The following is a 115,343-nucleotide window of genomic DNA, read 5'->3' on the forward strand; positions in this document are numbered from 1 at the left end:
AAGAGTTAGTAAAACCAATCTTAGTTGGTAATAGAGAAGAAATTAGCGCAAAAGCTGCTAGCATGAATTTAACATTAGCAGGCGTTGATATTTACGACCCAGCTACATACGAAGAAATGGATGCAATGGTAGCATCTTTCGTTGAACGCCGTAAAGGTAAAGCAACTGAAGAAGACGCTCGCAAAATCCTTAAAGACGAAAACTACTTCGGTACAATGCTTGTATACATGGGCAAAGCACACGGTCTAGTAAGTGGTGCAGCTCACTCTACAGCTGATACAGTTCGTCCAGCACTTCAAATTATTAAAACAAAACCAGGCGTTACAAAAACTTCTGGCGTATTCATCATGGTACGTGAAGAAGAGAAATATGTATTCGCTGATTGCGCAATTAACATTGCACCAAACAGCCAAGATTTAGCTGAAATCGGTATCGAAAGTGCGAAAACTGCTGAGTTATTCGGCATTGATCCACGCGTTGCTATGTTAAGCTTCTCTACAAAAGGTTCTGCGAAATCTCCAGAAACAGAAAAAGTTGTAGAAGCAACTCGCATTGCAAAAGAAATGGCTCCTGAGTTAACTTTAGATGGAGAATTCCAATTCGATGCTGCATTCGTACCATCTGTAGCTGAGAAAAAAGCTCCAGGTTCTACAATTAAAGGTGATGCTAACGTATTCGTATTCCCAAGCTTAGAAGCTGGTAATATCGGCTACAAAATCGCTCAACGTTTAGGTAACTTCGAAGCAGTAGGACCAATCTTACAAGGCTTAAACATGCCTGTAAATGACCTATCTCGTGGATGTAACGAGGAAGAAGTGTACAAGTTAGCTTTAATTACAGCAGCTCAAGCACTTTAATTCTATAATGAATTGAAATAAAGACCGTCGCTATTATAGCGACGGTCTTTATTTTTGTAAACCAAGTGCTTTATTATTACGATCAATAATACGTTGTAAATTCGTCTCATATAAAGGAATCTCATCTATTGTTAATTGAGATGGTGTTAACTTTGGAGCGAATTGCTGCAATGTTTTTAAAAGACGCATCATTAAATCTTGTACTGTAATGGTTTCACCAAGTAATTCTGAGAGTGAGGCCATCGTACTTGGTACAATTTCAGGGTACGTAAAGCGTGTTTCTTCCCCTTGAATTGCTAGGTTGTAGAAATCACGAACGAGTGCGGCACGCTCAGAGCCACTTCCGGTAGCGCAGAGATAGATTTGGACAGCGACACCTCCGCGAATACGACGTTGTGAAATACCAGCGAATTTTTGATCGCGAATACTTAAGTCATAACTACCAGGACAGTAAGAGCCGACAATTTCTTTTGCCTCGATAGTAACGTCGTAATCCTTTAACATCTCCTTAATCAAATGCCACATTGTATCGTATCCAAGGTCAATATCGATACCTTTTTCTGTTTCTTGGAATAAAAGTGATACGTTTAAAACACCTTCATCAAGCACGACCGCAAGCCCGCCAGAATTACGGACAATAACATTGAAGTTGTTTTGTTTTAAAAAAGAAATACCTTCTTCTAAATGCGGAAGGCGTGAATCTTGAATGCCAAGGACAATTGTATTGTGATGAACCCATGAACGCATTGTTGCCGCTGACTTGCCATTTCCAATGCTTGTGCATAATGTGTCATCCATTGCGAATGACTGAAGTGCATGGAATGTTGGTCCTAAACTAGATTGATCTACAATGCGCCACTCTGGCTGAGATAAAATGGAACGGGAATTGCTCATATAACTAACCCCTTATCTTTAAAATGACAATCTCTATTATAGCAAAAAATGAAGAATGGAGTTTTCTCACATATAAAGGGGGAGCTTATAGGTGAAATAATAAAAAGGATGCATTACATGCATCCTTTTTATTCTGCAATTTTTTCTAAATTACCGTTTCGGTCCATTCGGAAAGATGTTTGAGAACGTTCTTCGTCATCCATGACTGCCAATTTACGAGCTCGGTTCATAATGTTCATAAGTGTTTCGTAATCTTCTTGTACAGTATGAGATTGCTTTTCTAATTTTTCTAGTTTCTTTTCTAGTTCCTCATTCCGAAGGATTTGTGCTTTAATTTCTTGTTTCAATCTCGTATTCTCGTTTTCAAGAGCTGTCACTTTTATATTTGAAGATCCGACTGTTTGTAAAAAATAAATAACATCTTGCATTGTTATAGAGCTTCTTGCAGCAGGAGCAGTAGATTCTTGATATGGAATAGCTTCTTTATATTGTACGATTGATTCTTCTTGTACTAATTCTTCATAATCAGTTATCGAATCTGAAGCTGGTGGTGTATAAAGTAAACGTTTTTTCGCTTGTTCACCGCTTGCAGCACGCATTTTATCTTTACGATGTTTTTTTGCTAGTTGAAGAGCTTGTTCATAGCTATAGCGAACAACAGCATTCCAGCGGAAACCACAAGCAGCAGATGTACGATTTAACTGATCCCCTACTTCCTCAAATGCATTTAATTGCGTACTTCCTTCTCTAACATGACGAAGTACCGTTTCAGCAAGTAATAAATCATCCTCATCTGTCCAAGCATCTTGTCTTACTTTCATAGATTCAACTCCCTTTCTTTTTATGAACTTCCTATTTTTATAATGGGCAAAAAAATAAACTTTTATACAAAGCTTTTAAAAATATGGTAGATTTCGATGAAAGGTAAAAATTTTCCCATGAATGGTGAGCGCTTCTGTAGGAGAGCATATAAAATATGTAGCATTATGTAGAGAATAGGCTTTGTAGGGAAACTTGCAACGAGCTTCAAAGAGCGGTAAAATACCATTTAGTGTTTATTTTTAAACGTACTTGAGAAAAGTTTAAAATAGAGGAAGTGTTATATAATGGGAAACGAGTTTCGCGTGTGCGATGACTGTCAGGCAACGAACGTTAAAACGTTAGTTCCGAAGTTAAAAAAAGTAGATTCATGTGCAACGATTGAAGTTGGATGTCAGTCTTACTGTGGTCCTGGTCGTAAAAAATCATTCGCATTTGTAAATAACCGTCCAGTTGCGGCTCCAACAGAAGATGAGTTAATCGCAAAAATTGAAGCAAAGTTAAATAAGTAAGAAAAAGAAGAGTGAAAAGATTACTCTTCTTTTTTATGCCCATAAGAGGAATAATTTATTCTGCGAAAGTACTCTCGTATGGACGAACGTTTTCTAAAGGATAGACACAACTTTTGTATTAAAATTCCAATTTGTATAAATTTATATTTCAAAATAATGGTTGACAGTCTTTTAAAGCGATAGGTAGAATAGAAGTGTCTGATTCTGAGAATCATTATCAGGAAAATAACAATTCACCTAATTTTTTTATTACTATTTGAGAATAAATTTCATTTCAATAAATATATGTTGTTAGTTAGGATGGTTGAGGGATGGAAGCGAGCGCAAGCAGTATAGAACAGCAAGAAGAGAATGTTAAAGAGATTAAGAGCAGACCGCTTATCGCTTCTATTATTTTAGTAGCGGGTACAGTTTTGTTAGCTTTAAGCATGGCAGTTTCTATTTCTTTTGGGGCTGCAGATATTAGTTTAAAGACTGTATGGCAAGCTGTATTTCAGTTTGATGGATCTATTACACATCATAATGTAATTCAAGAGCTTCGCATGCCTAGAGCAATAGGGGGCGTAGTTGCAGGTGCCTTTTTAGCGGTATCAGGAGCAATTATGCAAGGTATGACGCGAAATCCACTTGCTTCGCCATCGTTAATGGGGATTACAGATGGGGCTGTATTTGGAATTGCAATTATGTATGCATTTTTTCCTAATTCACCTTATTTAATGTTTGTTATCGCATCTTTTATTGGAGCTGCGTTTGGTGCAAGCATTGTATATGGAATTGGGTCTTCTTCACCAGGTGGATTAACACCTGTAAAATTAGCTTTAGCAGGTGCAGCTATTAGTGCTTTATTAGGGGCGATTTCATCTGGAATCGCATTGTATTTCAATCTTGCCCAAGAGGTAAGCATGTGGAATGCAGGCGGAGTTGCTGGAGTGAAATGGCAAAGTATTAATATGTTAGTGCCAATTGGCCTTGTTTGTCTTTTTATCGCAATTATGATGTCGAGATATATTACAATTTTGAGCTTCGGTGAAGAAATTGCAATTGGACTTGGTCAAAATACGACATTAATTAAATTTATCGGAACAGTACTTGTTCTTGTTTTAACGGGTTCCGCAGTTTCCATGGCAGGATCAGTTGGATTTGTTGGTCTTGTAATTCCGCATATGACTCGTTTTCTTGTAGGCTCGGACTATAGATGGGTTATTCCATGTTCTGCGGTCTTAGGCGGGCTGTTAATTGAATGTGCAGATATGTTATCTCGCGTTATTAACCCGCCATTTGAAACGCCAATTGGAGCAATTACAGCGCTAATTGGGGTTCCATTCTTCCTCTACTTAGCACGTAATGAAGGGAGAGGAAAGATGTGAGGACGAGTGTCTTAACAAAAAAGAACATTTCTATATTAACGATTTTAGTAGGACTAATCGTTTCTATATTTCTTATTAGTTTAAATACAGGAACTTTTAAAATCCCGCCAATGGACGTATTAAAGTCATTGGTTGGACTAGGGGCTGAAGATCAGTCTGTTATTTTATTTGAATTCCGTATGCCACGTATGGTAATTGCTATACTAGTCGGATCTGCTTTAGCTATGTCAGGTGCGATTTTGCAAGGTTTATCACGAAATCCGCTTGCTGATCCAGGTATTATAGGTATTAATGCTGGAGCGGGATTAACAGTTGTTATATTCGTCTACTTCTTCTTCGGGAAAGTAGGGACTGGTACATTTTTATCTGTATTCATTCTTCCATTCTTTGCACTAGTTGGAGCGATATTAGCAGCGGTAATTATTTATTTACTAGCATGGAAAGACGGCGTTTCATCGACTCGATTAATACTTGTCGGTATTGCCGTTGCAGCTGGATTTGGAGCTGTTAGTTTAATTTTCTCTATGAAGATGACATCTAACGATTTTCGTTTTGCTACGATTTGGCTGGCGGGAAGTCTATGGGGTACAGATTGGAAATTCGTATTAAGTGTACTTCCATGGATGGTTATTTTCTTACCGCTTGCTATAAGTAAAGCACACATATTAAATGTAATGAACCTAGGCGATTCTACAGCAGTTGGCCTTGGTGTAAACGTAGAAAAAGAAAGACGTAAATTATTATTTATTGCAGTTTGTTTAGCAGGTGCATCTGTTGCTGTTGCGGGCGGAATTGGCTTTATCGGTTTAATGGCCCCGCATTTAGCAAGGCGCCTTGTTGGTGGTAAACATCAAATTATGTTGCCCACCGCTGCGCTAATAGGAACGTTTTTACTTTTATTCGCAGACGTAATTTCAAGAAGTGTATTAACAACTTCAGAAATACCAGTCGGTCTTGTTATTTCTGTAATTGGTGCACCATATTTCATTTATTTACTTATGAGGACAAAATAAAGGGAGGCTTTTCGTATGGCAACTTTAGCGGTGGATGCGGTATCTGTTGGCTATAATGAAGGTTTAATTATTGACGGGTTAACAGTTGAAATTCCGGAAGGGAAAATTACAACAATTATTGGACCAAATGGTTGTGGGAAGTCCACATTATTAAAAACGGCGTCTCGTATTTTGAAGGCAAAGCAAGGTACTGTTTATCTCGACGGAAAAGCAATTGAGAAACAGCCAACGAAAGAAATTGCAAAGAAAATGGCGATTTTACCACAAACTGCAGAAGTACCAACGGGTCTTACTGTATTTGAGCTTGTGTCATATGGAAGATTCCCTCATCAAAAAGGGTTTGGCACGTTGAAAGAAGAGGATTATCGCTACATTAACTGGGCACTTGAAGTGACAGGAATGAAAGAATTTGCGAATCGTCCAGCAGAAGCGCTATCAGGTGGCCAACGTCAACGTGTTTGGATCGCAATGGCTCTTGCACAAGGAACAGAATTACTTGTATTGGATGAACCAACAACGTACTTAGATATGGCTCATCAATTAGAAGTATTAAACTTATTGAAAAAGTTAAATGAAGAAGAAGGTAGAACGATTGTTATGGTTATCCATGACTTAAACCACGCTTCTCGTTTCTCTGATCATATGATTGCATTAAAAGCGGGTAAGTTAATGAAACAAGGAACGCCAGATGAAGTTATGACAAGTGAAACACTTCGTAACGTATTTGAGATTGAAGCTCAAATCGTTCCATGTCCAGTAAACTGTAAGCCAATTTGTTTAACATATGATTTAGCGATGATTAGTAATCAATTGCGTAAAAAAGCATAAGTAGAACCCCCTCTTGAAGAGGGGGAATTCTAATGGACGTTGAGCTTCTTATATAAGAATGGGAAGTTGAACGCCCGTTAGAATGGGTTGTTAACAATAATTAATAAATATATATTAATTAATTGTTATATTTGTTTCTTATAGTTCATTGTAACTTATAAGATAAATACAGCTAGAAGGAGTGGGAACATGAAGAATTTTAAAATGGCACTATTAGCAATGGTACTAGTTGTGACTTCTGTACTATTTGCAGCTTGTTCTAACAAAGAAGAAGAAAAGAAAGCAGATGCAAAGACTGAAGAGCGCACTGTAAAACATGCAAAAGGGGAAATTAAAATTCCTGCAAACCCAAAGAAAATTGCTGACCTTAGTGGTTCAACAGAAGAATTATTAATTTTCGGTATGAAACCGGTTATTACTGCTAATACATCTCAAGAAAAAATTGATGCACATATTGAAAAGAAACTAAAAGACGTTAAACCAGTTGGTTCTGCTTGGGGCGATAAAATTAACATTGAAGCAGTAGCTGCTGCAAAACCAGATTTAATTCTTGTAAATAATCGTCAAGAAAAGATTTATGATCAATTATCTAAAATTGCACCAACAGTTATGTTAAACACTCCATTAGATCAATGGCGTCCAAAATTCGAAGAAGTAGGTCAAATCTTCGGTAAAGAAAAAGAAACAAAAGAATGGTTCAAAAAGTATGATGAAAAAGCAAGCAAATTACATGACAAAATCGTCGCTAAAACTGGTGAAGCAACATTTATGAAAATGGCTGCATATCCAAATGCTTTCCGCGTATATGGTGATTACGGTTACGGTAGCGTAATCTTTAATGATTTAAAACTACCAGCAGTTAAAGGTACACCAACTGATAAACCGTTAGTACAAGTACAAAAAGAAGCTTTAATCGATTACAACCCAGATTACTTATTCGTATTTACAACTGGTGACGGTTCTCAGCGCTTAAAAGAATTCCAAGAAGAATCAATTTGGAAAAACATGAACGCTGTTAAAAATAACCACGTATTTACAATTAAAAATGAAGACTTAAACAAAGGTTACTTCCCACTAGGGAAAGATATGATCTTAGACGAAGTTGCTGAATTCGTTTTAGGTAAATAATGTATAAAGGAAATCACTTTTACTTCGGTAAAGGTGATTTTTTCTTTTTATAAAGGGAATTAATACAGTCTTTCATTTCTTTCTGTTTCTCATTTCGTTTATAATATAAAGTAAGAATGTAGTAAAGAAAGGGGGATGTCGGAAAGTGGTATATTTAAACGACAAACTCAGCGAAACAAAAGTGTTTAAAGACCCAGTACATAAATATGTGCACGTGCGTGATCGTGTTATTTGGGATTTAATCGGAACGAAAGAATTTCAACGCTTGCGCCGTATTAAGCAGCTTGGAACGACATTTTTTACATTTCACGGTGCAGAGCATAGTCGCTTTACTCATTCGTTAGGTGTATACGAAATTATTCGTCGTATGATTGATGATGTGTTTGATGGCAGACCAAATTGGAATGCTGAAGATAGATTGTTATGTTTATGTGCGGCATTACTTCATGATGTCGGTCACGGCCCATTTTCTCACTCGTTTGAAAAAGTATTTTCATTAGATCATGAGAAATTTACGCAAAAGATTATCGTAGGCGATACGGAGATTAATGATGTATTAAGTCGTGTTGATAAGGAGTTTCCACAAAAGGTAGCAGATGTAATTGCAAAAACATCTACTAATAAATTAGCGATTAGTATGATTTCGAGCCAAATTGATGCGGATCGTATGGATTATTTATTAAGAGATGCTTATTTTACAGGCGTAAAGTACGGAAACTTCGATATGGAACGTATACTGCGTGTAATGCGTCCGTATGGGAATCAAGTAGTCATTAAAAATAGTGGTATGCATGCTGTTGAGCATTACATTATGAGTCGTTATCAAATGTATTGGCAAGTATATTTCCACCCGGTAACGCGAAGTGCAGAAGTTATTTTAACGAAGATTTTACACCGTGCGAAATCACTGCACGAGAAGTATTATACATTTAAAAATCATCCTGTTCATTTCTATTCTTTATTTGAAGAAGAAGTAACAGTAGAGGATTATTTAAAGTTAGACGAGAACGTTATGTATTACTACTTCCAAGTATGGCAGGAAGAAGAAGATTCAATTTTAAGCGATTTATGCCGCCGTTTTATGAATCGAAATCTATTTAAATATGTAGAGTTTACAGATAAACACGGTTTAGATAATTGGATGGAATTAAGTAGTTTATTTAAAAAGATTGGACTTGATCCGGAGTATTATTTAGTAGTTGATTCAACATCAGACTTACCGTATGACTTTTATCGTGCAGGAGAAGAAGAAGAGCGTCTACCAATCCTACTTCTTATGCCAAACGGAGAGCTTAGAGAGCTTTCACGTGAGTCGGATATTGTTGAGGCGATTACAGGTAAGAAAAGAACGGATCAAAAGCTATTCTATCCACATGATTTAATCTATGAAGATGGAAGAAAAGGAAAATATAAAGAGAGAATTATTGAGTTGTTAGAAGGAAAGAAATAAGAAGCAGCTAATGGCTGCTTCTTATGAAAAAACTTGAAATTATTTGTCACTTAAGCGTTTTCCGCCAACTGCATAATGGTTTTTAGACATTTCTTCGATGAAAACAACGATGTTTTCTTCAGGAGCACCAGTTGTTTCGCTTACTGCTGCTGTTACTTTCTCAGCAAGAGCTTTCTTTTGTTCTTCTGTGCGTCCTTCTAGCATTTTCACTGTTACGTATGGCATGTACAATCGCTCCTTTTATGTAAGTTACACTCTTATTATAGCGGATTATGGGGAAGAACAATCGAAAAAACAAATAATTTCTTTTTTTGACATATGGAAGAGGAGATGAAGCATGGATCAGTTATTTAGATACCCGTTGCACCAAATTCCTTTGGTAGCAATGGCCATTATTATCGCATTATCAGTTCATGAATTTGCACATGCATATGTAGCATATAAATTTGGAGACGATACAGCAAAGAGACAAGGCCGTTTAACGTTATCACCGATGGCACACTTAGATCCTATAGGTTTGATTGCAGTATTAATTCTTGGATTCGGTTGGGCAAGACCGGTTCCTGTTAACCCATATAACTTTAAAAGACCGCGTCTTGCAGGTATATTAGTTTCAATTGCAGGGCCGATTAGTAACTTAATTTTAAGCGCAATTGGTTTAATTATTTGGTATAGCTTATTAAAATTTGGTGTATTATACTCAATTCCATCTGCAGTAGCAGATACGTTAGCTCAATTTTTCCAGATTTTTATTATGCTGAATATCGTTTTACTTGTCTTTAATTTATTACCGATACCGCCACTTGATGGGTATCGCGTAGTGGAAGATTTAGCACCAGCAAATATTCGCGCGAAAATGACACAGTATGAAAAATACGGGGCAATTGCGTTATTAATTCTTGTTATTACACCGCTTAGTAATTACACAATTCAGCCTATTTTTAATGTTGTTATTCCGTATGTATTAATATTTTTACAGAATATCATTGCGCCTATTTTCGGCCTTTAAACGAGGAGGAACTTACATATGACAGAGAAAAAGAAAAAAATCGGTTTTAATATCGTGAAAAATGATTCAACAGATGGACATGGTGGATTTGGTGTTGGGGCATTAAGCTTAGAAAACATTTCACCTGTATTTGTTGATGTACTAGAGAAAACTGCATTCGTTGATATTGGTGCGATGCACGCGCGTAGTACAGTAGAAAAAGGTATTAAGTTTTTAACAAATAAAGATGAAGTTCCAAACGGAAAACCATTTTGGCTTGTTTGGGTAACGATTGAAAGAACTGCGACAGGTGCGTATTATGCAGGTGTAACAGCTTGTGAAATGACAGTAGACCGTGAAATTCGCCGCGGATATAAATCACTTCCAGAGCACGTAAATAAAATGGATAAATCATTGAAGCGTCACATTATGGTTGACCATATGGATGAATCATCTAAAAAGGTACTTGGTACGTTCTTGAAAGAACATAATGAAGCGATTTGGAACGAATCTAGTGAAGAATTGCGCCGTGCATTATTAAGTGAATAAAAAATAGCTGACGGATGCCCGTCAGCTATTTTTTTACCAAGGAAGATATTTTTTCCACCAACTTGTTTTTTTCTTTTCTTCAGTCGTTTTTTCAAATTCTTCTTTATCATCCACGTGATCCATACAATATTCAGTCGGTTCGGTACCTTTAGCGAAATACATTTTCACAGAAATAGGACAATTTTTTGTAGCAATTTTACCGTTCTCTGGATTGATATTAACCGCTACGACGTCACTTGGTTGTTTAAATCCTTTTTTAGGCTGTCCATCTAAGCCCTTCTCCATCGTATCAGTCCATATTTTCTTGGCATACCCTTGTTCTGCTACGTTTGAAATAGATTTAGGTTGATCATATCCGACCCATACACCTGTTACGATTTGCGGAGTAAATCCGATCATCCAACTATCCGTTTCAGTAGAACCGGATTTTCCTGCATATGTTCTTGATAATTTTGATAACATCGATTGGCCAGTTACAGCAGCATAACTGCTTAGTTTCTTATTAAACATACCAGTCATCATTTCTTCCATTACAAACGCTTTGCTCTTGTCGAGAACTTGTTTACTCTCTAAATGAGCATCGTATAATATATTTCCTTCATGATCCATAATGCGGCGAATGAAAGTAGGTTTTACTTCTTTTCCACCATTTGCGAACATGCTATAAGCGTTAACCATTTCAATTGGTTTTACTGGTGATGTACCAAGAGCTAGAGAAGGCACATCTTTTAATGCACTTTTAATTCCAAATTGTTTCGCTGTTTTTGCAAGCGCGTCATCTCCTAAAAACAAATTCGTTTTCACAGCATATATGTTATCAGAGACTGCGAGAGCTTGTGCCATCGTTACGAAATCATCTGCATAATAATCTTTATAGTTCTTCGGTTTATACTTTGAAACTCCGTCACCTAAGGTGAATACAGTATATTCGCTTTTTAAGCGCGTAGCAGGCGTGAATCCTCGTTCTAATGCCGCATAATATAGAAATGGCTTAAATGTAGAACCAGGCTGACGAACGGCTTGTGTAGCCCTGTTAAATTGACTCATATTATAATCAGTCCCACCAACAAGAGCAGCCACTTCACCTGTCGTTGGATTCATAGAGACGAGAGCAGTTTGTATGTTTGTTGTATCAGGTATATGATCTTTTACAGCTTGTTCTGCTACAGCTTGTAGTTTAGGGTCTAGCGTTGTATAAATTCGCAAGCCACCCCGTTGTAAAGCTTGTTCGTCTAATCCAACATCACGAAGAAGCGAAGCTTGTACAGCATCTTGGAAATATGGTGCGACCTCTGCTACTTTTTTCGTATCCAATGAGGCAAAAGTTAGTGGCTCTTTCTTCGCTAAGGCTGCTTGTTGCTTCGTAATATATCCTTGTTCTACCATTTCATCTAATATGAGAGCTTGTCGTCCTTTCGCACGATCCTCTTTCAAAAAGGGAGAATAGACACTTGGCCCTTTCGGGATACCTGCGAGCATACTAGCTTCTGCTAATGTTAACTCTTTTGCCGTTTTATCGAAATATAGACGGGACGCAGCTTCGATGCCATAAGCGCCATGTCCGTAATAAATTGTGTTTAAATATCCTTCTAAAATATGATTTTTATTATAGTTTACTTCAAGGCGGACAGTGTACATTGCCTCTAATAATTTACGTTTCCACGTTTTATCATGATCTAAATACAGATTACGCGCGTATTGTTGTGTAATTGTACTAGCTCCTTGTACTTTTGCCATCGCTTTTAAATCAGCAACAATTGCACCCGCAATCCGTTTCATATCGAAGCCGTGATGTTTATAAAATCTTTGATCTTCAATAGAAAGGGTCGCTTCTTTTACATAAGGTGAAATTTCATTAAGAGATACATTGTAACGTTTTTGCATTTCATTACTTTGTCCTATAACAGTGTCATCATTTGCGTAAAAGACGCTTGTTTGCGGGACCGCAACAGGAGGAGGTCCCATAATTTTTGCAACTATAATAATAATAAAAAAAGAAAAAACGAAGAAAAGGACGCAAGAAAACATTGCGGTGAAGAAAAGACGTTTATATTTTTTAAGTTTTGGATTCATAGTTTGATCCATCTTTTTTCAGCCCCTCATTAATACAAGCGTTATTGTATTAGTATTGAGGGTTTTCGTTTATTTTAAACAATGAAATTTCGAAAATAAAAAAGCCCCTTCCATTAAGAAAGGAGCTCAAAGGCACGTGCTGGCCAATCGGTAATGATGACATCTACACCATAATCAATCATAGTTTGTAAATCTTTGTATTCATTAATTGTATATGGACGGAAAACATACCCTTGCTCTTGTGCTAACTGCACAAATTCTTTCGTTAATAACTGGAAGTTTGGATGTAATCCATTTGCTTCTCTATGTTTTGCTTCGGCAATTGGATCAGCAAGTGGTGTATCATATAAAATTGCTCTTGGGATTTCAGGAGCAATTTCTGCTAATAATGAAACAGAGTCATGGTTAAATGATGAAAATACAATTTGATTAGAAAGATGATATTCACGCACAAGTGCAACAGCTTTTTCCTCAATATTTGGGTAATGAATAACATCTGTCTTTAATTCAATATTTAGTTGTAAGTTCGTTGTGGAAAGCCAAATGAAAACCTCACGCAACGTTGGGATTTTTGCTTCATGGAAAGAAGGGTCTTTATAGCTACCAGCGTCCAATGATTGTAGTTCCTCTACCGTTTTTTCCGAAACAAGTCCAACGCCATTTGTTGTACGATCGACGGTTTCATCGTGAATTACGACAAGTTCACCATCTTTTGATAAGTGGACATCGAGTTCAATTCCGTGAGCGCCAATGCGTTCTGCTTCTTGGAAGGCAATCATCGTATTTTCGGGATGTGTTCCTTTTACTCCGCGGTGAGCGAAAATAAGTGGTTTACTCATGTGAAATTCTCCTTATTATCTCTTTTCTTTCATTATGAAACTGCTTTAGGGAAAATACAATTGAATATGACAAACATTTACAAAAGTCTAACAGTTGCACAAAAGTTAACGTTAACGTAAAATGTAATAATTAAGTGAAGGGAGGAATAAACATGTATAAAATTGATGAAGTAACAAAGCAAGTTGGTTTGACAAAACGTACACTTCGTTATTATGAGGAAATTGGTTTAATTCATCCCCCTGAACGTAGTGAGGGGAACATTCGCCTGTATACAGACGGGGATATCGCCAGAATTAAAAAAATTGTGGAAGCGAAAGAAGTGTTAGGAATTACGCTTCAAGAGATGCAGCATTTTTTATCGTTAAAAGAAAGAATGGAGCAAAGAAGAAATAGCGAAAACCCTCGTGATCGTGAAGTGATTCAAGAAATTAAAGATATGCTTGAAAAACAAGTGGAAACGCTAGACGAAAAAATGGAGCAAATGCAACGTGTAAAGGCAGAACTAGAAGATAGTTTACATCGTGCAGTAACATTTTTAGAGAACACAAAAGGAGAGTAATCAAAATGGAGAGCAAACAAAAACTAGGGAGATTGATTACAGTGGTGGCTACCTTCCTTGCCTTTTCGGGTATAGGGGTAGTTGACCCAATTTTGCCAATTATTGCTGAGAAAATCGGTGCAACGCATTGGCAAGTTGAAATGTTATTTACCGCTTATATTTTAACGATGGCAATCATGATGTTACCAGCTGGTATATTTGCATCGAGATTTGGTGATAAACGGATGATGACAATCGGTCTTGCGATTGTGACTGTATTTGCGTTTATATGCGGTATATCGCAAACGATTGCTCAATTATCTCTTTTCCGCGCTGGATGGGGATTAGGAAATGCGATGTTTTTTGCTACAGCAATGACGCTATTAATAGCATTAAGTAAAGAAGTTCATGAAGCAGTAGGATTATACGAAGCAGCTATCGGTTTAGGCATGGCTGGCGGACCATTATTAGGCGGGATATTAGGTGGTCATTCTTGGCGTTATCCGTTTTTCGCGACAAGTATTTTAATTTTCTTAGCATTTATTTTAGTATTCTTTTTTGTAAAAGAACCGGAGCGAAAAGTGAAGCGTAAGGCTGCTGGGGTAGGAGAATTACTTAACCTGGTGAAGTATAAACCGTTTATGCAAGGTGCGATTTCAGGAATGTTATACTACTACGGATTTTTCGTTGTGTTAGCATATTCACCACTTATTATGCATTTATCAGCTATTCAATTAGGCTTTGTATTTTGCGGATGGGGGCTCGCGTTAGCTTACGGTTCTGCAATTTTAGCACATAAGCTAGAAGGGAAATATGAACCAAAAACATTATTAAAGGGTAGTTTACTCGTATTTGCGATTTTCTTAATTGCACTATTCTTTGTGAAAATTATGTGGTTACAAATTACTCTTATCGTTTTATCAGGATTGGCATCTGGCTTAAACAATGCATTATATACAAGTTATGTAATGGATATTTCACCTTATGAAAGATCTGTTACGTCAGGTGTTTATAACTTTGTTCGTTGGTTAGGTGGTGCGATTGCTCCAATTTTATCAGGAATTATCGGTCATACTGTTTCACCACAAAGTCCGTTTTTAGTAGGTGGAATTGTTGTGTTAGTTGGTTGTATTATGATCCTAATTCCAATTCGTAAACCAGTAGAAATAGAGACAAAAGCCCTTTCTTAAGAAAGGGTTTTCTTTCCTTTTGCGGTGCAAACCCTTTTCGCACATATGTTAGAACCCTCTGACTAAAATATATTTTCGGTATTTTTGTACTTTTAACTATACATTTTGGATGTTTTGTTTTATTTTTGTTAGGGGACATTAATGATGTCCCTATTATAAATTTGCATTGAAAGGCGTGATTGTACGATGGAACTATGGTTCACTGAAAAACAAACAAAACATTTTGGGATTACGGCGCGTATTAACCGCACATTACATACGGAGCAAACAGAATTCCAAAAACTTGATATGGTCGAAACGGAAGAGTTCGGAAACATGCTTATTTTAGATGGCATGGTTATGACAACAGAAAAAGATGAGTTCGTTTATCACGAAATGGTAGCACACGTACCTTTATTTACACATCCAAACCCTGAAAACGTATTAGTTGTTGGTGGCGGTGATGGTGGTGTTATTCGTGAAGTGTTAAAACACCCAAGTGTAAAGAAAGCAACTCTTGTTGAAATCGATGGAAAAGTAATTGAGTACTCTAAACAATACTTACCATCAATTGCAGGCGCATTAGATAATGAGCGTGTAGAAGTAAAAGTAGGAGACGGTTTCCTACATATCGCAGAAAGCGAAAATGAATACGATGTAATTATGGTAGATTCTACTGAGCCAGTAGGACCAGCAGTAAACCTATTTACAAAAGGCTTCTACGCTGGAATTTCAAAAGCGTTAAAAGAAGATGGTATTTTCGTTGCACAAACGGACAACCCTTGGTTTACACCAGAACTAATTACAACTGTGTTTAAAGACGTAAAAGAGATCTTCCCAATTACTCGTTTATACACAGCAAACATTCCAACTTACCCAAGTGGTCTTTGGACGTTCACAATTGGATCTAAAAAACATGATCCATTAGAAGTAAGTGAAGAGCGTTTCCACGAAATCGAAACGAAATACTACACAAAAGAATTACACAATGCAGCATTCGCATTACCGAAATTTGTTGGGGATTTAATTAAGTAAGAGAATTGTATCAAACAAATAAAGTGTAAGTAGCTCATTTAAGGTGTTTGTCCAGAAGACTTGAACATGCTAGCTACTTACACTTCTGTAGAGAAAATCGTCTTCTTGTTGTTAAAAAGAAGACCCGGTAAATCGAGAAAGAGGAGCAATTCGCTCCAAATTTGAGAAATAGTGAAAGGTTGGGATACCTTAAGTTCCACATAAGGAGGAAAAGAATATGCGTTTTGATGAAGCTTATTCAGGTAAAGTATTTATTAAAAGTCATCCAAGTTTTGAAGAGTCAAAGGTAGTTATTTATGGGATGCCTATGGATTGGACAGTAAGTTACCGTCCGGGATCTCGTTTTGGCCCTGCACGTATTCGTGAAGTATCAATCGGTCTTGAAGAATATAGCCCGTATTTAGATCGTGAACTAGAAGAGGTAAAATATTTTGATGCGGGTGATATCCCATTACCATTCGGAAACGCACAACGCAGCTTAGACATGATTGAAGAGTATGTATCAAAACTTTTAGATGCCGATAAGTTTCCACTAGGTCTCGGCGGTGAGCACCTAGTGTCTTGGCCAATTTTTAAGGCAATGGCAAAAAAATATCCGGATTTAGCAATCATCCATATGGATGCTCATACTGATTTACGTGAATCGTATGAAGGGGAGCCTTTATCCCACTCTACACCAATTCGTAAAGTGTGTGATTTAATTGGTCCGGAAAACGTATATTCTTTCGGAATTCGTTCTGGAATGAAGGAAGAATTTGAATGGGCGAAAGAAGTAGGTATGAACTTATACAAATTTGACGTATTAGAACCGTTAAAAGAAGTATTACCGAAACTTGCTGGCCGCCCAGTCTATGTCACAATCGACATTGATGTATTAGACCCAGCTCACGCTCCAGGAACAGGAACATTAGAAGCTGGCGGTATCACATCTAAAGAATTATTAGATTCCATCGTAGCAATTGCAAATTCAAATATAAATGTAGTTGGAGCAGACTTAGTAGAAGTAGCTCCAGTCTACGACCATAGTGATCAAACACCAGTCGCAGCAAGCAAATTCGTGCGGGAAATGCTGCTCGGTTGGGTGAAATAAAAGTGAAGCCGACTGTTTAGACCCGGTGACTAAGGTTCTTTCCTGCAAAAGGTACTTTTTACCTTTTGGCAGGGAAGGTTCTTAGACGCAAGGGTCTAGGAGGCGTAACTGGATAGTAATAAAAGCGGAGGCAGCTCGCTCAGAATCGCAGGTCATTGGAACGCTCGACCGAGAAGCACTTTTGGCGTAGGCCGAGAGTGTGAAATGGCTGGAGATTCTAGCCGCTGCAGCTAGATAAAATAAGAGCCCTCTATATGATTAGAGGGCTCTTATTTTGTCGTTATGTGTCGGTAAGTCGATATATTAAAAAAATCGCTGATATAATTCGAGTTGCGCTGATATATTTAAAAAACCGCCGATATAATTTCATTTACCGTTACGCAACACAAAAAAAAGCTATTCTCAAACGATGGGAATAGCTCTTTTTCTTATGCAACCTTCTCTTCCGAAGTAACTCCGCGAATTTCATCAGCAGAGCGGATTGGATATTTACGGAACACAATAGATCCAATGTATCCGACAATAGTGGTAACGATTCCACATAGTACGGCAGCAATTGTTACTTTTATAACGTCATTAAATCCGAATAGGACAAGAAGTCCTGGGATTGGTGATGCTGTTCCTGGTGCATTATTAACAAGCTGGAATAGCGATGTAATAATACCGGCAAGTGCACCGCCAACGAAATTTGTCATATAGATTGGAATTGGATTTGCTGAGACAACATCGGCTTGTGTTAAAGGTTCGATTGCTACAGCAATTGTATCTTTCTTTGAACAAATTTTTAATCGTTTAAAGAAAATAAAGTTCATCGGGGCTGAGGCCGCAACGGCAAGGCTACCAATTGCCATAGGTAAACCTGTTAATCCAAGCATTGCAGTTAGTGCCATAGAACTTAGTGGAGAGGTAGAAATAACTGTTATTAATCCACCAAGCATAATACCCATAATGATAGGGCTTTCTGTAGTTGCAACTGAAATCATAGAACCGATTTTACCGAGTGTTGCGTTAACAAGCGGATCCATAAGCATTGCCATTCCGCGTGAGATTGGTGCAGCGATAAATAGGATTGCTAAAAATTCCACGCCAGCTGGTAATTTCTTTTCGAGAAATTTCACGACGAAAGCACAAACGTATCCAGCGAAAAATCCTGGTAAAATACCGAATCCACTAGTAGCGATACCAATTAAAACAGCGTATACGGGGGAAACACCGATTGCTAATGCGACTAAAATCGCTGCTGCGACACCGCTCATACTACCGGAAGCTTCTCCTACTGATTGTAAAAAGTCATTATGAAACATTTCTCCACCTATATAACGGTGAAATGCTTCAATAAGAAAACTTGCGATTGCTGCATTAGCTAAAGCACCCATCGCCTTCATTCCATAAGGCGCACGGTAACTAAAAAGTGTAAATAGACAAAGTACAACAAGTAATAGTGCTAAACCTTGCAAGATAGCCATTTGAAAACTGTCTCCTTTGATTTTTGTAATAAAAATTCGTATCATTCAATAATAATATAAAAGTGTATGAAACGGAAAAATTTTTTCTTGGGAACTTGCTGTAAGAAAAAATCCCTTACAATAATGTAAGGAAAGTGTAAGACTTTTAGATAGAGTATAGTATGCTCTTTTCCGTATAATACAAGTATAGATATAATACTAGTGAGAAAGAAGTGCAAACAGGAGGTTCATGTATGAAATTGGTAATTAAAGTTTTAGCTATATTCGCCATTATTCTAGGTGGAACAGCGTATTATTTGAACACAAAAACAGAAGGTGTACATGCTTTTGTAGACAACTTCTTTTCAAATAAAGAAATACAAGATTATTATGCGGTTATAGATAAAGGTGAGAAAAAAGACGGAGAATACTTGTATACTTTTAAAGGGTATACAGAAGACGGAAAGTTACAGATCATTAAAAGAATGATGAACCGTGAATTGCATACGGGGGCGTTTATAAAAATTTATGCAAAAGGTATGCAAGGAAAAGGATGGGCTGAAATCCCGAAAGAATCTATTCCACAAAAAGCGTTGGAAAAAATAGAAAAACCATAAAAGGAGCGACTCATTCGCTCCTTTTTAGTGGGTTAAAATAGTGATAGATGTTTTTTCCTTGTTAGAAATAATTTTTGCACGTCCACCAATTGGGAAAGTGAAAATCGGGGTTGTATGCCCGAAACTTGCGTTTGCAATGATAGGAATATGTGCAAGTTCAGGTTTTGAAGCAATCATTTCTTGAATGTCTTCTATCGTACATTCTGCACCTTTTTGCATCTTTCCTATAATGATTCCCTTTATGTATTCAAAATCTTGCTGCTGCATAAGGGAATGTAAATAACGATCAAAAGTTTTAAGAGTAGATGTTCCAGTTAAACTATCTTCTTCAATAAATAAAATTTTGTGCTTTAAATTTGGCATATATGGTGTGCCTTGCAGTAAGTTAAATGTGCTCATATTGCCACCGATAATATCTCCCGTAGCTTCTCCTTCCTGAATTGAAACGTATCCTTCATTTTTAATAAATTCTCGATTTTCCTGATCTATATACCAAGAATCATCGCTCCATGTTTCAGATGGCAGGACTTCAATAGGCCCATTAGAAGTTAAGCACTTTAAAAAGTAATCGGTTGTATACCCGAGCCCTTTCTCCATTCCAAACGAAGAGAAATGGGGTCCTGAATATGTAACAAGCCCTGTTTTTGCGTAAATTGCATTATTTAAGGCAGTAATATCAGAATAACCACAGAAAAATTTCGGGTTTTCACGAATTAAATCATAATCGAGATGTTTCAATAAACCATTTGAGTTGTATCCGCCAAGTGTAGTCAAAATAGCTTTTACATTAGGGTCTCCAAATGCTTCATGGAGGTCTTGAATGCGGGAAGAAATAGAGGAGGAAGCAAATCGATCTATCTCATCAGCATATTTTGAGAATGTAACTTGAAAGCCCATGTCAGTTAATCTTTTTATAGCAAGTTTTCTATTTTCATTTGAAACAATACTTAAACTACACGATGGTGAAATCACTCGTATTTCATCACCCTTTTTTAACTTTGTTGGTATCACTATATTCACCTCTTTAATTGAAAGAATATTTAGATTTAAAAAATATTTTATCATATGAAATAAAGTAGAAGTGAATTATTTTTTGAAATGGAGTTTTCCTGATTTTTCAGCAGACAGACAGAGTCTTTTTTTGATATGATAGGAAAAGTGATTTATTATAAGTAGTATTTAATATCTATAACATTTGAAAGGTGTGCAAGACGTGGAGAAACAACTTGCAGGCTTGCCGGTACACGTTCATTTCGTAACAGAAATCCGTGAAGGGGCGAGGAAGGAAACCGTTGCTTTTGAAGCAAATGGTCAATACTATGTAAAAGGTCAAGGTACATATGTAACATTCCAGGAGCCGAACGAACAAGGCGAAGTGAAAACAATTATTAAAATTCAAGATGAACAAGTTCTCATTATGCGTTCAGGTGCTGTTTCTATGCGTCAGACGCATGTGAAAGGTGAATGGACAACTGGTACGTATACGAGTGAACTTGGTACGTTTGCATTGCAAACAAAGACTGATAACGTTCTTTTTAAATGGTCGGATGAAAAGAAAAAAGGACAACTCTTCTTAACTTACGCATTGCTTCTAAGTGAACAAGAAGCTGGCAGATATACTATTACAATTAATTTGAAGGAGGCAAAATAATGAATTCCTTAGAACAAGTAAAAGGATTGATTAAAGAAGAAATTCAGGCTGCTGTATTAAAGGCAGAATTAGCGACAGAAGAACAGATTCCAAACGTTGTATTAGAATCTCCAAAAGATAAAACAAATGGTGACTTCTCTACAAATATGGCAATGCAACTTGCACGCGTTGCGAAAAAAGCACCTCGTATGATTGCAGAAGAACTAGTTGCAAACTTCGATAAAGCAAAAGCTTCTATTGAAAAAATCGAAATCGCTGGTCCTGGTTTTATTAACTTCTATATGGATAATAGCTACTTAACAGATTTAATTCCAACAATCGTAAACGCTGGTGAAGCTTACGGTGAAACGAATACTGGTAAAGGTGAAAAAGTACAAGTTGAGTTCGTATCTGCTAATCCAACAGGTGACCTTCACTTAGGACATGCACGTGGTGCGGCAGTAGGTGACACTTTATGTAACCTATTAGCAAAAGCAGGCTACGATGTATCTCGTGAGTACTACATTAATGATGCTGGTAACCAAATTCATAACTTAGCTCTTTCTGTTGAAGCTCGTTACATGCAAGCTTTAGGCTTAGATAAAGAAATGCCAGAAGACGGTTACCATGGTGCGGATATCATTGGAATTGGTAAACGTTTAGCAGAAGAATTCGGCGATCGTTATGCGAAAGCTGATGAAAAAGAAAGCTATGAATTCTACCGTGAGTACGGTTTAAAATATGAATTAGCAAAACTTCAAAAAGACTTAGAAAGCTTCCGCGTTAAATTTGATGTATGGTTCTCAGAAACATCACTATACAAAAACGGAAAAATCGATCAAGCTCTTGCTGTATTAAAAGAGCGTGAAGAGATCTTTGAAGAAGACGGCGCAACTTGGTTCCGTTCAATGACTTACGGCGATGACAAAAATCGTGTATTAATTAAAAACGACGGTTCTTACACATACTTAACGCCAGATATCGCGTATCACCGTGATAAATTAGAGCGTGGTTTTGATAAGTTAATCAACATTTGGGGTGCTGACCACCACGGTTACATTCCTCGTATGAAGGCTGCTATTCAAGCACTTGGTTACGATAAAGACACGCTTGAAGTAGAAATCATCCAAATGGTACAACTATACCAAAATGGTGAAAAAATGAAGATGAGTAAGCGTACGGGTAAAGCAGTTACACTTCGTGAGCTTATGGAAGAAGTAGGCGTGGACGCAATGCGTTACTTCTTCGCAATGCGTAGCGGTGATTCTCATTTAGACTTCGATATGGACTTAGCTGTATCAAAATCTAATGAAAACCCAGTATACTATGCACAATATGCTCATGCTCGCGTATGCAGTATCCTTCGTCAAGGCGAAGAATTAGGATTAGCTGTAGATGGAGATGTGAACTATAAACTTGTTACTTCTGAGAAAGAAGTAGAGTTACTGAAAAAACTTGGTGAATTCCCAGCTGTAGTTGCGGATGCAGCACAAAAACGTCTGCCACACCGTATTACAAACTATGCATTTGAATTAGCAGCAACATTACACAGCTTCTACAATGCAGAAAAAGTATTAAACCAAGATAACTTAGAATTAAGTAAAGCTCGTTACGAGTTAATGAAAGCAGTACGCACTACACTTCAAAATGCATTAGCAATCGTAGGAGTATCTGCACCAGAAAAAATGTAATGAAGAAAAGCGGAGCCGACTGTTTAGTCCCGAAGGCTAAGGTTCTTTCCCACAGAAGATGCATTTTATCTTCTCGTGGGGAAGGTTCTTAGACAGAAGGGGCTAGGAGGCAGAGCTGGACATAAAGAAAAGCGGAGCCGATTTTTCGCTTTCAGTAAAAGGCAATCACACAATGTTGTGATTGCCTTTTTGTATGGAGATAATAAAAAAAATTATCAAACAAAAGGGGAATTTGCGTCGTCTTATATAAATGACAGGAGGCTTATGATGGAAGAAAAGATAGAAGAATTAATTGATATATATAAGCAGCAAATATATTCCTTATGCTATAAGTTAGCGAAAACGAAAGAAGATGCGGAAGATATTTTTCAAGAGACGTGGATAAAGGTTTTTTCATCAAGGCACCAACTTTTTTATGTGGATAATTATAAAAAGTGGATTACTACAATTTGCGTTCGTACATTTTATGACTTTTACCGCAAGAAGAAAAGATGGAAAGATCGTGTCTTAGATTTATTTCATAAAGAAGATGGTGGAGAAATAGATTTCGCAGATGATGTGAATATATCAGAAGAATTTATTCAAAAAGTGGAAGCGGAAATGATACGAGAAGTTATACAGCTATTGAATGAAAAATATAAAACCGTGCTCGTACTCTACTATTATGAACAATACTCTTATAAAGAAATGAGCGAAATATTAAATATACCGATTGGTACAGTGAAATATCGCCTTAATTATGCGAAGAAGCAAATGCGAGAACATTTGGAGGGGTTCGTTTATGACAGAAGATAAATTTGAACAGAAGGTAAAGAGTAGCTTAGCAGAAAAGATAACTCCAAGCGAAGAGCTAATAAATAACACGAAGCAGGGCGTGCGAAAGGCTCAGAAGTTAGAGAGGAACTGGATGATTTGTATTCACACCATTTGGATTGTTTTGTTAACAATTGTTATAGAACAATTTGTCACACATTTGGATTATAAAATTCCTATGTTGATAGCCATTGTGATTATGATGCATGTATACATTCCGATATATGTTGTAATACAGTCATTTTTAAAGAAGGAGTATAGATTACATGAAAGAGTTCGCTAATCCGTTTGTACTATTTGAAGTAGCTGGAGTGACGATGTTTTTAGCTTTTATAGCACTTTTAATATGTGTTGCATCATGGGTATATACAGATGCTAAAGCACATCAAATGAGCAAAGGATGGAGTATTTTAGCAGTTATATTGCCATTCTTTATTGGGTTTTTATTATATATGGTAAGAAGAAGTAAAAAGAAGGTTGAAGGAGAATATAAGATGAACTTTGTTAAAAAACAGAAAGTAACATTAGTTGCGATATTGGCAAGTACAATGTTTGTATTACTTAGTGGTTTTACTTTTGCACAAACGTTAGATGATGCGTGGAGAGCAGGAGATATATATTTAGAAAATGAGAAGCAAGGGAAAACAAGTTACGAGGCAAAATTCTCATCATGGGATATTGCCGGTAAGGATATTGAATTTCAGTATGAAAAGGATACACAAGTGACATTTTCTTATGAGACAGATGCAAAACGAGGAAACTTATGTTTTAGTGTGTATGAAAGACAAGGAGAAGGTATAAAAGAGTTAAAGGAAATTTGTGAATCGAAAAAAGGTACTTTTACAGTTACTTTAAAAGCAAATGAAGAATATGTATTGAATATAAGCGGATTAACAGTAAAAGATGGATTTGTAAAAGTGAATTGGGAAGAGAAATAAAAGGGGTCCTATAAAGGACCTCTTTTCTATTGAATAGTATAAGTAACAGAAAAACTAACAGGACTATAGTAAACGTAAGGTGCATGAAATTGAACATACATATTTCCATCTGTTTTTGCAGTGAAAATTCGGCCGTAACCATCAGAATAACGTCCAATAAGGTTATGATTTGAGTCATAAACACTGTAACTAGGAGTTTTGCTGTTAGGATGAATTGTTAGTTCTTGTCCTTTTTGAAGGAAAATAGGTTCTTGTTCAGAACTACCTCCAGTTTGCAAAGAATAAAATTTTGTAAAGCTTTGTTCTTGAGCGGCAGCAGCGACTTTTGTTTCAGGAATAAACGCAGTAGCTCCAGTAATTCCTGCTAAAGTTAATGCACCTGCTAAAATCATTTTTTTCATAATAGAAAAAGCCTCCTTATTAGTTGTAATCAGTTTTGTTACAGATAATATTGTATACGATAATGGGTAGGATAAAATATGCTTTTATGCATATATATTTTTTCTCAATAAAAGACCACTGATAAAAAATCAGTGGTCTTTTAAATGATTAAGCAGCTTTCTGTTCAGTTTGAGGAACAGGTTTTTGAAGCGAGTTGTAAACTCCTGTTCCGATAACGTCTAATGCCATTCTCATTCGTTCAGGTGAAATGTTTTCTAATACGTTATCTTGAGGTGTATGGTATACCTTCTCAATATGATAGATTAATGGGTTCCAACTATCGACACCCATCCAAATGAATAGAGCAGCAGGAATACCAGCTTCAGCAAATGGAACATGATCACTAGAACCGAATTTACCTTGTAGGATGAGGTCATTATTTAGTTGTTTACCTGCTTGCAAGGCAGCGTCTGTTACAAAGTTTGTAGAGCCATCAGGTGTCATAGCATATAAATTCTTTGCTTTATCATAATTTGTTGCAACCATGTCGGCGTTAAAGACACCTAAAATACGGTCGCGTTCTTTTTGGGATAGACTATTCACGTAATAATCCGAACCAAGTAATCCAGTTTCTTCAGAACCAAAGGTAATAAAGCGAATTTCTTTATCAGTTTCTACATTTTGAAAAGTACGAGCTAGTTCTAATACTAATCCAGTTCCAGAAGCATTATCATTTGCGCCAGGTGCTCCGACAACACTATCATAGTGCGAGCTTACAACGACTGCTTTTTCATTACCTGTACTCTTTTTTGGTTTCTTTTTGGCGATAACATTTAGAGATGTTAATTTAGATTCATGTCTCGCTTTTAGGGAAAGAATTGTTGTCCCCTTTTTAGCGATTTCTTCTTTAAATGCATTTCCTTGCGCATAAGCAAGACCAAAGACAGGGATAGATTGCTTTTTCATTAGGCGGGGATTGAAGGTTTGTCCATAATTTCCGCGTCCGCCAATTAAACTGTATAAAAGAACACCTTTTGCACCTTTGCTAACAGCATTTTCAACTTGTTTATTATAGTCGGTAACTGTCGTTCCTCTTTCAAATAAAACAATTTTACCGTTTACTTCATTTGGAATATCTTCTAATTTTGTCCCACCTTGAACAAAGATAAGGGGAGCTGTAACAGCTTCTGTAGAAATTAGTGCATTAGGAGCAGCACCAGCTTGCCAATTACGTTTTGTTGATAGGGGTGATTCAATGAATCCAACGTATTGATCGGGCACCTGAAATGGTTGATATTCTACTTCATAGCCCATTGATTTAAGCTGCATACCAATGTAACGAGAAGCCCATTCTTCGGATTTTGTTCCACCGGGGCGAGGACCAATTGTTTCAGATAAGAAACGAACATGTTCAATCGCGCGGTTTGGATCAATCTGTTTTGTAATAGATGGAGTTTGTGTAACCTCTGACGTGGAATCCGCTTTTGCTTGCCCAATTGGAGCTAAGCTAACAGCAAGTGATACAGCAAGCAAAGAGCTTACTATTTTTTGTTTCAATGATTTTCTCATTTTTTCCTCTCCTATTCTTCTATTCTCTCTGACTGACAAAAGAAGACGGATAATGACTTTATTTTACCTTCACACCTTTTATTTTTCAATATTCTGACATTGATAAATAAAAAAACGATATATGCATATTTGCATATTTTTGAGGGAGATATATATGCTATCATTTTAAACGAAGGTTCGCTTTCTACTCTGAAAGCTCCTACATTGCATGAATCTAGTGTACCCAAACTTTAGATTATGTAGAGGAATGGAACCACTGTAGGGTTTCATTTCTCATGTTTGAATCAGTTGATGGTAATTATGTTTCCGCATTTCATAATTATTATCAGTGATATATGTAAGGCATCCATATGAAAATAAGAGGCTGTTCAAAGGTTTTCCGTACTTTTGGGCAGCCTCACCCCGTTAAAAGGACGATACTTTATGTATCGTCCTTTTTGTATAAAAAAACATCCAATCAATTGAGAGATTGATTGGATGTGAAAAAATTATTAATAATTTTTTTTGCGTTTTGTAGCTAAAATACTTAATAATCCAGCTAGTAGAAGAACAATACCTACTGTTTGTGTAGGGTCTTCTTTATGACCTGTATTTGGAAGGTGCTTATCCGTATTTCGATCATCTTGCTGTTTGTTATCTGTTTTATTCGATGTTTCTTCGGAAGTTCCGTTTTCGTGTTTCTCAGATGTTTCATTGCCTTTGTTATCTTCTTTATTTGGAGGAGTAATTGGCTTGTCATCTCCACCTGAAGAAGATTCAATTTTTTTATTTGAAACTGTAATTTGTAGTGGCTTAGCTTGGGCTTTATCAATTGTAAAGTTTATTGGTGATGCATCTAATTGATAGCCTTTAGGAGCCTTTGTTTCTACTAATTGATAATTACCAGGTTTCAAATCATTTACGATTACTTTTCCGTGTTGATCTGTTTTTAAACCTTCTCGGATGACTTTTCCATCTTGGTCTAAAATATTGAAAATGGCACCTTCAAGTGTTCCATGGTGATCAATATCAACTTTAGTTAACTCAATTGAACCTGTTGTTAAACTATTTAAGGCTGTAACAGAGGTAACCTGAGATTGTCCTTTCGTAATTGTGAAAGGAATTGGTTTAACGTTTAAATCATAGCCAGTTGGAGCTTTCGTTTCAATGAACTGATAATCTCCCGGACGTAAATCAGAAACTGAAATCTTCCCATCTTTATCAGTAGTTAAATCAGTGCGAACAATTTTACCTTTCGCATCGATGATGTTAAACACTGCATCAGAAAGTTTTGTATCTGGATTTATATCATCCACTTTTATTAATTCTACAGCACCCTCAGTTAAGCTATTTGTAGCAGTAACTTGGAGCTTTTCTTTTTGGCTTTTCTTAATTGTAAACTTAATAGGTGTACTATCTAATTTATAGTGTTCAGGAGCTTTCATTTCAATAAACTGATAGTCCCCAGGACGTAAATCAGAAACAGAAATTTTTCCATGTACATCTGTTGTAAGCTCAGTGCGAATGTCGTTACCATTCATATCAGTAATTTTAAATATCGCACCTTTAAGAGCAGTACCATCTACATCATCTACTTTAGAAAGTTCCACAGTGCCTTTCGTTAAGCTATTTGTAGCTGTAACGGAGATAGGATCAGCTTGGCTCTTTGTGATTGTGAATGGAATTGGCTCTTTGTTTAAATCATAGTGTTTCGGAGCCGTTGTCTCGATGAATTGATAATCACCAGGACGTAGGTCAGAAACGCTAATTTTACCTTGTTGATTCGTAACAAGATCTTTGCGAATTACAGTGCCATTCATATCCACAATTTTAAATACTGCGCCTTCAAGAGTAGTGCCATCGACGTCATCCACTTTAGAAAGTTCCACGCCGCCTTTTGTTAAACTATTTTTCATAGTAACGGTAGCAATATCTTTTTGGCTTTTTTCAATTGTAAATATAATTGGTTTTTTGTCTAAATCATAGTGTTCAGGAGCCGTTATTTCAACGAATTGATACGTACCAGGACGTAAGTTTTCGATAACGATTTTACCTTCACTGTTTGTTTTTAAATCTGTTTTAAGTACTTTGCCATCTTGATCTAGTAAATTAAATACCGCATCGGCAAGTTTTGTTTGAGTGTTTAAATCATCAACTTTAAGTAATTCGATACTACCTTGTTTTAAGCTATTTGTAGCAGTTAAAGAAATAACTTTCTTCTGTCCTTTTTCAATAGTGAATTTGATTGGTGTTTCATCTAAAACGTAATGCTTAGGAGCTTTCGTTTCGATGAATTGGTAATCACCAGGACGTAGGTCGTTAATTTCGATTATTCCTTGTTCATTTGTAACAAGGTCTTTATGAACTACATCACCGTTCATATTAACAATTTTAAATACTGCATCTTTAAGAACAGTGCCATCAATATCGTCTACTTTAGAAAGTTTAACTGCACCCTTTGTTAAAGCATTTGTAGCAGTGATATGAAGAGTTTCAGTTTGGCTCTTTTTAATTGTAAATACGATAGGTTTTTTATCTAAATCGTAATGTTCAGGAGCAATTGTTTCAACGAATTGATACGTACCAGGACGTAGATTTTCAATAACAATTTTACCTTCAGCATTTGTTTTTAAGCCTTCTTCAACTAGCTCACCGTCTGCATCTAATAAATTAAATACGGCGTTAGAAAGTTTTGTATTTATATCAATATCGTCAATCTTTGTTAGTTCAACGCTACCTTTTTTCAAAGCATTTTTGCCTGTAACATTGATCTCTTTCGTTTGACTTCTTTCAATTGTAAATTGAATCGTTGTTTCATCTAATACATAGTGCTCAGGAGCTTTTGTTTCAATGAACTGATAGTCTCCAGGGCGTAAATCAGAAACAGAAATTTTTCCGTTTTTATCTGTAACAAGATTCGTATGAACTTCCTTACCATTCATATCCACAATCTTAAAGATTGCACCTTCGAGCATCGTACGATCGATGTCATCAATTTTTGTTAATGTTACTGCACCTTTCTTTAAACTGTTAGTAGCGGTAACATTAATATTCTCTTTTTGACTTTTTTCGATAGTGAACGGAATAGGGTCTTTGCTTAAGGTATAGTCTTTTGGAGCTTTTACTTCAATAAATTGATAGTCTCCAGGACGTAAATCAGAAGCAGTAATTTTACCGTTTTTATCAGTCGTTAAACCTTTTCGAATTACCTTTTTAGTATCATGAGCGTCAACGATTATAAATTCTGCACCTTCAAGAGTAGTGCCATCAACATCATCAACTTTTGTTAAAGTGACGCCACCTGTAAGTAAACTATTTTTTACAGTAACAGGGATAGGAAGATCTTCCTTACTACCTTTTTTAATTGTGAACTTAATAGGTGTTTTGTCTAATTTATAATGTTCAGGGGCTTTTGTTTCGATAAATTGATAATCCCCTGGTGCTAAATCAGGAATAACTAATACTCCGTGATCATCTGTTGTTAAATCTTTCATAATTTCTTTGCCAGTTGCGTCTTGCAATGTGAATACAGCGCCGGCAAGAGCTTTACTACTTTCCACATCATCTTCTTTAATAAGTTTAACTTTTCCTTTCGTTAAACTATTTTTAAATGTAAGTGGAAGGAGTTTTTGTTGTCCTTTTTCGATTGTAAATTCAATTGGTTCTACATTTACATCGTAATAAGTTGGAGCCTTTGTTTCGATAAGTTTATAGTTACCAGGACGTAAGTCATCTACAACTAGCATTCCTTTACTATTCGTAACAAGGTCCGTACGAACATCTTCATTAGTATCTCTATTAACGATTTTAAATACTGCACCTTCAAGTGTTTCCTTTTCATCTGCAGCATTCACTTTTGTTAACTCAATACCGCCTTTTGTTAAGCTGTTTTTAGCGGTAACAGTAGCCTGAGTTGTTTGACTTTCTGTAATCGTAAATTTAATTGGTTTTGTATTTTTGTCGTAATACTTCGGTGCTGTTACTTCGATAAATTTATAATCGCCAGGGCGTAAGCCAGTAGCGATAGCTTTACCATCCGCACCAGTTTTTACATTTTCGCGAATGACTTTCTTTTCATCATTTGCATCAACAATTTTAAATACAGCACCTTCAAGAGCTGTACCATCGATATCATCAACTTTTGTTAATTCAACATCTCCTGGTTTTAAAGCATTTTCAGCTTTCACAAGTAGAGTTTCTTTCTGACTTCTATCGATTGTAAATTCAATAGGTTCTGCTCGTAAAACGTAATGTTCAGGAGCAGCTATTTCAATGAATTTATACGTACCAGGACGTAGGTTACTAACTTTAACTTTACCGTGTTTATCAGTAGTTAAGTTAGTGTAAGGGGAAACGTCATTATTATTTGTATCGACAAGCTTGAATACTGCACCTTCAAGTGGTTTTTTCTCACCAAACTCATCAACTTTTAATAATTCAACTTCGCCCGTTTTTAAGCTGTTATTTGCCGTAACAGTAGCAAGAGCTTGTTGGCTTTTATCAATTGTAAACTCGATAGGGTTTGTACTTAACGTATAATCCTTAGGAGCTTCTGTTTCGATAAATTTATAAACACCAGGCTCTAGATCTTTAACGCTAACTTTTCCATCTGAACCTGTTTTTATATTTTCACGAATTACTTGTTTCTCGTCATTCGCATCGACAATTTTAAATACAGCACCTTCAAGGGCAGTGCCATCGACATCATCGACTTTCGTTAAAGTGACACCACCTTTAATGAGGTGATTTGTCGCGGTAACAGTAAGTGCTTTCTGTTGGCTTTTTTCAATTGTAAATTTAAGCGGTTTTTTATCTATTTCATAATGTTCAGGTGCTTTCTCTTCAACAAATTGGTACTCTCCAGGAAGTAAATTTTTCGCTTCGATTTGTCCGTTACCATTTGTCGTTAATTTGGTATAACCAGGAATTCTTTTGTTATTTTGGTCCCGTACACTAAATACAGCACCTTCTAAAGTATTACCCTCTTTATCAACTTTTGTTAGGATAGCTGAGCCTCTAATTAAGCTGTTTTGGGCCGTTTTATTAATTACTGTTGTTTGATCTTCCTCGATTGTAAATTCAATAAGTCGATCATCTAATTGATAATGCTCAGGAGCCTTTATTTCTTTTAAGTAGTAAGTTCCTGGTTTTAAATTATCTACAGTAATTTGTCCTTTATCATTTGTTGTTAATTTTTCGTGTTCTGAAATTATTTTTTTGTCTTTATCAAGTAGTGTGAAAACGGCACCTTGCAGTGTGATGTTTTTATTCAGGTCATCAGACTTTGTTAAAACTACTTTACCGACAAACTTCTTATTTGCAAGTTTATATGTTGTAGTCTCTTGTGTACCAAGTTCAACAATTTTCCCTTGTTTTAAATCCCAGCTAATTACATAGCCTTCAGGAGCCTTTGTTTCTTTTAATAAATATTTATCGCGTTTTAAATTATTAAATTTAGCGATACCGTCTTTGTCTGTTGTAATTTTACGGATAACAGTTTTACCTGTACGATCGTATAAAGTAAATTCTGCCCCAGCTAATAGTGCGTTTTTATTGTCGTTATCTACCTTTATAATTTCAAGGTTTCCACGGCCTTTAGTAGCAGATCCTCCGCCTGAACCAGAAGACATTCTCACTTCAATCGTTTCAGTAGTTTCTGTGTTTTTAACTGTCAACTTATTGCCTGTGATTTTCGCTTTATTACTTACTTTTTCTTTATCGTCTGCATTAATAAGTGAGCGATATTCTAAAATATAAGCTCGATCAATTTTTTTCAAGAAGGCAATTTCGAAATGTTGCTTTCCAGTATTATTGTCTGTTGTTATTTTGAGTTTATAGTCTGTTCCTTCTTTTAATTCGTTTACTGTATCTTTTGTTAAATTTCCATATGGATCAACAGTTGTAGGATATAAGTGGAATGAATCTTCCACAATTACCTGATTTTCGGTTGGGTCATCTGTTACAACGGCATCTGCAATGGTTGATTGGCTTTCGTTAATTGCGATACTCCAATTAATATAGTTGTCGTCTTGCACAGCTTTTTTAGTAACGAAGCTGCCACCTTTATTTACTTGAGTGTCACCTGTAAGGGTGTTTACGATTTTAGAGCCATCTTTTAAATCTGCCTCGTTTTTGTAGGTGCCTTGGATAAGTTCACTATCAAGGCTTGTTTTAAAGATAATATAGTAAGGTGAATTAATTGATTGTTTGAAATGAACCTTTAGGGTGTTTTTATTTTTCTCTGTAGGTTCTTCAAGTTCATATTTCTCAGTTGGTACAGCATTACCAGGTTGTGCATTATCAGGATTTCCATTTAAAATCATATCGCGCACTTCAATGGATCCAGGCACTAACTTTTGTTTATCTTGTATGACGTCTATAACATAAGGATCTTTAATCTCAACATTATTATAGTTAAAGCCTATTATCCAAGTAATTTCCTTCGTTTGGGCGTTATAAGAACCGTATTTATAACCATTTGCTTTTGTGAAAGTATCAGGATCAAAATTAGCTTCAACCTTATTTGATTGTGGATTAGAATCCGTATCTATCCAAGATAGGTTACCTGTATTTTTAAATGAAGTTTTACCACTTTCTAGCTTTGTATAATCAAAGTCTGTCGTATATTTTACGACTAATGTCTTTGTCATATTAGACTGATACGTACCTATAAGAGTAATTTTAAAGCCTTTATCTGTTGTATCTAAAATATAGTCAGTCCCAGCCTGAAGGGTATAATTTCCGTCTTTAATTTCTAGTTTCTTATCTTTTAATTGTAATCCACCATGATCAAAGGTGTCCGTAATGATCGCGTTGTTTAATGGATAGTTGTTATTATTTACTATAATTGTCCAAGTTGTTGTTTTGTCTTTATAATTTGTTTCAGCTTTATTATTAGATTTAATAATATTTTGCTGCTTGAAGCTAGCTTCATTTTCTTTACTTGAATCATTATCAGCTGTAACTTTATTTTTTACTTTTCCATCTTCTATAACTTTATTAGTTGGCTTGGTTTTATAGGTAATCACATAAGCACTATTAATATCATCATTAAACTGTAAATCGAAGCCATTCTTCTTGTTACTTACAGTGTAATTATTAACAGCGTCTCCTGTTACAAGCGTTCCTTTTTCATTATATGAAGCGTTTTTTACAACAATAGAATTTGCATCTAGTTCGTGTGTATCGTCAAAAATATCTTTTAAAATCGCATCTGCTTTTTTGATCTCTCTTTGATCACCATTGTAAGTAATTGTCCACTCAATTGTTTGCGTCTTTGGATCATATTTACTTGTTTTATTTAAGTGTGTACCACGAGAAACCGTTACAGTAGAGCTTGCGTTTTGTTGCTTTTGATTATCACTCGTTATCGTAACGTTATTTCGGAAACTTTTAATATTTTCATCAGTAATTTTTGTGGCATATTCGATTTGATATGCTTTATTGATAGAATCCTTGAAAGCAATCTCCAATTTTGAGCCATCTGATGAAATAATATTGTAATCTGTTGGCTCAGCTTCTGCACCACGCGTTACATTCCCATTAACATCAACTTCTAAATAATAAACTTTAATAGAATCTTTATTTAAGTTTGTACCTTGTGGAATGTTATCTTTAAAAATAGCGTTTTTAAGGGTGTCTTGCGTTTTGTTCATCTCTACTTTCCAATTAATTTCATTTGTATTAATTGGTCTATCAGGTAATCCTTTTTTATTCGTAGCTGTTTGTACATTAGGCTTAAAGTCAACTGTAATAGAAACATCCTTATCTTTAATAGGGAAAGGAATTTCTTGTGTTGTTGTACCTTTAATTTCAGCTTTATTAAATTCTGTCTTTAATTGTAGGTTACCAGCAACATCTGGATGCTCTTCAACATAATCGTTGAATGTCATCGTGACTTTTCCATCTTTTGTAACAGTAAAATTACCAATTTGATGGTTTTCACTATCATATAAAGGACTGTTAATTGTATTGTAAATCTTAAAATGTTTAGGAAGATCAAAAATATAGTAATCTCCATTTTTCACATTCATTGACTTTAAAAGTTCCCATGTAAACTCAATATTGGCAGGGGAATCTGTACTTGGACGGTTATCCTCTGTAAATGGTTTTCCGTCTTTATCCGTCAACTTTACACCGGTTAAAATGTTTGTTGTTATTTGCTTTGGACCTGAATTTGTATTCTCAGCAGGGTCGCTTGATAGCTTTTGTTCTGGATTGTCAGTAGCAATTTTAGCTGCTAGGTTTTGTTCCGGATTATCGGTAACAGTTTTAGTTGCTGGGTTTTGTTCCGGATTATCAGTAACAGTTTTAGTTGCTGGATCTTGCTCCGGATTGTCAGTAACAGGTTTAGCTACTGGATCTTGCGCTTGTTTATTAGTATCCTGTTTGGTGCCATCTTCTTTAGAGTTTTCTACTTGAACAGGAACTGATATAGGCTGAACCATTGTTCCTAAAGGAAAAGCGATTTGAACTGATTTTTCCCCAGGTTTTAAAGTTGAGTTAAACACGGTATCAACTTTAATTTTTCCTTTAGCGTCTTTCAAATTTTCTACTTGATCATTAAATATTAATTTTAGTTTATTATCTTTAGCTGTTATAAAATATTGACCAATATTTTTTTGATCTGTTACTAAATCCCCTTGAAAATCTTTAGATACTTTTAATGCAAGTGGTATTTGAACTACTGCTGTATCATTTGCGTGTGCAACTTGTTGATCCTTTATTGACCAAGCGTATTCTACTTGAATGGTTGATCCTATCTTTATTAAATTGTTAGGATTTTTTGCTTCGTCAATAATATGATTCGTCGCATCTTTCATTTCAACAGTGTCAAATAAGGAATCTCCTGTTAAGGTTTCCGCTTTCACTTGATTGTATGGAAAACTAGCAAGTTGCGAAAATAGTACGAATACAATTAAACATACATTAAAAAATTTTTTCATTTTTCCTCCTCTGAACATTCATTTGTCCATTGGGGACTTATTCCACATGAACAAATGGAATATTAAAAGTATTTGTTATAAGCTATTTATTTTTGTTATCCCTCCGTTTCTATACGCGTTCTCAGACAAACAGAATTATGTTCAAAGCAATATTATTTAACGTAAAACAAAATGTATATTTACACAGTTCTATGGAAATATACACAATTCGACAAAAAATGTCGAAAAAAATACTGATATAAATAATGATATCAGACCTTTATATGTGAGATAGTTTTCATGTATATCTAGTAAAAAAGAATGGTTATAAAGGTAAGTTTTACGATACATACTAACCAATGTAGTGTATCCCTTTGTGAAGGCTTATTTTTGCCTTAAAGTTATGTGGAAATAAAAATCTAGATAGGGTTGGTTTTGGTCAGAATGAAGACAATATGTACTTTGAAAATAGTCATTTATTTTGTCTAAAGAGAGTTGTGCGATTAGTGGACCGAAGTTGAAAGGTGATAGTTTCTTACATTGTTAGAGAAATATAAGGATTACAGAATATTCGACTAACACGTTACTACGGTCATTTTTGAGCCTGTTTAAACAATAGGAAAGAAGGTGTTTTACTCCTTAGTTACAATATCTTTTTAGTAAAGATAAGCTTAAGTAACCTCCGCTAAAGATTATATACTTAAATGATAAAGAGTTCAACACTAGTTCACATATTTTCCCAAAAATAAAAAACGGCTGTTTTATGTGGGATAAATCTACAAAACAGCCGTTTTTGGTATTAGATTTCTGTTAAGATTATTGGTTCACCGCGTGTTACGACAACGGTATGTTCACATTGTGCAACAAGACTTTTATCTGGTGTAACGAATGTCCAACCATCGTCACCACGTTCAATAATATGATCAGCTTTCATAGAGATGAACGGTTCTACAGCGATAACAAGACCGTCTTTTAGAAGCGCATTATCCATTGGGTCATAGTAACTTAAAATGTGATTTGGTGCTTCATGTAAGCTAAGACCAATGCCGTGACCAGTTAAGTTTTGGATAACATTGTATCCACTTTTATGTGCGAAGTTTGAAACAGCACGACCAATTTGATTTTGTTTTGAGCCAGCTCTAACCTTTTTCATTGCTGCCCAAAATGCATCAACCGCTGCTTGGCAAAGTTTTTCTTTTGCCTCGTCTTCTCCAAGAACAAATGAAATGCCTGTATCTGCATAATAGCCATCAAGTGCAGCGGATACATCGACGTTTACTAAGTCGCCTTCTTTTAATACACGATCTCCTGGAATACCATGAGCAACTTCTTCATTTACACTAATGCAAGTTACACCTGGAAAATCATATTCTTTTTCAGGTGCAGAAATAGCACCATGCTCATCTAATACTTTTTTACCGATCAAATCAAGCTCTTTCGTTGTCATACCTGGCTTCGCTTGTTTTTTCATTTCTTCACGTGCAAGCGCAACGATGCGGCCGATTTTTCGTAAGCCTTCTAAATCTTGTTCATTACGAATAATCATGAAAACCACTGTCCTTCCTCGAATATATATCTTATCCGATTGTATCATGTTTATTTTCGTCCTGCTACTCGCTTGCAGTATGGGGGCTGATTCCTCTCATAAAGAATACATGACAATTGTCATATCGATGTCATGACGCATCATACTGTTTCCTAAGTTTTCCAAGGAATACAATGTAAATATAAGAAACAGCGGGGGTGGAGAGATGGAAAAGATTATTGAAGTAAATGATGTTTCTAAAACATTTAAACATAAAAACGCAGTAAATAATGTTTCATTTCATGTAAATAAAGGGGAAATAGTAGCGTTGCTTGGTCCAAATGGTGCGGGGAAAACAACGACGATGTCGATGATGCTTGGATTAAAGGAACCAACGGAAGGTAAGGTCTCTATATTTGGAAAGAGTCCAAAGCATAGAGATGTTCGTAATAGCCTCGGTGCGATGCTGCAAGAAGTAAGTGTCATTGATAGTATTACGGTGGAAGAGGCAATTGAGTTATTCCGTAGTTATTATACGAATCCTATAGAGAAAGAAACGTTACTGCAGTTAGCAAATTTAGAATCAGAGCGAAAGCAAAGATGTGAGAAATTATCAGGTGGGCAAAAAAGAAGGTTAAACTTTGCGCTTGCACTTGCGGGAAATCCGGATTTGTTATTTTTAGATGAGCCGACAGTCGGAATGGATATTACGTCTCGAAGAACGTTTTGGGAAACGATTCGAAAGTTAGCAAGTGAAGGGAAAACGATTATTTTAACGACGCATTATTTAGAAGAAGCAGATGCTTTAGCAAATCGTATCTTATTATTTGCGAACGGAAAGATTATCTCAGATGGTACACCAGACGAAATGAAAGCAACGATTTCGAGAAAAACAATCACATTTTACTCAAAGGAAAGCATTCCTACAAAATTACTAAAGGAATTACCAAATGTAATAGAAGTAAAGTCAAACGAAGGCCGCTTTATTTTAACAACGGAGGATACGGATGCAACTTTAAAAGCCATTTATCAAAGGAGTTTACCTGTAACAGATGTTTCAGTTGAACGTGGAAGCCTTGATGAGGCATTTGAACAGTTTGTCGCAAATCAGAAGGAGGAAATCGCATGAGAGCGTTATGGATGCAGTGCAAAATAGAAATTTTACGTACATTCCGCAATAAATTATTTATCTTTTTCTCATTATTAATGCCTGTTATGTTTTACTACATTTTTACAAATGTTGTTCAAGTACCACAAAACGGAGATGCGTGGAAAGCACATTATTTAATTTCGATGGCAACTTTCAGTATTGTAGGGACTGCACTCTTTAGTTTCGGTGTGAGACTTTCTCAGGAAAAAGGGCAAGGATGGACACATCTTTTAAAAATTACACCGCTTCCAGAGGGAGCATATTTAACAGCGAAAATTATCGCTCAAACAGTAGTAAATGCTTTTTCAATATTAGTTATCTTTATTGCAGGGATACTAATTAATCATGTTGAGTTAACGGTAGGGCAATGGATTGGTGCGGGGTTATGGTTATTGTTAGGGGTAACACCATTTTTAGCGTTAGGAACAGTAATAGGTTCCATTAAGAAGGCGGACGCAGCTGCTGGCTTAGCAAATATTTTAAATATGAGTTTAGCTATAGTTGGCGGGTTATGGATGCCGATTGAAGTATTCCCCAAAATATTAAGAACGATTGGTGAATGGACACCAACATACCATTTCGGAAGTGGTGCGTGGGATATTGTAGCTGGAAAATCAATTGGATGGGAAAATATCGCGGTATTAGGAGGTTATTTCCTTATATTTGTTGTAGTATCAATATATATAAGAAAAAGACAGGAAGCGGTATAAATGATAGAGAAGAAGAGGATTGAGATTTTTCCGAAACATATGGGATTTTTTCCGTACATGTGGCTTGTGTATTTATTATTTCCAATTTACCATTTAGCACAAGCATCAGGATGGAAGCTTGTGCTAGGAAGCGGTATGTTGATACTTTTTATTATCACATACCGTCAGCTATATTTTGTTCAGAAGACGTTTATTTTATGGGCATGCATTCAAATGATACTCATCTTTTTATTTGCTTTATTTTATAATCCCTTCATGATATTCTTTGGCTTTTTCACGGCAAGTGCGATGGGATTTGCGCCGAATAAGAAAGTATTTCAAGTGCTGTTATGCTCGTTAGTTATAATGCTTGGAGCATTTGTATTTGTAAATATGAATCAACTAACACCAACAAGTTTAGTAAATATCGTCCCGATGTTTATTTTAATGCTTCTTACGCCATTTGGTATGCGTAATTTTAATCAGAAAAAGATGTTAAGAAATCAATTAGATGAGGCGAACGAGCAAATTAAAGACTTAGTAAAACGGGAAGAACGGCAGCGGATTGCAAGAGATCTTCATGACACATTAGGACATACGCTATCTCTTATTACTTTGAAAAGCCAGCTTGTAGAGAAGTTAATTGTGAAAAATCCGGAGCGTGCAAGTGCGGAAGCGAAGGAAATTACACAAACGTCTCGTACAGCCTTAAAACAGCTGAGAGAATTAATTTCTGATATGCGTATGATTACAGTAGAAGAAGAGCTAGAGCAAATAAAAGCAATCTTACAAGCAGCTAATATTGAATTAGAAGTGAGGCAAGAAGCAAGATCGAGCTCGTTATCACCAATTGAACAAAATATTGTCGGGATGTGTTTACGTGAGGCCGTTACAAATGTTGTAAAACATAGTAAGGCGACGCGGTGCGCAGTTTCTGTATTAGAATCACAAGGTGAACTAATTTTGAAAGTAGAAGATAACGGAATTGGTTTAACAGATCAAAATCATGATGGAAATGGTATTCGCGGCATGAAAGAACGAATTGCTCTTATTGATGGATTTGTTGAACTAGGTACAATCAATCCAGGGACGTTGTTAACAGTAAAAGTTCCAGTTGTTATTAGAACAGGAAAAGATGAGGTGAGGGCATGATCCGAATTATTATTGCAGAAGATCAGCGGATGCTTCGTGGTGCGTTAGGGGCTCTGCTTGATCTAGAAGATGATATCGAAGTAATTGGACAAGCGGCAAACGGGGAAGAGGCGCTAAAATTAATTGAATCGTTAAAACCGGATATAAGTATTATGGATATTGAAATGCCGATTCAAAGTGGATTAGATGTTGCTGAAGCGTTAAAGAAAGAAAAATCATCATGCAAAGTAATGATTTTAACAACATTTGCACGGCCGGGATATTTTGAAAGAGCAATGAAAGCTGGTGTGCACGGCTATTTATTAAAGGATAGCCCAAGTGAAGATTTAGCGGCAGCAATTCGTAATGTAATGAAGGGGAAACGAGAGGTCTCCCAAGATTTAATGTTTGGCTTATGGCAGGAGCAAAATCCGTTGTCAGATCGCGAAAAGGAAGTAATGTTGCTTGCGAAAGAAGGAAAGACGGCAAACGAAATTGCGAAGGCACTTTATCTTTCGCCGGGTACAGTGCGTAATTATATTTCTGAAGTATTAACGAAGCTCGATGCGAAAAATAGAATTGAGGCAATTACAATTGCGGAAGAAAAGGGTTGGATATGAAAAGAAGTTTACCTATGATTGGTAAACTTCTTTTTTATTATTGTACCGCTATTACTTTATTTATTTTTTGTAACGGTTTGTAACCGTGTGCTTCAAATGCCTTTGCAAATTCATTTGATACGGCAGTGCCATATAAATCTTTTGCAGCTTGTACAATATGAGATTGAAGTGATTCAAAGTCTTCAGCGGAAGTTGCATAATTTTGCAATGCACGCATAACAACTTTACTTACTTTTTCATTGCCTTGTTTTTGAACAGCAACACCGTTATATGTTTTACCTTCAGCTAATTGATATAATACGTGACTGATAATACCAGAATTCACGTGTGATTCTTGATTATTACCATCGTTATAGAAATCTTGTAAATTTGTATATAATTTATGACCGCCGTCACCAATTTCCCTTGGGATATCACGAATTGTTAGGCCACCTAATGTATCGCCCATAATCCAGTTTCCTTTATCTTTCTTTACGTAATATTCGATTTGTGTACCCCAGAAATCCGCTAATCCCTCGTTTAGTGCAGATGTTTCAGCGCTTGGATATCTCACGACTTTATTTTTCGTCGTGCCACTGAATACAGCATGTCCAAATTCATGAGCTGTTACATCAAGAGCGGATGTTAGTTTTCCGCCTAAACCATCACCAAATACCATTTGGTTCCAAGCGGGATGCCAAAATGCATTTACATAGTCTTCTTTTACACCATCACTAACTTCAGTAGAATCAAAACCGTGTACACTAGCAACAACTTTTGAATCTTTATTGTCGTAACTTTTTAGGTTATGTTCTTTCTTAAAGTAATCGTAAATATCACTCATATTCTTCATAGCGCCCGCGGCTTCTTTATCTGCAAAATTAGGAGTACTACTTGAAATTAGTGTCCCTGGATAACCAGCTTGACTATATCCTCCGAGGGAATCGGCGTAGTTTGCATTATAAATATAAATACCATTTCCGCGTGATAAATCCGCTAAATAAAATTTCCCATCAGTTCCTTTGGCAATATTGAAAGAGATGTTTTCTTGAAGTGCATTTTTCCCAGTTCCTTGCTCACTTGCAGGGGATAATCTAGATGATGTTACTTGATTTATAGTCTTATTCTCTTTGTTTTTAATGAACTTTTCTTGGAAAAGTACTTCGCCAGTTTTTAGATCAACGATAGCATTGCCGTTTATAATTTGTTCATTGTTTTCATAAGTAAATGTAATAACAGTTGCGAATGTATAATAGCCATCTTTTTTCTTATAAACAACGGTTTCGCTAGAGAATTCTGTCTCAACTGCATCACTTGGAATTTGAACTATATCGCGTAATTTAGATTTTACTTCATTTTTCGACAAAAAATTTGTTATAGTAAGATTAGGTTGTTGATTTAAATTCTGAACAACTTTACCACTAACAGTTGTGATCACTCCATTTTTATCTACTTTTACAATGAGATCTTGGCCATATACTTTATAGTTTTTATATGTTTGTGCAAGGCGAACTTCGGTTTGATTTTCTTTAGTTTCTTTATTTGTAGGTTGGAAATCTACATTTTTTTCAGTAGTGACTTGTTCTTGTTGAGCTTTCGCCCCATTTACCTCACCTTTTAAATACTTTTTAGCAATATTTTCTTTCGTATCATTTTGAGGTTGTGTTAATTTCCCGATTGTTAAACCAGGCTGAGCAATTTCAACTTTGACTGCACTTTTGTCTAACTCTTGAGCATGAATAGCTTCTGTTGATAAAGGGCAAAGAAGACCGAATGTAACGAAAGCACTAGCAAGTTTTCTATAATTCATCTATAACACTCCTAATCTATTATTGTATGTGAGATGAATTGTATGAAAAATTTGCCGAATTATATATATATTATGCATTATTTCATATCAAAAATTGTCGAATTCACATTATTGTAGTGGTATGACAACTTAAAAAACTAGATTGTTATAATGGGATGGTGAGTAAGTATGCACGCAGAAAAATTAGGAAGTGAAATTAAGAAAATTAGGGTGATGAGAGGATTAACACAAAAACAGTTATCCGAGAACATATGTCATCAATCGGAAGTAAGTCGAATTGAATCGGGCGCGGTATACCCAAGTATGGATATATTGCAAGGTATTGCAGCAAAATTACAAGTTCCCATCATTCATTTTTATGAGGTACTTATTTATTCTGATATTGAGAGGAATAAGCAGTTAAAAGATCAAATTATTCTGCTTTGTAAGCAAAAAAAATATAAAGAAATTTATAATAGAGTATGCAATGAATTGAAAAAGGAAGAATATCATCCCGAGCTTCAGCAATTTCTTCAATGGCAATATTATGTAGCTGCTTACGTATTGAAAAAAATCGATTACGAATATTGCATTTTAGAATTAAAGAAATTGCTCAATCAACAACTGGTAGGAATAGATGTATATCAGAACCTTTATATTGAAAACGCAATTGCAAACATTTATGCTGAAAACGGCTATTTGAAGCAGGGTATTGATTTGTTTGAAAATATATTAAAACAATTAGAGGCATTGCATGATAATAAAGAGTTTGATGTGAAGGTGAGACATAATCATGCAAAAGCATTATACATAGACAATCAATACGAAGAAGCGCTTTGTCACGCAAATAAAGCCATTGACCTATCGTGTCGAATTAACAGTATGACATTGATTGGACAGTTATACTTTCGAAAAGGTGAATGCCTAGCAAAACTTGGGTGTGATAGAGCAGAAATTGAAGATGCTTACGAAAAAGCATGCTTCTTTTTTGATATATTAGGAAACCATGAATTAAAAGAATCACTTATAAAAAAAATGAAGAAATAAAAAAGACATAAAGAACAAATATGCATAATTGCATAAAGTCTGGATAATTTTTCATGATATATTTAAAGAAAAAATGCGGGTGATGGAATATGAAAAAACTACTTATTGGTAGTTTACTAACGTTAGCGATGGCATGGGGTATTTCATTAGGAGATACAGCATTAGAGAAAAACCAAATAATTTCTCATAATAATCAAGAGATACAATTAGCTAATGAAGTACCTTTTGAGTTCTAAAAAACAACCGTCTTACTTAGACGGTTGTTTTTTTATGGAGTAACATCCAAACGTCTTTACTAGAAACAGGTTTGCTAATAAAGAATCCTTGAATGTGATCACAATTTTGTTTATGTAAAAATTCCCATTCTTCTGCTGTTTCTACACCTTCTGCAATCACTTTTAAATTTAGTTCTTTTGATAGTGTAATAATGGAAGAGACAATTGCTTCTTCTAAAGGGCTAGTTGTAATTCCACAAATAAACTCTCGAGCGATTTTTAATGTGTTGATTGGATATTTTGTTAAATAAGCTAAAGAACTATAACCAGTACCAAAGTCGTCGATTGAAATTTGAATACCGAGATTTTGAAGTTGTTCTAGTTTTGCAACTACAGATTGATTTTGATTAATTGCGATGCTTTCCGTAATTTCAATATCTAGTGCTTCTGGTTTCAGTTCTGTCTCTTCCAACACCTTTGAAATAGTTGGGATTAAATCTGCATGGTTAAATTGAACAACAGATAAATTCACACCAACTTTTAAGTGAGAAAAACCTTGATTATGCCATCTTTTTGCTTCTAAACAGGCAGTACGTAAAATCCAATTGCCAAGTTCAATAATAAAACCAGTTTCCTCTGCTAGAGGGATAAATTGGGCAGGAGATACGATACCGAGTTTTGGATGCTTCCAACGTATTAATGCTTCAAAACCGATAATTTGTTTTGTTTTTGTGCTTACTTGTGGCTGGTATTCAAGGAAAAATTCATTTTGTTGTAATGCTTTTGAAAGTTCACCTTCTAAGAATTGAATTTCATTTTGAGCGATACTCATTTCTTTTGAGAAGAAAACAAATCGGTTTTTTCCATTTGCTTTCGCACGATACATAGCCATATCAGCATTTTTCATTAATTCATTTACATTAGTTCCATAATCAGGGTACATCGCAATTCCGATACTTGGTGTAATAGAGAGTTCTTCGCCTTGAATGAAGAATGGTTTGTTTAAAATAGTTAAAATCTGTTCAGCTATAAAAATTGCACTTTTTTCTGAGTACATTTCTGGTAACAGAATTGTAAACTCATCTCCACCTTGGCGAGCGACGATATCTTTTGAACGCAAGCAACCGCGTAATCTTTTTGCTACTTCAATTAATAATAAATCTCCAACGTCATGGCCAAGTCTATCGTTAATTTTTTTAAATCGATCTAAATCAAGGAATATGACGGCGACATCATTTGCGTTAGTTTGGGCTGTATTTAAAATGGCTTTTAAATCTTTTTCGAACTTTCGACGATTTGGTAATCCAGTAAGTGCATCGTGAAAGGCTAAATGCTCTACTTGTTTTTGTTTTTCATATAGAGTGGTAATATCACGCGCTATCCCAAACATTCCGACCACTTCTTTGTTTATAAAAGTAGGGATAAGTGTAATATGAAGATAATAATAATAGCCTTCTTGTTCTTTTGTACGAACTTCTAACGTTTGTGGCCTACCTTCCTTTGTAATTTGTAAAGCCTTCTTTAGTAGTTCGTGGTCTTTTGAATCAATGAAGTGTACCAGAGAATAGCTTGCTACTTCACAATAATAGGCAGTAAATAAGCTTTCGCATGCCTTATTAGATTGTTGAAAAATGCCATTCATATTTAAAGAGAAAACGGCATCGGGATGATCTTCGAATAAAGACTTATAGCGTTGTTCACTTTTTGATAATGCAAATGCACCTTCTTCAACTTCGTCCTCTAGTTGTGTAGTCAACTGTTCATATGTAAGGATTAGTGTTTGATTATCTTTCCACATGTAAAGTTGCCGCAAGAATAACAAAATAAGTGATAATACGAGACCAATTAACATAAATTTATCATCCCAAGGTTGAATGATAATAAAGGAAAAAGTAATAATTATACTAAAATAAGGTAGTATAAAACGTACATAATCGAATCGATAATATTTTGCTTTCGTTTCATGTTGCATTGGTTTATCCAAGATATATAGTATGGAAGAAAGTCCAATTAATAAAATAGAAGCAGTGTGTATTAAATAATTAAATTCAGGAGAAGTTTTCATCCCAAAATTTAATTGAAACAGATGGATGTAACCGTATACGAGTATAATAGTGAAACCGATAATTAATGCGATTCTACTAGAAGAATATTGTTCTCTTCTATAAAGACTAATAACGGCGTAAATTACTAATGATTGTGCAATAAAATAGCCAATTAAAATCCAAGTTTCCTTTGTTAACATACGGAAGCTTGAAAGGTCCAAGATAAAAGTTAAAGTGAAATAAATGTTCATAATAACAATAAAGATGCTATCGAATGAAAATTGAGCAAGACCCTTAATAGAGTAAATTTTTATAAACTTTATAGCAAATCCAACAAAGAGTAAAACATATTGTATGATAAAAAAAGGTAATGCTTTATATGAGAATATAACTTGCTTATGAATAGAAAGTGAAGGAAGAAATAAAGTTATTTCCATAGCTAACCCGCATAGACAAGTACATAATAATAAAATCCAAAATAATTTATCACCATGCGTCATTTTTCTAATCGCTTTACATAAGCAATAGCAAGAAAAAAGTGCAGCGAAACAGAATAAGAAAAGAATCCCGATTTCTTTTATATTCGACTCATTTGGTATAAGGAATATCCAAAGAGCAAATATAAATATGTATATTATGACAGATTGTATATACTTTTTTTGATTAATCATATTATGACTCCGTTTCAATAAAGTTGAATCTCGGGGAGAAAATGCTAATTTAAATAATAGCATATAAAACAGAATGTTTTTTACTATAAAAATTACTTTTTTGAAAAAATGGTGCAAAGTTACAATTTACCACTGTAACGTTGCACCACTTATTCTTTTAATTCCTCTTATAGCAGAAAGTTCATCTATTAATTGGAATAGTGCTAAGTCTTTTTGTTTACTTTCAATCATAATATCGAAATTATGATTGTTTTTTTTCGCAATGTGTAAGAAGGGCTTAATAAACTCTAAATCGATATATTCAGCATGGGCCCTAAATTCTTTTTCCGATCTCGGGGAGGAAATGTGAACTTTAGGAGAGATATTTGTATGTGACCAAGTTTCAAAAATTGCAGGAAGCAACTCTTCTAGTGGTTCTTCGCAAAGATTGGCCATATGATGATGATAATCAAATACAAATGGGATATTTTCTTTTTGGCAAATTGATAAAGTTTCAGCGGTTGTATAGGTTTTATCATCATTTTCAAGAGTCATTTGTTTTTTTATATGTGTAGGAAGTTTTTTTATGTTTTCATGGAAGCGCTCAATTGCCTTTTCTTTATTTCCATAGGCTCCACCTACATGAATATTAATGTAAGAAGAATCTGCAATGCCTATAGCATCCAATATTTTATAATGATAAGTCATATCCGTAATAGCGTTAGTAGTAATATGTGGCTTGTCGCTTGTAAATAGCGTAAATTGATTTGGATGAAAACTTATTCGTAAATTGTGTTCTTTAATTAAAGCCCCTATTTTACGCCAAAGTGGTGTGAATACCCCAATATAGTCAAACTCGACTTCGGGATGTGTTGCAAGTGGGACGATGGAAGACGATAGGCGATATAGTGGGATTTCATGCGCTATATTGTAATGAAGGATACGTATTGTGTGCTCTAAATTTTGCTTTATAACATGGTACAGTTTGTCTTCTCGTTCTTGCTTGCTAAGTTTCTTAAAACTTGTAAACGTCATTGTTTTGGCAGGAGAACAGTCCCAGAGTGCCATTGCATGTGAGACATATCCAAACCGTATAATCATATGAGATACACCTCTTTTATTCATTGTCTTTCCTATAAAAAGAAAGCAAGTATTGTTCCAATCCATTCCTTTCCTCTATTGATAAGAGAAGGCGGGTTTACATCGCTATATGAAAGTACGGATGCATTCTCTAGATCTTCATGAAATTTATTTTTTACTGTTTGAATGAAATGTTTATTATATAACAGGCAGTTTATTTCATGGTTAATATATAAACTTCTCATATCAAAGTTTGCCGTTCCGATATCACAAATATCATCGTCCACTATAATAATTTTGGCGTGAAAAAACCCTTGTTGAAATGCATAAATATTGCAACCAGCCTGTATTAATTTTCGGCAGTACGGGAATTTTGCTTCCCGAACGAGAGGGTGATCAGCTTTTTCTGGAACAAGAATTGTGATTTGAACCCCTCTTTCTCTTGCTTTTAATAAGGCATTCATAATTTTTTTTCCAGGAATGAAATATGGCGTACCGATACAGATTTCTTTTTTTGCTCCGTTAATTAAATGTAAAAAAGTATGCTGTAAATAAGCACCATCAGTCGGAATAAATTGATGCAAGATGGTACCTGGTTGTTGTTTTGGAAAATAAAGAGAAGCATCCAATAAATTCTGTTTCGTATCATCAAACCAATCATGCAAAAATTGCTTTTGTAAATCTTGAACCCCTTCTCCTGTAAGACGTAAATGATAGTCTCGCCATAATCCTAAGTGTTCATTATGCCCTAGATACTCTTCGCCAATATTAAATCCCCCGATATAGCCGGTTTTCCCATCAATCACTGTAATTTTTCTATGATTTCTTTGATTGGCAGAAAAGAAAGGAAGAGGAAATTTTACCTTATGACAAAATGAAAAAGATACACCATGTTTTTGCAGGGAGCGAATAGCTTCGTTTGATAAAGAATGGCTGCCAAATCGATCAAGTAAAAGTCGTACTTCAATTCCTTCCTGAGCCTTATCAATCAGCAACTTTAAAAATTCACGACTGATTTTATCGTTTTTTACAATGAAGAATAAAATATGAATGTGGTGCTGTGCTTGTTTTATATCAGTAAATAAAGCATCATATAAATCTTTCCCATATGTATAAAGGTGAAAATCACTTTGACGTAAAGGGAAAGTGCGAGAGCTTACCCGTTTTAAATGAAGAAGTCTCCCATATGAAAGGTCAATTGTAATCCAAAGAGCAACGGATATTAACAAAAGAGATAAGTAGAGCATCAGTGAATTCCCTCCTTCGCATTCTTTTCACCTTCAGTATGTTACAAATGATACGGGTAGCACGGCTGTTATTATAAATTTCTTTAGAGGATAGATGTTGTACTAATTAAAGTTTCACTTTATCCTGCTTTAACGGGCAGTAAGCCTTTCACCTCAAAAACTGTTGGATAAGTAGAAGTTAGTTAGGAAATCAACTGCCCGTAAAAGCCCGATTGGTTCAACTAATAATCAGTGGGGGATGAACCACCCCTACTGATTAAAGTTTCACTTTATAGTTTCACCGAAATAAACAGCTTTATGAAAAAATGTGTTGTTCTATAACAAAAAACTGTTGACTGAATGCTCACTCATTATATAATGGGGATAGGGGATATAATTCAGAAAATTATATATTTTTGAAGATTCAAAAAGAAAGAGGGCTTACAAAGAGAGGGGTAGCATAAAAATGAATAGCTTACTGATTATTAATTGGCTGGCTGCCATTGCTGTTATTGCTTATGCAGGATATTTGTTTGTATATCTTATACGGACGAGAATGGCCTACATACAATTAGGAAAAAAAATTGAGTTTGACCGTCGTTTTAAAGAGCGTTGGGATCTCCTTAAGGTCAATGTTTTCGGTCAGAAAAAGCTGCTGAAAGATAAGAAAAGCGGCATCATTCACGTTATGTTCTTTTACGGATTTATTCTTGTCCAATTTGGAGCAATTGACTTCGTTTGGAAAGGACTCGCACCAGGATCACATCTTCCACTTGGACCACTATACCCTGCATTTACATTCTTCCAGGAAATTGTCACACTTGTTATTTTAATTGCAGTATTTTGGGCTTTTCATAGACGTTATGTAGAAAAGCTTGTTCGTTTAAAACGTAACTTCAAATCAGGTCTTGTTCTTATTTTTATCGGTGGTTTAATGATTTCTGTGCTACTTGGTAACGGTATGGGACTTATATGGCATGGCGAGGAGCTTTCATGGAGTGAACCAATTGCTTCTGCAATCGCTTACGTTTTTAGCGGGATAAATGAAACCGTAGCCATTTCAGTGTTCTATTTTTCTTGGTGGGTGCATTTACTAATTTTGTTAACGTTTTTAGTGTATGTTCCACAATCAAAACATGCGCATTTAATTGCAGGACCAGCTAATGTATTCTTCGGTCGTCTTTCAAACCCAGGGAAGCTTGAAAAGATTGATTTTGAAGATGAAACGCAAGAAACATTTGGTGTTGGTAAAATTGAAGACTTTAGACAAAATCAACTTATTGACTTATACGCTTGTGTAGAGTGTGGCCGTTGTACAAATATGTGTCCGGCAACAGGAACAGGAAAAATGTTATCACCGATGGACTTAATTTTAAAACTTCGCGATCATTTAACTGATAAAGGAGCTGCGGTAACATCAAAAGCACCGTGGGTTCCAGTAGTTGCCTTCAATAATACACAAGGAAATCAGTTAGCGATGATGGCAGCTGGAAAAGGGCAACAAGAATCAGCGTCTACAACGCTCGCTTACGATCCGAGTTTAATCGGAGATGTTATTACAGAAGAAGAGATCTGGGCATGTACAACGTGCCGTAACTGTGAAGATCAATGCCCAGTTATGAATGAGCATGTTGACAAAATTATTGACTTACGTCGATATCTCGTTTTGACTGAAGGAAAAATGGACGCGGAAGCACAACGCGCGATGACAAATATCGAGCGTCAAGGAAATCCGTGGGGGCTGAACCGTAAAGAGCGTGAAACATGGCGCCAAGGTGATGACGAAGTAACAGTTCCAACTGTAAAAGAAAAATCAAAAGCTGGGGAGGAATTCGAGTATTTATTCTGGGTTGGTTCAATGGGATCATACGACAATCGTAGTCAGAAGATTGCGATATCGTTTGCGAAGTTAATGAACGAAGCAGGCATTTCATTCGCAATTCTCGGTAATAAAGAAAAGAATTCTGGAGATACACCACGCCGCCTTGGAAATGAATTTGTATTCCAAGAGATGGCGACAAAGAATATCGAAGAATTTGAAAAGGCAGGAGTGAAGAAAATCGTTACGATTGATCCTCATGCTTATAACACATTTAAAAATGAGTATCCGGACTTTGGCTTGCAAGCAGAAGTCTATCATCATACAGAATTGTTAGCTCAGTGGGTGAAAGAAGGGCGCTTAAAGCCTGTTCACGCTATTGAAGAAACAGTTACGTACCATGATTCCTGTTATTTAGGAAGATACAACGAAGTGTATGAAGCGCCACGTGACATTTTGAAAGCGATTCCTGGAGTGAATCTTGTAGAAATGGCACGTAACCGTGAAACGGGAATGTGCTGTGGCGCAGGTGGTGGCTTAATGTGGATGGAAGAAACAACAGGTTCACGTATTAACGTTGCTCGTACAGAACAAGCATTAGCTGTACAGCCATCCATTATCGGTACAGGTTGTCCATATTGCTTAACGATGATCAGTGATGGAACGAAAGCGAAAGAGGTAGAAGAGAAGGTTCAAACTCTTGATGTGACAGAGATTTTAGAACGATCTGTTATCGGACAGAAAAAAGAAGCGATGTAGTTTGTAAGAATGTATACAACTTTAGAAAGAGGTGCAATGATTGCACCTCTTCTCAACGTAGGGATACCGAGCGAGCGCTCAGTGTTAAAAAATGAAATGGGGGAAAGAAACATGAGTAAAACAGTTATTTTAAGTGCTGCAAGAACACCAGTTGGAAAATTTGGAGGATCTTTAAAAGATGTAAAAGCGGCGGAACTTGGAGGAATTGCAATTAAAGCAGCGCTTGAAAGAGCAAATGTTGCGGCTAGTGATGTTGAAGAAGTTATATTTGGAACGGTTATTCAAGGTGGACAGGGGCAAATTCCATCGCGCCAAGCTGCAAGGGCTGCTGGAATCCCATGGGAAGTGCAGACGGAAACAGTGAATAAAGTTTGTGCATCAGGACTTCGTGCGGTTACGTTGGCGGATCAGATTATTCGTACTGGCGATCAATCACTAATTGTAGCTGGCGGTATGGAGTCGATGAGTAACAGTCCTTACATTTTACGCGGAGCAAGATGGGGATACAGAATGGGCAATAACGAAGTTGTTGATTTAAACGTTGCTGACGGTTTAACATGTGCATTTTCAGGTACACACATGGGCGTTTATGGCGGAGAAGTTGCGAAGGAAGATGGAATTTCTCGCGAAGCGCAAGATGAATGGGCATATCGTAGCCATCAGCGTGCGGTTTCAGCGCATAAAGAAGGGCGTTTTGAAGAGGAAATCGTGCCAGTAACGATTCCGCAAAGAAAAGGCGATCCTATTGTCGTTGCAAAGGATGAGGCGCCACGTGAAGATACAACGATTGAAAAGTTAGCAAAGTTAAAACCTGTATTTGATAAGACAGCGACGGTGACAGCTGGTAATGCGCCGGGACTAAATGATGGTGGTGCCGCACTTGTATTAATGAGCGAAGACAGAGCGAAGCAAGAAGGAAGAAAGCCATTAGCGACAATTTTGGCGCATACAGCAATCGCAGTGGAATCTAAAGATTTCCCAAGAACGCCAGGTTATGCAATTAACGCATTGCTTGAAAAAACAGGCAAGAAAATTGAAGACATCGATTTATTCGAGATTAATGAAGCATTTGCAGCGGTAGCAATTGCAAGTACAGAAATCGCAGGAATTGATCCGGAAAAATTGAATGTAAATGGCGGCGCGGTAGCGATGGGACATCCAATTGGAGCAAGCGGAGCGCGCATTATCGTTACACTAATCCATGCACTTAAGCAGCGCGGCGGCGGAATTGGAATTGCTTCGATTTGTAGCGGTGGCGGTCAAGGGGACGCAGTGATGATTGAAGTCCACTAATTAAAGTTCGAGGGTATAAAATTTATTAACAATTAAGGGGGAAGAAAAAATGGGTGTACAAAACATTGTTGTAATTGGTGCAGGGCAAATGGGATCAGGAATTGCACAAGTATGTGCAATGGCAGGATATGACGTGAAGGTACAAGATTTAAAGCAAGAGCAATTAGATAGAGGAATGGCTATCATTACGAAAAACTTAGCGCGCCAAGTAGAAAAAGGACGCATGAAGGAAGAAGAGAAGGAAGCGACATTAAATCGTCTTACAGTAACGCTTGATTTAGATTGTGTGAAAGAAGCGGATCTTATTATTGAAGCAGCTGTTGAGAAAATGGATATTAAAAAGAAAATCTTTGCGAATCTAGATGAAATTGCTCCAGAACACGCAATTTTAGCGACGAATACGTCATCTCTGCCAATTACAGAAATTGCAGCGGTAACGAAGCGTCCGGAAAAAGTAATCGGTATGCACTTTATGAATCCAGTTCCAGTTATGAAGCTTGTTGAGATTATTCGTGGTTTGGCTACCGATGATGCGGTATATGAAGCAATTGAAGATATTACGAAAAAAATTGGGAAAGTACCAGTTGAAGTGAATGATTTCCCAGGTTTTGTATCAAACCGCATTTTACTACCGATGATTAACGAAGCAATTTATACGTTATATGAAGGTGTAGCGACGAAAGAAGCAATTGATGAAGTCATGAAGCTTGGTATGAACCATCCGATGGGGCCTTTGACACTCGCTGATTTTATCGGTTTAGATACGTGTTTATACATTATGGAAGTGTTGCATGAAGGATTAGGAGATAGTAAATATCGCCCATGTCCATTATTACGTAAGTATGTGAATGCAGGATGGTTAGGGCGTAAAACAGGTCGTGGATTCTACGTTTACGAATAAATGTCCCCTTTGTTACAACATAGTGGTCTTACCAAATTATTTAAAGGATATATAGCAAATGGAGGCGGAATATATGAACTTTCGTTTTAATGAAGAGCAGCAAATGATGAGGAAAATGGTTCGGGATTTTGCACAGAAGGAAATAGCTCCCTTTGTTCCTAGTATGGAACAAGGGGTGTTCCCGAAAGAGATTTTGCAAAAGATGGGTGAGCTTGGATTAATGGGTATTCCAGCGCCTGCAAAATACGGCGGGGCAGAAATGGACTTTATTTCTTACATTCTAGCAATTGAGGAAATCTCAAAGGTAAGTGCAACAGTTGGTGTAATTTTAGCTGTACATACGTCAGTTGGAATGAATCCGATTTTATATTTTGGAACAGAAGAACAGAAGAAACAATATGTTTCTAAACTTGCAACCGGGGAATATTTAGGTGCATTTGCTTTAACAGAGCCAAATGCAGGATCAGATGCAGGGAGTTTGAAATCAAGAGCTGTGAAAAAAGGTGATCATTATATTATTAATGGATCGAAAGTGTTTATTACAAATGGTGGTGAAGCAAGTACATACATTGTATTCGCTTCTACAAATCCAGAGGCAGGAAAAAGTGGTATTTCTGCATTTATAGTAGAGAAAGATACACCTGGTTTAATCATTGGAAAAGATGAACATAAGATGGGACTTCTCGGTTCTCGTACAGTACAACTTACTTTTGAAGATATGAAAGTGCCAGCTGAGAATTTACTTGGGGAAGAAGGACAAGGATTCAAAGTGGCGATGGCGAATTTAGATGTTGGGCGAATTGGAATCGGTGCGCAGGCGTTAGGAATTGCTGAAGCGGCGCTTGGCTGTGCAATTGATTATGCGAAAGAACGTGAGCAATTCGGAAAACCAATTGCGGCGCAGCAAGGGATTGGCTTCAAGCTTGCAGATATGGCAACAAGTGTCGAGGCAGCAAGGTTACTCGTATATAGAGCGGCATCTCTTAGGGCACAAGGATTACCATGCGGTAAAGAAGCATCTATTGCGAAATTATTTGCTTCTAAGACAGCGGTTGAAGTCGCGATTGAGGCGGTGCAAGTATTTGGTGGTTACGGTTATACGAAAGACTATCCAGTAGAACGATTTTTCCGTGATGCGAAAATTACGCAAATATATGAAGGAACAAGTGAAATACAGAAACTTGTTATTAGCCGTGCTTTATAAAAGGGCGAGGGGGAGACGGAGATGCATTTTAAACTATCAGAAGAACATGAAATGATAAGAAAAATGGTTCGAGATTTTGCTAAAAATGAAGTGGCACCAACAGCAGCTGAGCGTGATGAAGAAGAGCGATTTGATCGAGAGTTATTTGATCAAATGGCAGAGCTTGGTTTAACTGGTATTCCATGGCCTGAAGAGTACGGTGGAATTGGAAGCGATTACTTAGCATACGTAATCGCTATTGAAGAATTATCTCGCGTTTGTGCTTCAACAGGTGTAACACTGTCTGCGCATACTTCACTTGCGGGATGGCCAATTTTTAAATTTGGGACGGAAGAGCAAAAGCAAAAGTTTTTACGGCCGATGGCTGAAGGGAAGAAAATTGGTGCATACGGCTTAACGGAACCAGGATCTGGATCGGATGCTGGTGGAATGAAGACAATCGCAAAGAGAAATGGCGATCATTATATTTTAAATGGATCAAAAATTTTCATTACAAATGGCGGTATTGCTGATATTTATGTTGTTTTTGCGCTAACTGATCCTGAATCGAAGCAGCGCGGTACGAGTGCATTTATTGTAGAAAGTGATACACCGGGATTTTCAGTTGGGAAGAAGGAGAGCAAGCTAGGGATTCGCTCTTCACCAACGACTGAAATTATGTTTGAAGATTGCCGTATTCCTGTAGAGAATCTACTTGGAGGAGAGGGGCAAGGGTTTAAAGTTGCGATGCAAACATTAGATGGAGGTCGTAACGGTATTGCGGCGCAAGCTGTTGGGATTGCACAAGGGGCTTTAGATGCTTCTGTAGAATATGCAAGGGAGCGCCATCAGTTTGGAAAACCAATTGCGGCGCAGCAAGGGATTGGCTTTAAACTTGCGGATATGGCAACAGATGTAGAAGCAGCACGCCTTTTAACATATCAAGCGGCTTGGCTTGAATCAGAAGGGCTTCCGTATGGAAAAGAATCAGCGATGTCAAAAGTATTTGCAGGCGATGCAGCGATGAAGGTGACGACTGAAGCGGTGCAAGTATTTGGTGGTTACGGTTATACGAAAGATTATCCAGTAGAGCGTTATATGCGAGATGCAAAGATTACACAAATATATGAAGGAACACAAGAAATTCAGAGGCTTGTAATTTCTCGTATGTTAACGAAGTAGGAACGAAAGCGTAGGTATTTTCCTACGCTTTTTCCTTCCAAAAAATAATAGAGAGAGGTGAAGGGAATGGTTAAACATAATGTGCATGCATCGGTGAAAGATGAAAAATTAGTTGCGTTAAGACGTGAACAAATGATTAAAGGTGCGGTGCAACTGTTTAAACAAAAAGGATTTCCGCGTACAACAACGAGAGAGATTGCAAAAGCGGCTGGGTTTAGTATAGGGACACTTTATGAGTACATTCGTACCAAAGATGATGTTTTATATTTAGTTTGTGATAGTATATATGAACATGTAAAAGAAAGATTAGAGGAAGTAGTGTGTACAGAAAAAGGGAGTATAGAAAGTTTAAAGATAGCAATAACGAATTACTTTAAAGTGATGGACGAATTACAGGAAGAAGTATTGATAATGTATCAAGAGGTACGCTTTTTACCGAAAGAATCACTTCCGTATGTATTAGAAAAGGAGTTTCAAATGGTAGGAATGTTCGAGAATATTTTAGAACAGTGTACGGAAAATGGAACATTTACATTAAATAAAAAAGAAATACAGCTTCTTGCGCATAATATTTTTATACAAGGACAGATGTGGGGATTTAGACGCTGGGCGCTGCAAAAACTGTATACGCTCGAAGAATATACAGAAATGCAAATTAGGTATGTATTGCAAGGGGCCCATATGCTTCCGAAATAAGGAACAGACAAATTATAATTTTACTACCCTATAAAAGTTTCCCGTTTTTTTTGTAGCATATTTGTGCGACTTTTGTTTATAATGAATAGTATGGATTTTTTTAAGCAGGCCGTTATATATAAGGTTATATTTGATGAAAGGAAGTGCCGCATAAGTGGATTTTAAGCAATATTCACCAGAAGAGCTAAAAGAATGTTCAATGATTGAAGTTGTACATAGCGTTTTAGGGGATAAAAAACAAGCAACGACATTCAACGAGTTGGTTCAAGAAATCGCTCAAGTGCTGGGACTATCTCAAGAGCAAGTTAATGCGAAAATCGCACAATTTTATACAGACTTAAACATCGATGGACGTTTCATTAATTTAGGAGAAAATCGTTGGGGACTACGCAGCTGGTACCCATATGAGCAAATTGATGAAGAAATCTTGCCTCAACCAAAACCGAAGAAGAAACGTAAAGTTGAAGAAGACGGTTTTGACGACTACATTGAAGAAGACGAAGATGACTTCGACGATGCAGACGTAAGTGAAGATGAAGACGATGTAGAAGATTTGGACAAGGTTCTTGAAGAAGAAGACGGAGATGACGACGATCTTGATGATTTAGACGAAGATGACGACGACTTCGCTGAAGAAGAACTTGAGTATGATGAAACTGAAGAAGAAGAAGAGGAAGAACTGTAGTTCTTGACTTTTCATTATCGTCCATGTAGAATCATTTTTGGGCTCTTTAAAAAAGGACGATAATACTTTTAAAGTGTAAATATAAAAGAAAATTGCTCCCTACTTATTACTTTTTGTGATGAGGGGAGCAATTTTCTTTTTTGTTTTTTGTTTAGAAAATAAAAAGAGTCTAACAATAAGATGGATATAGTGTTATCTACATACGTTGCGCTTTGCAACGGTGATTATATAACAGCAAAATAGAAGGGAGCTTTTTCATGACTAAGTATATTTTTGTAACAGGCGGTGTAGTATCGTCTTTAGGAAAAGGTATTACAGCAGCATCTCTTGGAAGACTTTTAAAAAATCGTGGTTTAAACGTAACGATTCAAAAGTTTGATCCATACATTAACGTAGACCCAGGGACTATGAGCCCATACCAACACGGTGAGGTATTCGTAACAGATGATGGCGCAGAAACTGACTTAGACCTTGGTCACTATGAGCGTTTCATCGACATTAACTTAAACAAATACAGCAACGTAACAACAGGTAAAATTTACTCTTCAGTTCTTCAAAAAGAGCGTCGCGGTGAATATTTAGGAGGAACAGTTCAAGTTATTCCTCATATTACTAACGAAATTAAAGAACGCGTATATCGTTCTGGTCGTGAAACAAATGCGGATGTTGTTATTACAGAAATCGGTGGAACTGTTGGTGACATCGAGTCTCTACCATTCTTAGAAGCAATCCGTCAAATTAAGAGCGACATCGGTCGTGACAATGTAATGTACATTCACTGTACGTTAATCCCGTACTTAAAAGCAGCGGGTGAAATGAAGACAAAACCAACACAACATAGTGTTAAAGAACTTCGTAGCTTAGGTATTCAACCAAACATTATCGTTGTTCGTACAGAAATGCCTGTTTCTCAAGATATGAAAGACAAGCTTGCATTATTCTGTGACATCGATACAAAAGCAGTTATCGAAGCTCGCGATGCAGATACTTTATATGCGGTTCCATTATCTCTTCAAGAACAAAACATGGACCAAATCGTTTGTGACCACTTAAAATTAGACAATCCAGCTGCAGATATGACAGAGTGGACTGCGCTAGTTAACAAAGTGCGTAATCTTTCTAAGAAAACAAAAATCGCTCTTGTTGGTAAATATGTAGAACTTCAAGATGCTTATATTTCTGTTGTAGAAGCACTTCGTCATGCTGGTTACTCATTCGACACAGATGTAGAAGTAAAATGGGTAAATGCTGAGCACGTAACAGCAGAAAACGTAAAAGAATTAGTTGGCGATACAGATGGTATCCTTGTACCAGGTGGCTTCGGCGATCGTGGTGTAGAAGGTAAAATCGTTGCGATTCAATATGCTCGTGAAAACAAAGTTCCATTCTTAGGAATTTGCTTAGGTATGCAACTTGCATCAATCGAATTCGCACGTAATGTATTAGGTTTAGAAGGTGCTAACTCTTCTGAAATCAACCCTGACACACCATATGCAATCATCGACTTATTACCAGAACAAAAAGATGTAGAGGACCTAGGTGGTACACTTCGTCTTGGTCTATACCCATGTAAGCTTGCTGAAGAAACAAATGCTTACAATGCTTATAATGAGCCGGTTGTATATGAGCGTCATCGTCATCGTTATGAGTTCAACAACCAGTTCCGTCCTGATATGGAAAAAGAAGGATTTGTATTCTCTGGTACAAGCCCAGACGGCCGTCTAGTTGAAATCATTGAATTAAAAGACCACCCTTGGTTCGTGGCAGCACAGTTCCACCCAGAACTTGTTTCTCGTCCAAACCGTCCACAACCATTGTTCCATGACTTCGTAAGAGCTTCTATTACGAATAAAGAGAGCAAGTAATAAAAAAAGCGCCTGAAATAAGGCGCTTTTTTTTAATATTCATTTAACATTTCATCGATTGTAAATTTGATTCCGTGATAAGCAAATAAAGCTACTATTAAACTTGGGAATCCGTAGCGATTACCTTCATCGTCTGGAATAAGACCTTTTAACAGTTTTGTATCAATATGTACGTCTGTATATCGTTCGAGTGATTCCGTACCTTCTTGAAGAGCAGAAATGCCGACAATAGAGTGTCCCTCTTCTTGTAGTTTTTTTGCAATTTCTACAACCGCTTCATCTGTTGAAAAACGGCTAATAAGAAGTACACGATCCGCAGAGGTTATTTCTGCTTCTTTACCATTTTCAAATAAGCGTTTTGCTTGCTTCATTGGTTCAGCACCGAATAGTGCCTCGGCAACAACGCCTTCCATTTCATTTGTACCATGTAAATAAATGAAACCATCGCCAACTAGTGCTTGAGCAAGTAAACGAGCACTATCTTCTATATTCATTTCTTCTTTTTGAGAAACTCTGGAGAAATAACCACTTAATTGAGTTGAAAAAATTTTTAACATAATGTTACTCCCTTCGTACGTGTTTGCCGGCTTTCATTATAGTTTATTTTTTTAGAAAGGTGAAATCGTAGGGTAGCATAACAAAATAGGAAACGGTAAAATAAGAAAGAATAGGAAGGAATTTGCCAAAGAATAGCGAAAATAAATCGTTAAGATATAAGAAGCTTTAAATCTTGTACTTACACAGAAAGGTTGGGAATTATGGAAGGTAAAATTTTAATCGTTGATGATCAATATGGGATTCGTGTGCTATTACATGAAGTGTTCCAAAAAGAAGGTTATCAGACATTCCAAGCAGCAAATGGATTTCAAGCTTTAGATATCGTGAAAAAAGATAATCCAGATTTAGTAGTGTTAGATATGAAAATTCCAGGCATGGATGGTATAGAGATTTTAAAGCATGTAAAAGAAATTGATGAGAGTATTAAAGTAATTTTAATGACTGCTTATGGAGAGCTTGATATGATCCAAGAAGCAAAAGATTTAGGTGCTTTAATGCATTTTGCTAAACCATTTGATATTGATGAAATTCGTCAAGCTGTGAGAAATGAGCTCGCTGTAGAGGCGTAAAAATGAATTTTTTATAAAAAATATGGAAAAAAGCGTTTACATGGACTATTGTGCAGGTGAATACGGTTGAGTTTTTGAGTACAAGTTGTTATCCTATTGAGTGTAGAAAAAAGTCCGGTATGTAGATATACATATTTTACCTTATTCTGGTCATACTACCAGCGATAAGAACTTATCGGATACAAAAAACGTTTTTTAGGAGGATTCACCATGCCTTTAGTTTCTATGAAAGAAATGCTAAACAAAGCACTAGAAGGAAAATACGCAGTTGGTCAATTCAACATGAACAACTTAGAGTGGACTCAAGCTATCTTAGCTGCTGCGGAAGAAGAAAAATCTCCTGTAATCCTAGGTGTATCTGAGGGTGCAGCTCGTCATATGACTGGTTTCAAAACAGTTGTAGCTATGGTTAAAGCTTTAATCGAAGAAATGAACATCACTGTTCCTGTAGCGATTCACCTTGACCATGGTTCAAGCTTCGAAAAATGTAAAGAAGCAATCGATGCAGGTTTCACATCTGTAATGATCGACGCTTCTCACCACCCATTCGAAGAAAACGTTGAAACTACTAAACAAGTAGTAGAATACGCACACGCTCGTAACGTATCTGTTGAAGCTGAGCTTGGAACAGTTGGCGGACAAGAAGATGACGTAATCGCTGAAGGCGTAATTTACGCTGACCCAGCAGAGTGTAAGCACCTTGTTGAAGCAACAGGTATCGATTGCCTAGCTCCAGCTTTAGGTTCTGTACACGGTCCTTACAAAGGTGAGCCTAACTTAGGATTCGCTGAAATGGAACAAGTTCGTGACTTCACTGGCGTACCTTTAGTATTACATGGTGGTACTGGTATCCCAACTGCTGATATCGAAAAAGCTATCTCTTTAGGTACTTCAAAAATCAACGTAAACACTGAGAACCAAATCGAGTTTACAAAAGCTGTTCGTGAAGTATTAAACAAAGACCAAGAAGTTTACGATCCTCGTAAATTTATCGGACCTGGCCGCGACGCTATCAAAGCAACTGTTATTGGTAAAATTCGCGAATTCGGTTCTAACGGTAAAGCGTAAGAATAAAATTCCGTTTTGGAAACCGTCTAGTCTTTTAGACGGTTTCCTTTCGTTGTATAATGAAAGCGTGAACAAGTCTAAAGATTTTATCATTTTTGGTTTTTAAATAGAAAATAATGTGCATAGTCCTATTAATAAATGTGATAACGTATCTAAATTGATAAAGTACATTCGATGAATAGTTGATCTTTATCTATTCGTGCTACAGGAGAAATGAAGATAATGGTTTCCTATTTATTGAGTTTTGGGATGGAAAGAGTAATTGAGATTCTTAAGGGGAGCTTTCTATAAAAAGATAGAAAGTAAATACATTCACAAGAAGGGAGCTCAATATGGAAAAATTGCTAATTGAAGGCGGAAGAGCTTTAAATGGAACAATTCGAGTAAGTGGTGCAAAGAACAGTGCCGTTGCATTAATTCCAGCGACAATTTTAGCAGATACTCCAGTAACTATTGGTGGTGTCCCTAATATTTCGGACGTGAAAATGTTAGGAGACTTACTAGAGGAAATTGGAGGGAAAGTAACTTATGGACAGGAGGAGGAGATGGTAGTCGATCCTTCTAACATGGTTGCAATGCCTTTGCCAAATGGAAAAGTGAAAAAATTGCGCGCTTCTTATTATTTAATGGGTGCAATGCTTGGCCGTTTTAAAAAAGCTGTTATTGGGCTTCCGGGTGGATGTCATTTAGGCCCGAGGCCGATTGATCAGCATATTAAAGGGTTTGAAGCGCTAGGTGCACATGTTACGAATGAACAAGGTGCCATCTATTTAAGAGCAGATGAGCTACGCGGGGCACGTATTTATTTAGATGTTGTTAGTGTAGGAGCTACGATTAATATTATGCTAGCAGCTGTACGAGCAAAAGGTAGAACTGTTATTGAAAATGCAGCGAAAGAGCCTGAGATCATTGATGTAGCTACATTGTTAACAAGCATGGGAGCACGTATTAAAGGTGCTGGTACTGATGTAATCCGAATAGATGGTGTTGACTCTTTACATGGTTGTCACCATACTATCATCCCAGATCGTATTGAAGCTGGTACGTATATGATTCTAGGAGCTGCATCAGGAGGAGAAGTAACGGTTGATAACGTTATTCCTCAGCATTTAGAATCAGTTACTGCAAAGCTAAGAGAAGCTGGTGTTCAAGTTGAAACGAACGATGATCAAATTACGGTGAACGGTAATAGAAAGTTAAAAGTAGTTGATATCAAAACGCTTGTATATCCAGGTTTTCCAACGGATTTACAACAGCCGTTTACGACGCTTTTAACAAAGGCGCACGGGACGGGAGTTGTAACAGATACAATTTACGGTGCCCGTTTCAAACACATTGATGAATTACGTCGTATGAATGCTCAAATTAAAGTAGAGGGTCGTTCGGCAATTGTAACTGGTCCTGTATTATTGCAAGGTGCAAAAGTGAAGGCGAGTGATTTACGAGCAGGAGCGGCACTTGTTATTGCAGGATTAATGGCAGATGGAATTACAGAAGTAACAGGACTGGAGCATATTGATCGAGGTTATGAGAATATAGTGGACAAGCTTAAAGGGCTTGGAGCAAACATTTGGCGAGAACAAATGACAAAGCAAGAAATTGAAGAAATGAAGAACGCATAAGTGATACTTCCGCAAGGGGGAAGCGAAGCATCACTACTTGCGGAAGTATCACTTTATAGAAAAACACGGTTCACAAAATACGGCAGAAATATAAAGACTTAAAGGAGAGGGATTATCGTGGAGAGAAGTTTATCTATGGAGTTAGTACGTGTAACAGAGGCTGCAGCTTTATCATCAGCGCGTTGGATGGGGCGCGGGAAAAAGGATGAGGCAGACGGTGCAGCAACATCAGCTATGCGTGATGTATTTGATACAATTCCGATGAAAGGTACAGTTGTAATTGGTGAAGGTGAGATGGATGAAGCACCAATGCTATATATCGGAGAGAAATTAGGTACAGGATATGGACCACGTGTAGACGTTGCGGTTGATCCTTTAGAAGGGACAAACATCGTAGCAGCTGGTGGCTGGAATGCTCTTGCTGTTATTGCAATTGCAGACCACGGTAATTTGTTACATGCCCCTGACATGTACATGGATAAAATCGCGGTTGGCCCAGAAGCAGTTGGGGCGGTCGACATTGATGCGCCTATTATTGATAACTTACGTGCAGTTGCGAAAGCGAAAAATAAAGATATTGAAGATGTTGTAGCGACAGTTTTAAATCGTCCACGTCATCAAGAAATTATCGAAGAAATTCGTAAAGCTGGTGCGCGCATTAAATTGATTAATGATGGAGATGTAGCTGGAGCGATTAATACAGCGTTTGATCGTACAGGTGTAGATATTTTATTTGGATCTGGTGGAGCACCTGAAGGTGTATTAGCAGCAGTTGCTTTAAAATGTTTAGGTGGAGAAATTCACGGGAAACTATTGCCACAAAACGAAGCTGAATTAGCACGTTGTAAAAAAATGGGCATAGAAGACATTAATCGTATCCTTCGCATGGAGGACTTAGTAAAAGGTGACGATGCAATCTTTGCAGCAACAGGCGTAACAGATGGAGAACTATTACGCGGTGTTCAATTTAAAGGTAGCGTAGGAACAACGCAATCCCTTGTTATGCGCGCAAAATCAGGCACAGTTCGCTTCGTGGATGGACGTCATAGCTTGAATAAAAAACCAAACTTGGTTATTAAATAAAAAGCGTAAGCAGCTCGTTCAGAATGGGAGGGGGATGGAGCTTCTGACGTAGAGGCGCTTTTTGCCTCGTAGGAAGAAGTGAAGCCACCGACCATTCTAGCTGCTGAAGCTGGATTAAGTAAAAAGCGGAGGTGGCTTGCTCAGAAGGGGAAGGCATTGGAACTCCTGACGAAGAGGCGTTTTGTGCCTCGCAGGAAGGGGGGAAATGACTGACCCTTCTAGACACCGGAGCTGGATTAAATAAAAAGTGCAAGCGGCTCGCTCAGAAAGGTTAAAATGGTCGACTTTTCTAACTATCGGAGCTGGAACTAAATTAAATAAGAAGCGAAGACAAATTTTCTTGTCTTCGCTTCTTGTATTTGTGTTCCAACGTATTGATTAAAACTAGATAAAAGGGTTACAATAGTGAATATTACCCTACTTGAACTTATTGCCTTTCATTATTAATTATTTGCCTTCCGTATTTTTTCCCTTTACCCATGAAAAAAGAGAATAACGTTAAAGTGTGGTGTCTGAATGAATTTGTCAATTGCAGCATTAGAAAACATGAAATTAAAAGAGTTATACGAGCTTGCGAAAGAATTTAAGATTTCGTATTATAGCAAATTAACGAAAAAAGAGTTAATTTTTTCTATTTTGAAAGCTCGAGCAGAAAAAGAAGGTTTCTTTTTCATGGAAGGCGTATTAGAAATTATTCAATCAGAAGGATTTGGATTCCTACGTCCTATCAACTATTCTCCAAGCTCAGAAGATATTTATATCTCAGCTTCGCAAATTCGTCGTTTCGATTTACGTAATGGAGATAAGGTTTCTGGTAAAGTACGACCTCCGAAAGAAAATGAACGCTATTTTGGGTTATTACAAGTTGAAGCTGTAAACGGAGATGATCCAGATTCAGCAAAAGAGCGTGTGCATTTCCCTGCATTAACACCATTATACCCAGATCGCCAAATGAAATTGGAAACGGAACCTAAAAAGTTACCGACACGCATCATGGATTTAATCGCACCAGTTGGATTTGGACAACGTGGTTTAATTGTTGCGCCTCCAAAGGCTGGTAAAACAAGTCTATTAAAAGAAATCGCGCATAGTGTTACAACAAATCATCCGGAAGCAGAATTAATTGTACTTTTAATTGATGAGCGTCCAGAGGAAGTAACAGACATTGAACGTTCTGTTAAAGGAGATGTTGTAAGTTCTACTTTTGATGAAGTGCCAGAAAATCATATTAAAGTAGCTGAGCTTGTGTTAGAACGTGCGATGCGTCTTGTAGAGCACAAGAAAGATGTTATCATTTTAATGGATAGTATTACCCGTTTAGCTCGAGCTTACAACCTCGTTATTCCACCAAGTGGTAGAACATTATCAGGTGGTATCGATCCAGCTGCCTTCCATAGACCGAAGCGTTTCTTTGGAGCTGCGCGTAATATTGAAGAAGGCGGTAGCTTAACAATTTTAGCAACAGCCCTTGTTGATACAGGATCACGTATGGACGATGTTATTTACGAGGAATTTAAAGGAACTGGAAATATGGAACTTCACTTAGATCGTTCATTAGCTGAACGTCGTATCTTCCCGGCGATCGATATTCGTCGTTCTGGTACACGTAAAGAAGATCTATTAATTCCAAAAGAACATTTAGACAAGTTATGGGGCATTCGTAAAACAATGCGTGATACACCAGACTTCGTTGAAAGTTTCTTACGTAAGCTTCGTCAAACGAAGACAAATGAAGAGTTTTTACAAAACATTGTTGCAGACTCAAAAAGGTATGTAACAACTAAGTAAAGGGAAAAAATCAGGACTCGCTTATTTTATAGTAAGCGAGTTTTTTATGCTGTTTAGGTGATATTAAAGAGAGAAATAAGTGAGAGAACCTTAGCCAGTCAGAGCTAAACGAGCCGTCTCCACTTTAAGATAATATCGAGCTCCAGCGGCTAAAATCTCCGGTCATTTTGCTCTCTCGCATGAAGCAAAAAGCGCTTCAGGGTCGAGAGCTCCAAATAGCCTGCGATTTTGAACGAGCTGTCTCCACTTTAAGATAATATCCAGTTCCGGTGGCTAGCTCTTCGCATCTAAGAACCTTCCGCCCAAAAGGTAAAAAGCACCTTTAGGGCGAAAGAACCTTAGCTGGTCAGAGCTGAGCGAGCCACCTCCACTTTCAATTTAATATCCAGCTCCAGCGGCTAGAATGGTCGGTGGCTTCGCGTCTTCCTACGAGGCAAAAAGCGCCTCTACGTCAGAAGCTCCATCCCCCTCCCATTCTGAACGAGCCGCTTGCGCTTTTAAAATTAAAAAGACAAAAACAGGTAGTTGCAAAATGAAGTTAGCCTTGTTATAATTTCATCATATGTGTTTCATCAATATAGTTGTGTATGCAGCTGAAGATGAAAAACTCTGTTTCGAAAATGATTCAGGGCGGAAGGAGATGAAAAGAATGAAAGCAGGAATTCACCCAGATTACAAGAAAGTTGTATTCATGGACACAAACACAGGCTTCAAATTCTTAAGCGGATCTACTAAAGGATCTAACGAAACTGTTGAGTGGGAAGATGGTAACACTTATCCATTACTAAAAGTTGAGATCAGTTCTGATTCTCACCCATTCTACACTGGACGTCAGAAGTTTGCTACTGCAGACGGACGCGTTGACCGCTTCAATAAGAAATACGGTCTTAAGTAATAAAAACATAAAACAGGCAAGTGTATGTATTCGCTTGTCTGTTTTTTTTGCGAAAATATTATACCTTTACCCTACTTTTAACTGAAAAGTAGATGAAAGGAGAGCTTCATGTACTTAATAAATCAAAATGGCTGGATTGAAGTGATTTGCGGTAGTATGTTTTCTGGCAAGTCAGAAGAGCTAATCCGCCGTGTGCGCCGTACGCAATTTGCAAAACAACATGCAATTGTATTTAAACCATGTATTGATAATCGATATAGTGAAGAAGATGTAGTATCACATAACGGATTAAAGGTAAAAGCAGTTCCTGTTTCAGCTTCAAAGGATATATTTGAACATATTACAGAAGAGCTGGATGTTATTGCAATCGATGAGGTGCAATTTTTTGATGGGGACATTGTGGAAGTGGTGCAAGTATTGGCAAATCGTGGCTATCGTGTCATTGTAGCTGGTTTAGACCAAGATTTCCGTGGTCTACCATTTGGACAAGTTCCTCAGCTGATGGCGATTGCTGAACATGTGACAAAACTACAAGCAGTATGTTCTGTATGTGGATCTCCAGCAAGTCGTACACAACGATTAATTGATGGAGAACCAGCGGCATTTGATGATCCAATTATTTTAGTTGGAGCTTCAGAAACGTATGAACCGCGTTGTCGTCATTGTCATGCAGTACCTGCAAACAAAGATAAGTAAAACTCGCTGCGCAAGGCGGGTTTTTTTCAAAATAGAGAGAATGAGCGGTGTGAGCCGCTTACGCTTTTAAATATATCTAGTTCTGGTGGCTAGCTCTTCGCATCTAAGAACCTTCCGCCCAAAAGGTAAAAAGCACCTTTAGGTCGAAAGAACCTTAGCTGGTCAGAGCTGAAAGAGCCACCGCCACTTTTAAATATAATTTGCGTTTTTTTGAGTAAGTACCATATACTATTTGTATTAGATACTAGGATGTAGAGGTGAATGATGTGTTAGATCGTTTGCAAGCTGTAGAAAATCGTTATGAGAAGTTAAATGAATTGTTAAGTGATCCAGCGATTATTAGTGATTCAAATAAGCTTCGTGAATATTCAAAGGAACAGTCTGATATACAGGAAACGGTAGAGGTGTATCGTGAGTATAAGGATGTTCGTGAGCAATTAAAAGATGCGAAAGCAATGTTAGAAGATAAGTTAGACGCAGAAATGCGTGAAATGGTAAAAGAAGAAGTTTCTGAGTTAGAATCACAAGATAAAACATTATCAGAGCGTCTGAAAATTTTACTTGTTCCAAAAGACCCTAATGATGATAAGAACGTTATCGTTGAGGTTCGTGGAGCTGCTGGTGGAGATGAGGCAGCTTTATTTGCTGGTGACTTATACCGTATGTATAGCCGTTACGCTGAGGTACAGGGCTGGAAAACGGAGATTATTGAGGCTAGCTATACAGAGTTAGGTGGATATAAAGAGATTATCTTTATGATTAATGGTAAAGGTGCTTTCGCGAAGCTGAAATTCGAGAATGGTGCTCACCGTGTACAACGTGTTCCTGAAACGGAATCTGGTGGACGTATTCATACATCTACAGCAACTGTAGCTGTATTACCAGAGGCAGAAGAAGTAGAAATTGATATTCATGAGAAAGATGTTCGTGTTGATACATTCGCTTCTAGTGGACCTGGTGGACAGAGCGTTAATACAACGATGTCAGCGGTGCGTTTAACGCATTTACCGACTGGTGTAGTTGTATCTTGTCAGGATGAGAAATCACAGATCAAGAATAAAGAAAAAGCGATGAAAGTATTACGCGCACGTGTTTATGATAAGTTTAGACAAGAAGCGCAAGCTGAGTATGATCAAAACCGTAAACAAGCTGTTGGTACGGGAGATCGTTCAGAGCGTATTCGTACGTATAACTTCCCGCAAAACCGTGTTACAGACCATCGAATCGGTTTAACGATTCAAAAGCTAGATCAAATCTTACAAGGTAAGTTAGATGATTTCATCAATGCCTTAGTGATGGAAGATCAGGCTCAAAAGATGGAGGCAGCTGAGTAATGCGTGTCTATGAAGCCCTGAAATGGGCTTCTTCTTTTTTACAGGAAAATGGACGAGATGAAAATGCGGGAGAAATTGTCCTTTGTCATGTATTAAAGGTGAACAGAACAGGATTACTTATGAATATGCGTGAAGAAATAACTGAGGATCAAGAGAAAAGCTTTACGGAGTTTATCCACAAGCATGTAGAAGGTATTCCTATTCAATATATGATTGGTTATGAAATGTTTTATGGACGGTCTTTCTTTGTGAATGAAGAAGTATTAATACCAAGACCGGAAACAGAAGAGCTTATAGTGGGAGTATTAGAAAGAATCGAGCGCCATTTTGGTGATGAGAAACTACATGTAGCAGATATAGGTACAGGTAGTGGAGCGATTTCTATTACGCTTGCTTTAGAAAATGAAAATCTTCATGTTTATACAGTAGATATTGCACAAGAGTCGATTGAAGTTGCAAAAGAAAATGCAAAAGCTTTAGGTGCAGAAGTAACGTTCTATCACGGTGATTTATTGTCACCATTTCATAAAACGGGTCAAAAGCTAGATGTTGTTGTTTCAAATCCTCCATATATACCGGAAGAGGATTGGCGTGGTCTTTCTCCTGTTGTGAAAGAGCATGAGCCGAAGAGAGCACTTGTTGGTGGTGAAGACGGATTAGATTTCTATCGCCGTTTTATGGAAGAATTGCCGAATGTGTTGCAGAAGAAAGCGATTGTGGCGTTTGAAATTGGAGTAGGACAAGGTGAGGATGTAAAAAGATTGTTACAACAAGCTTTTCCATATGCTCATGTTGAGGTTGTTTTCGATATTAACGGAAAAGATCGTATGGTATTTGCAGAGATGGAGTAAGGTTCACACCTTACTCTATTTTTTTGTGGAAAAATTCATATAGATTTTGAATTTAATAGTTTAGAAAGATGAAAGTCTGTCCACACTGTTTGTAGAAGGGACGGTGGAGGAAATGAAAAAACAAGTTATTGCTTATCTTCTTATACTATTAATTGGTGCACAGTTACTTGTGCAGTTTGGATATATGAAAGCTGATGCGAAAGGGCCTTCAGTTATTCCGAAAGAGGCCGTTCGATTACGAATTTTAGCAAATAGTGATTCAGATAAAGACCAGGCATTAAAGCGTAAAGTGCGTGATGAAGTAAAAGCACAAATTGATGGGTGGGTAGCGGATTTAACTTCATTTGAAGAGGCACGCAAAGTAATTCAAAGTCATATTCCAGAAATCGAGAAAACGGTGGAAAATACGTTAAAAAGAGAAGGAAGTAAAGATTCATTTCAAGTGAAATTTAGTAAGAATGTAAAGTTTCCTACAAAGGTATACGGGAATTTTATTTATCCAGCAGGAGAATATGAAGCAGTATTAATCACAATTGGAGAAGGTGAAGGGGCGAACTGGTGGTGTGTATTATTTCCACCAATGTGTTTCTTAGATTTTTCGAGCGGGACAGCTGTAAGAAAAGAAGAGCACGTTGTGAAGGCGGAATCTCCTGAAGAGGAGCAGGTGAAACAACTAGATGAGGAAGTAATAGATAAAGAAGAGAAGAAAGTAGATAAGAAAGTAGATAAGGTAAAAGAAACGAAAGCTGTAAAGCAGGAAGTAGTAAAAAAAGTAACAGCTTCTGAAAAGAAAGTAGTAAAAAATGAAACAAAAGTCGAAGAGCAGCCTGTAAGTAAAGAAGAAATAAAAACTGTGGAAAAAGTGGAGAAACCTGTGGAGAAAAAACAAGAAAAGCAAAATGAGTATGTAAAAGTAGAAGAGGAAGAAGAAAAGCCAGAAGTTAAATTGTTTATTGTAGAAGCTTTTACATCTTTATTCTCTAAATAGTACTATTAATAAATCCCTCTTCATATATAAAAATGAGGAGGGATTTATTATGAAGAAAGTGTATTTTGCTACGAAAGCAGATGTGGAAAGATTACATTCTTTTTTCGGACAAGCTAATAAAAAAGATGATAAAATAAATGAGTTGTACGCACAATTTATGATTTTGGAAGAGGCGGAAGAAATACGAGCTGTAATTGGTTATGAACAAAGTGGGGAAGATGTGCTTATTCGTTCTTGTTTATTCACACCTCATGTGGATAAACAGACTTTCTTATATTTTTTTGAAATGTTTTTGCAGTATATGAAAGAAAAAAGTGTTCAACAATTGTACTTACTAACAAATCATCCACAATCTGTACCGATCTTTCAGTTTTTTGACTTTTTTACTATAGAAAAGGATGAGGTTCCAGAGGGAATTCAACAACTAGAACATTTTTGTAAAAATATAAAAGAGCAGAATGCAATAATACTAAATTGTCAGCTATTCACAAAGTTATCCACGGATTAATTAGGTTTATCCACATTTTGTGGATAAACCTTGTTTGTCTTTTGGATAAATCTCATAGTAAACTAAAAATATACAAGTATTTAAGGGTAGAAAAGGACGTGGAAAAAAATGCATACAAACATGTGGGTTGTGGATAATGTTGTGGAAAGAAAAAAATATTATCCACAGTTACAAGAAGCAGCAAAATTATTAAGAGAAAATGAGGCGGTTGCTTTCCCTACGGAAACAGTATATGGGTTAGGTGCAAATGCGATGGATGATGAAGCAATCGCGAAAATTTTCCAAGCGAAAGGAAGACCGAGTGATAATCCACTTATTGTCCATATAGGTACAAAATCTCAGTTAGATGGGATTGTGAAAGAAATTCCACCAGTTGCAGAGAAGTTAATGGCGCATTTTTGGCCAGGACCATTAACAATTATTTTGCCGAGAAAAGAAGGGATTTCAGAGAAGGTGACGGCAGGACTTAATACGGTTGGAGTAAGAATGCCTGATCATCCAATTGCACTTGCTCTTATTGAAGAGGCGAATGTACCTGTTGCGGCACCAAGTGCGAATCGTTCAGGGCGTCCAAGTCCAACATTAGCTTCTCACGTATATGAAGATTTGAATGGGAAGATTGCAGGTATTGTTGATGGTGGTGCAACTGGAGTAGGCGTTGAATCAACTGTAATTGATTGTACAAGCGCGGTTCCAACAATATTACGTCCAGGTGGGATTACGAAAGAACAATTAGAAGCGGTGATAGGTACTGTTTCTTTAGATCCAGCTTTAAAGGATGAGAAGGAAAAACCGAAATCGCCTGGAATGAAATACACACATTATGCCCCGAAAGCACCACTTAGTATTGTTGAGGGCTCACGTGAGTTTATTCAGCATCTTGTGGATGAGAAAAAGGAAGAAGGATTTAAAGTAGGCGTATTAACGACAGAAGAGTATCAGCATGTATATAGTGCAGATGTTATATTATCTTGTGGTGTTAGAAGTGACTTAGCTAGTGTTGCGACTAAATTATATGATGTACTTAGAACATTTGATGCAAGTGAAGTGGATGTTATTTTTAGTGAGTCATTCCCTAATGAAGGAATAGGGAATGCAATTATGAATCGTTTAACAAAAGCGGCAGGACATCATATTATTATTGAATGATAAGGTAAGATTAGCAAACAGAATATTTCTCCTTGGATAAGCATATTGTGAAGTAGCACGTCCAAGGAGGGGCATGAATGACGTTTGAACAGCTAATACCTTTAATAATTATGGCATTCGCCTTAGGGATGGATGCGTTCTCGGTGAGTCTTGGTATGGGGATGATACCCCTAAAGTTAAGACAAATCCTGTATATTGGTATGACGATAGGGATATTTCATATTATTATGCCGTTTATAGGAATGGTACTAGGTCGTTTTTTATCAGAGAAGTATGGAGATATCGCACATTTTGCGGGTGCTATTTTATTAATCGGACTAGGGTTTTATATCGTATATTCGAGCATTTTACAAAATGAAGAGACTAGAACAGCCCCTATTGGAATTAGTTTATTCGTATTTGCATTTGGCGTCAGTATAGATAGTTTCTCAGTAGGACTTAGTCTTGGTATTTATGGAGCACAAACAATTATTACGATTTTACTTTTTGGATTTGTTAGCATGTTATTAGCGTGGATGGGTTTATTAATTGGGAGACATGTGAAAGATATGCTCGGTACATATGGTGAGATAGTAGGTGGTATCATTTTGGTTGGGTTTGGATTATATATCCTTTTTCCTATATAATTTTATGTAGGAGGGAATTATGAACAAGCTATTGGAATGGTATGTTAAATTTTTAACCTTCTATCCTCGATGGCTAAGAAGACTTATAATTTGGGGTATTATTTTGCAAATTTCGATGTTAGGTTGGATTAAGTTAATTCGTGAATGGTGAGATAGTTCCTTTCTGTGAATATTTTGTTTGTACTATATTTATTGCGCTAAAAATTACAGATATAGAAAGGATGAGATGAATGACGAGATTGAAGCAAGTTTTTGGTATTATTATTAGTTTTTTTGTTTTTTGGTTTAGTATGCTCGGTGTACAAATGTTTGCTGAGTTTTTAGATATTGAGTCATTGAAATTTGTTGCGGGAAAGACTGAGGCGGCGCGTGCCTTTTACTCTCCGTACCCGTTTTTAATTGTTTTTCTTATCACATTGCTTTCCCTATACTTCTTCGTAATTAAGCTAGGGAAGCCGAAAAAAGAGAAAATGCCTACTTTAGAGGAAAAGAAGGAAGAATTACAATGATAAAATCCCCTGCTAAAAAGCAGGGGATTTTATATTTGAGTGATGGGGGGAATCTAGCCGCCTTGCTTTTAAATATATCCAGTTCCAACGGCTAGAATGGTCGGTGGCTTCGCGTCTTCCTGCGAGGCAAAAAGCGCCTCTACGTCAGAAACTCCATCCCCCTCTCATTCTGAGCGAGCCGCTTCCGCTTTTAGATATTATCCAGTTCCAGTGGCCAGCTCTTCGCATCTAAGAACCTCCCGCACGAAAGGTAAAAAGCACCTTTTGTGCGAGAGAACCTTAGCTGGTCAGAGCTAAACGGGCCACTTCCACTTTTAAACTGGCCTAACCAATTCAAATTGTTCTCCTAATTTTGCATAGTTGTGTCCTGCTAGGCGGCTTATTGGTTTGAGTCCTTCGGCGTGAATGCGCCCTTTTTCATATAGATGTTCGGCAACGTGGAAACGAACGACGCGTCCAATTAGTAGATCACAAGCTGGTGAGTCTTCCGTTCCGCCAAGTGGAATTGCACGTTCTAATACGCATTCCATTCGAATATTTGCTTCTTTTACACCTGGAACAGAGATGACTTCACTTTCGATTGGTGTTAGTTTTGCTAGTTCAATTTCACTTTCATTTGGCGGGAGGTTAGCTGCTGTTTCGTTAATTGCTGCTACATATGATTCGTCAGAAATATGTACGACAAATTCTCCTTTTTCAATTGCGTTTCGGGAAGTGTCCTTTCTTTCTCCGGCTTTTCGTTGTACAGATACTGAGATAAGTGGTGGATTAGCAGCGACAATATTGAAATAACTATATGGTGCTCCGTTTAGTACACCTTCTTTTGTTATAGAAGTAACGAATGCGACAGGACGAGGGATGATACTTCCAGTAAGTAATTTGTAATTATCTTTTTCAGTTTGTTCATTTGGATTAATGGATAACATGCTTGTAATCCCCTTTCTAAATATGAATACTTATTGTTTGTTTACAAGATAACGATGAGAAAATCCTGCTGGAAATAATATTTTGTTTCATAAAAAGAACTTACTTCAATTGTAATGAAGTAAGTTCTTTTTTCAAGAATCTCAAATTTGAGATAAAAATTAAAGTAAAACGTATGCGCCAGGTCCGATTAAAGCTACACCAACAGCGACAGCGATTAACATTAAGTTATATTCATATCCGTTTTGTGTTACCCAGTAACCATTTTTTCCGTGAACAGTGAAGATAGCCATTAACATTGTTCCAACGATAAATAATGAACCAACTACAATGAAAATACCTGATGCAAATAAGAAACCACCTAGTAATTCAGTTGCGCCAGCCATAAATGCCATAAATACACCAGGACGTAAACCGATTGACTCCATCCAGCCACCTGTTCCTTTTAAACCGTAACCGCCGAACCAACCAAATAATTTTTGAGCGCCATGACCCATGAATGTAATTCCTATAATAAGACGAATAATAAGTAGACCGAAATCCATCATTTTTAAAAACCTCCTAAAAGTTATTAACTTACCTTACATAAGTAATAATAAAATAGTTACTTACTTTAGTCAAGTGGATTTTGAAAAAAGTTTGAATTAAATTTTACAAATTAACAACAAAAAATAAAATGTAGTAAAGACCTCTAGACAAGTTGGGCAAAAAAAGAGAAAATATGAATAGAAGTTAACTTCTAATTGTTATTCAGACAATCAGAATTGACTGGAATTTTGTGAAGCGCTACAATAAGAGTCTATTAGTAATGACGTAATTTATTTCGAAAGCGTTTTTACAGTATAATATTCGAAGTATGAAGTCTTACATGTATCCCGAGCTTTACTAGGGATTGCCCTATAAACTTTTAGGTAAATTATAAGGAGGACTATCCTATGTTTAAAAAATTATTCGGTCTTGGTTCAAAAACAAATGAAGAAACAATCGTAGCTCCATTAACTGGAGCAGTGAAAAATATTGAAGAAGTACCAGATCCAGTATTTGCTGGTCGTATGATGGGTGACGGTGTTGCAATCGATCCTACTGAAGGTGTAGTTGTATCTCCAGTTGATGGTGAAATCGTACAATTATTCCACACAAAACATGCTATCGGAATTAAAGCGAAAAACGGTACAGAAATTTTAATCCACGTTGGATTAGAAACTGTAAAAATGGAAGGCGAAGGTTTCGAAGCTCACGTTTCTGAAGGCCAAGCTGTAAAAGCTGGAGATAAATTAATCTCATTCGACTTAGAATTAATCCGTGAAAAAGCGAAAAGCACAATTACTCCAATTGTTATTACAAACACAGATGCAGCTGAGTCTATTAAGACAACTGTAGGCGTAGCAGCTACAAAAGGTTCAACAGAAGTAATGAAAGTTACAATGAAATAATTGCAATATAAGAGGAATCCGTTTCGTATGAAATGGATTCCTTATTTTTGTTGCATGTTCAGCATGTATGTTAAAATACCCTAGGCACTTGGAAATAGGGTTTCACATATATGTGGATAAGGCGCATTTTTCTTAGAAAAAATATAAGAGAAATGCGCCTTTTGTATATTCACATTTCTTTTGTTCTATTCTAATGTAAGTTATGATGAATGGTAAGAAATCGAATATAGGGGTGGGTTTGAATGAAACGAGTGTTATTTGTTTGTACTGGCAATACATGTCGTAGTCCAATGGCTGAGGCGTTGCTTCGTCATCACGGAGGAGATAAGTTTGAAGTGCAATCTGCTGGTGTTTTCGCCTATCCTGGGAGCGATGCATCGGTACATGCGAAGGAAGCTTTAGCTGAAAAAGGAATTTTAATTGATCATGCGGCGCAGCAAATAAATGAAACTTTGCTTGATTGGGCTGATATTGTCGTAACGATGACAGAAAACCATAAGCAAATTGTACTTGGGCATTATCCGAGCGTTGAAAAGAAATTAAATACGTTATATGGATTAACTGAAGGTATAGGCAAGGACATTTCAGATCCATTTGGAGGCTCGCTTTCTATTTATAAAGAAACGTTAGATGAGATGGAAAAACTTGTACAAACTTTACTGAAAAAACATTCAGTAGGTTGATGTTTCGTGTATAATACGATATTGGAGATCACTTCTTCCTATGTGAGGTAGCGAGTGTGAAATGAAGATAATTGATTGAAACTTTGGAGGGGTAAAAATGAAAGTAGTAATAGCATCTGATCACGGCGGTATGAATATCCGCAAAGAACTTGTAAGTTTATTAGAAGAGTTAAATATTGAATATATTGATTTAGGTTGTGAATGTGAAGCTGGTTCTGTTGATTACCCTGACTTTGCGTTTCCAGCAGCTGAAATGGTAGCGAATGGTGAAGTAGATCGTGGTATTTTAGTTTGTGGGACAGGCATTGGTATGTCAATCGCAGCAAACAAAGTAAATGGTATCCGTTGTGCGTTAGTTCATGATACTTTCAGCGCGAAAGCAACGAGAGAGCATAATGACACTAATATGCTAGCGATGGGTGAGCGTGTAATTGGTGCTGGTCTAGCGCGTGATATCGCGAAAATCTGGTTAACAACTGACTATGAAGGTGGTCGTCACGAAAACCGCGTAGGAAAAATTAAAACATACGAAACAAAGTAATAGATTCTAACTATCAGTAGTGTGAAATATAATTTGGTGAACCAACCTGTGAAAGGAAGAGGCGTAATGACAGAAATCGTAAAGGTAAGAGAACAGCTACAAATGTCGCTTTCTGATTTCCAAGAACAAGCTTCATTACAAAGCGGTCAAATTTTTGTAGTGGGTTGTAGCACGAGCGAAGTGCTAGGCGAAAGAATTGGAACATCAGGAACGATGGAAGTAGCAGAGGCGATTTTCTCTGAGTTAAAACAATTTCAAGAGCAAATAGGTATTGAATTAGCGTTTCAATGTTGTGAGCATTTAAACCGTGCTTTAGTAGTTGAGAGAGAAGTAGCGATAAAATATCAATTTGAAATTGTAACAGTTACGCCTGTTAGATCAGCAGGTGGTGCATTGGGGACATACGCGTATCACAATTTGAAAGATCCGGTAGTAGTTGAGTTTATTAAAGCTGATGCAGGAATGGATATTGGTGATACATTTATCGGTATGCATTTAAAGCATGTAGCTGTTCCGGTTCGTACAAGTGTGAAGGCAATTGGAAGTGCGCATGTAACGATGGCCAAAACACGTGGAAAACTAATTGGTGGAGCGCGTGCTGTCTATGCGGCAGTGGAAGAGACTACCACTTGCCGTTAAATATGAGAAATTAGGAAGTCATATAGTAACTGTTTATCATAAGATAAAAGGTATGTTGTCTGACTTTATAATAGAAGAAAGAAAAGACCGATTTTCGGTCTTTTTTTTCTTTTATGATATAGAAAGTCATGTTAGAATGTAGTTGAAAACATGAAGGTTCGAAAGAATTACAACCTGAATTTTCGTTTTTTCTGAATAAATAAGAAAAAACTGTTGGGAATCGATGTAATTCGTTCAGAAAAGGGGGATTTTGGTGGATCATTTAAAACGTCAAGATGAAAAGGTATTTGCTGCAATTGAGGCAGAACTAGGAAGACAGCGTTCAAAGATTGAGTTAATTGCTTCGGAAAACTTCGTAAGTGAAGCAGTAATGGAGGCACAAGGTTCTGTTTTAACGAATAAGTATGCTGAAGGATATCCTGGAAAACGTTACTATGGTGGCTGTGAACACGTAGACGTAGTAGAAGATATCGCACGTGATCGCGTGAAAGAAATTTTCGGCGCAGAGCACGTAAATGTTCAACCACACTCTGGTGCACAAGCGAACATGGCAGTATACTTCACGATTTTAGAGCAAGGCGATACAGTACTTGGTATGAACTTATCTCATGGTGGTCACTTAACACACGGAAGCCCTGTTAACTTCAGTGGAGTACAATATAATTTCGTAGAATATGGCGTGGATGCTGACTCTCACCGTATTAATTACGATGATGTATTAGCAAAAGCAAAAGAACATAAACCAAAATTAATCGTTGCAGGTGCAAGTGCATACCCTCGTGTTATCGATTTCAAGCGATTCCGTGAGATTGCAGATGAAGTGGGCGCTTATTTAATGGTTGATATGGCACATATCGCTGGTTTAGTAGCTGCTGGTTTACACCCAAATCCAGTACCACATGCACATTTCGTTACAACGACAACACATAAAACGTTACGTGGTCCGCGTGGTGGTATGATTTTATGTGAAGAGCAATTTGCAAAACAAATTGATAAATCAATCTTCCCTGGTATTCAAGGTGGTCCACTTATGCACGTAATCGCTGCAAAAGCTGTTGCATTTGGTGAAGCACTTCAAGATGATTTCAAAACATATGCACAAAATATCATTAACAATGCGAACCGCTTAGCTGAAGGTCTTCAAAAAGAAGGACTTACACTTGTTTCTGGCGGAACAGACAATCACTTAATCTTGATTGATGTTCGTAACTTAGAAATCACAGGTAAAGTAGCAGAGCACGTATTAGATGAAGTTGGTATTACAGTGAACAAAAATACAATTCCATTTGAAACAGCAAGCCCATTTGTAACAAGTGGTGTACGTATCGGTACAGCAGCTGTAACATCTCGTGGTTTCGGTTTAGAAGAAATGGATGAAATTGCGTCACTTATTGCTTATACATTAAAAAATCATGAAAATGAAGCTGCATTAGAAGAAGTACGTAAGCGTGTAGAAGCGTTAACTAGCAAATTCACAATGTATCCAAATCTATAATAGATTGAAGAAGACTGCCGAGACTTAATTGTTTTGGCGGTCTTTTTTGTGGACATATATTATTTTTAAAGTATGTATACAAATGATGAATAAATTTTGGCGATATAATGAAGGATACAGCTCCCATAATTGGTAAAGATACTAGATAGATTCATCGTAAAATCATGATTTTGCCAAATTTGCCCTTGAATATTAGTAGCGTTTTCTTTACAATCGTAAATAGTGTAAAAAAGCGTGCAAACGCATGAATATCATCTAAAGGAGAGATTCACATGGGAAAACTGTATGTATTTGATCACCCGTTAATTCAACATAAGATTACATATATTCGCGATAAGAATACAGGTACGAAAGATTTTCGTGAATTAGTGGACGAAGTAGCAAGCTTAATGGCTTTCGAAATTACTCGCGACCTTCCACTTAAGGACATTGAAATTGAAACACCTGTAAGCAAAGCGACAACAAAAGTGATCGCTGGTAAAAAACTTGGTTTAATTCCGATTTTACGTGCAGGTTTAGGAATGGTTGATGGAATTCTGAAATTAATTCCAGCAGCAAAAGTAGGACACGTTGGTTTATACCGTGACCCTAAAACATTGCAACCGGTAGAATACTATGTGAAACTTCCAACGGATGTAGAAGAGCGTGACTTTATCGTACTAGATCCGATGCTAGCAACAGGTGGTTCTGCGGCTGAAGCAATTAACTCTCTGAAAAAGCGCGGTGCGAAACAAATTAAATTAATGTGTATCGTTGCAGCTCCAGAAGGGGTAAAAGTAGTACAAGAAGAACATCCTGATGTTGATATTTATGTAGCAGCATTAGATGAGAAATTAAATGACCACGGATATGTAGTACCAGGTCTTGGTGATGCTGGTGACCGTTTATTCGGAACGAAGTAAGACAACTGACGAGCAGGGGAGATTCCCCAGCTCGTTTTTTTTGTTGTAAGCAAGTAGGGGAGGGGGAGAGGATAAATATACATCGTATATACAACATAAGTTGCATACACCTCACATATAATATAGAAGTCTTACGTCTGAGGAACACTATATTATGGAAGAAAAGCGTTATATCTCGAAAATATAATAGTGACAAACTTGTGAACATTTCCTTCTATTATAAAGAGAAAACTGTTAGAAATTGCATATATGTAACCAGTATTTAGAAGGGGAACGTTTTCATTTTTGGGAGGAAATGCCTAATACTCAAATTTTTAGATTTTTTACGATTTCTCGTTGACACTGTTAATACCCTATTGTATGCTAACAACGGGGATAGATGGTAGGGCTTTCAGTGACAAAATTACATCTATTCCGTGACGAAAATGTAAACTTTTTGTTTTGTATAGGATTTATGCAAAAAAATGAGTTATTATTAACACATCGTGAATGAGGGTTACATATTGGAGGGATGAATCCTTGCAAAAAAACGATCGCAGCCATATAAAAGCTTATGCTTTAATGTCAGGTATTCTTGCTCAATTAGTCGGTTCTATTCTTGTTGGAATCTTTGGTGGGCAGTGGATTGATAATAAGGTTGGAACGTTTCCGTTGTTTCTTATTATAGGGTTATTACTCGGACTAGGAACAGGGGTATACGCAATGATTCGACTCATTCGACATTACTATTCGGGAGAGCAATGATGATAGACGTACATGGACTTGTCCAAAGACAAAAGAAATATATGTACTACTTGCTTGCGCTTCTAGTGCTAGGATGGGGATTTACCTCTTACAAGGATGTATTTCTTGGACTGATTATCGGGACGATTTTCAGTTTTCTTAGTTTGCGCATCATTGCACGTAGAACAGACAAGCTGCTAGATCGCGTAACAAATGGAGAAAACGTGAAGTTCAAGGCAACAGCGGTAAGTACATATTCAAGATTCGCCACGATTGGGTTATTAATTTTATTTGCAGCCAAATATCAAGAGTTAATCGCGATGTGGGGCCTAGGTGTAGGATTGCTGACAGGATACCTTGTCATGATCATAGATTTTCTTTATTTAGAGTATAAGAGCAGGGAAGAGAGGTGAATTACTAGTGGAACACGGTAAATTAGTTGAATTTCTAGGTTTAACGTTCGATTTGTCATCAGTTATGATGGTTACTGTAGCAGCAGTTATTGTTTTCTTAATCGCTGTTATCGGAACTCACAGCTTAGCTCTTCGCCCAACCGGGATGCAAAACTTCATGGAATGGGTGTTTGACTTCGTGAAAGGGATTATCAATAGTACGATGGACTGGAAAACAGGTGGACGTTTCTTAACGCTTGGCGTTACGCTTATCATGTTTATCATCGTATCGAACTTCCTTGGTTTACCATTCATGTATTCAGCAACTGAAGCTGGCGAACATATTGCATGGTGGAGATCACCAACGTCTGATCCAGCAGTTACATTAACATTAGCCGTGATGGTAGTTACCCTCACCCATTATTATGGAATTAAGATGAAGGGTACGAAAGAGTACGTAAAAGGTTATTTCCAGCCTATGAAATTCTTATTCCCATTAAAGGTTATTGAGGAGTTTGCTAACACATTAACGTTAGGTCTTCGTTTATTTGGTAACATTTATGCAGGTGAGATCTTATTAGGATTACTTGCTAAGTTGGGCGGAGCATCAGTCCTTGGGGCATTAGGTGCGCTTGTACCAATGTTAGCATGGATGGGATTCAGTGTATTCGTTGGATCAATCCAAGCATTTATTTTCGTTATGTTAACGATGGTTTATATGGCTCATAAAGTAAGCCATGACCATTAATATAATTTAAGTAAGAAAAAATTTATTTTTTTATAATACAAAGGAGGACAAATTAAATGAGTTTAGGTGTAATCGCAGCTGCAATTGCAATTGGTTTATCAGCATTAGGTGCAGGTATTGGTAACGGTCTTATCGTATCACGTACAATCGAAGGTGTTGCTCGTCAACCAGAATTAAAAGGCGCACTTCAAACAATTATGTTCATCGGGGTTGCTTTAGTTGAGGCACTTCCAATCATCGGTGTAGTTATTGCATTCATCGTAATGAACAAATAAGGGAGACTCCCCTTACATAGATGGCGAAGAGTGTTTTTCCGAACTTTCTTCGCCATTGCTTTATGAATGAAACGTATGTCTTTTTTTTTCATATGATCAATTTAGATATTTTGAAGGGAGTGAATCCTTGTGCCAACTTTATTATTAGGTGCTGCCATTCCATTTGGAACGATTGCTTATACATTGTTCATTTTCTTACTTCTATTAGTAATGCTACGCAAATTTGCGTGGGGTCCTTTAATGGGAATTATGAAAGAACGTGAAGAGCATGTTACTAATGAAATCGACGCTGCAGAAAGAAGTAATGCTGAGGCGAAGAAATTAGTAGAAGAACAACGTGAAATGTTAAAACAATCACGTGTTGAAGCACAAGAGTTAATCGAAAGAGCGAAAAAGCAAGCTGTAGATCAAAAAGATGTTATTGTTGCTGCTGCGAAAGAAGAAGCAGAATCAATTAAAGCATCTGCTGTACAAGAAATTCAACGCGAAAAAGAGCAAGCAATTGCTGCTTTACAAGAACAAGTTGCTTCTTTATCTGTTCAAATTGCTTCTAAAGTAATTGAAAAAGAGTTAAAAGAAGAAGATCAAGTGAAGTTAATTCGCGATTATATTAAAGAAGTAGGAGAAGCGCGATGAGCAATGGGATTGTAGCAAAACGTTATGCTGTCGCTCTTTTTAAAATTGCTAAAGAAAAACACGTATTAGAAATGTTTGAAGAGGAATTACGCCTTGTACAAAACGTTTATGTAAAGAACGGAGAACTACATAGCTTTTTAACGCAACCGAACATTTCAAAGGAACAAAAGAAAACGTTTCTTGCAAACGTATTCGGATCTGTTTCTGAATCTATTTTAAATACGTTATATATTTTAATTGATAACAAACGCATTGATATCTTACCTGAAATTGCAGATGAATATGTTGTTCTTGCTAATGAAGAACGTAACGTAGCGGACGCAACTGTATATTCTACTCGTCTTCTATCAGAAGAAGAGAAGCTTAACATTGCAGAAGCATTTGCGAAGAGAACAGGAAAAGATGCAATTCGCGTGAAAAATGTTGTAGATGAAGATTTACTAGGCGGCATTAAAGTACGTATTGGAAATCGCATTTATGACGGAAGTTTACAAGGAAAATTAGCACGTATTCAGCGTGAATTAATGAAGAATAGATAGGGGTGAAGCACATGAGCATCAGAGCTGAAGAAATTAGCGCACTGATAAAGCAACAAATCGAGAACTATCAGTCTGAAATCGAAGTTAGTGATGTTGGTACAGTTATCCAAGTTGGTGACGGTATCGCGCGTGCTCATGGTCTTGATAACGTTATGGCTGGTGAACTTGTAGAGTTCTCTAACGGCGTTATGGGACTAGCACAAAACTTAGAGGAAAACAACGTAGGTATTATCATTTTAGGACCTTACACAGAAATTCGTGAAGGTGACGAAGTTCGTCGTACTGGTCGCATCATGCAAGTACCGGTAGGAAAAGAACTAATTGGTCGTGTTGTAAACCCATTAGGTCAACCAGTTGATGGTTTAGGCCCAATCAATACAACAAACACTCGTCCAATCGAAAGTCCAGCACCAGGTGTAATGGATCGTAAATCTGTTCATGAGCCACTTCAAACAGGTATTAAAGCGATCGATGCTCTTGTACCAATTGGCCGTGGTCAACGTGAGTTAATCATTGGTGACCGTCAAACTGGTAAAACAGCGGTTGCACTTGATACAATCATTAACCAAAAAGATGAAGATATGATTTGTATCTATGTAGCAATTGGACAAAAAGAATCAACTGTACGTAACGTAGTAGAAACACTACGTAAGCACGGTGCATTAGAGTACACAATCGTTGTAACTGCATCTGCTTCTCAACCAGCTCCATTATTATACCTAGCTCCTTACGCTGGTGTAACAATGGGTGAAGAGTTCATGTACAATGGTAAACACGTATTAGTAGTATATGATGACTTATCAAAACAAGCAGCGGCTTACCGTGAGCTGTCATTACTATTACGTCGTCCTCCAGGTCGTGAAGCTTACCCAGGGGATGTATTCTACTTACATTCTCGCTTATTAGAGCGTGCAGCAAAATTAAGTGATGCAAAAGGCGGCGGTTCTTTAACTGCACTACCTTTCATCGAAACACAAGCAGGGGACGTATCAGCATACATCCCAACAAACGTAATTTCTATTACGGATGGACAAATCTTCTTACAATCTGACCTATTCTTCTCTGGCGTACGTCCAGCGATCGATGCGGGTACTTCTGTATCTCGTGTAGGTGGATCTGCTCAGATTAAAGCAATGAGTAAAGTATCAGGTACACTTCGTCTTGACCTTGCATCTTACCGTGAGTTAGAAGCGTTCGCTCAGTTCGGTTCTGACCTTGATAAAGCAACTCAAGCGAAATTAAACCGTGGTGCTCGTACTGTTGAGGTATTAAAACAAGGATTACACAAACCGTTACGTGTAGAGAAACAAGTTATCATTCTTTACGCTTTAACACGTGGATTCCTAGATGATATCCCAGTAGTAGATATCACTCGTTTTGAAGAAGAATTCCATGCTTGGTTAGATTCTAATGCGACTGACTTATTAGAAGAAATCCGCACAACTAAGAAACTTGCGGATGACGACAAATTTGCAGCAGCAATCAATGGATTTAAAAAAGTATTTGTAGCTTCTGAATAATAAAAGCGGAAGCGGCTCGTTCTGAATGTGAGGGGGATGGAGCTTCTGACGAAGAGGCGGTGTTTGCCTCGTAGGAAGAAGTGAAGCCACCGAGCATTCAAGCCGCTGGAGCTAGATAGTATATATAAAAGGCATCTCGGGCTCTGAGATTGCTAAAGGTCATGTAAAGGAAAAGAGTAGGTGCACCTATTCTTTTCCTTCAATCATGAGCAAGAATATCTTGCAACGTAGATTAGGAAGAGGATTCTTACTAATCGTGCCAACTTCCGGAAAAAAGGTGGTGAAAACCTGTGGCATCTTTACGCGATATAAAAGCGAAGATTAACTCGACAAAGAAAACGAGTCAAATTACGAAAGCGATGGAGATGGTATCTGCATCTAAGTTAAACCGTGCAGAGCAAAATGCTAAATCTTTCGTTCCGTATATGGAAAAGATTCAAGAAGTAGTAGCGAGCATTGCGCAAGGAAGCAAAGGGATTAATCATCCAATGCTAAATGCGCGTCCTGTAAAGCGTACAGGATACATCGTTATTACGTCTGATCGCGGACTAGCAGGTGGTTATAACAGTAACGTATTACGTACAGTAAGTAACGTAATTCGTGAACGTCATAATATGGATTCAAACCAATATTCTATTATTGTGCTTGGACGACTAGGACGTGATTATTTAAAACGTCGCGGTTTTAACATTATTGATGAAGTAGTTGGATTATCTGACCACCCATCATTTACTGATATTAAAGACCTTGCTTCTCGAGCAATTGCGATGTTCGCAGATGGTGCTTATGATGAGCTGTACATCTACTACAACCATTACGTAAGTAAAATTTCACAAGAGGTAACGGAAAATAAAATTTTACCGCTTACTGATGTGGCGTCTGACAAACCGACGACAGCTTATGAATTCGAACCTTCTGAAGAAGAAATTTTAAAAGTACTATTGCCACAATACGCAGAAAGCTTAGTGTACGGTGCATTACTAGACGGTAAAGCAAGTGAACACGCAGCGCGTATGACAGCAATGAAGAGTGCTACAGACAACGCAATGGAAGTTATCGATTCACTTACACTTTCATTCAACCGTGCGCGTCAGGCAGCGATTACGCAAGAAATTACGGAAATCGTTGGTGGAGCAGCAGCGTTAGAATAGTATTAAAAAGCGGAAGCGGCTCTGTCAAAAGAGTCGCGTAAGCTATAAACCAATAAAAAATTAAAAGCTAGCTGCTCGTAGAAAGTTGGCTAATTAAAAGAAAGCTAGGAGGGAACCCGATGAATAAAGGGCGCGTTACGCAAATCATGGGTCCGGTTGTAGACGTTAAGTTTGATGGCGGAAAGCTACCAGAAATCTACAACGCCCTTACGGTAAAACAAAGCAACGAAAACGGAAGTATTAACTTAACATTTGAAGTTGCACTTCATTTAGGTGATGATACAGTTCGTACAGTTGCGATGTCTTCCACAGATGGACTTGTTCGTGGCACAGAAGTAGAAGATACTGGTAAACCAATCTCTGTACCAGTTGGTGATGTAACACTTGGTCGCGTATTTAACGTATTAGGTGATGCAATTGACTTAGATGGTGAGGTTCCTGCAGATGTACATCGTGATCCAATTCACCGTCAAGCACCTGCATTCGAAGAATTATCTACTAAAGTAGAAATTCTTGAAACTGGTATTAAAGTAGTAGACTTACTTGCTCCTTACATTAAGGGTGGTAAGATCGGCCTATTCGGTGGTGCCGGCGTAGGTAAAACAGTATTAATTCAGGAATTAATTAACAACATCGCACAAGAGCACGGTGGTATCTCTGTATTCGCTGGTGTAGGTGAGCGTACTCGTGAGGGTAATGACTTATACCACGAAATGAGCGATTCTGGCGTAATCAAGAAAACTGCGATGGTATTCGGACAAATGAACGAGCCACCTGGAGCACGTCAACGTGTTGCATTAACAGGTTTAACAATGGCTGAGCATTTCCGTGATGAGCAAGGACAAGACGTACTTCTGTTCATCGATAACATCTTCCGTTTCACGCAAGCGGGTTCTGAAGTATCTGCCCTTCTTGGTCGTATGCCATCTGCGGTAGGTTACCAACCAACACTTGCAACAGAAATGGGTCAATTACAAGAGCGTATTACATCTACAAATAAAGGGTCTATCACGTCTATCCAAGCGGTATATGTACCAGCCGATGACTATACTGACCCAGCACCAGCTACAACGTTCGCTCACTTAGATGCAACAACAAACTTAGAGCGTCGTTTAACGCAAATGGGTATTTACCCAGCCGTAGATCCATTAGCATCTACATCTCGTGCACTTTCTCCAGAAATCGTAGGAGAAGAACATTATGAAGTAGCTCGTCAAGTACAGCAAACTTTACAACGTTATAAAGAGCTTCAAGATATCATCGCTATCTTAGGTATGGATGAATTATCTGAAGAAGATAAGTTAGTTGTACATCGTGCTCGTCGTATTCAATTCTTCTTATCTCAAAACTTCCACGTAGCTGAGCAGTTTACAGGTCAAAAAGGTTCTTACGTACCTGTAAAGAATACAGTTAGTGGTTTCAAAGAAATTCTAGAAGGAAAATATGATGACCTTCCAGAAGATGCATTCCGCTTAGTAGGTGGCATTGAAGAAGTTATTGAAAACGCGAAGAAAATGATGGCGTAAGGCCTTAGGAGGGACGAAGTATGAAGACATTTCCAGTCAGTATTGTAACTCCTGATGGACCGGTTTACGAAAAAGAAGTAGAAATGGTAAGTGTAAAAGCAGAGAGTGGGGAAATGGGGATCTTACCAGGTCACATTCCAACTGTTGCACCATTAAAAATTAGTGCAGTTCGTCTGAAAAATGGTGGACACACTGATTATGTAGCAGTAAGCGGTGGCTTTATCGAAGTTCGTCCAGATAAAGTGACTGTATTATCATCATCTGCTGAAGAAGCAAACCATATCGATATCCATCGCGCAAATGAAGCGAAGCGTCGCGCTGAGCAACGTCTGCAAGATAAACAAGCACATGTTGACTTTAAACGTGCAGAAATGGCATTACAACGTGCCGTGAACCGTTTAAACGTTTCCGATATGAAGTGAAAAAATCCGTAAGGGCTTTGCCTTTACGGATTTTTTTTTTTTGTGTGTATTTTATGGATAATTTTACAAAACTGGTATAATTATATTGATGCTTGTATAAGTAGAAGTGTACAACAATTTATATTTCATAAAGGGGATGAATCAATGATTGGTGAAATGAAGCGAGAAGCATTGTACTCTTTAAAGGGAAAATGGGGACTAGGTGTTGGATCAACAATTTTATATTTTATTTTAAGTTATGTCGTTTCGATGGCTGCAATGCTTATACTATTAATTCCAGGAATTATTATATTTCTCTTATTTGCTGGTCTAGCAGGTTCACTTGAAGGGCAAACAATATCAAATGGAGCAAGTGTTACATTCGGGATTTTTTATTGCATTATGATAATTTTGAGTAGCGCATCGTATGGGATTACATCATACGGTTATACAAATGTATTTTTACAGATCAGTAAACGAGAAGATGCTAAAGTAGATTACTTATTTGAAGGATTTCGTGGCTTTAAAAGAATGATGAAAACAATGTGGGCAATGCTTGCAATTTTATTATATACAGGTACATGGATTCCGATATTGTTAGTAGCCTTATTTGCATTTTTTGGTGAAGAAGGAAATGCGTCGTTTGCTATTGCTATCTGTGTACTACTAGCAATTTCAATTGTTGGTATGATTGTGATGTATTTTTCTTATGCACTGACGTACTATGTGATGATTGAAAATCCAGAATATAGTGTTTCGCAGGCGATGAAGGAAAGTAAGAATCTTATGAAGGGTCATAAGTTAGATTTGTTTCTTTTATGGCTGAGCTTCATAGGATGGGCTATTTTAGCGCTTCTTACTTTTGGAATAGGATTTCTTTGGCTTAGTCCGTATATGAGTACGACGACAGCACACTTTTATCGCTATATTTCAAAAGGTGAATTTCAATAGGAACATGCTATACTAATAGAATTATTGTGTATAGGAGGCGAGGCTACGCATGATTAGTGATTTAAAAGGAGAAGCACTAGATTCATTAGAAGGGAAATGGGGATTAGCTGTTGGAGCTACACTACTCATTTCAATTCTTATCACGGCTTTTAGTTTTAGTGTTGATTGGGGATTTTCTTTAATTTTCGGTTGGCAAAAAACAAATGGTTCACTTTCAACGAATATTCTTACATTTTTTGTTACTGGACCGTTAACTTTAGGTGGATATTACCTTGGTTTAAATATCCTTCGTGAAAAGCAAGCTAGTATTGGTAATATATTCATTTGGTTTTCAGAGGGAAAGAGATTTCTAAAATCATTTTTATTATATTTATTAGTAAATCTTTATCTTTTCTTATGGACGTTATTGTTCATTATTCCAGGTATTATTAAATCTTTTTCTTATGCGATGACATACTTTATTATAAACGATCATCCTGAGTATTCACTGAACCAAGCTATTACAGAAAGTCGTCGTATGATGGATGGACATAAGATGGAGTATTTCATTTTATGTTTAAGTTTTATTGGCTGGTTTATATTAAGTTGTATTACATTAGGAATTGGATTCCTGTGGTTAATTCCATATTTCTATACGACATCTGCAGCTTTTTACGAAGAGATCGCAGAAGAATATTATGAGAAAAATATTTAGCATTATAAAATCCCCAGTATGAATTATTTGTTCATACTGGGGGTTTTTTGTAGGAATTTTATAAACTGATTACTAGTAAGTGGTTTACTGAAATAGTAACCTTGCATATATTTACAGTTATGTTTTTGCAGAAACTTAAGCTGTTTTTCGGTTTCAATTCCTTCGGCAACGACTGAAAGATTTAAAGTATTTGCGAGGGAAAGTATTGTAGAAACGATGGCTCGTTCTTCAGGACGATGATCAGCTAATTGTGTAAATTCTCTCGGTACTTTTAATGTGTCGATTGGAAAAATTGATAAATAAGCAAGAGAAGAATACCCAGTACCGAAGTCATCAATGGAAGTTTGGATACCGTATTCTTTTAATTGCTTCAGTCTTAATAACGTTTCTTTCTCGTCAATCATTGCAATTCTTTCTGTTAACTCAAGGGTTACATATTTTGGATCGACTTGCACGTCGTTTAATATTTGTGAAATGCTTTCAATTAATTGATCTTGCCGGAACTCTTTTGCGGATAGATTAACACTTATTTTTAAATTTTGGTAGCCAAAGGTATGCCATATTTTTAATTGGAGACAAGCTTCTTGTAATACCCAATGTCCAAGTGGGACTACTTGTGGCGTCTCTTCTACAATTGGAATAAACTCACATGGTGAAATGTCACCTAATAGTGGGTGTTTCCAACGTATTAAAGCTTCAGCACCGATAATTTTATTTGTTGTCGTATCAATTTGTGGTTGGTAAACGAGATAAAATTCTTTGTTTACTAAAGCGATGGGCAAATCTTTTTCAATTCGAGCTTTTCGTTCCATTTTTTTATATAGTTCTTTCGTGTAAAGAGAGCTACCGTTTTTTCCTTTATTCTTTGCTTCGTACATGGCCATATCAGCATGCTGCAAAATGGATAGCGCATCTTCACCTGCTTCAGGATATATTGCAATTCCGATGCTCGGTGAGATTTGTAAATGTTGATTTTCGATTTCAAATGGCTCATTCATGGCCGCTACAATCATATCAGCTATTTTTTGGACATCTGGCTTTTTTTTGTAATTCTCGATAAGGATTGTGAACTCATCCCCAGCTAGCCGCGCGAGTTTCATATTTGATGTTGCTATTCTTTCGAGCCTTTTTGCTACTGCGATGAGCAATAGGTCTCCTACTCGATGACCGAGGGTATCATTAATAACTTTAAAACGGTCTAGGTCGAGAAACATAACAGCAAAAGGCTTTTTCGATATTTTTGCTCGCGCAATTGCCTGTTCTAAATGTTGATGAAATGCACGTCGATTTGCAAGCTCTGTTAAAGTATCATGGTATGCTAGGAAATTAATTTGTTCTTGTTGTTGTTTGCTTTCCGTAATATCTTTAATCATTAAATAAACCCCAGAAATTTTCTCCTTTAAAAAGATCGGTACGGCGGTAACGTGCAAGTAGTAAATATCTCTGTTTTTATGGTACGCCCGTATTTCTAAAGAGATAGAATGCCCCTTTTTCACGCGATGAAAGGCGTTAATCATTTCTTCTAAATCTTCTTCGTATATGAGTGAATAGTAAGGCTGGTTTAATAATTCATTCGTTTGATAACCAAGTAAAGTAGTACCAGCGTTATTTACTTTGAGAAAATTACCGTACAAATCTAATGTGAAGATTGGATCTGGATGATGCTCGTATAAAGATTTAAACATTTGTTGATTATGATAGAGTTCATTTTTCTGTTCTACTAAATCTTCTGTACGTAGTTTAATTTGTTTCTCGAGTTCTGAGTTGAATTGCATTTGAGCAATCAATAATATTTTATTTTGTTTTCGAACTAAACTATGACGTATGAGAACGAAGGAGAAAGTTATTATAAGTCCGATTACTATAATAGGCGCAAAAACGTATTCAACTAATATGAAAACAATAAGCATTACTACCGAAATATACGGTAATGATAATCGGATTGATTCACCAATTTTAGGTGTTAGTAGTACTTGTTCTTGTTTTTCAGGCTTTTTTGTATGGAGAATACAGGCGATTGCTACTAGTACTAAGGTTACTTGATAGAAAGGAGTAACTGTAAACATAGAATACTCTGGTATGAAGTATTTTATATACGCATAAATCGCATCTGTAGTAGCATATAAAATTAAAGCACTGCCAAGAAGTGCACCGACCTTTTTAGGTAATAAGGATAGTGGTTTGAATAAAAGGTTGATTCCTATTAAGAGAAAGAGTAAATCAGCCATTGGATAGGTAAGTTGAACAAATATGTCGATATAGGATGTTGTAAAGATATGAATAGTTCGTTCAATAAGTAAGTAGTAACTTAAAGTAAATTGGGCTGTAACGATAATACAAATATCACATAGCATAAAAAGTTTTTCTAATAAATCTCGGTTATAAATGATTTCGTATAGAAAGGCAAACGTAAAGCTAAATAAAAAAAGTAAGTAAAAAAAGTCAGATGGATCAACGAACGTATAGAAGTCCTTTACAATTAAACGCTGATAGGCAACGACTATATCACCGATAAAATAAGAGAGAGCTCCAACAGATAATATGATCCAAAATAAACGAGATAGCCCTTCTTTCATGTTTGAAAAATAAAGTATATAACTACAAGCGATAATATCAATTAATAGGGTACTCGTTCCGATTAATAGCTGAAAAGAAAATGAGTATTCATATAGAAAAGGCATCGCTACATAGTGAAGCGTTATAGACAGCAATACAATGCTTATAAGAATACTTACATGTGTTTGTTTTTTCATTTATATCACCTACGGTTTCTTGAAAAGCATATATAAGTTTATATTTATTTTGCACAATTATAGCAAGTTGTAAAGATAGATTTAATAATTCTTGTTTCTGCCTCCCAACATATCGACATAGGAATTTGAAGTTTGCTATAATGGTTAGAATAGTTGCATTATTTAGAAAAATTTAAAAATAATAATTACTGCAACTAGGACATATTGTTTACTATGTGAACTTGTTCTTAATTTAGGGGGGAGGGTTTCACAATGGCAAGTGTATATGAAAATAGTTATATGATCGTTTTGATTTTCTTGCTATTAGGTATATTGCTGCCGGTAGTGGCTCTTACATTAGGAAGGATGCTACGCCCAAATAAACCAAGTGCAGCAAAGGCGACGACGTATGAGAGTGGAATTGAGCCTTTTCATGATGCAAATATTCGGTTTCATGCTCGTTATTATATTTTCGCTTTATTGTTTGTGATCTTTGATGTAGAAACTTTATTTTTATATCCTTGGGCTGTTGCGTATGACAAGCTAGGTTTATTTGCATTAATTGAAATGCTCATCTTTGTTGTAATGTTGCTAGTTGGATTAGCGTATGCTTGGAAAAAGAAGGTGTTACAATGGTTATAAATTTTGAGGAATTACATCCAAATGAGCGAGCAGAATTAGAACGAAATATCTTTTTTTCTACATTGGAACAGTTGAAAGGATGGGCGAGGAGCAATTCTTTATGGCCGATGACATTCGGACTGGCGTGCTGTGCAATTGAAATGATGGGAGTAGGCTCATCACATTATGATTTAGATCGATTTGGGTCATTTTTTCGGACTTCACCAAGGCAATCGGACGTCATGATTGTATCGGGAACGGTAACGAAGAAGATGGCTCCTATTGTTCGGCGCTTATATGATCAAATGCCCGAACCGAAATGGGTTATTGCGATGGGATCTTGTGCAACAGCAGGTGGTCCGTATGTAAATTCATATGCTGTTGTGAAAGGTGTAGACCAAATTGTACCAGTTGATGTGTATATTCCTGGTTGTCCCCCAAATCCAGCTGCTTTAATTTATGGAATTAATAAATTAAAAGAAAAAATTCGTTACGAAGCAAAGACCGGGAAGCAGGTGACGAATAAATGAGCAATCCAAATAAAGATTTAGAGGAGCTGAAAAAAGAAGCAGCTAGGCGTGCAAAAGAAGAAGCGAGAAAACGCCTTGTAGCGAAACACGAGGCGGAAATAAGTGAGCTTGAGGAAGAAGATCAAGAAAAAGAGAAAGCGCTACCAAAAAAAGATGATATTACTATAGAAGAAGCAAAACGACGTGCAGCAGCAGCTGCAAAAGCAAAAGCGGCGGCGTTAGCGAAGCAGAAAAGAGAAGGAACCGAGGAAGTAACGGAAGAAGAAAAAGAGAAAGCCAAGGCGAAGGCAGCAGCGGCTGCAAAAGCAAAAGTGGCGGCGTTAGCGAAGCAGAAAAGAGAAGGAATAGAAGAAGTAACGGAAGAAGAAAAAGCGAAAGCCAAGGCGAAGGCAGCAGCCGCCGCAAAGGCAAAAGCGGCAGCGTTAGCGAAGCAGAAAAGAGAAGGAACCGAAGAAGTAACGGAAGAAGAAAAAGCGAAAGCCAAGGCGAAGGCAGCAGCGGCTGCAAAAGCAAAAGCGGCGGCGTTAGCGAAGCAGAAAAGAGAAGGGACAGAAGAAGTAACGGAAGAAGAAAAAGCGAAAGCCAAGGCAGCGGCAGCTGCCAAGGCAAAAGCGGCGGCGTTAGCGAAGCAGAAAAGAGAAGGGACAGAAGAAGTAACGGAAGAAGAAAAAGCGAAAGCCAAGGCGAAGGCGGTGGCAGCTGCAAAAGCAAAAGCGGCAGCATTGGCGAAGCAGAAAGCCTCGCAAGGTGATGGGGATTCGGGAGATGAAAAGGCAAAGGCAATTGCAACGGCAAAAGCGAAAGCAGCAGCGGCTGCAAGAGCGAAGACAAAGGGGGCTGAAGGTAAGAAAGAGGATGAGCCGAAGCAGGAAGAACTGTCCGTAAATCAGCCGTATTTAAATCAGTATGTTGAGGCTATTAGGGAGAAGTTAGGAGAGGGTGCATTAGTAGATTCCTACATTAATAAACTGTCAAAGGATGTGCCAACTCTTGTGGTGGATCCCGAAAAATATTATGAAGTGATGGAGTCACTGCGATTCCATGAGGGACTTGCTTTTGATTATATGTCAGAGCTACATGCGACGGATTTTGTGACACATATGGAAGTGTATGTTCATTTGTTTTCATATAGTAAGAAACAATCGGTAGCGGTGAAGGTAAAGCTAGACCGAGAAACGCCGCAAGTCGAATCTGTGACAGCGCTTTGGAAAGGGGCTGACTGGCCGGAGCGAGAAGCATACGATTTGCTCGGCATTATATTTAAAGGGCATCCGAATTTAACACGTATTTTAATGCCAGAGGATTGGGTAGGATATCCGCTTAGAAAAGACTATGAACCGTATGATGTGGAGGTGTAGCTATGATCCGCACGGAAGAGATGCTTTTGAATGTAGGACCTCAGCATCCGAGTACACATGGTGTGTTCAGGCTCGTAATTAAGATTGACGGGGAAATTATTAAAGAAGCTACACCTGTTATTGGGTATTTACATCGCGGGACGGAAAAGATCGCTGAGAGCTTACAGTATACGCAAATTATCCCTTATACAGATCGAATGGACTATTTATCAGCTATGACGAATAATTACGTCATTTGCCATGCTGTAGAGACGATGATGGGGCTTGAAATTCCAGAGCGTGCCGAATACTTGCGAGTACTTGCGATGGAGCTAGGAAGAATTTCCAGCCATCTCGTTTGGTGGGGGACGAATCTTCTTGATATAGGAGCGGTTAGCCCGTTTTTGTACGCGTTTCGTGAACGAGAGATGATTATAAATTTATTAAATGAATTATGCGGGGCACGGCTTACTTTTAACTATATGAGAGTTGGTGGTGTGAAGTGGGATGCGCCAGATGGTTGGATTGAAAAGGTGGAAGAGTTTGTTCCGTATATGAGAGAGCAACTGGCAGGTTATCATGATCTTGTTAGCGGTAATGAGATTTTCTTAAATCGTGTGAAAGGCGTTGGTATATATAGCGCGGAAGAAGCGATTTCGTATTCTTTAAGCGGAGCAAATTTGCGGTGCACTGGAGTAAACTGGGATCTTCGCAAAGATGAGCCGTATTCGATTTATGATCGTTTTGATTTTGATATTCCTGTTGGAAGCGTGGGAGATGCTTGGGATCGCTACGTTTGCCGAATGCAAGAAATCGAAGAGTCTTTAAAGATTGTTGAGCAAGCGGTTCAGCAGTTCCCGAAAGATGGAGCTGTGCTGGCAAAAGTACCAAAAATTATTAAGGCACCTAAGGGAGAAGCATTTGTACGTATCGAATCGCCGCGCGGAGAGATTGGGTGTTATATCGCTAGTGACGGAAAGAAAGAGCCGTACCGTTTGAAGTTTCGTAGGCCATCTTTTTATAACTTGCAAATTTTACCGAAGTTATTGAAAGGTGAAAACATCGCTAATTTAATTACGATTTTAGGTGGAGTTGATATTGTACTTGGGGAGGTTGATGGCTAATGATTGAGACGCTCTTACAATCACCTTCAAGCTGGACGAATTTCTTCATTTTTTTCGGATTAGCGGTACTTCTACTATTTGCAGTCCTTGGCTTCGTTACATATGGAATCTTGGCAGAACGGAAAGTGATGGGGTTTATGCAAGGGCGGATTGGCCCAAACCAGGTTGGAGGCCGATTTGGTTTACTGCAAACGGTAGCTGATGTTTTAAAACTATTATTGAAAGAAGATAGTATTCCGAAAGCAGCAGATAAACCGCTGTTTATATTAGCACCTGTCATTGCATTTGCACCAGCATTTATGGTGCTTGCAGTTATCCCGTTCACTGATAAATTTCAATTTGCAGATATTGGAGTCGGGTTACTTTATTATATCGCTGTTTCCGGTATTACGACGATAGGTGTTGTAACTGGGGGATGGGCATCGAATAATAAATATTCCCTTTTAGGAGGGATGCGTGCGGCGGCGCAAATGATTTCTTATGAGATTCCGCTCGTAATGAGTGTAATTGGTATCGTTTTGCTAGCTGGTAGCCTGAATTTAAATGAGATTGTAGCGGCGCAGGAGAAGGTTTGGTACATTTTCGTACAGCCAATTGGCTTCGTCGTTTTCTTAATCGCAGCAGTTGCAGAGTTAAATAGAACGCCATTCGATTTGCCAGAAGCGGAGTCAGAACTTGTTTCTGGATATCATACGGAATACTCAGGGTTTCGCTGGGCGTTTTTCATGCTTTCAGAGTACGTATATTTCTTCGGGATGGCATCGTTAATTACAGTGCTCTTTTTAGGCGGATGGAATCCAGTCATGTTTCTTGGATTTATCCCAGGTGCCGTATGGTTTGCTTTGAAATTTAGCAGTGTAGTCTTTCTATTAATTTGGTTCCGCGTTACGTTCCCGCGTATAAAAGGTGACCAGTTAATGGAGTTTGGTTGGAAAGTATTATTGCCGATTGCACTTGCAAATATTTTCTTAACGGCATTGATTAAGGAGTTATTCTTCTAATCTATGAGGGGGGTGCCAGTAAGAGATGAAAGGACTATTTAAAGGATTAAAATATACATTAAGTAATTTGAGCAAGAAGAAGGTAACGTATGATTATCCAAATCAACCGTTGCCGTTGCCAGACCGTTTTCGAGGAATTCAAAAATTTTATCCGGAAAAATGTATTGTTTGTAATCAGTGCTCTAACATTTGTCCGACAGACTGTATTCAGTTAACAGGAAAGAAACATCCGGATCCTACGAAAAAAGGAAAAATTATCGACACGTATGATATTAATTTTGAAATTTGTATTCTTTGTGATTTATGTACAGAAGTTTGTCCGACAGAGGCAATTGTCATGACAAATAACTTTGAACTCGCGGAATATTCACGTGATGACTTATTTAAAACTTTGCAGTGGCTTGACGAAAACGACGAAAACGTCAGGAAGGAGAACAAGGCATGAATGGCGAGTTTGTAGCATTCTTTATACTATCCTTGTCTGCAATTATCGGCGGTGTTCTTATGTTGAACTTAACGAAAGTTATGCACATGATGCTAGCTCTCGTTCTGACATTTCTCAGCATTGCAGGTTTGTATTTTCTTTTATCAGCTGAATTTATAGGCGTTGCACAAATTTTACTTTACTCTGGTGCAATCACAATTATTATGATTTTCGGCATTATGTTAACGAAACATAACGCGGAAAATGAATCGCGTCTTACTCTTCGAAAATGGATTATCTTCTTTGCAGTTGTAGCATTTGGAGCGGTTATGTATTTCGCTGTTAATAATATTGATTTTGCAAATGAAAGCACACAAGGAAGTTTACCTCTCCATGAAAACAACACACTTCAAATCGGTACGCTTCTCTATTCAAAATATATTATCCCATTTGAACTAACTTCAGTTATTTTACTTGTAGCACTCGTTGGCGCGATTGTACTTGCGAAAAAGGATGAGAAAGAGGAGGATTCCAATGAGTAGCGTTCCAGCTTCTGCATATTTAACACTTGCGATTATTTTGTTTTGCATCGGTCTATTTGGAGCTTTAACAAAGCGGAATACAGTAATCGTATTAGTTTGTATCGAATTAATGCTGAATGCTGCCAATTTAAACTTAGTGGCGTTTAGCAAATTAGGCTTATTTCCGAATTTAACAGGTCAAATTTTCTCACTGTTTACGATGGCTGTAGCGGCAGCGGAAGCGGCGGTAGGACTCGCTATTTTAATTGCTTTATATCGTAATCGTACAACAGTTCAGGTGGATGAAATGGATACGCTTAAAGGATAGCATTGTGACCGAAAAAGGGGGAAGGAAACAATGATCGATTATGCATGGCTCATACCGCTTTTCCCACTCGTTTCGTTTTTGTTACTTATTATATTCGGGAAGAAAATTAGAGAAGGAAGCAGCGTACTTAGTATTTTTTTCGTCTTTCTCTCCTTTATACTTGCGGTACTTGTGTTAATAGAAAGGTTTTCAGAAGCAAGCGTGAAGCATAAGTGGGTGTGGCTTAGAGCTGGAGATGTGGATATATCATTCGGCTTTGAAGTGACTGCATTAGGAGCTTTAATGTTATTTATCGTAACGCTTGTGAGTCTACTTGTACATGTGTATTCGAAAGGTTATATGAAAGGTGATGAACGATTACCAACCTTTTACGCATATTTAGGACTCTTTACATTTGCGATGTTAGGGCTTGTTATATCAACGAATTTATTACAGCTTTATATATTTTGGGAATTAGTTGGCCTTGGTTCATTTTTACTTATCGGTTTTTATTTCTTTAAAGAAGAAGCGAAGGCCGCTGCAAAAAAGGCTTTTATTATGACCCGTATTGGGGATGTTGGTTTATTTATCGGGATGATTTTAATTTTTTGGTACGCAGGTAGTTTTGAATATGACGCAATATTTAGGGCGATTTATACAGGGGATATACCTCCTTACATGATTACAATAACAGCGATATTAATTTTTATCGGGGCGATGGGGAAATCAGGTCAGTTCCCGCTTCATACGTGGTTGCCAGATGCAATGGAGGGGCCAACGCCCGTTTCGGCACTTATTCACGCGGCGACGATGGTCGCAGCTGGCGTATATTTAGTAGCGACGATGTTCCCTCTATTTTCAGCAAGTACAGTGGCGATGCAGACAGTGGCAATCGTTGGAGCTTTCACTGCAATCTTTGCGGCCTCTATCGGTCTTGTGCAAACAGATATAAAGAGGGTGCTTGCTTATTCTACAGTTAGCCAGCTCGGGTACATGATGCTCGCGTTAGGTTCTGCCGGTTATGTAGCTGGTATATTCCATTTAACGACACACGCTTTTTTTAAAGCACTATTATTTTTGGCGGCAGGAAGTGTAATTCATGCTGTGCATACGCAAAATATTAATAAAATGGGCGGTTTACAGAAGAAGATGAAAGTAACTGGTACGCTATTTTTAATAGGTACTCTTGCCATTAGCGGTGTTCCGCTCCTTTCCGGTTTTTTCAGCAAAGATGAAATTTTAGCGGCGACGTGGATGAGTGGCAATTACGTTTTATTTACTTTAGCGGTAATTGCGGCGTTTTTAACAGCGTTTTATATGTTCCGCCTATACTTTCTTGTCTTTACTGGAGAAACGAAGACGAAGGAAGAAGTGCATGAATCGCCTCGCGTTATGACGTATCCAATGATTGTTCTCGGCGTTCTTGCGGTAGTGGCAGGATATATAAATACACCGTGGTTTGGGACGTTTCTCGGAGATTGGTTGACGAAAGATGTAGGGTTTAAGGTTGAAGAAGCGCATGGACCAGTTTGGATTATGATTGTTGCGACACTCGTTTCATTTGCGGGAATCGCTCTTGCATATTTCATATATGGCAAGAAATCAATTTCTAGAGATTGGGCTGGGGGTACGGAAACATCTCTTTATAATCTTTTGAAAGAAAAATATTATGTGGATGAACTATACAACATGACGGTGATCCCTATTACGAAAGGAATCGCTCATGTGCTTCGCTTATTTGAAGTGTATGTAGTCGAAGGAATTGCAGTTTTAATTGGAAGTGTAGTTAAAGGCACAAGTAATCTTGGATCGAAACTTCAAAACGGGAATGTACAAGTGTACGGTACTGTAACGGCGGTTTCGCTCGCTGTACTCGTCATTATTTTGCTCTATACGGGAGGGGATTTACGATGAATGATTTGTTGTTAACGTTCTTCATTTTTTCCCCGCTTTTAGGAATTTTATTGCTTGTATTAACACCGAAAAAGGAATTGCGTACAGTGCGGGCGCTTGGCTTATTTGGGACGGCACTTCCATTTGGAATTGCTATCGTCCTCGCTTGTACATATGCTTCTGGAAAGAATTTGTCACTATTTGATGAAAAGGTGAAATGGATTAAGTTCGGCGATTTTACAGCGGTGGATAAAAGGTGGTTTTCTATTTATTACGAGCTCGGTATTGATGGTTTGTCGCTTGTCATGATGGTACTGACGGCTCTTCTAGCAACGCTTGCAGCAATTGCAGCCTTTTCTATTAAAAGAAATTTAAAAGCATTTTATATGCTGTTACTCATGCTAGAAATAGGAATGCTCGGCGTCTTTGCTGCTCAAAACTTAATGTTGTTTTTTATCTTCTTTGAAATTACGTTGCCACCAATGTTCTTATTAATTGGAAAGTGGGGAAAATTGTCGAGTGAAAAGGCTGCGTATAGTTATTTAATATATAACGGTATTGGCTCAGCTATTTTGCTCATTGTTTTCTCAATTTTGTTCGCGAAAACAGGTACAACAAATATTGTGGAGCTGAAAGAGATATTAAGAAGCGTAAACGCAGAGGGAGCACTCGTCATCCCAAGTAGTTTGCAGCTTAGTGTATTTATTGCCATAATGATTGCTTTTGCAATTAAACTACCTGTTTTTCCGTTGCACCGCTGGATGGTCAATGTACACATAGAAGCGCATCCAGCTGTAGTTATGCTTCATGCGGGTGTTTTGCTGAAGATTGGAGCGTACGGTATTATTCGCTTCGGGAAAGGGCTATTCCCGGAATATTTTCACGATGTTGCAACACTAATTGCGATATTAGGCGTAATTAATTTATTATACGGTGCCTTTTTAGCGCTCATCCAAACGGACTTTAGGAAAGTACTGGCTTACTCTAGTATTTCGCATATGGGAATTGTGTTAATGGGACTTGCGTCACTTAATGCACCTGGTACACAAGGAGCGTTATTCCAGGTTGTATCACATGGTTTAATTGCAGCCTTGCTGTTTTTCTTACTCGGTGTTATAGAACAACGTTTCGGAACATCAGACATTACAGCGCTTGGTGGACTCGCAAAAAGTGTCCCAGTACTTAGCGGCTTCTTCTTAGCAGGAGGAATGGCATCGCTTGGATTACCAGGGATGTCTGGGTTTGTTAGTGAATTTCTTGCCTTTCTCGGTTTATTTCAAGGAGAGCCCGTCATTGCTGCAGTCGGTGTGATTGGCATCATTTTAACCGCTGTGTATGTATTAAGGGCGACACTTCAAGTGACATTTGGAAAGAAAGAGTGGGAAGCAAAATCTGATATACACGGATGGGAGTATGTCCCTGTTTTACTACTTATCTTTTGTATTATTGCAATTGGAGTTATGCCAGAGATACTAGGGGATCCGCTTCAAAATACATTGAAAACATTGGGGGTGAAGTAGGATGGATATGAATACGTTACTTAGCTTATCGTGGCATCTAATGGTGCCAGAATTTATTATTCTCGGCGCCGCCATCCTCCTTTCCATATGTGATTTGTTTTTTAAGCTGAACCATAGATATGTAGCTCTTGGTGCGATTGCTGCCATCGTATTAGCAATCGTGTCATTAATTACTCTATATAGCGAACCGGCAGGAGATATTTTAAATGGATCGTTTGTGTTAGATGGATTTTCAAAAGGGTTTAAAACGTTGCTATTAGGTGCCTCAGCTCTCATTTTATGCACCGCGATGAGCGATGATAAGAAGAATCCAATCGAAGATAAGGGCGAATATTATTATTTATTTTTAATGGCGCTTCTTGGTGCGATGTTCATGGCTTCTAGTGTTGATTTTATTACCCTTTTCGTTGGTTTGGAGTTACTTTCACTTTCTTCTTATATTTTAGTAGGAATACGAAAAAAGAGCCGTGCATCAAATGAAGCGGCAATGAAATATGTCATTAGCGGAGGAATTGGAACGGCGATTACGCTCTTCGGAATGAGTTATTTATACGGTATTACAGGTTCAACTAACATTGTAGATATGCAAAAGGTACTCACTGGGGAGCTCGCTAGTGGTATTCAGTTATTGTTAGCTCTCGCATTTCTTTTATTGCTAGTTGGTCTCTCATTTAAAATTGCCACAGTGCCGTTTCATATGTGGGCACCTGATGTGTATGAAGGAGCGACTACACCTGTTACTGCTTTTCTTGGAACGATTTCTAAAATTGCTGGGTTCCTACTCATTATTCGTTTGTTCCTTATGATCTTTGCAAGTGTATTAATACAAGGAGATATGCAATCTTTATATGGGCATATGAGTATATATATTGCAGTGCTAGCAAGTATTACGATGATTGTTGGGAATGTAGTCGCGTTAAAACAATACAATATAAAGCGTTTATTTGCTTATTCAGGCATTGCACATGCGGGGTATTTACTCGTTCCACTTGTGGCATTATCACCATTTACGATGGATAGCATGTGGTTTTATATGCTGGCATACATGCTTATGAATATAGGCGCATTTGCCATTATCCACGGCTTAATCTTACAAAATGATGAGGAAAATATAACAATTTTCACAGGTTTATATAAAAGGTCGCCATTTACAGCGATAATGATGACAATTTTTATTTTATCGTTGGCTGGGATACCAGGAACGGCTGGATTCATTGGAAAGATTAATATCTTTTTAGGCGCACTTCATGTAGAGCCAGCACATTACGTACTAGCTTCGATTATGATGGGTACGACGGTTGTTTCATTCGTATATTATTTCCGTATTTTACAACAAATGTTTTTCCGCACCGGAGAGACAGAAGAGAGAATACGGTTACCGTTAAATATAAAGGTTGTTATGAGTCTTTGTGCAATTTCGATTGTAATACTAGGGATTATGCCGATGATTGGGTACAATTTCTTTTATGAATATTTTCCATTAATGAAAGATTTCTTCTTCTTAGGGAACGTGGTACAATAGTGAAAATAAAAGGTGTGGAGTCAGTACTCTGCGCTTTTTATTTTGTGTTAACTTGTAATGTAGATATACGTTTTTGGAAAGAAAATCACGATGTAAAATGTAAGATGTCTATGTGCATTTGAAAAAGTGTAGCTCCTACTTATTATGGTATCGTTTTTATATTCTTTCATAAGTAGTAGCTGAGTAAAAAGGGGTCGATTTTTTGGCACAACTTTTAGGGCAACAAGCACTGATTGCCATTGTTTCGCATTTATTGTTTATTACCATTACGTGGTGGGCCTTACAAGGCATTCACATTGAGCGTTTAATGAAGTCCGGAAAAGTGCTGCAGACGCGAGTATTACTCATCTTAATTACAATTGCAATTGGGACATCTGTAAGTAACTTTTTCCTTGATTATTTAGGCTATTCGAAGAGTTTAACGTATTTAGTAAAGTAAGTGTATAGAACCTCAAATCTCCGTTAACAATGGGGATAGGAGGGGATGAAATTGAAGCTTAAAGCCATTCTTATTGTTGCACTTAGTGTTGTTTTATTTTTGGTTGGATATAGAGAGATGAAACCGATAAGCGATGAAAAGAAAATGGAGAGCATGATCAAGGCTTTAGAGAAAAATGATGCTAAAGTAGAAAAATGGTCATGGTTAGCGAGAGAAACAAAAACAATTTCTAACATACATACGTTTCAAAAGTTGTTAAACGATGTGAAGGAAAAGGCAAATATTCAAAAGTGGGAAGTAGAGCAATCTCCAGATGGATATAAAGCTACATCCTATAAAAAGCTTTCTTCTTATGAAGAACGAGTAGTAGTAACTTGGAGTAAAGAAAATACTAAAGAAAACACTTTCATTATCTTTGAAGTAAGTGGGGCGAAATGGGACCCGAAGTATGTTCAAAACATGAATAAAATTTTTAGTGAAAAACCTATAATTTACACTTGTGTTCAAGGTGTACTGAATGATAAGATTGAAGGTGTTTTGCAAAATAAAACCAATCAGGTTTTGAAAGATCTTTCAGCAAGAGCGATCGAACAAGTAGAAGAAAGAGCATTTGTGTCAGTCTCCGCATACAATAAAAAGTGGGATGACGCTCTTTCAACAAATAGAGAGAAAATAAATGTGCAAATAGCAATACGTTCTACAGACAACAAAGATACAATTGTGGTTGGCACACCGATCATAACTTCTGAGTATTGAGTGAATAGATACTGAAAAAAGGACACGGAGGGGAATAATTTGGAAAAGATCATCGTCCGTGGCGGAAAGCGGTTAAACGGCACAGTGCGTGTTGAGGGCGCAAAAAATGCTGTATTACCTATAATCGCTGCAGCCCTATTAGCGAGTGATGGAAAGAATGTACTATCTGAAGTACCAGTTTTGTCTGATGTATACACAATTAATGAGGTATTACGTCATTTAAATGCTGAAGTCGTATTTGAAAATAATCAAGTAACAATCGATTCTTCTAAAGAACTAAACATTGAAGCACCATTTGAATATGTACGTAAAATGCGTGCATCTGTTCAAGTAATGGGACCATTATTAGCACGTAACGGTCGTGCTCGTATTGCACTTCCTGGTGGATGTGCAATTGGTTCACGTCCAATTGACCAACATTTAAAAGGCTTCGAAGCAATGGGAGCAAAAGTACAGGTTGGTAACGGTTTTGTTGAGGCATATGTTGAGGGAGAACTAAAAGGAGCTAAAATCTACTTAGACTTCCCAAGCGTAGGCGCGACAGAAAACATTATGTCTGCAGCTACATTAGCAAAAGGGACAACAATTCTTGAAAACGCAGCGAAAGAACCAGAAATCGTTGACTTAGCTAACTTCTTAAATGCGATGGGAGCGAAAGTACGCGGAGCTGGAACTGGAACGATTCGTATCGAAGGCGTTGATAAATTATATGGTGCAAACCACTCTATTATTCCTGACCGTATTGAAGCGGGAACATTCATGGTTGCAGCAGCAATTACTGGTGGAGACATCTTAATTGAAAATGCTGTACCTGAACATTTACGCTCAATTACAGCGAAAATGGAAGAAATGGGTGTTAAAATTATTGAGGAAAACGAAGGTGTACGTGTTATCGGCCCAGATAAGTTAAAAGCGGTTGATATTAAAACTATGCCTCACCCAGGTTTCCCAACAGACATGCAATCACAAATGATGGCATTATTACTACAAGCTGATGGAACAAGCATGATTACAGAAACGGTATTCGAAAACCGCTTTATGCACGTTGAAGAATTCCGTCGTATGAATGCTGATATTAAAATTGAAGGTCGTTCTGTTATTATGAACGGTCCAAACAGCTTACAAGGTGCTGAAGTAGCAGCAACTGACTTACGTGCTGCAGCTGCATTAATCTTAGCTGGTTTAGTATCAGAAGGTTATACTCGTGTAACTGAGTTAAAACATCTTGACCGTGGCTATGTAAACTTCCATAAGAAATTAGCTGCATTAGGTGCAACTATTGAACGTGTAAACGAAAAAGTAGAAGAAGTGAAAGAACAAGAAGTTTCTGATCTTCACGCTTAATTGAAATAGTCTCTATGTCTTTTGACATAGGGGCTATTTTTTTTGGTTATTACTGTTATAGTCAATAAATTCTATACTTATGCACGTACCAGTAAAAATATTTAGAAAATTTCTGTTTTATACTCTTCCCCTTAAGTATGTTCTAAAAGAAAGAGTTGTTCCATAAGAATGAATGGAGTAAAGCTTTTATATTGGGGGAAAATAGGATGAAATTTTCAAAGCCACTTTTTATTACAGTAGCGCTCTTAATAGCGCTCGTTATCATTGTACCCGCAGCCCTTGTTATTCCATTTGCGAAAGCAAAAGTAGGGGAAGAAACGGCCTCTAAAACTCCTCCAGCGATAGAAAGCATACCAGCTCCAGGAAAAGTAGATACAGCTGTTCAAGTTGCTGTATATCGCGAAAAACAGAAGAAGGTAGAAACATTACCAGTGGAGGAGTATGTGACAGGTGTAGTAGCTTCTGAGATGAATGCCAGTTTTGAAATAGAGGCACTAAAGGCGCAGGCATTAGCAGCGAGAACATTTGTAGTACAACGTATGCTAAGCGGAGGAAAGAAAAATAATGCGGACGTGACAGATACGGTGAAAGATCAAGTGTACAAAGGCAAAGATGAATTGAAGAAGCAATGGGGCAATAACTACGAAAATAATTTGAAGAAAATCGAAGAAGCCGTTTCGAAAACAGCAGGACAAGTTTTAACGTATGATGGAAAACCAATTTCAGCATCCTTCTTTTCAACGAGTAATGGCCGAACAGAAAATGCAGCTGACTATTGGGGAAATGATTATCCGTACTTGAAAAGTGTAGATAGTCCGTGGGATCAAGCCTCTCCAAAGTTTACGAGCGAGCAAACATTTACAGTAGCTGATTTTCAAAAACGTCTCGGTGTGAAAGTGCTAGCAGACGGGAAGGTTGGAAATATTAAAGACCTTACGGAAGGAAAGCGCGTAAAGGATGTAGCTTTTCAAGGAAAAACATTAACAGGAAAAGAAGTTCGTGAAAAGTTAGATTTACGTTCTTCTGATTTCACGTGGAAACAACAAGGAGATAAAATCATCGTTACAACGAAAGGCTTCGGTCACGGCGTTGGTATGAGTCAATACGGGGCGAACGGCATGGCAGCGGAAGGAAAGAAATATACAGATATCGTCGCTCATTACTATAAAGGCGTTGAAATAAAGACGATGAATGATTATGAAGGAAAACTGATGGTGAAGAAATAGGTGTCAGAACTCTGGCACCTATTTTTTTTCTGTTTAAAATATCATAATTTTCCATTAATTGTTTGATATAATAGGATAAAAAGGCATTTGGGGGAGATGAAATGGCGTTACTAGAGTTGAAACAGTTAGGGAAGACGAACCAGTTACCGGAAATTGAGCTAAAGGTTGAAAAAGGACAATGTATTGTTTTGCAATGCAATAATCATACAGCTAAAGTGTTACACCGCATTATTATTGGTGAAGAAGAAGCTTCAACTGGCAACGTACTGTTTGAAGGGGAAGCAATTGGAAAGAAAAATTATTTCCGCATCGGCTTTTGTTTTTTGAAAGATGAAGCATATGATCGTTTGAAGGTGAAGGAATACTTTAAGTTTCTATTAGGACTTTATGAATCAAAGGTAAGTATAGAAGAAGTCGTACAGTATGTTGGTCTCCTAGATAAACTAAACGTTAAAATAGAAAAATTGTCATTTTCAGAGAAGCGCCGTCTTCATATAGGACGAATTATGATTCATAATCCAGATTTAGTCATTTTGGAAGAGCCAGAGCAAAATGTAGATACAGAGAGTACGATTATTATTCGAAAAGCAATTATGAAAATGAAAGAGCAAGGAAAGGCAATCTTTATTACGTCATCTTTCCTATCGGATGCCCTTTCGTTAACAGAGGATGTATACATATTAAACAACGATGGTGTGAAAAAAGTAGAAATTGAACAAGAGGAAGTGGAAGGAGTCGGTGAAGAAAAAGTCATTCAAATGATTCCGCAAATGAAGTTAGAAAGAATACCTGCGAAAGTGAACGATAAAATCATTTTACTTGATCCGATGGAAATCCATTTCATTGAAACGCAAAACGGAGTAACGCATATTCACGTTCGTGAAGGCGATTTCGTATGTGCATTAACATTAAGTGAACTAGAAGCGAGATTAACAGGTTTTGGTTTCTTTAGATGTCATCGCTCGTACCTTGTGAATTTACAAAGAGTGCGAGAAGTGATTACTTGGACTCGTAACAGTTTTAGCTTAATTTTAGACGACGAAAGAAAAAGTTCAATCCCGCTTTCAAAAGGACGAATGGATGAATTAAAAGGTGTTATTGGACTATAAAAGTGCTCCAATAAGCTCAACATGCGATTCATTCACCGGTAAAAATACTCCTTTTACCGGTATTTTAATGCGCCTATCCTTTGTTTTTCATATGATTGAGTCAAGAAAAGCGAAACAAACGAACGAAAAGCGCTAAAGCGACTTTCATCTATAAAGAAGAAAAACAAAGGGGATGAAGAAATGACATTGGCAATTGAAATGAAAGATGTAATGAAAAGTTTCAACGAAAAAACGGCACTTCGAAATGTAAATATTGAGGTGAAGCAAGGAGAGATATTCGGATTCCTTGGACCGAGTGGATCTGGTAAGACGACAACAGTAAAAATTTTAACTTCTCAATTGCTTCATAGTGTTGGAACGGTAAGAGTATTAGGGAAAGATATTACAGGACCAAGTAGCATCGATTACAAACGAATTGGTATTTTAACAGATAACAGCGGCTTATATGAAAGACTTAGCATTTATGATAACTTACTATTATTTTGTGACTTATACGATTGCAAAAAAGAACGAATCGATGAAGTACTAGCACAAGTGAATTTATTAGATGATAAAAAAACACCAGTAAAAAAATTATCAAAGGGAATGAAGCAACGCGTCACACTAGCAAGAGCAATCCTTCATAAACCAGATATTCTCTTCTTAGACGAACCAACATCTGCACTTGATCCAGTAAACGTACAAAATATTCATAAAATCTTAAAAGACTTAAATAAAGAAGGAACGACGATTTTCTTAACGACTCACAACATGGACGAAGCAGAAACGCTTTGTAACCGCATTGCCTTCCTGTGTGGCGGAGAGATTGTAGCACTTGATACACCGGAGAACCTTCGCTTACAATACGCGAAAGATCAAATACAAGTCGTGTTAAAGGATAAGAAGAAAGAAACGGTACAAAAAGATGAATTAGGTGCAAAACGTATTTCAGAATGGATGAACAAAGGAGAATTACTATCCATTCATTCACACGAACCAACTTTAGGCGATATCTTTATTGAAGTTACTGGGAGGGGATTATAATGACATTTTCAATGAGACGTGTATCAGCTATTTTTAGAAAAGAAGTACAAGATTTTAAGACAAATTCACAAGTGTTGTTAATGGCATTTTTACCAATTATACTTTCATTTTTGTTTAGCAGATTTGGAGTGGGAAAGGAAATGTTAGGCATTACTACTATAACGGCCTTCCTATTTGTCGCAGGCTTTGTTCAATCTATGGTAATTGCAGAAGAAAAAGAAAAACATACATTGCGTGTATTAATGCTATCACCGGCATCTTCGGTTGAAGTTCTACTTGGAAAAAGTATATTAACAGTATGTTTGACATTGGGCATTTGTATTGTGAACTTATTTATTTTGGATCAATTCAGTGGAAATCTATTATTGCTAGGATTTATTTTCTTATGTGGAACAATTTTATTTATTGTGATTGGAACAATGATTGGATTGTTAGCTGCATCTGTACCACAAACATCAATAATTGGAATGCCGATATTAATGACGATGTATTTGGCTGTACAGTTTGAGCCAATGGTTGAAAATAAAGTAATTAAGACGATGATTGGATATCTTCCAACATCTCATATTGTGAAAGCACTTAACAGTTTAGTAGGTGGGGCGGGATTTGGTAGTATTAGTGGGCATGTATTAAATGTTGCAGTTTGGCTTATTATATCGCTCTTTGTATGTTTAATCGTATATAAAAAGAAACAATTAGATTAAAAACTGAGCCAAAAGTGCTCAGTTTTTTCTTTTTTCTATCATTTCCTCGGAAATTTTACAATTCTTATACATATTTTTACAGATTTTGTCGAAAAGTAATTAGTTATACGTTGTATAGGATACGTGAATATTGTTCAAAATGATTGCTGAGGTGATGATGGAATGCGAGGAAGAAATAATAAAAAGTCGCAAAAGGTAGTACATTTATTTCAAAAAAGATGGGTGTTTCCGGCACTATACATTGCTTGTGCAGCGGTAATCTTAATGGTTGCGCTATGGTTCCAAGGAGCTAATCCGAAGAAGACTCCAAACCACGATCAAGCAACACCGTATACACAATCGGAAGATCCAGCAGTACCAGTAACAAAATCTTCAGAAGTAGTGAAAATGCCAGCTGCCGCGAATGCGGAAGTAGTCGTACAGAAGAAATTCTATGAAGATGCAGCAACTGAGGCGGAACAAGAAAAAGCACTTGTCTTTTATAACAACACATATTCCCCGAATAAAGGAATTGACATTGCTGCGAAGAATGGAAAAGAATTCAATGTTGCTGCTGCTTTAAGTGGTACAGTAACGAAAGCTGAAAAAGATTCACTTCTTGGTTATGTTGTAACAGTTGATAGTGGAAATGGTGTAGCGGTATCTTATCAAAGCTTAGGCAGTGTGAAAGTAGAAAAAGGTGCAAGAGTTGCACAAGGTGAAGTATTAGGAACATCCGGTCTAAGTGCAATGAATAAAGAGGCAGGTTCTCACGTTCACTTTGAAGTACGTAAAGACAATGTGGCTGTGAACCCTGAACGTTACTTAAATAAATCAGTAACAGAAATTAAAGCTGATGCAGGTGCTGCAAAGGCTACGAATGCTTCTGGTAAAAAAGCTGATGACAAATCTCAAAAAGAAGAGAAGTCAACGAGCACGAAACCTGAAAGTAAAACAGAAGACAAGTCTCAAAAAGAAGAGAAATCAACAAGCGGTTCAACTAGTGACAAAAAAGAAGAACCGAAGAAAGAAGAAAAATCAACAAATGGTTCTACAGAATCATCTAACGATTCTTCTTCACAAGAATAAGAAAGTGAAAAAATCAGTTCCCACTAGGGGAGCTGATTTTTTTATTTTTATATAAAAATACTCAATTTCGAGAAAAAAGTTGCAATAACAAGGAAAAATGACGAGATTCTCGAATATATATTACAAAAGGGAGGGGATACTGTGTCATTTTTGTTTGTTCTGTCGACTGCTATTATTTTATTGTTTGTTTTATTCACTTTATATTATTATATTGCCGGTAAGAAAGAGGTTCCCCACCATCAATTGTTAGAAGAAGAATTGGAACGAGAAGAATGACACCTTATATATAAGGTGTCATTTTTTTTCGCTATAATAGTCAGTTTTAACGTATTTCTCACAAAAAACGTAATTTTTCTTAACTTAGTCCGCAAAAATAGTGAACATGTAGCATATATCAGTAGTGCGGGCAATACAATGGTATAAACCAAAGCAAAGAGAGTGTTTGAGGTGAGAAATCGTGAATCATTTCATTATAAATCCAAGAATGTTTAACGCTTACAAACAGCACTCACACTTACTTCTTAGTCGTATGCAGCGAGGCTCATTTCACCCTTCTCACATCCAAATTAGGGAGGCGAGTGGTGTGCACGATTACATCAAAGAGAGAACTATCAAGATTGGTAAGTATATCGTGGAGACAAGAAAGACAGTGCGTGTCATTGCAAAGGAATTTGGGGTATCAAAGAGTACAGTCCATAAAGATTTAACAGAACGTCTACCAGAAATTAATCCAGAGCTCGCAAATGAAGTGAAAGAAATTCTTGATTATCATAAGTCTATTCGTCATTTAAGAGGGGGAGAAGCAACAAAACAAAAGTATAGAAAAGAAGATGTAGAGAAGCCTGTACGTCAATAATGTTACAGTAGCAAACATTCCGTTCACATTCGGTAATATTTTTCAGAAGAATTCTTTTTGCGAATATTACGTTTCTGTTAAATTTATGATAAAATCAGAAATTAGGTGAAAAGAATTCGGGTGTAACCTGATTTTGAATATCGAGGAGGAAAAAACGGGAATGTTTGCGCGAGATATCGGAATTGACCTAGGTACGGCTAACGTATTAATTCATGTTAAAGGTAAGGGTATTGTATTAAATGAGCCATCTGTTGTGGCGATTGATCGTAATAGTGGTAAAGTATTAGCAGTAGGTGAAGAAGCGAGAAGCATGGTGGGACGTACGCCTGGTAATATTGTAGCAATTCGTCCACTTAAAGATGGTGTAATCGCAGACTTCGAAATTACAGAAGCAATGTTAAAGTATTTCATTAACAAATTGGACGTAAAGAGCTTCTTTTCAAAACCTCGTATTTTAATTTGTTGTCCAACAAATATTACATCAGTAGAACAAAAAGCAATTCGTGAAGCTGCTGAACGTTCAGGTGGTAAAACAGTATTTTTAGAAGAAGAACCAAAAGTAGCCGCAGTTGGTGCTGGTATGGAAATCTTCCAACCAAGCGGTAACATGGTTGTTGATATTGGTGGAGGTACAACAGATATCGCTGTACTATCTATGGGTGATATTGTTACCTCTTCCTCTATCAAAATGGCTGGCGATAAGTTTGATATGGAGATCTTAAACTATATTAAACGTAAGTATAAGCTATTAATCGGAGAACGTACTTCAGAAGATATTAAAATTAAAGTTGGTACAGTATTCCCAGGTGCACGTAGCGAAGAACTTGAAATTCGCGGACGTGACATGGTAACAGGCTTACCACGTACAATTACAGTATGCTCTGAAGAAATTACAGAAGCATTAAAAGAAAATGCAGCCGTTATTGTACAAGCTGCAAAAGGCGTATTAGAGCGCACACCACCAGAACTATCTGCAGATATCATCGACCGCGGTGTTATTCTAACAGGCGGTGGAGCTTTACTACACGGTATCGACATGCTTCTAGCAGAAGAACTAAAAGTACCAGTATTAATTGCTGAAAACCCAATGCACTGCGTTGCGGTTGGTACAGGTATTATGTTAGAGAATATCGACAGATTACCAAAGCGTGCTTTGAGATAATTTGAAAGAACTAAGGCTGACGCCTTAGTTCTTTTTTTTGTTTTTATATTTTTTTATTTTGTTTTTTTGCGAAAATGGAAGGAAAATAGAGAAATATGAAGGAAACAGGTAAAATATTCATATATATGGTTAAATTTAATATTTCCTTAATTGAAAACGTTTATAATATAATGAGTCGAATACGACATTAAGGCAAATAATGTTTCAATACATATTGCCTTTCCCTAATTTGGGCATACACTCTTTTCCACCTCCGTGTCAGTTGCAAAAATGTGCAACTATTTTAATGGAATAGAGTGTGTGCATTTTTTTTAGGAAGTTGTGCTAAATATAAAATGTTACTTTGTAATGACAAACAATAAACAAAATGGGATAATAGCAATATGTCCAAGTGGTAAGACCAATATTACAAAAGGGGCGATTGTTACATGCTAAATATAGAACAAATTAAAGAAATCATTCCTCACCGCTATCCATTTTTACTTGTTGATAAAATATTAGAAGTAGATGAAGGAAAAAGAGCGGTTGGGATTAAAAATGTATCCGCAAACGAAGAATTCTTTAACGGACACTTCCCTGACTATGCAGTTATGCCTGGTGTACTTATTGTAGAAGCATTAGCACAAGTCGGAGCGGTTGCAGTATTAAAGAAAGAAGAAAACCGCGGAAGACTTGCTTTCTTTGCAGGTATCGACAATTGCCGTTTCAAAAAACAAGTACGCCCAGGTGATCAGCTTCGTCTAGAAGTAGAAATGACACGCGTACGCGGCCCAATTGGAAAAGGAAAAGCAATCGCAACAGTAGATGGTGAAGTTGCATGTGAGGCAGAAATTACATTTGCAATTGGTGATAAAAAAGAATAGATAGTACTAAAAAATCTCCTTGTGAAAAGACAAGGGGATTTTTTTAATTTCTGTTATATAACGATGAAACGATAATATACAAACTAATCAGAAAATAACTTGTAAATAGATGGCAATTACCATATACTTACTTTATTATTTATCTAGAAAACAGGATAAGTGATAAAGGTAATAAAGAAATAAGGGCATTGTCATATTGTTAAGGTACTTAAGTAAGACAAATTAGAATGTTATTGATTATGATGAGATATGGGGAAATCAGCAAAAATATTAATTAGACGTATGAAATCGAGCATAAGAGAGAGAAAAGGGAAATGTCGCATTTCACAAAAGGAGATTATGAATATGTTCGGGAGAAAGAAAAGAAAACCATTACGACAATTAATTACACATAAAGAGCCTAAATCGCGTATTACAGAACAATACCGTAACATTCGTACAAACATTGAGTTTACATCTGTAGATAATCATGTTCGTTCTATTATTGTTACTTCGGCAGATCCAGGTGATGGGAAAACAACGACAATCTCAAACTTAGCAGTTGTTTTCGGACAACAAGGAAAGAAAGTTTTATTAATTGGAGCTGACTTGCGGAAGCCGACGATACAAAACTTATTTGCCATTCATAGTTCAAATGGATTAACGAACTTATTATCAGGACAAGCAAAACTTATGCAATGCATTCAAAAAACAGATATAGAGAACGTATACTTAATGGCAGCAGGTCCAATCCCGCCAAACCCAGCAGAACTATTAGGGAGCCGGACAATGGACGAGGCGTTGCTAGAAGCATATAGCATGTTTGATATTATATTAATCGACACACCACCTGTCCTTGCGGTTACAGATGCACAAATACTTGCGAATAAATGTGATGGAATCGTACTCGTTGTACGAAGTGAAAAGACAGAAAAAGATAAAATCGTAAAAGCGAAACAAATATTAGATAAAGCATCAGGAAAACTACTAGGTGTTGTTTTAAACGATAAAAGAGAAGAAAAAGAGCAGTATGGTTATTACTAAAATATGAAAAAGCCAACAAAAATTTGTTGGCTTTTTTGTTTTCTGAAAATTATTTATCAAGTTATACAGTGTAAAAAGCATGATATGATAAAATTTTTGGGAAATCATTGGAATGTGTTGTCATATTTAAGATTATTTTGTAAGATTAAACTTGTTTCTTGTGAACAAATATAGAACTGAATTATTAAAAATAAAAAATGTAAGATTTATATGTTATAATTTTTCCTATGTGTAAATTTTAGAAAGTTGGAGGAACCTATGGAAGAAACAATTAGTCTAAAAGAGTTATTTCATATCTTAAAAAAACGTTTAGCAATGATCCTCGTAATCGCCTTTGGTGCAGCTATTGTAAGTGCTATCATTAGCTTTTTCTTCATGACACCAATCTATCAATCTTCGACGCAAATTCTTGTTAACCAGAAGAAGCAAGAAGGATCTGCAATTCAGTACAATGAGGTACAAACAAATATTCAATTAACAAATACATATAAGGTTATTATTAAAAGTCCAGTAATCTTAGAACAAGTGAATGAAAAGTTGAATTTAAACATGACAGCGCAAGCCTTAATGGGAAAAATTAATGTTGCTAATGAAAAAGATTCACAGGTCATTTCTGTTACAGCTACGGATAAGGACCCAAAATTAGCTCGTAATATTGCGAATGCAACGGCAGATGTATTTAAAGATGAAGTTGCAAAAATTATGAGTATTGATAACGTAACAGTATTGTCTAAGGCAGAAGTTGTAGAGAATCAATCTCCAATTAAACCGCGTCCAATGTTAAATGTAGCAATTGCATTCGTTGTTGGCTTAATAGCTGCAGTTGGTCTTGCATTCTTACTAGAGTATTTAGATAACACGGTGAAAAAAGAAGAAGATGTGGAAAAGTTACTTGGTTTACCAGTGCTAGGTATCGTTGCTCGTATGGATGAAGAAACAATGAACGTGAAATCACACGCTCCATCATCAAGAAAAGTGAGGGGACAAACAATTGGCTCTTAATTTATTTAAAAAGAAAAAGAATTACCGTCAACGCCGTCAATTAATTGCTCATCAACAACCGAAATCACCAATTTCAGAACAATATCGTAATATTCGAACAAATATTGAATTTGCAGCTGTTGATACGAATTTACATTCATTAATGGTCACGTC

112 protein-coding genes (2 of these 112 cut by a window edge) are annotated in these 115,343 nt (G+C 37.1%); 93 read left to right on the top strand and 19 right to left on the bottom strand.

From position 1 onward, the window contains the following. Positions 1 to 857 carry the 3' portion of a phosphate acetyltransferase gene (gene pta, locus QO049_RS00550; protein ID WP_000067225.1) on the top strand. It extends 115 nt beyond the left edge of the window, so only the last 857 of its 972 coding nucleotides appear in the window; its start codon lies beyond the left edge, outside the window; the stop codon is at positions 855 to 857. Between the two features lie 48 nt (positions 858 to 905). Here the strand turns inward: pta and lipL are convergent, their stop codons facing one another. Both lipL and QO049_RS00560 read right to left on the bottom strand, forming a co-directional pair. Further along, positions 906 to 1,751: an octanoyl-[GcvH]:protein N-octanoyltransferase gene (gene lipL, locus QO049_RS00555; RefSeq protein ID WP_097998545.1), complete on the bottom strand. Its 846-nt coding sequence runs from the start codon at positions 1,749 to 1,751 to the stop codon at positions 906 to 908. A gap of 128 nt (positions 1,752 to 1,879) precedes the next feature. Further along, positions 1,880 to 2,572: an RsfA family transcriptional regulator gene (locus QO049_RS00560; protein WP_246961672.1), complete on the bottom strand. Its 693-nt coding sequence runs from the start codon at positions 2,570 to 2,572 to the stop codon at positions 1,880 to 1,882. Positions 2,573 to 2,857: 285 nt separating this feature from the next. On the opposite strand from QO049_RS00560, the gene QO049_RS00565 reads away from it, so the two are divergent. The 6 genes from QO049_RS00565 to QO049_RS00590 all read left to right on the top strand — a co-directional run bounded on the left by QO049_RS00565 (position 2,858) and on the right by QO049_RS00590 (position 8,868). Continuing rightward, entirely contained in the window at positions 2,858 to 3,082 is a 225-nt protein-coding gene (locus tag QO049_RS00565; RefSeq protein WP_000526078.1) for a YuzB family protein, read from the top strand. A gap of 311 nt (positions 3,083 to 3,393) precedes the next feature. Next, positions 3,394 to 4,449 carry a FecCD family ABC transporter permease gene (locus QO049_RS00570; RefSeq protein WP_000388296.1) on the top strand — a complete coding sequence of 352 codons (1,056 nt, stop codon included), beginning with the start codon at positions 3,394 to 3,396 and terminating at the stop codon, positions 4,447 to 4,449. Next, positions 4,446 to 5,462: a FecCD family ABC transporter permease gene (locus tag QO049_RS00575; protein WP_001260757.1), complete on the top strand. Its 1,017-nt coding sequence runs from the start codon at positions 4,446 to 4,448 to the stop codon at positions 5,460 to 5,462. The genes QO049_RS00570 and QO049_RS00575 overlap by 4 nt, the downstream gene beginning before the upstream one ends. A 15-nt stretch (positions 5,463 to 5,477) precedes the next feature. Then, complete coding sequence (locus QO049_RS00580) at positions 5,478 to 6,290, top strand: ABC transporter ATP-binding protein (protein WP_000212068.1); 813 nt, start codon at positions 5,478 to 5,480, stop codon at positions 6,288 to 6,290. Positions 6,291 to 6,479: 189 nt separating this feature from the next. Further along, a complete protein-coding gene (locus QO049_RS00585; protein WP_000787724.1) occupies positions 6,480 to 7,418 on the top strand; it encodes an ABC transporter substrate-binding protein in 939 nt (312 codons plus the stop codon). 145 nt (positions 7,419 to 7,563) lie between these two features. Next, positions 7,564 to 8,868 carry an HD domain-containing protein gene (locus QO049_RS00590; RefSeq protein WP_000262731.1) on the top strand — a complete coding sequence of 435 codons (1,305 nt, stop codon included), beginning with the start codon at positions 7,564 to 7,566 and terminating at the stop codon, positions 8,866 to 8,868. Between the two features lie 39 nt (positions 8,869 to 8,907). Here QO049_RS00590 and QO049_RS00595 read toward each other — a convergent pair whose 3' ends face one another. Continuing rightward, positions 8,908 to 9,093, bottom strand: a complete 186-nt coding sequence (locus QO049_RS00595; RefSeq protein ID WP_001147171.1) for a 2-hydroxymuconate tautomerase — start codon at positions 9,091 to 9,093, stop codon at positions 8,908 to 8,910. 112 nt (positions 9,094 to 9,205) lie between these two features. Here QO049_RS00595 and QO049_RS00600 point away from each other — a divergent pair, with 112 nt between their 5' ends. Both QO049_RS00600 and QO049_RS00605 read left to right on the top strand, forming a co-directional pair. Further along, positions 9,206 to 9,877 carry a site-2 protease family protein gene (locus tag QO049_RS00600; protein ID WP_016111037.1) on the top strand — a complete coding sequence of 224 codons (672 nt, stop codon included), beginning with the start codon at positions 9,206 to 9,208 and terminating at the stop codon, positions 9,875 to 9,877. A gap of 18 nt (positions 9,878 to 9,895) precedes the next feature. Continuing rightward, positions 9,896 to 10,405 (top strand): YwhD family protein, encoded by a 510-nt coding sequence (locus QO049_RS00605; protein WP_000136678.1) that lies wholly within the window; start codon positions 9,896 to 9,898, stop codon positions 10,403 to 10,405. Between the two features lie 33 nt (positions 10,406 to 10,438). Here the strand turns inward: QO049_RS00605 and QO049_RS00610 are convergent, their stop codons facing one another. Together QO049_RS00610 and QO049_RS00615 are read right to left on the bottom strand one after the other, a co-directional pair. Then, positions 10,439 to 12,490, bottom strand: coding sequence for a transglycosylase domain-containing protein (locus QO049_RS00610; protein ID WP_246961670.1), 2,052 nt, complete (start codon positions 12,488 to 12,490; stop codon positions 10,439 to 10,441). Between the two features lie 101 nt (positions 12,491 to 12,591). After that, on the bottom strand, positions 12,592 to 13,317 hold the full coding sequence (locus QO049_RS00615; RefSeq protein ID WP_000042786.1) for a glycerophosphodiester phosphodiesterase: 726 nt from the start codon (positions 13,315 to 13,317) through the stop codon (positions 12,592 to 12,594). A gap of 152 nt (positions 13,318 to 13,469) precedes the next feature. Here QO049_RS00615 and QO049_RS00620 point away from each other — a divergent pair, with 152 nt between their 5' ends. The 4 genes from QO049_RS00620 to speB all read left to right on the top strand — a co-directional run bounded on the left by QO049_RS00620 (position 13,470) and on the right by speB (position 17,150). After that, positions 13,470 to 13,877, top strand: coding sequence for a MerR family transcriptional regulator (locus QO049_RS00620; protein WP_000276578.1), 408 nt, complete (start codon positions 13,470 to 13,472; stop codon positions 13,875 to 13,877). Between the two features lie 5 nt (positions 13,878 to 13,882). Next, positions 13,883 to 15,046, top strand: a complete 1,164-nt coding sequence (locus QO049_RS00625; RefSeq protein ID WP_000444233.1) for an MFS transporter — start codon at positions 13,883 to 13,885, stop codon at positions 15,044 to 15,046. A gap of 186 nt (positions 15,047 to 15,232) precedes the next feature. Next, on the top strand, positions 15,233 to 16,060 hold the full coding sequence (speE, locus tag QO049_RS00630; protein WP_000424696.1) for a polyamine aminopropyltransferase: 828 nt from the start codon (positions 15,233 to 15,235) through the stop codon (positions 16,058 to 16,060). Between the two features lie 217 nt (positions 16,061 to 16,277). Beyond that, positions 16,278 to 17,150, top strand: a complete 873-nt coding sequence (speB, locus tag QO049_RS00635) for an agmatinase (protein WP_001209831.1) — start codon at positions 16,278 to 16,280, stop codon at positions 17,148 to 17,150. Positions 17,151 to 17,578: 428 nt separating this feature from the next. Here speB and QO049_RS00640 read toward each other — a convergent pair whose 3' ends face one another. Continuing rightward, positions 17,579 to 18,616 carry a PTS sugar transporter subunit IIC gene (locus QO049_RS00640; RefSeq protein ID WP_000996328.1) on the bottom strand — a complete coding sequence of 346 codons (1,038 nt, stop codon included), beginning with the start codon at positions 18,614 to 18,616 and terminating at the stop codon, positions 17,579 to 17,581. Between the two features lie 233 nt (positions 18,617 to 18,849). On the opposite strand from QO049_RS00640, the gene QO049_RS00645 reads away from it, so the two are divergent. Next, on the top strand, positions 18,850 to 19,212 hold the full coding sequence (locus QO049_RS00645; RefSeq protein WP_000779915.1) for a YxeA family protein: 363 nt from the start codon (positions 18,850 to 18,852) through the stop codon (positions 19,210 to 19,212). 24 nt (positions 19,213 to 19,236) lie between these two features. Here QO049_RS00645 and QO049_RS00650 read toward each other — a convergent pair whose 3' ends face one another. Then, positions 19,237 to 20,223 (bottom strand): S66 family peptidase, encoded by a 987-nt coding sequence (locus QO049_RS00650; RefSeq protein ID WP_246961668.1) that lies wholly within the window; start codon positions 20,221 to 20,223, stop codon positions 19,237 to 19,239. Positions 20,224 to 20,425: 202 nt separating this feature from the next. Between QO049_RS00650 and QO049_RS00655 the strand changes: the two genes are divergently transcribed. The 5 genes from QO049_RS00655 to QO049_RS00675 all read left to right on the top strand — a co-directional run bounded on the left by QO049_RS00655 (position 20,426) and on the right by QO049_RS00675 (position 24,284). Further along, positions 20,426 to 20,863, top strand: coding sequence for a YwiB family protein (locus tag QO049_RS00655; protein WP_000414867.1), 438 nt, complete (start codon positions 20,426 to 20,428; stop codon positions 20,861 to 20,863). Beyond that, the gene (gene argS / locus QO049_RS00660; RefSeq protein ID WP_001086446.1) at positions 20,863 to 22,533 is read left to right on the top strand and encodes an arginine--tRNA ligase; all 1,671 of its coding nucleotides are present in this window, start codon (positions 20,863 to 20,865) and stop codon (positions 22,531 to 22,533) included. The genes QO049_RS00655 and argS overlap by 1 nt, the downstream gene beginning before the upstream one ends. 267 nt (positions 22,534 to 22,800) lie before the next feature. Further along, positions 22,801 to 23,328, top strand: coding sequence for an RNA polymerase sigma factor (locus QO049_RS00665; protein WP_000391478.1), 528 nt, complete (start codon positions 22,801 to 22,803; stop codon positions 23,326 to 23,328). Then, entirely contained in the window at positions 23,315 to 23,629 is a 315-nt protein-coding gene (locus QO049_RS00670) for an anti-sigma factor (protein ID WP_284489084.1), read from the top strand. Before QO049_RS00665 ends, QO049_RS00670 begins: the two co-directional genes overlap by 14 nt. Beyond that, complete coding sequence (locus tag QO049_RS00675) at positions 23,613 to 24,284, top strand: anti-sigma factor (protein WP_098300355.1); 672 nt, start codon at positions 23,613 to 23,615, stop codon at positions 24,282 to 24,284. The genes QO049_RS00670 and QO049_RS00675 overlap by 17 nt, the downstream gene beginning before the upstream one ends. 26 nt (positions 24,285 to 24,310) lie before the next feature. Here the strand turns inward: QO049_RS00675 and QO049_RS00680 are convergent, their stop codons facing one another. The 4 genes from QO049_RS00680 to map form a co-directional block, all read right to left on the bottom strand. Beyond that, positions 24,311 to 24,685 carry a hypothetical protein gene (locus QO049_RS00680; protein ID WP_000738221.1) on the bottom strand — a complete coding sequence of 125 codons (375 nt, stop codon included), beginning with the start codon at positions 24,683 to 24,685 and terminating at the stop codon, positions 24,311 to 24,313. Positions 24,686 to 24,833: 148 nt separating this feature from the next. Next, positions 24,834 to 26,234 (bottom strand): M28 family metallopeptidase, encoded by a 1,401-nt coding sequence (locus tag QO049_RS00685; protein WP_246961664.1) that lies wholly within the window; start codon positions 26,232 to 26,234, stop codon positions 24,834 to 24,836. Between the two features lie 491 nt (positions 26,235 to 26,725). Further along, positions 26,726 to 35,158: a SpaA isopeptide-forming pilin-related protein gene (locus QO049_RS00690; protein WP_284489085.1), complete on the bottom strand. Its 8,433-nt coding sequence runs from the start codon at positions 35,156 to 35,158 to the stop codon at positions 26,726 to 26,728. Positions 35,159 to 35,936: 778 nt separating this feature from the next. Next, positions 35,937 to 36,731 carry a type I methionyl aminopeptidase gene (gene map / locus QO049_RS00695; protein ID WP_003313889.1) on the bottom strand — a complete coding sequence of 265 codons (795 nt, stop codon included), beginning with the start codon at positions 36,729 to 36,731 and terminating at the stop codon, positions 35,937 to 35,939. Positions 36,732 to 36,888: 157 nt separating this feature from the next. Between map and QO049_RS00700 the strand changes: the two genes are divergently transcribed. The 4 genes from QO049_RS00700 to QO049_RS00715 are packed head-to-tail and all read left to right on the top strand — an operon-like array spanning position 36,889 to position 40,252. Then, on the top strand, positions 36,889 to 37,791 hold the full coding sequence (locus QO049_RS00700) for an ABC transporter ATP-binding protein (RefSeq protein ID WP_000411111.1): 903 nt from the start codon (positions 36,889 to 36,891) through the stop codon (positions 37,789 to 37,791). Further along, on the top strand, positions 37,788 to 38,522 hold the full coding sequence (locus QO049_RS00705; RefSeq protein WP_001202427.1) for an ABC transporter permease: 735 nt from the start codon (positions 37,788 to 37,790) through the stop codon (positions 38,520 to 38,522). Before QO049_RS00700 ends, QO049_RS00705 begins: the two co-directional genes overlap by 4 nt. Continuing rightward, positions 38,523 to 39,653, top strand: a complete 1,131-nt coding sequence (locus tag QO049_RS00710; RefSeq protein ID WP_061655674.1) for a sensor histidine kinase — start codon at positions 38,523 to 38,525, stop codon at positions 39,651 to 39,653. Then, positions 39,650 to 40,252 carry a response regulator transcription factor gene (locus QO049_RS00715; RefSeq protein ID WP_000619247.1) on the top strand — a complete coding sequence of 201 codons (603 nt, stop codon included), beginning with the start codon at positions 39,650 to 39,652 and terminating at the stop codon, positions 40,250 to 40,252. Before QO049_RS00710 ends, QO049_RS00715 begins: the two co-directional genes overlap by 4 nt. Positions 40,253 to 40,289: 37 nt before the next feature. Here the strand turns inward: QO049_RS00715 and QO049_RS00720 are convergent, their stop codons facing one another. Then, a complete protein-coding gene (locus QO049_RS00720; RefSeq protein WP_246961658.1) occupies positions 40,290 to 42,041 on the bottom strand; it encodes a M4 family metallopeptidase in 1,752 nt (583 codons plus the stop codon). A 168-nt stretch (positions 42,042 to 42,209) separates the two neighbouring features. Between QO049_RS00720 and QO049_RS00725 the strand changes: the two genes are divergently transcribed. Together QO049_RS00725 and QO049_RS00730 are read left to right on the top strand one after the other, a co-directional pair. Further along, positions 42,210 to 43,067, top strand: a complete 858-nt coding sequence (locus tag QO049_RS00725; RefSeq protein ID WP_000542925.1) for a helix-turn-helix domain-containing protein — start codon at positions 42,210 to 42,212, stop codon at positions 43,065 to 43,067. Positions 43,068 to 43,156: 89 nt separating this feature from the next. Next, entirely contained in the window at positions 43,157 to 43,303 is a 147-nt protein-coding gene (locus tag QO049_RS00730) for a quorum-sensing peptide PapR (RefSeq protein ID WP_000734726.1), read from the top strand. Between the two features lie 16 nt (positions 43,304 to 43,319). On the opposite strand, the gene QO049_RS00735 is transcribed toward QO049_RS00730, so the two are convergent. From QO049_RS00735 to cls, 3 genes are all read right to left on the bottom strand, one after another. Beyond that, positions 43,320 to 45,998 carry a DUF4084 domain-containing protein gene (locus QO049_RS00735; RefSeq protein WP_246961654.1) on the bottom strand — a complete coding sequence of 893 codons (2,679 nt, stop codon included), beginning with the start codon at positions 45,996 to 45,998 and terminating at the stop codon, positions 43,320 to 43,322. A 126-nt stretch (positions 45,999 to 46,124) separates the two neighbouring features. After that, on the bottom strand, positions 46,125 to 47,078 hold the full coding sequence (gene uvsE / locus QO049_RS00740) for a UV DNA damage repair endonuclease UvsE (protein WP_284489086.1): 954 nt from the start codon (positions 47,076 to 47,078) through the stop codon (positions 46,125 to 46,127). Between the two features lie 32 nt (positions 47,079 to 47,110). Beyond that, positions 47,111 to 48,304: a cardiolipin synthase gene (cls, locus tag QO049_RS00745; protein ID WP_000966417.1), complete on the bottom strand. Its 1,194-nt coding sequence runs from the start codon at positions 48,302 to 48,304 to the stop codon at positions 47,111 to 47,113. A gap of 445 nt (positions 48,305 to 48,749) precedes the next feature. Here cls and QO049_RS00750 point away from each other — a divergent pair, with 445 nt between their 5' ends. The 8 genes from QO049_RS00750 (at position 48,750) to pyrG (ending at position 58,666) form a co-directional block, all read left to right on the top strand. After that, positions 48,750 to 50,861 carry a (Fe-S)-binding protein gene (locus QO049_RS00750; RefSeq protein ID WP_001086776.1) on the top strand — a complete coding sequence of 704 codons (2,112 nt, stop codon included), beginning with the start codon at positions 48,750 to 48,752 and terminating at the stop codon, positions 50,859 to 50,861. 9 nt (positions 50,862 to 50,870) lie between these two features. Continuing rightward, positions 50,871 to 52,154 carry an acetyl-CoA C-acetyltransferase gene (locus QO049_RS00755; RefSeq protein WP_002025101.1) on the top strand — a complete coding sequence of 428 codons (1,284 nt, stop codon included), beginning with the start codon at positions 50,871 to 50,873 and terminating at the stop codon, positions 52,152 to 52,154. A 49-nt stretch (positions 52,155 to 52,203) separates the two neighbouring features. Beyond that, complete coding sequence (locus QO049_RS00760; protein ID WP_000538880.1) at positions 52,204 to 53,055, top strand: 3-hydroxybutyryl-CoA dehydrogenase; 852 nt, start codon at positions 52,204 to 52,206, stop codon at positions 53,053 to 53,055. Between the two features lie 73 nt (positions 53,056 to 53,128). After that, positions 53,129 to 54,259: an acyl-CoA dehydrogenase gene (locus QO049_RS00765; RefSeq protein WP_001011182.1), complete on the top strand. Its 1,131-nt coding sequence runs from the start codon at positions 53,129 to 53,131 to the stop codon at positions 54,257 to 54,259. Positions 54,260 to 54,280: 21 nt separating this feature from the next. After that, on the top strand, positions 54,281 to 55,420 hold the full coding sequence (gene acdA, locus QO049_RS00770; protein WP_246961650.1) for an acyl-CoA dehydrogenase AcdA: 1,140 nt from the start codon (positions 54,281 to 54,283) through the stop codon (positions 55,418 to 55,420). A 66-nt stretch (positions 55,421 to 55,486) separates the two neighbouring features. Beyond that, positions 55,487 to 56,116 carry a TetR/AcrR family transcriptional regulator gene (locus QO049_RS00775; RefSeq protein WP_000238599.1) on the top strand — a complete coding sequence of 210 codons (630 nt, stop codon included), beginning with the start codon at positions 55,487 to 55,489 and terminating at the stop codon, positions 56,114 to 56,116. Between the two features lie 154 nt (positions 56,117 to 56,270). Then, complete coding sequence (gene rpoE / locus QO049_RS00780; RefSeq protein WP_000346280.1) at positions 56,271 to 56,801, top strand: DNA-directed RNA polymerase subunit delta; 531 nt, start codon at positions 56,271 to 56,273, stop codon at positions 56,799 to 56,801. A 257-nt stretch (positions 56,802 to 57,058) separates the two neighbouring features. Then, positions 57,059 to 58,666 (top strand): CTP synthase, encoded by a 1,608-nt coding sequence (gene pyrG / locus QO049_RS00785; protein ID WP_000170460.1) that lies wholly within the window; start codon positions 57,059 to 57,061, stop codon positions 58,664 to 58,666. Between the two features lie 32 nt (positions 58,667 to 58,698). Here pyrG and QO049_RS00790 read toward each other — a convergent pair whose 3' ends face one another. Continuing rightward, on the bottom strand, positions 58,699 to 59,223 hold the full coding sequence (locus QO049_RS00790) for a DUF2529 domain-containing protein (RefSeq protein WP_098381971.1): 525 nt from the start codon (positions 59,221 to 59,223) through the stop codon (positions 58,699 to 58,701). A 201-nt stretch (positions 59,224 to 59,424) separates the two neighbouring features. Here QO049_RS00790 and spo0F point away from each other — a divergent pair, with 201 nt between their 5' ends. The 15 genes from spo0F (at position 59,425) to QO049_RS00865 (ending at position 72,910) form a co-directional block, all read left to right on the top strand. After that, positions 59,425 to 59,793 carry a sporulation initiation phosphotransferase Spo0F gene (gene spo0F, locus QO049_RS00795; RefSeq protein WP_000398594.1) on the top strand — a complete coding sequence of 123 codons (369 nt, stop codon included), beginning with the start codon at positions 59,425 to 59,427 and terminating at the stop codon, positions 59,791 to 59,793. A 210-nt stretch (positions 59,794 to 60,003) separates the two neighbouring features. Then, positions 60,004 to 60,861: a class II fructose-bisphosphate aldolase gene (locus QO049_RS00800; protein ID WP_001131855.1), complete on the top strand. Its 858-nt coding sequence runs from the start codon at positions 60,004 to 60,006 to the stop codon at positions 60,859 to 60,861. 332 nt (positions 60,862 to 61,193) lie between these two features. Then, complete coding sequence (gene murA, locus QO049_RS00805) at positions 61,194 to 62,483, top strand: UDP-N-acetylglucosamine 1-carboxyvinyltransferase (protein WP_000413254.1); 1,290 nt, start codon at positions 61,194 to 61,196, stop codon at positions 62,481 to 62,483. A 117-nt stretch (positions 62,484 to 62,600) separates the two neighbouring features. Beyond that, the gene (gene glpX / locus QO049_RS00810) at positions 62,601 to 63,566 is read left to right on the top strand and encodes a class II fructose-bisphosphatase (protein ID WP_000442340.1); all 966 of its coding nucleotides are present in this window, start codon (positions 62,601 to 62,603) and stop codon (positions 63,564 to 63,566) included. A 516-nt stretch (positions 63,567 to 64,082) separates the two neighbouring features. Then, a complete protein-coding gene (gene rho / locus QO049_RS00815) occupies positions 64,083 to 65,354 on the top strand; it encodes a transcription termination factor Rho (protein WP_001053903.1) in 1,272 nt (423 codons plus the stop codon). Positions 65,355 to 66,003: 649 nt separating this feature from the next. Beyond that, a complete protein-coding gene (locus QO049_RS00820) occupies positions 66,004 to 66,249 on the top strand; it encodes a type B 50S ribosomal protein L31 (RefSeq protein ID WP_000643433.1) in 246 nt (81 codons plus the stop codon). A gap of 108 nt (positions 66,250 to 66,357) precedes the next feature. Further along, positions 66,358 to 66,945, top strand: coding sequence for a thymidine kinase (locus QO049_RS00825; RefSeq protein WP_000280860.1), 588 nt, complete (start codon positions 66,358 to 66,360; stop codon positions 66,943 to 66,945). A 266-nt stretch (positions 66,946 to 67,211) separates the two neighbouring features. Further along, positions 67,212 to 68,279 (top strand): peptide chain release factor 1, encoded by a 1,068-nt coding sequence (gene prfA, locus QO049_RS00830; protein ID WP_000887064.1) that lies wholly within the window; start codon positions 67,212 to 67,214, stop codon positions 68,277 to 68,279. Further along, positions 68,279 to 69,130 carry a peptide chain release factor N(5)-glutamine methyltransferase gene (gene prmC, locus QO049_RS00835; protein WP_098381972.1) on the top strand — a complete coding sequence of 284 codons (852 nt, stop codon included), beginning with the start codon at positions 68,279 to 68,281 and terminating at the stop codon, positions 69,128 to 69,130. The genes prfA and prmC overlap by 1 nt, the downstream gene beginning before the upstream one ends. Before the next feature lie 112 nt (positions 69,131 to 69,242). Then, on the top strand, positions 69,243 to 70,118 hold the full coding sequence (spoIIR, locus tag QO049_RS00840; protein ID WP_246961646.1) for a stage II sporulation protein R: 876 nt from the start codon (positions 69,243 to 69,245) through the stop codon (positions 70,116 to 70,118). Positions 70,119 to 70,167: 49 nt separating this feature from the next. Beyond that, positions 70,168 to 70,626: a GNAT family N-acetyltransferase gene (locus QO049_RS00845; protein ID WP_000758437.1), complete on the top strand. Its 459-nt coding sequence runs from the start codon at positions 70,168 to 70,170 to the stop codon at positions 70,624 to 70,626. A 108-nt stretch (positions 70,627 to 70,734) separates the two neighbouring features. Further along, on the top strand, positions 70,735 to 71,775 hold the full coding sequence (locus QO049_RS00850; RefSeq protein WP_016111025.1) for an L-threonylcarbamoyladenylate synthase: 1,041 nt from the start codon (positions 70,735 to 70,737) through the stop codon (positions 71,773 to 71,775). 77 nt (positions 71,776 to 71,852) lie between these two features. Next, entirely contained in the window at positions 71,853 to 72,401 is a 549-nt protein-coding gene (locus QO049_RS00855) for a manganese efflux pump MntP (RefSeq protein ID WP_097919106.1), read from the top strand. A gap of 19 nt (positions 72,402 to 72,420) precedes the next feature. Then, entirely contained in the window at positions 72,421 to 72,552 is a 132-nt protein-coding gene (locus tag QO049_RS00860; protein ID WP_001037636.1) for a hypothetical protein, read from the top strand. 79 nt (positions 72,553 to 72,631) lie between these two features. Next, positions 72,632 to 72,910 (top strand): DUF3935 domain-containing protein, encoded by a 279-nt coding sequence (locus QO049_RS00865; RefSeq protein ID WP_000197472.1) that lies wholly within the window; start codon positions 72,632 to 72,634, stop codon positions 72,908 to 72,910. Between the two features lie 314 nt (positions 72,911 to 73,224). On the opposite strand, the gene QO049_RS00870 is transcribed toward QO049_RS00865, so the two are convergent. After that, positions 73,225 to 73,836 (bottom strand): flavin reductase family protein, encoded by a 612-nt coding sequence (locus QO049_RS00870; protein ID WP_070757605.1) that lies wholly within the window; start codon positions 73,834 to 73,836, stop codon positions 73,225 to 73,227. Between the two features lie 159 nt (positions 73,837 to 73,995). Then, complete coding sequence (locus QO049_RS00875; protein WP_000968616.1) at positions 73,996 to 74,382, bottom strand: DoxX family protein; 387 nt, start codon at positions 74,380 to 74,382, stop codon at positions 73,996 to 73,998. Positions 74,383 to 74,769: 387 nt separating this feature from the next. On the opposite strand from QO049_RS00875, the gene QO049_RS00880 reads away from it, so the two are divergent. From QO049_RS00880 to QO049_RS00970, 19 genes are all read left to right on the top strand, one after another. Then, positions 74,770 to 75,267, top strand: coding sequence for a PTS sugar transporter subunit IIA (locus QO049_RS00880; protein WP_000473665.1), 498 nt, complete (start codon positions 74,770 to 74,772; stop codon positions 75,265 to 75,267). A 242-nt stretch (positions 75,268 to 75,509) separates the two neighbouring features. After that, a complete protein-coding gene (locus tag QO049_RS00885) occupies positions 75,510 to 75,950 on the top strand; it encodes a low molecular weight protein arginine phosphatase (protein ID WP_000832368.1) in 441 nt (146 codons plus the stop codon). A 97-nt stretch (positions 75,951 to 76,047) separates the two neighbouring features. Then, positions 76,048 to 76,491 (top strand): ribose 5-phosphate isomerase B, encoded by a 444-nt coding sequence (gene rpiB, locus QO049_RS00890; protein WP_000869542.1) that lies wholly within the window; start codon positions 76,048 to 76,050, stop codon positions 76,489 to 76,491. A 66-nt stretch (positions 76,492 to 76,557) separates the two neighbouring features. Then, the gene (locus tag QO049_RS00895; protein ID WP_246961644.1) at positions 76,558 to 77,130 is read left to right on the top strand and encodes a TIGR01440 family protein; all 573 of its coding nucleotides are present in this window, start codon (positions 76,558 to 76,560) and stop codon (positions 77,128 to 77,130) included. 253 nt (positions 77,131 to 77,383) lie between these two features. Further along, entirely contained in the window at positions 77,384 to 78,625 is a 1,242-nt protein-coding gene (gene glyA, locus QO049_RS00900) for a serine hydroxymethyltransferase (protein WP_000349807.1), read from the top strand. 272 nt (positions 78,626 to 78,897) lie between these two features. Continuing rightward, a complete protein-coding gene (gene upp / locus QO049_RS00905) occupies positions 78,898 to 79,527 on the top strand; it encodes a uracil phosphoribosyltransferase (protein ID WP_000517539.1) in 630 nt (209 codons plus the stop codon). Between the two features lie 379 nt (positions 79,528 to 79,906). Beyond that, positions 79,907 to 80,020 (top strand): DUF4024 domain-containing protein, encoded by a 114-nt coding sequence (locus QO049_RS00910; RefSeq protein ID WP_000232962.1) that lies wholly within the window; start codon positions 79,907 to 79,909, stop codon positions 80,018 to 80,020. A gap of 26 nt (positions 80,021 to 80,046) precedes the next feature. Further along, a complete protein-coding gene (locus QO049_RS00915; protein ID WP_001171223.1) occupies positions 80,047 to 80,271 on the top strand; it encodes an AtpZ/AtpI family protein in 225 nt (74 codons plus the stop codon). Then, positions 80,271 to 80,663 (top strand): ATP synthase subunit I, encoded by a 393-nt coding sequence (locus QO049_RS00920; protein ID WP_000567600.1) that lies wholly within the window; start codon positions 80,271 to 80,273, stop codon positions 80,661 to 80,663. Before QO049_RS00915 ends, QO049_RS00920 begins: the two co-directional genes overlap by 1 nt. 7 nt (positions 80,664 to 80,670) lie before the next feature. Continuing rightward, positions 80,671 to 81,390: a F0F1 ATP synthase subunit A gene (gene atpB, locus QO049_RS00925; RefSeq protein WP_284489087.1), complete on the top strand. Its 720-nt coding sequence runs from the start codon at positions 80,671 to 80,673 to the stop codon at positions 81,388 to 81,390. 56 nt (positions 81,391 to 81,446) lie between these two features. Next, positions 81,447 to 81,665, top strand: coding sequence for a F0F1 ATP synthase subunit C (atpE, locus tag QO049_RS00930; protein ID WP_000052064.1), 219 nt, complete (start codon positions 81,447 to 81,449; stop codon positions 81,663 to 81,665). 129 nt (positions 81,666 to 81,794) lie between these two features. Next, positions 81,795 to 82,301, top strand: coding sequence for a F0F1 ATP synthase subunit B (gene atpF, locus QO049_RS00935; protein WP_001142618.1), 507 nt, complete (start codon positions 81,795 to 81,797; stop codon positions 82,299 to 82,301). Then, a complete protein-coding gene (gene atpH / locus QO049_RS00940) occupies positions 82,298 to 82,840 on the top strand; it encodes a F0F1 ATP synthase subunit delta (RefSeq protein WP_000064683.1) in 543 nt (180 codons plus the stop codon). Before atpF ends, atpH begins: the two co-directional genes overlap by 4 nt. Positions 82,841 to 82,851: 11 nt before the next feature. After that, complete coding sequence (gene atpA / locus QO049_RS00945; protein WP_000027518.1) at positions 82,852 to 84,360, top strand: F0F1 ATP synthase subunit alpha; 1,509 nt, start codon at positions 82,852 to 82,854, stop codon at positions 84,358 to 84,360. A 290-nt stretch (positions 84,361 to 84,650) separates the two neighbouring features. After that, positions 84,651 to 85,511 carry a F0F1 ATP synthase subunit gamma gene (gene atpG / locus QO049_RS00950; protein ID WP_000157696.1) on the top strand — a complete coding sequence of 287 codons (861 nt, stop codon included), beginning with the start codon at positions 84,651 to 84,653 and terminating at the stop codon, positions 85,509 to 85,511. 119 nt (positions 85,512 to 85,630) lie between these two features. Next, on the top strand, positions 85,631 to 87,037 hold the full coding sequence (gene atpD / locus QO049_RS00955; protein ID WP_001032593.1) for a F0F1 ATP synthase subunit beta: 1,407 nt from the start codon (positions 85,631 to 85,633) through the stop codon (positions 87,035 to 87,037). 20 nt (positions 87,038 to 87,057) lie between these two features. Continuing rightward, positions 87,058 to 87,459, top strand: coding sequence for a F0F1 ATP synthase subunit epsilon (gene atpC / locus QO049_RS00960; protein WP_000847211.1), 402 nt, complete (start codon positions 87,058 to 87,060; stop codon positions 87,457 to 87,459). Positions 87,460 to 87,501: 42 nt separating this feature from the next. After that, positions 87,502 to 88,389 (top strand): DUF975 family protein, encoded by an 888-nt coding sequence (locus tag QO049_RS00965; protein WP_002097917.1) that lies wholly within the window; start codon positions 87,502 to 87,504, stop codon positions 88,387 to 88,389. 49 nt (positions 88,390 to 88,438) lie between these two features. Beyond that, positions 88,439 to 89,083, top strand: coding sequence for a DUF975 family protein (locus QO049_RS00970; RefSeq protein WP_000622463.1), 645 nt, complete (start codon positions 88,439 to 88,441; stop codon positions 89,081 to 89,083). A gap of 23 nt (positions 89,084 to 89,106) precedes the next feature. Here QO049_RS00970 and QO049_RS00975 read toward each other — a convergent pair whose 3' ends face one another. After that, complete coding sequence (locus tag QO049_RS00975) at positions 89,107 to 91,836, bottom strand: putative bifunctional diguanylate cyclase/phosphodiesterase (protein WP_000745003.1); 2,730 nt, start codon at positions 91,834 to 91,836, stop codon at positions 89,107 to 89,109. A gap of 252 nt (positions 91,837 to 92,088) precedes the next feature. On the opposite strand from QO049_RS00975, the gene nuoA reads away from it, so the two are divergent. From nuoA to QO049_RS01105, 26 genes are all read left to right on the top strand, one after another. Continuing rightward, positions 92,089 to 92,457: an NADH-quinone oxidoreductase subunit NuoA gene (gene nuoA / locus QO049_RS00980; RefSeq protein ID WP_000179273.1), complete on the top strand. Its 369-nt coding sequence runs from the start codon at positions 92,089 to 92,091 to the stop codon at positions 92,455 to 92,457. Then, the gene (nuoB, locus tag QO049_RS00985; protein WP_000236331.1) at positions 92,448 to 92,966 is read left to right on the top strand and encodes an NADH-quinone oxidoreductase subunit NuoB; all 519 of its coding nucleotides are present in this window, start codon (positions 92,448 to 92,450) and stop codon (positions 92,964 to 92,966) included. The genes nuoA and nuoB overlap by 10 nt, the downstream gene beginning before the upstream one ends. Then, entirely contained in the window at positions 92,963 to 94,324 is a 1,362-nt protein-coding gene (locus tag QO049_RS00990; RefSeq protein ID WP_284489088.1) for an NADH-quinone oxidoreductase subunit C, read from the top strand. The genes nuoB and QO049_RS00990 overlap by 4 nt, the downstream gene beginning before the upstream one ends. A gap of 2 nt (positions 94,325 to 94,326) precedes the next feature. Continuing rightward, positions 94,327 to 95,427, top strand: coding sequence for an NADH-quinone oxidoreductase subunit NuoD (nuoD, locus tag QO049_RS00995; RefSeq protein WP_284489089.1), 1,101 nt, complete (start codon positions 94,327 to 94,329; stop codon positions 95,425 to 95,427). After that, complete coding sequence (gene nuoH, locus QO049_RS01000; protein WP_098023085.1) at positions 95,427 to 96,428, top strand: NADH-quinone oxidoreductase subunit NuoH; 1,002 nt, start codon at positions 95,427 to 95,429, stop codon at positions 96,426 to 96,428. Before nuoD ends, nuoH begins: the two co-directional genes overlap by 1 nt. Before the next feature lie 25 nt (positions 96,429 to 96,453). Further along, complete coding sequence (gene nuoI, locus QO049_RS01005) at positions 96,454 to 96,873, top strand: NADH-quinone oxidoreductase subunit NuoI (RefSeq protein ID WP_098581226.1); 420 nt, start codon at positions 96,454 to 96,456, stop codon at positions 96,871 to 96,873. After that, on the top strand, positions 96,870 to 97,394 hold the full coding sequence (locus QO049_RS01010) for an NADH-quinone oxidoreductase subunit J (RefSeq protein ID WP_001012811.1): 525 nt from the start codon (positions 96,870 to 96,872) through the stop codon (positions 97,392 to 97,394). Before nuoI ends, QO049_RS01010 begins: the two co-directional genes overlap by 4 nt. Continuing rightward, positions 97,387 to 97,701, top strand: coding sequence for an NADH-quinone oxidoreductase subunit NuoK (nuoK, locus tag QO049_RS01015; protein WP_000100079.1), 315 nt, complete (start codon positions 97,387 to 97,389; stop codon positions 97,699 to 97,701). Before QO049_RS01010 ends, nuoK begins: the two co-directional genes overlap by 8 nt. A gap of 30 nt (positions 97,702 to 97,731) precedes the next feature. Then, complete coding sequence (gene nuoL / locus QO049_RS01020) at positions 97,732 to 99,594, top strand: NADH-quinone oxidoreductase subunit L (protein WP_284489090.1); 1,863 nt, start codon at positions 97,732 to 97,734, stop codon at positions 99,592 to 99,594. Further along, the gene (locus QO049_RS01025; protein ID WP_284489091.1) at positions 99,591 to 101,093 is read left to right on the top strand and encodes an NADH-quinone oxidoreductase subunit M; all 1,503 of its coding nucleotides are present in this window, start codon (positions 99,591 to 99,593) and stop codon (positions 101,091 to 101,093) included. The genes nuoL and QO049_RS01025 overlap by 4 nt, the downstream gene beginning before the upstream one ends. Before the next feature lie 7 nt (positions 101,094 to 101,100). After that, a complete protein-coding gene (gene nuoN, locus QO049_RS01030; protein WP_342761920.1) occupies positions 101,101 to 102,615 on the top strand; it encodes an NADH-quinone oxidoreductase subunit NuoN in 1,515 nt (504 codons plus the stop codon). Between the two features lie 202 nt (positions 102,616 to 102,817). Next, positions 102,818 to 103,054: a DUF1146 family protein gene (locus tag QO049_RS01035; protein ID WP_000057889.1), complete on the top strand. Its 237-nt coding sequence runs from the start codon at positions 102,818 to 102,820 to the stop codon at positions 103,052 to 103,054. A gap of 51 nt (positions 103,055 to 103,105) precedes the next feature. Then, complete coding sequence (locus QO049_RS01040) at positions 103,106 to 103,810, top strand: YwmB family TATA-box binding protein (protein ID WP_025688661.1); 705 nt, start codon at positions 103,106 to 103,108, stop codon at positions 103,808 to 103,810. Between the two features lie 39 nt (positions 103,811 to 103,849). Beyond that, a complete protein-coding gene (murA, locus tag QO049_RS01045) occupies positions 103,850 to 105,154 on the top strand; it encodes a UDP-N-acetylglucosamine 1-carboxyvinyltransferase (protein WP_000411274.1) in 1,305 nt (434 codons plus the stop codon). A gap of 206 nt (positions 105,155 to 105,360) precedes the next feature. After that, on the top strand, positions 105,361 to 106,380 hold the full coding sequence (gene spoIID, locus QO049_RS01050; protein ID WP_000672659.1) for a stage II sporulation protein D: 1,020 nt from the start codon (positions 105,361 to 105,363) through the stop codon (positions 106,378 to 106,380). 101 nt (positions 106,381 to 106,481) lie between these two features. Next, entirely contained in the window at positions 106,482 to 107,489 is a 1,008-nt protein-coding gene (locus tag QO049_RS01055) for a LytTR family transcriptional regulator DNA-binding domain-containing protein (RefSeq protein ID WP_097813943.1), read from the top strand. 180 nt (positions 107,490 to 107,669) lie between these two features. Further along, positions 107,670 to 108,512 (top strand): ABC transporter ATP-binding protein, encoded by an 843-nt coding sequence (locus QO049_RS01060; protein ID WP_000170855.1) that lies wholly within the window; start codon positions 107,670 to 107,672, stop codon positions 108,510 to 108,512. Next, on the top strand, positions 108,512 to 109,216 hold the full coding sequence (locus tag QO049_RS01065; RefSeq protein WP_000144447.1) for an ABC transporter permease: 705 nt from the start codon (positions 108,512 to 108,514) through the stop codon (positions 109,214 to 109,216). The genes QO049_RS01060 and QO049_RS01065 overlap by 1 nt, the downstream gene beginning before the upstream one ends. A gap of 162 nt (positions 109,217 to 109,378) precedes the next feature. Then, a complete protein-coding gene (spoIIQ, locus tag QO049_RS01070; protein WP_001214926.1) occupies positions 109,379 to 110,284 on the top strand; it encodes a stage II sporulation protein SpoIIQ in 906 nt (301 codons plus the stop codon). A 141-nt stretch (positions 110,285 to 110,425) separates the two neighbouring features. Continuing rightward, complete coding sequence (locus QO049_RS01075; protein ID WP_000008903.1) at positions 110,426 to 110,560, top strand: hypothetical protein; 135 nt, start codon at positions 110,426 to 110,428, stop codon at positions 110,558 to 110,560. 307 nt (positions 110,561 to 110,867) lie between these two features. After that, the gene (spoIIID, locus tag QO049_RS01080; protein ID WP_000544012.1) at positions 110,868 to 111,140 is read left to right on the top strand and encodes a sporulation transcriptional regulator SpoIIID; all 273 of its coding nucleotides are present in this window, start codon (positions 110,868 to 110,870) and stop codon (positions 111,138 to 111,140) included. Between the two features lie 160 nt (positions 111,141 to 111,300). Then, positions 111,301 to 112,302, top strand: a complete 1,002-nt coding sequence (gene mreB, locus QO049_RS01085) for a rod shape-determining protein (RefSeq protein WP_000457978.1) — start codon at positions 111,301 to 111,303, stop codon at positions 112,300 to 112,302. A 428-nt stretch (positions 112,303 to 112,730) separates the two neighbouring features. Next, positions 112,731 to 113,165: a 3-hydroxyacyl-ACP dehydratase FabZ gene (gene fabZ, locus QO049_RS01090; RefSeq protein ID WP_000931959.1), complete on the top strand. Its 435-nt coding sequence runs from the start codon at positions 112,731 to 112,733 to the stop codon at positions 113,163 to 113,165. Between the two features lie 345 nt (positions 113,166 to 113,510). Continuing rightward, on the top strand, positions 113,511 to 114,188 hold the full coding sequence (locus QO049_RS01095) for a CpsD/CapB family tyrosine-protein kinase (RefSeq protein ID WP_284489092.1): 678 nt from the start codon (positions 113,511 to 113,513) through the stop codon (positions 114,186 to 114,188). 258 nt (positions 114,189 to 114,446) lie between these two features. Further along, on the top strand, positions 114,447 to 115,190 hold the full coding sequence (locus QO049_RS01100) for a YveK family protein (RefSeq protein ID WP_000393154.1): 744 nt from the start codon (positions 114,447 to 114,449) through the stop codon (positions 115,188 to 115,190). After that, on the top strand, positions 115,180 to 115,343 hold the start of the coding sequence (locus tag QO049_RS01105) for a CpsD/CapB family tyrosine-protein kinase (RefSeq protein WP_001207192.1). It continues 538 nt past the right edge of the window; only the first 164 of its 702 coding nucleotides appear in the window; the start codon lies at positions 115,180 to 115,182; its stop codon lies off the right edge, out of view. The genes QO049_RS01100 and QO049_RS01105 overlap by 11 nt, the downstream gene beginning before the upstream one ends.

Origin of the sequence: Bacillus sp. RB3 (genome assembly GCF_030164735.1) — a bacterium.
In the GTDB taxonomy this organism is placed as follows: domain Bacteria; phylum Bacillota; class Bacilli; order Bacillales; family Bacillaceae_G; genus Bacillus_A; species Bacillus_A cereus.

Coding starts and splice junctions, on each gene's coding strand:
- lipL (WP_097998545.1), bottom strand. CDS start 1,751: ATGAGCAATTCCCGTTCCATTTTATCTCAGCCAGAGTGGCGCATTGTA.
- QO049_RS00560 (WP_246961672.1), bottom strand. CDS start 2,572: ATGAAAGTAAGACAAGATGCTTGGACAGATGAGGATGATTTATTACTT.
- QO049_RS00565 (WP_000526078.1), top strand. CDS start 2,858: ATGGGAAACGAGTTTCGCGTGTGCGATGACTGTCAGGCAACGAACGTT.
- QO049_RS00570 (WP_000388296.1), top strand. CDS start 3,394: ATGGAAGCGAGCGCAAGCAGTATAGAACAGCAAGAAGAGAATGTTAAA.
- QO049_RS00580 (WP_000212068.1), top strand. CDS start 5,478: ATGGCAACTTTAGCGGTGGATGCGGTATCTGTTGGCTATAATGAAGGT.
- QO049_RS00585 (WP_000787724.1), top strand. CDS start 6,480: ATGAAGAATTTTAAAATGGCACTATTAGCAATGGTACTAGTTGTGACT.
- QO049_RS00595 (WP_001147171.1), bottom strand. CDS start 9,093: ATGCCATACGTAACAGTGAAAATGCTAGAAGGACGCACAGAAGAACAA.
- QO049_RS00600 (WP_016111037.1), top strand. CDS start 9,206: ATGGATCAGTTATTTAGATACCCGTTGCACCAAATTCCTTTGGTAGCA.
- QO049_RS00605 (WP_000136678.1), top strand. CDS start 9,896: ATGACAGAGAAAAAGAAAAAAATCGGTTTTAATATCGTGAAAAATGAT.
- QO049_RS00610 (WP_246961670.1), bottom strand. CDS start 12,490: ATGGATCAAACTATGAATCCAAAACTTAAAAAATATAAACGTCTTTTC.
- QO049_RS00615 (WP_000042786.1), bottom strand. CDS start 13,317: ATGAGTAAACCACTTATTTTCGCTCACCGCGGAGTAAAAGGAACACAT.
- QO049_RS00620 (WP_000276578.1), top strand. CDS start 13,470: ATGTATAAAATTGATGAAGTAACAAAGCAAGTTGGTTTGACAAAACGT.
- QO049_RS00625 (WP_000444233.1), top strand. CDS start 13,883: ATGGAGAGCAAACAAAAACTAGGGAGATTGATTACAGTGGTGGCTACC.
- speE (WP_000424696.1), top strand. CDS start 15,233: ATGGAACTATGGTTCACTGAAAAACAAACAAAACATTTTGGGATTACG.
- speB (WP_001209831.1), top strand. CDS start 16,278: ATGCGTTTTGATGAAGCTTATTCAGGTAAAGTATTTATTAAAAGTCAT.
- QO049_RS00640 (WP_000996328.1), bottom strand. CDS start 18,616: ATGGCTATCTTGCAAGGTTTAGCACTATTACTTGTTGTACTTTGTCTA.
- QO049_RS00645 (WP_000779915.1), top strand. CDS start 18,850: ATGAAATTGGTAATTAAAGTTTTAGCTATATTCGCCATTATTCTAGGT.
- argS (WP_001086446.1), top strand. CDS start 20,863: ATGAATTCCTTAGAACAAGTAAAAGGATTGATTAAAGAAGAAATTCAG.
- QO049_RS00665 (WP_000391478.1), top strand. CDS start 22,801: ATGGAAGAAAAGATAGAAGAATTAATTGATATATATAAGCAGCAAATA.
- QO049_RS00670 (WP_284489084.1), top strand. CDS start 23,315: ATGACAGAAGATAAATTTGAACAGAAGGTAAAGAGTAGCTTAGCAGAA.
- QO049_RS00675 (WP_098300355.1), top strand. CDS start 23,613: ATGAAAGAGTTCGCTAATCCGTTTGTACTATTTGAAGTAGCTGGAGTG.
- QO049_RS00680 (WP_000738221.1), bottom strand. CDS start 24,685: ATGAAAAAAATGATTTTAGCAGGTGCATTAACTTTAGCAGGAATTACT.
- QO049_RS00685 (WP_246961664.1), bottom strand. CDS start 26,234: ATGAGAAAATCATTGAAACAAAAAATAGTAAGCTCTTTGCTTGCTGTA.
- QO049_RS00690 (WP_284489085.1), bottom strand. CDS start 35,158: ATGAAAAAATTTTTTAATGTATGTTTAATTGTATTCGTACTATTTTCG.
- map (WP_003313889.1), bottom strand. CDS start 36,731: ATGATACAATCGGATAAGATATATATTCGAGGAAGGACAGTGGTTTTC.
- QO049_RS00700 (WP_000411111.1), top strand. CDS start 36,889: ATGGAAAAGATTATTGAAGTAAATGATGTTTCTAAAACATTTAAACAT.
- QO049_RS00705 (WP_001202427.1), top strand. CDS start 37,788: ATGAGAGCGTTATGGATGCAGTGCAAAATAGAAATTTTACGTACATTC.
- QO049_RS00710 (WP_061655674.1), top strand. CDS start 38,523: ATGATAGAGAAGAAGAGGATTGAGATTTTTCCGAAACATATGGGATTT.
- QO049_RS00715 (WP_000619247.1), top strand. CDS start 39,650: ATGATCCGAATTATTATTGCAGAAGATCAGCGGATGCTTCGTGGTGCG.
- QO049_RS00720 (WP_246961658.1), bottom strand. CDS start 42,041: ATGAATTATAGAAAACTTGCTAGTGCTTTCGTTACATTCGGTCTTCTT.
- QO049_RS00725 (WP_000542925.1), top strand. CDS start 42,210: ATGCACGCAGAAAAATTAGGAAGTGAAATTAAGAAAATTAGGGTGATG.
- QO049_RS00730 (WP_000734726.1), top strand. CDS start 43,157: ATGAAAAAACTACTTATTGGTAGTTTACTAACGTTAGCGATGGCATGG.
- QO049_RS00735 (WP_246961654.1), bottom strand. CDS start 45,998: ATGATTAATCAAAAAAAGTATATACAATCTGTCATAATATACATATTT.
- uvsE (WP_284489086.1), bottom strand. CDS start 47,078: ATGATTATACGGTTTGGATATGTCTCACATGCAATGGCACTCTGGGAC.
- cls (WP_000966417.1), bottom strand. CDS start 48,304: ATGCTCTACTTATCTCTTTTGTTAATATCCGTTGCTCTTTGGATTACA.
- QO049_RS00750 (WP_001086776.1), top strand. CDS start 48,750: ATGAATAGCTTACTGATTATTAATTGGCTGGCTGCCATTGCTGTTATT.
- QO049_RS00755 (WP_002025101.1), top strand. CDS start 50,871: ATGTATACAACTTTAGAAAGAGGTGCAATGATTGCACCTCTTCTCAAC.
- QO049_RS00760 (WP_000538880.1), top strand. CDS start 52,204: ATGGGTGTACAAAACATTGTTGTAATTGGTGCAGGGCAAATGGGATCA.
- QO049_RS00765 (WP_001011182.1), top strand. CDS start 53,129: ATGAACTTTCGTTTTAATGAAGAGCAGCAAATGATGAGGAAAATGGTT.
- acdA (WP_246961650.1), top strand. CDS start 54,281: ATGCATTTTAAACTATCAGAAGAACATGAAATGATAAGAAAAATGGTT.
- QO049_RS00775 (WP_000238599.1), top strand. CDS start 55,487: ATGGTTAAACATAATGTGCATGCATCGGTGAAAGATGAAAAATTAGTT.
- pyrG (WP_000170460.1), top strand. CDS start 57,059: ATGACTAAGTATATTTTTGTAACAGGCGGTGTAGTATCGTCTTTAGGA.
- QO049_RS00790 (WP_098381971.1), bottom strand. CDS start 59,223: ATGTTAAAAATTTTTTCAACTCAATTAAGTGGTTATTTCTCCAGAGTT.
- spo0F (WP_000398594.1), top strand. CDS start 59,425: ATGGAAGGTAAAATTTTAATCGTTGATGATCAATATGGGATTCGTGTG.
- QO049_RS00800 (WP_001131855.1), top strand. CDS start 60,004: ATGCCTTTAGTTTCTATGAAAGAAATGCTAAACAAAGCACTAGAAGGA.
- murA (WP_000413254.1), top strand. CDS start 61,194: ATGGAAAAATTGCTAATTGAAGGCGGAAGAGCTTTAAATGGAACAATT.
- rho (WP_001053903.1), top strand. CDS start 64,083: ATGAATTTGTCAATTGCAGCATTAGAAAACATGAAATTAAAAGAGTTA.
- QO049_RS00820 (WP_000643433.1), top strand. CDS start 66,004: ATGAAAGCAGGAATTCACCCAGATTACAAGAAAGTTGTATTCATGGAC.
- QO049_RS00825 (WP_000280860.1), top strand. CDS start 66,358: ATGTACTTAATAAATCAAAATGGCTGGATTGAAGTGATTTGCGGTAGT.
- prmC (WP_098381972.1), top strand. CDS start 68,279: ATGCGTGTCTATGAAGCCCTGAAATGGGCTTCTTCTTTTTTACAGGAA.
- spoIIR (WP_246961646.1), top strand. CDS start 69,243: ATGAAAAAACAAGTTATTGCTTATCTTCTTATACTATTAATTGGTGCA.
- QO049_RS00845 (WP_000758437.1), top strand. CDS start 70,168: ATGAAGAAAGTGTATTTTGCTACGAAAGCAGATGTGGAAAGATTACAT.
- QO049_RS00850 (WP_016111025.1), top strand. CDS start 70,735: ATGCATACAAACATGTGGGTTGTGGATAATGTTGTGGAAAGAAAAAAA.
- QO049_RS00855 (WP_097919106.1), top strand. CDS start 71,853: ATGACGTTTGAACAGCTAATACCTTTAATAATTATGGCATTCGCCTTA.
- QO049_RS00860 (WP_001037636.1), top strand. CDS start 72,421: ATGAACAAGCTATTGGAATGGTATGTTAAATTTTTAACCTTCTATCCT.
- QO049_RS00865 (WP_000197472.1), top strand. CDS start 72,632: ATGACGAGATTGAAGCAAGTTTTTGGTATTATTATTAGTTTTTTTGTT.
- QO049_RS00870 (WP_070757605.1), bottom strand. CDS start 73,836: ATGTTATCCATTAATCCAAATGAACAAACTGAAAAAGATAATTACAAA.
- QO049_RS00875 (WP_000968616.1), bottom strand. CDS start 74,382: ATGATGGATTTCGGTCTACTTATTATTCGTCTTATTATAGGAATTACA.
- QO049_RS00880 (WP_000473665.1), top strand. CDS start 74,770: ATGTTTAAAAAATTATTCGGTCTTGGTTCAAAAACAAATGAAGAAACA.
- QO049_RS00885 (WP_000832368.1), top strand. CDS start 75,510: ATGAAACGAGTGTTATTTGTTTGTACTGGCAATACATGTCGTAGTCCA.
- rpiB (WP_000869542.1), top strand. CDS start 76,048: ATGAAAGTAGTAATAGCATCTGATCACGGCGGTATGAATATCCGCAAA.
- QO049_RS00895 (WP_246961644.1), top strand. CDS start 76,558: ATGACAGAAATCGTAAAGGTAAGAGAACAGCTACAAATGTCGCTTTCT.
- upp (WP_000517539.1), top strand. CDS start 78,898: ATGGGAAAACTGTATGTATTTGATCACCCGTTAATTCAACATAAGATT.
- QO049_RS00910 (WP_000232962.1), top strand. CDS start 79,907: ATGGTAGGGCTTTCAGTGACAAAATTACATCTATTCCGTGACGAAAAT.
- QO049_RS00920 (WP_000567600.1), top strand. CDS start 80,271: ATGATAGACGTACATGGACTTGTCCAAAGACAAAAGAAATATATGTAC.
- atpE (WP_000052064.1), top strand. CDS start 81,447: ATGAGTTTAGGTGTAATCGCAGCTGCAATTGCAATTGGTTTATCAGCA.
- atpH (WP_000064683.1), top strand. CDS start 82,298: ATGAGCAATGGGATTGTAGCAAAACGTTATGCTGTCGCTCTTTTTAAA.
- atpA (WP_000027518.1), top strand. CDS start 82,852: ATGAGCATCAGAGCTGAAGAAATTAGCGCACTGATAAAGCAACAAATC.
- atpD (WP_001032593.1), top strand. CDS start 85,631: ATGAATAAAGGGCGCGTTACGCAAATCATGGGTCCGGTTGTAGACGTT.
- atpC (WP_000847211.1), top strand. CDS start 87,058: ATGAAGACATTTCCAGTCAGTATTGTAACTCCTGATGGACCGGTTTAC.
- QO049_RS00970 (WP_000622463.1), top strand. CDS start 88,439: ATGATTAGTGATTTAAAAGGAGAAGCACTAGATTCATTAGAAGGGAAA.
- QO049_RS00975 (WP_000745003.1), bottom strand. CDS start 91,836: ATGAAAAAACAAACACATGTAAGTATTCTTATAAGCATTGTATTGCTG.
- nuoA (WP_000179273.1), top strand. CDS start 92,089: ATGGCAAGTGTATATGAAAATAGTTATATGATCGTTTTGATTTTCTTG.
- nuoB (WP_000236331.1), top strand. CDS start 92,448: ATGGTTATAAATTTTGAGGAATTACATCCAAATGAGCGAGCAGAATTA.
- QO049_RS00990 (WP_284489088.1), top strand. CDS start 92,963: ATGAGCAATCCAAATAAAGATTTAGAGGAGCTGAAAAAAGAAGCAGCT.
- nuoD (WP_284489089.1), top strand. CDS start 94,327: ATGATCCGCACGGAAGAGATGCTTTTGAATGTAGGACCTCAGCATCCG.
- nuoH (WP_098023085.1), top strand. CDS start 95,427: ATGATTGAGACGCTCTTACAATCACCTTCAAGCTGGACGAATTTCTTC.
- nuoI (WP_098581226.1), top strand. CDS start 96,454: ATGAAAGGACTATTTAAAGGATTAAAATATACATTAAGTAATTTGAGC.
- QO049_RS01010 (WP_001012811.1), top strand. CDS start 96,870: ATGAATGGCGAGTTTGTAGCATTCTTTATACTATCCTTGTCTGCAATT.
- nuoK (WP_000100079.1), top strand. CDS start 97,387: ATGAGTAGCGTTCCAGCTTCTGCATATTTAACACTTGCGATTATTTTG.
- nuoL (WP_284489090.1), top strand. CDS start 97,732: ATGATCGATTATGCATGGCTCATACCGCTTTTCCCACTCGTTTCGTTT.
- QO049_RS01025 (WP_284489091.1), top strand. CDS start 99,591: ATGAATGATTTGTTGTTAACGTTCTTCATTTTTTCCCCGCTTTTAGGA.
- nuoN (WP_342761920.1), top strand. CDS start 101,101: ATGAATACGTTACTTAGCTTATCGTGGCATCTAATGGTGCCAGAATTT.
- spoIID (WP_000672659.1), top strand. CDS start 105,361: ATGAAATTTTCAAAGCCACTTTTTATTACAGTAGCGCTCTTAATAGCG.
- QO049_RS01055 (WP_097813943.1), top strand. CDS start 106,482: ATGGCGTTACTAGAGTTGAAACAGTTAGGGAAGACGAACCAGTTACCG.
- QO049_RS01060 (WP_000170855.1), top strand. CDS start 107,670: ATGACATTGGCAATTGAAATGAAAGATGTAATGAAAAGTTTCAACGAA.
- QO049_RS01065 (WP_000144447.1), top strand. CDS start 108,512: ATGACATTTTCAATGAGACGTGTATCAGCTATTTTTAGAAAAGAAGTA.
- spoIIQ (WP_001214926.1), top strand. CDS start 109,379: ATGCGAGGAAGAAATAATAAAAAGTCGCAAAAGGTAGTACATTTATTT.
- mreB (WP_000457978.1), top strand. CDS start 111,301: ATGTTTGCGCGAGATATCGGAATTGACCTAGGTACGGCTAACGTATTA.
- fabZ (WP_000931959.1), top strand. CDS start 112,731: ATGCTAAATATAGAACAAATTAAAGAAATCATTCCTCACCGCTATCCA.
- QO049_RS01095 (WP_284489092.1), top strand. CDS start 113,511: ATGTTCGGGAGAAAGAAAAGAAAACCATTACGACAATTAATTACACAT.
- QO049_RS01100 (WP_000393154.1), top strand. CDS start 114,447: ATGGAAGAAACAATTAGTCTAAAAGAGTTATTTCATATCTTAAAAAAA.